The sequence below is a fragment of the Bacillus sp. PPSBB_2 genome, from assembly GCF_045291115.1.
Taxonomy (GTDB): Bacteria; Bacillota; Bacilli; order Bacillales; family Bacillaceae_G; genus Bacillus_A; species Bacillus_A cereus.
Genome location: NZ_CP147983.1, coordinates 2318094 through 2433436 on the forward strand (window position 1 = coordinate 2318094; position 115343 = coordinate 2433436).

Below are 115343 nucleotides of genomic sequence, written 5' to 3' on the forward strand. Positions count from 1 at the left end.
TAAAAATTATTTGGGTGAATCGCATTGTAAACATAAATATATTTTTATTAAGATGCAGGATAATGAGAATTTTAAAAAAGGGACATTAGGTGTAGTTTATATTTACCAGTGTGAGAAATGTGGAAAAGAGAAGTTGAAATGTAAAAACAATAATGAAATAAACAATGAATTTTTAGATATATAGCAAAAAGTAACCATGATGGTTACTTTTTTGGTTTATGTATACAATATCAAAACCATTACTAAAGTATGAGTTGAGTTGATACTATAGTAAATCGCTGAATAAAAATGAAGAGAGTAAGATATAGGGAAGGAGGATGAGAGAAATGAAGCGAAAAGAAATTAGTAAATCTGTAATTATTACAGGCGTGACACAAGGGTTAGGGCGTGCGATGGTTGATCGATTTCATGAATTAGGGTGGAACATATATGGTTGTGGACGTTCAAAAGATAAAATTGAAGAACTAAAAAAGCAGTACAGTAAAATACATGATTTCCAAGTAATTGATGTTTCAGATTCTCAGCAAGTTAACAATTGGGCAAATTATATACTTAATACACATACAGCTCCCGATATGATAATAAATAATGCATCGATTGTAAATCAAAATGCACAACTTTGGAAAATTACGGCTCAAGAATTCGAAAATGTAATGAATGTAAACGTGAATGGTGTAGTAAATGTAATAAGAGCATTTGTTCCAGCGATGGTAGCTAGGAAAGAAGGAATTATCATTAATATGAGTTCTAGTTGGGGGAGAGAAGGTGAGGCTGAGCTTGCGCCATATTGTGCCTCGAAATTTACTATTGAAGGTATCACTAAATCTATGGCCCTGGAATTACCCCATGGCATGGCTGTAGTTGCTTTAGATCCTGGAGGGAGTATTAGTACTCCAATGCTGAAGTCATGTGCGCCACAATATATAAATGAATCGCCTACACCTGAAACTTGGTCACATAAAGCAATTGAATATATATTGAATATAACAATAGATAAAAATGGAGATTCATTGACATGCCCAGCATGCATATAAAAAGCACCTTTAAGGTGCTTTTATATTAGTAGCACATTATATCATTCACAAAATTACATCTAAAAAATAAAATAAAAGATTAAGGGTGAGATTTGTTTGTTTTGAAAGCTTTAGAAAATATTTAAATAGGTGATAAAAATGAATCCAAGCAGTTTAAAAGTGACAGGGGCATGGTTTCAAGTGGGAGGGAATCTTACAGCTGCTATTGGAACGACAAGAGGATTTATTGGAGAAGAGAAAGTTGAATCGGATCTTGTTATTGTAGGAAGCTCATTACAAGCCCTCGGATATATATTACAAATCATTGCGAGCAATTATGATGATGGGGAAGAAAAAAGAGAAAATCAAAATATAGGTTAGAGAATCAAAGTAAATTACTTGATCAAATAGGAATTGAGTTATTAGCATTAGGCAATATATCAAATGTAATAGGAACATATTTTAATATAAATGAACAATTGAAAGAAAATGATTATCTTATCATTACAGGGAACAGTTTACAATCGATCGGTGCTTTTTTAGGAGTAGAAGCAGCTTTGTTGGATATAAATGTATTACAGAAAATTATTATACTGGGTAACTCCATGCAAAGTTTAGGGGCTGGATTACAAGCGTATCAAGGTGTTTCAAATGTATTGAAAGATGAGAGAGAAAATGAAGATAGTATTTTTGATAAGAAGGATGAGAGAATCATTGCACTCATTGGTATTTGGATACAAGCGATAGGAACGTTAATTTCTGCAATTGGAGTAACTGCAATAGAGGAAGAAAATAGGCTAGAAAACAATAAAAAGTCTGAAATACTTATTTAAATAGAAGGAGATACATTGATTTTAGAGGTAGGTTAAGAATAAAATGGTAGTAGGTTTTTTTGCGTATAGATAGAATATATAAAGTAAGAGATGTTATATATACTTAATGAAAATTTATGTAATGCCAACATCATAAGATTTCTTTGCGTATATTTTGAAAAGTGATATATAAAATAAAAAATAAGGAGTTTTCAAGGGATGATGTATTTATTAGCAATTCTTCTTCCACCTGTTGCTGTATTATTTTGTGGAAAACCAATTCAGGCAATCATAAATTTTATATTAACATTAATATTTTGGGTTCCAGGGGTTATACATGCAATTCTTGTAGTGCATGATAAAAAAGCTGATCGGCGTTTGAAAAAACAAATTCAAGCATATGATGAAATTAATAAGAGGAATCGAAGATAATTCATCTGCAAAATGTTTTTAAAAGGAAGGAGGATTAACCTCCTTTCTTTTTTAGTGGGTGTTAAGTTTAGATTTTTGTGTGGCGGAAAGAATTTTTAATGTAAGTATTATGATAATAACTTTTAGATTGTGCATGTAATAGGCCAGTATAAATACTTTCTGGTACATTAAAGAAATCGTACATACCATTCTTTAATTGGATTCGCAAAATCATAGAAAAAGGATTGTAGCCAACAGCAACTATATTTTTTGAAATTACGGGAGATAGCTTCATCATTACACAACTCCTCACTTTTCATTTTTAATAATTTCTTGTAGATGTTGAGGTTGTGATGTTGAAATCCTTATAATTTAAGAGGTATTATACTTATATGCAATATATTAAATGTTTGTTATACGTAATTATAAGGAAGTTCACACGAAGTACATATCGTTGTGCTATTTTTATTTCACCTTTGATTTATAAATAAGAAAATATTGACCATTTGAAAAAAAGGTATATTATTTATACGAGGTATTAAAAATTCACTTTCTACATTCTATGCTTAAAGGGGCAGCGTTATTAGGAAAAATAGAAGTGAAAATAGTTTGTATAAGAAGTATTCTAAAATTTATAATCTGTGAATTAGGAAAATATTGAATGCTCCAGGTCAATATACTTTCTTAATCAAATTCATTTTAGAAAGTGACCTCAATATTTTTAAGTAAATCAACGGGAGAATTGAAAGGCAGGAGAAAGTAACATGTCAGAAAATTATCGTTCTCGAGAGGAACGACGACAAGTTAAAAAGAAAAAACAACCAGCTTCTAAAACACAAAAGCCAAAAGGTAAAACATCATTCTTTCGCAAGTTTTTAATTACTTGTTTATTACTTGGTATTGTTGGTTTAGTGGCGGGGGTTGCTACCTTTTTCGTAATGATTAAGGATGCACCAAAACTTGAGAAAGCAAAACTTGTTAATCCGTTATCCTCAAAAATTTATGATAAAAACGGGGATTTGGTATATGAATATGGAAAAGAAAAAAGGACGAATGTTACGTATGAGCAAATACCTAAATTAGTAGAAAATGCATTTTTAGCGACAGAAGATTCACGTTTTTATGAGCATAGCGGAGTAGATTTTAAAGGTACTGCCCGTGCTGTTCTAGTAAGTCTTAAAGGGGATTATGGTTCTCAAGGTGGAAGTACGATAACACAGCAAGTTATTAAAAACTACTTCTTATCAATGGACAAAACACCAAAGCGTAAGGCGCAAGAAATATATTTAGCTTATAAGCTAGAACAACAGTATTCAAAACATGAAATATTAGAGATGTACTTAAATAAAATTAACTTAGGAAACCGTTCATATGGGATCGCAACAGCAGCACAAAACTACTATGGTAAAGAATTGAAGGACTTAACATTACCAGAAGTTGCGATGCTTGCAGGTTTACCGAAAGCACCGAATAACTATGATCCAACGAAAAAAGAAAATGTTCAAAAAGCAACAGAAAGAAGAAATGTTGTTCTAAGTTTAATGAACCGACATGGATATATAACAAAACAGGAAATGGAAGAAGCAATAAAAGTTGACGTAGAAAAGGGACTCAAGCCTGCAACTCAACTACAAACAATGCCATACCCTGCATTTATGGATGCAGTTGTGAAAGAAGTAGAAAAAGAATTACCAGATGCTAATATCGGTTCTGACGGTTTAGAAATTTATACAACGTTAGATCCGAAAGCACAGAAACTTGCTGATAATATTTTAAATAATAATATCATTGATTATCCGAACGATAAATTCCAAGGTGCATTCACATTTATGGATACGAAAACAGGAGAAGTTCGTGCTATAGGTAGTGGCCGTGGAGAAAATAAAGCTGTATTTAAAGGGCATAATATGGCAATTGAATTAGATCGTGCAGCTGGTTCAACGATGAAGCCGATTTTCGACTACGCTCCTGCAATTGAATATTTAAAATGGGCTACGTACCATCAAATTGATGACTCTCCATTTAAGTATTCAACGGGACAAGAAGTACGAAATGCAGATAGAAGTCATATGGGTCCAATTACAATGCGTGAAGCATTAAAAATGTCGCGTAATATTCCTGCAATTAAAACTGCAAAAGAAGTAGGGATTAGTAAATCGAAAGAATTCTCTGAGAAACTAGGTATTACATTTAATACAGCACCGACAGAATCGACAGCGATTGGTACAAATGAAGTATCGCCAACTGAAATAGCGGGTGCTTATGCGGCATTTGGTAATGAAGGTAAATATACGAAACCGCATTTTGTTAAGAAAGTCGTTTATCCAGACGGTAAGTCACAAAGTTTTGGACAAAAACCAAAACAAGTTATGACAGATTCTACCGCATACATGATTACTGATATGCTTCGTTCTGTAGTTACATCTGGTACTGGTACATCGGCAAATGTAGGCTCCTTAGATGTAGCTGGTAAAACGGGTACGACAAACTATTCATCAAAGCAATTAGCTCAATATAAAATTCCAGAAAGTGCAACTCGTGATAGTTGGTTCGCTGGATATACACCGCAATATACGATGGCAGTATGGACTGGGTATATGAAAGATGGTAAAGACGAGTATATTAGTAGTAAGAATACGAAAATTGCACAGTTGATCTTTAAAGAAATGATGAGCGAAATGGCTACAGATAAATCACGCTTTAAAATGCCAAGTAGTGTTATTCAAGAAGGTAGTGAGCTACGTATAAAAGGTGAAAAACGTGATTCATCGCCAAATACTAGCGTACCGGATACAACGGAGCAACCAAAACAAGATCAACAGCAAAAAACTGAAGAAGAGAAAAAGCAAGAAGAATTAAAGAAACAAGAAGAACTGAAAAAACAAGAAGAACAAAAGAAACAAGAGGAACTTAAGAAGCAAGAAGAACAAAAGAAACTAGAAGAGCAAAAGAAACAGGAAGAACAAAATAATGGAAATGGCCAAGGAACGACACCTCCAGCAAATAACGGAGGAGGTCAAGGAAATACGACACCTCCAGCAAATAATGGAGGAGGTCAAGGAAATACGACACCTCCAGCAAATAACGGAGGAGGTCAAGGAAATACGACACCTCCGGCAAATAATGGAGGAGGTCAAGGAAATACAACTCCACCAGCGACCACACAACCAGAGACTGGCGGTAATGCAGGAGAGCCCCCTGCTAATAATGGGCAATAAGAAAAATTTATAAAAAATATTAAAAAGCACTTAAGATTTGTGAAAATTACAATCTTAAGTGCTTTTTTCGTTTAAATGTAGTAGCTATGAAATGATGTGTTTTAAATGTTAAACGTACCATAAAAATTTTGAAAATAAATTGATGGGAAATGATAAAAGACTTGAGCCTGAGGTAGTGGAGCGTGGCTAGGATGATAAAAGGTAGTGCTACTTGGATGGGCACCATGATGCCAAAATGAAGGGGTAGCTTGACCTGGTGATTGGTATTGTTGCCAAATTGCTGGAAGTTCAATGCCGACATCGGAACTTGCTGTATGAACGGCGGGGGCATGTATTTCGGGTATCGAAGGAACCGCGACAGTTACTCTTGATGATAATACCCACATAAAATAATCACTCCTAAGTTGTGATAATAAATTAGTATATTCTTTTCACACGTATAAAGGTACATATATAGGACTTTCGTTTAAAATATGCGTACAAAGTCTTAAGACTAATGTAAGCTGATGGTGGACTATTTAATATGAAAAGATACGTCTATTTGCGGAGGGAAAAGAGATCAATAAAATGTACAATGAGGATGTTAATCGTAATATTTTACGAGTGTATGGAGGTATTTTTATGGAACGATTATGGACGAAATCATTTATTCAAATGACTTTCGCAATGTTATTTTTATTTACAGGATTTTATTTACTTGTTCCAACGCTCCCGCTCTTTATTAAAGAGATAGGTGGCAATGAATCGCAAGTTGGACTTATGATGGGGATGTTTACAATAGCTGCTGTTGTAATACGACCGATTATTGGAGGAATGTTAGATCAATATGGTAGAAGATCCTTTATTATTTTCGGACTCATCTTTTTTGGCTTAACGATGTACTCCTATAATATAGCATCGACTATTGTCCTTTTAGCTGTTTTACGTGTTATTCACGGAGTAACATGGGCTGTTTCTACAACAGCTGTTGGAACAGCAATAACGGATATTATTCCAGATTCACGCCGCGGTGAAGGTATGGGTTGGTATGGGATGGCGATGACAATTGCAATGGCGATTGGACCTATGATTGGATTATGGGTTGTGCAAAATTATTCATTTGATGGTCTATTTTTATTAGCGACGTTGTTATCTTTTATGGCAGTTGTATTATCATTAATAACGAAGATCCCATTTACGCCACAAAAAGAAAAAGGGAAAATTCAGCTATTTGAGAAATCCGTATTAACAATCACGATTGTAGTATTCTTTTTATCGTTTGCATATGGAGGAATAACAACCTTTTTACCGTTATTTGCATCATCAATTCATGTAAACCCGGGAACTTTCTTTCTTGTATATGCAATTGCATTAACAATTGTAAGACCAATTTCAGGGAAACTATTAGATAAGTATGGAGAAGTATTCATCATACTTCCAGCATTATGTATTACTATTTTAGCTATAGTTGTTTTAACTATCTCAAATGGTTTGATAGGTGTAATTATCGCAGCAACATTATACGGTATTGGATTTGGTTCAGCGCAGCCAGCTTTGCAAGCGGCAATGCTTACAATTGTCGATCCGAGTAAAAGAGGAGTTGCAAATGCTTCATTTTTTACAGCGTTTGATTTAGGAATCGGGTTAGGTGCTATTTTACTTGGAGTTGTTTCACAAATGTTTGGTTATCGTATTTTATTTTCAGGGAGTGCAATTTCAGCATTGATAGCCTTAATTATTTTCGTCTTCTTTGTAAAACAACGATTAGGAAAAAAAGAGTTTGCGTAAACTGGAGGAATAAAGATGAGAATTTCAATTGATCGTAAAGCTCTGCAATGGTTCCAGGAAGAATTACGTATAAAGCACGGTGAATCTGTACGTGTTACTGTAAGGTACGGAGGGGATAGTTCAATTCAGCCCGGATATTCTTTAGGGGTTGTTGCTGAGAAACCCGATGGCGAAATAGTGTCAGTTGAGAAGGAAGGTATTATATTTTTTGTAGATTCTGATGATCTTTGGTATTTTCAAAACTATGATTTATTTGTAAGTTATCATGAGGAAATGGAAGAAATTCAATTTAATTATGTAAAATAATAACTTTATTAAAAATGAATAAGTTTTATATGAAAATTATATTTAAGAGATAGTGAAATAAATATCATATAGTAACGAGCTGTATTTATGTACAGCTCGTTTTTTCTATTTCTCAAATAAAATTAGAATAATTGTATATTTGGCGGTGTTATATGAAAAATCTTTATATCTTGTTTTTGAAAATACGCAAAGAAGTCTATCCTTTCTTTATAAAATATAAGAATTATTTTCAAAAAATTGTATTGTTACAGTAAGAAAAGTGTAGGAAACTTATCATTATAAAATAAATTGAAATCTTCTAAAAACTCTGATACATTGAAATAGAAATGTAGTTTCACAATATTGTAAAGGCTTACAGTTATGTGCACGAAGATCTATTAGGATTGGAGGAAATAATGATGAAAGCTGAAGAGAAATTTTCCCCGGGATTAGATGGTATAGTGGCAGCGGAGACGAAAATCTCGTTTCTTGACACAGTAAAAGGTGAAATTGTAATTCAAGGGTATGACTTAATCGAACTCTCAAAAACAAAAGAGTATTTAGACATTGTGCACCTTTTATTGGAGGAACACCTACCGAATGAAGATGAAAAAGTAACACTTGAAAAGAAATTAAAAGAAGAATATGCAGTACCAGAAGGTGTATTCAACGTACTAAAGGCATTGCCTAAAGAGACGCATCCCATGGATGGATTACGTACAGGTGTGTCAGCGTTAGCTGGTTACGATAATGATATCGAAAACCGCTCGTTAGAAGTGAATAAAAGCCGAGGGTACAAGCTGTTAAGTAAAGTGCCAAACATTGTAGCGAATAGCTATCATATTTTAAATAATGAGGAGCCAATTGAACCTCTTAAAGAATTATCTTATAGTGCGAATTTCTTCTATATGTTAACTGGTAAAAAACCAACTGAACTTGAGGAAAAGATCTTTGATCGTTCCCTTGTTTTATATAGTGAGCATGAAATGCCAAACTCTACATTTACAGCTCGCGTTATTGCATCAACACAATCAGATTTATACGGTGCTTTAACAGGTGCAGTTGCATCTTTAAAAGGAAGTTTACATGGCGGTGCAAATGAAGCGGTTATGTACATGCTTTTAGAAGCTGGTAATGTTGAGAAATTTGAAGAGTTATTACAGAAGAAACTATATAACAAAGAAAAAATTATGGGCTTTGGACACCGTGTTTATATGAAGAAGATGGATCCAAGAGCACTTATGATGAAGGAAGCTTTAAAACAGTTATGTGATGTAAAAGGTGATTATACACTATATGAAATGTGTGAAGCTGGAGAAAAGATTATGGAAAAAGAAAAAGGAATTTATCCAAATCTTGATTATTATGCAGCTCCAGTATATTGGATGCTAGGTATTCCAATTCAACTTTACACACCAATCTTCTTTAGCTCTAGAACAGTGGGGTTATGTGCGCACGTTATTGAGCAACATGCAAATAATCGTTTGTTCCGTCCTCGTGTAAATTATATTGGCGAGCGACATGTACTTAGTAAATAAGAACAACTGGGGAGTTGTTAGCGCCGCCCGCCAGATGGGTGTTTGACCGACACCCATCATTAATAATAACGAATTTTCGACAGAAAGGGAAGAATAGCATGATTAAAACAAATGAAATTAAGCAAAAAGATGCATTATTAGAAGAGATTACCGATTATGTATTAAATAAAGAGGTTACTAGTGCAGAAGCATTCAGTACAGCTCGTTACGTATTACTTGATACACTTGGATGTGGAATTTTAGCACTGCAATATCCAGAATGTACGAAATTACTAGGACCAGTTGTGCCAGGAACAATCGTGCCAAATGGTACACGTGTACCAGGTACGTCTTATGTACTAGATCCAGTAAAAGGTGCATTTAATATCGGATGTATGATCCGTTGGTTAGACTATAACGATACTTGGCTTGCAGCAGAGTGGGGACATCCATCTGATAACCTAGGCGGAATTTTAGCAGTTGCAGATTATATTAGCCGTGTTCGTATTTCAGAAGGAAAAGAAGCTTTAAAAGTACGTGAAGTATTAGAAATGATGATTAAAGCACATGAAATTCAAGGCGTGCTTGCTTTAGAAAACAGCTTAAACAGAGTTGGTCTTGACCATGTATTATATGTAAAAGTAGCAACAACTGCAGTAGTTGCGAAAATGCTTGGCGGAACACGTGAAGAAATCTTTAATGCATTATCACATGCGTGGATTGATAATTCTAGTCTTCGTACATATCGTCATGCTCCAAATACGGGCTCACGTAAATCATGGGCTGCAGGTGACGCAACGAGCCGCGGTGTTCATCTTGCAATGACTGCTCTAAAAGGTGAAATGGGTTATCCAACAGCATTATCTGCGCCAGGATGGGGATTCCAAGATGTATTATTCAATAAACAAGAATTAAAATTAGCAAGACCACTAGAGTCATATGTAATGGAAAATGTATTATTTAAAGTGTCATATCCAGCAGAATTCCATGCACAAACGGCTGCAGAATGTGCAGTGAAGTTGCATCCGGAAATTAAAGAGAGATTAGATGAAATTGACCGTATTACAATTACAACTCATGAATCAGCAATTCGTATTATTGATAAAGAAGGTCCATTAAATAACCCAGCTGATCGTGATCATTGCTTACAATACATTACGGCAATTGGTTTATTAAAAGGAGATATCGTTGCAGACGATTATGAAGATGCAGTAGCAAACGATCCACGTGTAGATGAATTACGTAATAAGATGGTTGTTGTTGAAAACAAACAGTACAGTTTAGATTACCTTGACCCGAACAAGCGCTCAATCGCCAACGCTGTTCAAGTTCACTTTAAAGATGGCACAGTAACAGAAAATGTGGAATGTGAATATCCGCTTGGTCACCGCTTCCGTAGAGACGAAGCAATTCCAAAAGTTGTTCAAAAATTCACTGCAAATATGGCAGGTCATTATTCTAGTAAGCAACAAGAACAAATTCATGAAGTTTGTTTAAATGAAGAAAAACTAGAAAATATGAATGTAAACGAATTTGTAGATCTATTCTTAATTTAATAATAGGGGGGAATTTAGAATGGCTTGGGTTGTGAAAAAGCAGTCAACACAAGAGGAGCTTGCGAATCGATTCCGAGCTTTAGTAGAAGCAAATGAAATTTTGCAAATTCCAGGTGCTCATGATGCAATGGCAGCTCTTGTTGCGAAAAATACAGGTTTTTCAGCTCTTTATTTATCAGGAGCTGCTTATACTGCAAGTAAAGGTTTACCAGATTTAGGTATCGTGACGTCTACTGAAGTGGCTGAGAGAGCAAGAGATTTAGTAAGAGCTACAGACTTACCTGTTCTTGTTGACATTGATACAGGATTTGGTGGTGTACTAAATGTGGCGAGAACAGCTGTAGAAATGGTGGAAGCGAAAGTAGCAGCTGTCCAAATTGAAGATCAGCAATTACCAAAAAAATGTGGACATTTAAATGGTAAGAAACTTGTTACTACAGAAGAATTGGTTCAAAAAATTAAAGCGATTAAAGAAGTTGCACCGAGCTTATACATTGTAGCACGTACTGATGCTCGTGGCGTTGAAGGATTAGATGAAGCAATTGAAAGAGCAAATGCATATGTAAAAGCAGGTGCAGACGCAATTTTCCCTGAAGCGCTTCAATCAGAGGAAGAATTCCGTCTATTTAATAGTAAGGTAAATGCACCTTTGCTTGCGAATATGACTGAATTCGGAAAAACTCCATATTATAGTGCAGAGGAATTTGCGAATATGGGTTTCCAAATGGTTATTTATCCTGTAACTTCACTTCGCGTTGCAGCGAAAGCGTATGAAAATGTGTTTGCTTTAATTAAAGAAACAGGTTCTCAAAAAGATGCACTTTCTAATATGCAAACGAGAAGTGAATTATACGAAACAATTTCATATCATGACTTTGAAGAGTTAGATACTGGTATTGCAAAAACAGTATTATCAGAAGATCAATAGATAAAGCAGCGAAGGCGATGAAAATACATCTTTGGCAAAATAAAATGCTTGATGTGAAAAATCATCGCCTTCTATTTTCAAAAAAGATATTCCACTCATCGTAGACGAGCATAAGCAAAAAGCTATGAAAGCCGAATGATAGGGGGATACATATGGAGAAAACGAAGTTACCATGGGATGAATTTTTTTCACTTAATAAAGATATAAATCATACTTACTTTACACCAGAAGATTTTTCAGGTGATGAAGATTTAATCGCAAAAACGACAGAACAATTCGTTAAACAAGAAATTGTTCCACAAATGGAGAATATTGAACAACATAACTATAAAGTTTCTCGTCAATTATTTGAGAAAGCTGGGGAACTTGGATTATTAGGCATTGAGGTACCAGAAGATTATGGCGGGTTCGAGTTAGGAAAGGCTGTCTCAGGTCTTGTAGCAGAGAAAATGGGTTACGCTGGTGCGTTTAGCGTTTCTTTTAATATACACGCTGGTGTCGGTACATTGCCTTACATATATTATGGAACGAAAGAGCAAAAAGAAAAATATTTACCGAAAATCGCATCGGGAGAATGGATTGGGGCTTATGCTTTAACAGAGCCAAATGCTGGTTCGGATGCATTAAGTGCAAAAACAAGCGCCGTATTGAATGAAGAGGGAACAGCTTGGAAGTTAAATGGTGAGAAACAATGGATTACAAATGCTCATATGGCAGATGTATACGTTGTTTTTGCGAAGACAAATAAAGGAATGACAGCGTTTATTGTCGAAAGAACATGTGAAGGTGTATCTATTGGATTAGAAGAAAAGAAAATGGGGATTAAAGGTTCTTCAACAGCGACTCTTATTTTAGAAGATGTTGTCATCCCTGCTGAAAATGTTTTAGGGGAAGTTGGGAAAGGGCATCACGTAGCCCTTAATATTCTTAACTTTGCTAGACTTAAACTTGCTTTTGGAAATATTGGAACAGCAAAACAAGCAATTGGTTTGTCGGTTCAATATGGAAAAGAGCGAAAACAGTTCCAAACGGAATTAGTAGACTTTACGATGATTCAAGAGAAAATTGCAAATATGATCATTGCTACATATGGAGCCGAAAGTGCAGCTTATCGTACGGCAGGTGTAATCGATGAAGCAATTCATGAGAGCGATGAAGATCTTATGAAGAAAATGTCCCAATTTGCAATTGAATGTGCACTGAATAAAGTAAATGCTTCTGAAACACTTGCTTATATCGTAGATGAAGCTGTACAAATTCATGGTGGTTACGGTTATATGCAAGAGTATGAGGTAGAACGATTATATCGTGATGCTAGAATTAGTCGTATTTTTGAAGGAACGAACGAAATTAATAGATTAACAGTTGCTAAAATGCTAATGAAGCAAATCGAACAATTAGAAGATACTGAAGTAGAAAGTGATGTAGCAAATGTAGAAAGAAACCATCGTTACATTTTATTAGCGAAAAAATTGTTGAAACAATCTTTGAAAACGCTCTCTAAAACTCCAGGCCTAAAAATTGACCAAGAACAAGAATATTCACGTGTAATTTCAAATATGTTGACGGACGTGTACGTCATGGAATCAGCATTTTTACGTACGAGAAAAGCAGTACGTAAAAATGGTGAGGAAAAAGAACGTACGAAGCAATTAATAACGGATGTTATTTGTGAAGAAGGATACCGTAAAGTAGAAGAAGCGACGATTTCTGTACTTTCAGCAGCTGTCACAGAAGAACAAGATAGACATGTGATTTTAGCTGAAATCCGTCAATTATTAGTGCCTTTATACACGAACGTATTTACGAAGAAGAGAGAAATTGCGAAAACCATTATAAATCGCGGGAAATATATTGTGTAAATAGGAGGAAAGCGATATGAAAAAGATTGGTTTTATCGGTTTAGGTAACATGGGCCTTCCAATGTCAAAAAATCTAGTTAAATCAGGTTACACAGTATATGGCGTGGACTTAAATAAAGAGGCGGAAGCGTCCTTTGAAAAAGAAGGCGGAATTATCGGTCTATCAATCTCAAAACTAGCAGAAACATGTGATGTAGTTTTTACAAGTTTACCTTCACCTCGCGCTGTTGAAGCGGTATATTTTGGAGCAGAAGGATTATTTGAAAATGGTCACTCGAATGTAGTTTTCATTGATACAAGTACGGTATCGCCGCAGTTAAATAAACAGTTAGAGGAAGCTGCAAAGGAAAAGAAAGTAGACTTTTTAGCAGCACCTGTGAGCGGTGGTGTAATCGGAGCCGAAAACCGTACATTAACGTTTATGGTTGGTGGATCAAAAGACGTATATGAGAAAACGGAATCTATCATGGGCGTACTAGGCGCGAACATTTTCCACGTTAGTGAGCAGATTGATAGTGGTACAACTGTTAAGTTAATTAATAACTTATTAATTGGTTTTTATACAGCTGGTGTGAGTGAAGCTTTAACATTAGCGAAAAAGAACAATATGGATTTAGATAAAATGTTTGATATTTTAAATGTAAGTTACGGTCAAAGTAGAATTTATGAACGTAATTATAAAAGTTTTATAGCACCTGAAAACTACGAGCCAGGATTTACTGTGAACTTATTGAAGAAAGATTTAGGATTTGCAGTTGACTTAGCTAAGGAAAGCGAACTCCATTTACCGGTAAGCGAAATGTTATTAAACGTATATGACGAAGCGAGTCAAGCTGGATATGGTGAAAATGATATGGCTGCTTTATATAAGAAAGTTAGCGAGCAATTAATTTCTAATCAAAAATAAATTATACAAAGGAGAGAATACAATGATTACAACTGAAATTAAACGAGTAAAAAATCACATTAACGGTGAGTGGGTTGAATCGACAGGTACGGAAGTAGAAGCAGTTCCAAATCCAGCGACTGGAAAAATTATCGCTTACGTTCCACTATCTCCAAAAGAAGATGTTGAAAAAGCTGTTGAAGCGGCAAAAGCAGCATTCGAAACATGGTCTAAAGTACCAGTTCCAAATCGTTCAAGAAATTTATATAAATATTTACAGCTATTACAAGAAAACAAAGATGAGCTTGCAAAAATCATTACGCTAGAAAATGGTAAGACGCTAACGGATGCAACAGGTGAAGTACAGCGTGGTATTGAAGCGGTAGAACTTGCAACATCTACGCCAAATTTAATGATGGGTCAAGCACTTCCGAATATCGCTAGCGGAATTGATGGATCGATTTGGCGCTACCCAATCGGAGTTGTTGCTGGTATTACACCGTTTAACTTCCCGATGATGATTCCGTTATGGATGTTCCCACTTGCAATTGCTTGCGGTAATACATTCGTATTAAAAACATCTGAAAGAACGCCACTTTTAGCGGAGCGACTTGTAGAATTATTCTATGAAGCAGGTTTCCCAAAAGGCGTATTAAATTTAGTGCAAGGCGGAAAAGATGTTGTAAATAGCATTTTAGAAAATAAAGATATTCAGGCTGTTTCGTTCGTTGGCTCTGAGCCGGTAGCTCGTTACGTATATGAAACAGGTACGAAACACGGAAAACGTGTACAAGCGTTAGCAGGTGCGAAAAACCATGCGATTGTAATGCCAGATTGCAATCTTGAGAAAACAGTACAAGGTGTAATTGGATCTGCATTTGCAAGTAGTGGAGAGCGCTGCATGGCATGCTCAGTAGTAGCAGTAGTGGATGAAATTGCTGATGAATTTATTGATGTATTAGTAGCAGAAACGAAAAAATTAAAAGTAGGCGATGGCTTTAACGAAGATAACTATGTTGGACCATTAATCCGTGAATCTCATAAAGAGCGCGTTTTAGGCTATATTAATAGCGGTGTAGCAGATGGGGCAACTTTATTAGTAGATGGCCGTAAAATTAATGAAGAAGTTGGAGAAGGTTACTTTGTAGGTGCGACAATCTTTGATGGCGTGAATCAAGAAATGAAAATTTGGCAAGATGAAATTTTTGCTCCAGTATTAAGTATTGTACGTGTTAAAGATTTAGAAGAAGGTATTAAACTAACAAATCAATCTAAATTTGCAAATGGTGCGGTTATTTATACGTCAAATGGTAAACATGCACAAACATTCCGTGATAACATCGATGCTGGTATGATTGGTGTAAACGTAAACGTTCCAGCACCAATGGCATTCTTCGCATTTGCAGGAAATAAAGCTTCATTCTTTGGTGATTTAGGTACAAATGGTACAGATGGCGTTCAATTCTATACACGTAAAAAAGTTGTAACTGAGCGCTGGTTTTAATATAGAGTAAACAACCAAATCAGTTATTAGATGAAAACCACCACTATTAATAGTGGTGGTTTTCGTCTTGTTAATTATTTTTTTCAAAAGCTAGTTTAATACCAAATCCAATTAGGACGACTCCTGTTAGCCCTTGAATATAACGTTGCGTCTTCGGTTTTTTCATAAAAGCACTAATTTTATCAATTAAAAATATATAAAATGCAAACCAAATGACTGTTAAAACGAGGTAAGTAAGGCCCATTACAAGAAGTTGGATAAATGTATTATGATTTGGATTTAAAAATTGTGGTAAAAAAGTTAAAAAGAAGACTGCTACTTTAGGATTTAATAAATTTGTAAGAAATCCTTGGCGAAAGCAAGAAGTATGTTCGTTTTCATTATTCAAAGATAGATCATTTGTATCTAAGTTTTCTTTGTTTCTTACTGCTAAAAGGGCTTTAATACCGATATATATTAAATAGAGAGCCCCAACGTACTTGAAAATAGAAAATAAAAGAGCTGACTTTACAATAAGTGCAGAAAGACCAATTACAGCAGCTAAAGTATGAATTAATAGTGCAATACATGTACCAAACACTGTTTTCACTCCACCGACTTTACCAGCAACCAATGTATTTTTCGTAGCCATTGCTGTATCTGGACCAGGTAAAATGATGAGGCAAATAGACATAATGATGAAAAGAAGATAATTTTCTATCATAGCCGTCCCTCCTTTTTATTTTTAGAATATTTGATTAAAATCAGTGTAGCACAAAAATGGATTTAATAAAATTAAATTTTATTAAAAATAATTAAATAAAAAAGACTATATAGTAGCTCTAATTACACTACTATATAGCCTCGATTTTATACCGCTATTTGCGGGTAGTAAGATTTTCACCGCACAAGATTTAGCTGAAGAAAAGAAGTTAGGTGGGGGATGAACAAAACCTCCCCTCATGACAATTTCATTTTATGCATTAAGTAAGTTAAAGAAACGATTCACATCTTCTTCTGAAACGTCACTTAACTGTTTATATTTATAATTCGGATTTTGATCTTTATCAACGACAACGGAGCGTACTCCCTCGAAGAAATCTTCATGTCTCATGAAATTTTTAGCAAGTATAAGGTCCGTAGCGAAACATTCTTCAACGGATTTATCTTTTCCATCAATAAACTGTTTTAATGTTACTTTTAGTGAAATAGGGGATTTTGATAACAGTGTTTCTTTCGTTTTTAGAGCAAAGGAACTTTCATCTTTCTCCAATGAATGGATGATTTCTTCAATTGTATCGAAAGCAAAATGTGAATTGATTACTTCTAATGAAGGAGCAAGCTCGCTTTCTAAGTTTGGAGCAGTTGCAAATGTACGAATAACTTCTTTTAAATTAGTATGTACATCATCTTCTTTATGCCAATTTACACTTTCAAGTTCAGTAAGAAACTCTGGTAATGAATCAGATGTCATAAAGTAATCAGCAGCATTAATAAATAATACGTCAGAAGCTTTTAAAATAGATGCTGTTAAAGCAACGAATCGTCCTGTATATCCAGGCGCTTTATTTAAGAAATATGCAGCTCCGACGTCTGGGAAGAAGCCGATATTCATCTCTGGCATTGCCCATTTCGTACGCTCAGTTACAATGCGATACTTCGCACCATTTGTAAGACCGACACCACCGCCCATTACAATTCCATCTAAACAAGCAATAATCGGTTTTGTATATTGATAAATATATGTATCAATTTCATACTCTTCTTCAAAAAAACGTTCTGCATGTTGCAATGCCACTTCATTGGAACGCGCTTCATAAAGAGTTTTAATGTCGCCGCCTGCACAAAAACCTTTTGTGCCAGCTCCTTTTAACACGATAAGTGCAATACGCTCATCGTGTTCCCACTCTTTAAGTTTTTGTCCGATAGGTTGTAACATGTCATAAGATAAAGAATTAAGTGCTTTTGGACGGTTTAAAGTAATTGTCGCAACGCCGTTTTCACTAACAGAAAATAAAACTTGTTCAGTCATAATGCATCCTCCCTTACATATCTTCTTATTCTTAATTCTTGATATGTACTGAAATGTCCTTTATAAATTTTGTCAAAAGTTGACGGTAAATATTAATTTGGTCACTGCATATTTTGACGAGTTATCTTTGCAGGATTTCAGAGACTGAGGGGGAATATTACAACATTACTGTAAGTGTAATTATTTGAAGTTATAATGATAAAAGCGCTATTATATAGGTGTGAAATGTTCATTATCAATTTTAAAAGTGTGTTTGAAGAAAAAATAAATCGTACAATTGTAATAAAAAATTTTACACTGAATTAGAAATAGAGAAAGGAGAAATCGGAATGCCAGGACCTTTACTATTGTCGGTTATTATTTTGTCTTTTTTAATGATAGGAATAACGCAGTATTTTCATCATACAGATACGACAGAAGAAGTGAAGGATAAAGTACGTCTCGTATTTCCGATTTTTATAATATCTATTTCATTCTGTATTTTATTAAATAAAGATGGCTACATTGTCGCAGTGTTCTCATTTTTCGTCGCAATCGTCTTAATTACCGTTTTATATTATGTAATGAAAGACTTTATACAAAAATAAAGATGTCACAATAGGCATTTTTATTTTGGGGAAAATATAAAATTTCACATACCGTATTTTATATAAAATACATAAAGCATATAACAATAGAAAAGTGTGTACTTTGCTGTGTATGTACTTGTCAATCTTGCATAGCCACTATACTATTAAAATGTAGAGATTATAAAAAGGGGTTGTATCTATCATGAAATTTGAGATGCACACAAAAATTATTTCAAATGAAAAAGAAGTAAGATTACATATTGAAGAAAATATATTTCAATTAATATTGGATGGTTATCACTTATTTACAGTTCAAGAAATATTGCCTTTATATAAATCAAATGAAGAAAGAATTGGAAGTGCAACGATATTGAAGCTAGAGTGGGAGAACGGAAAAACTACAATAAACTATCAACTCGTTTCACTAAAATCAGTAAATTAAAAGGAGTAGAAAAATATGAAGTTATTTCATACAGCGGATTGGCATTTAGGAAAGCTTGTTCATGGCGTGTATATGACTGAAGACCAAAAGATTGTATTAGATCAGTTTGTACAGGCTGTTGAAGAAGAAAAACCAGATGCTGTAATTATTGCAGGGGATTTATATGACCGAGCAATTCCACCTACAGAAGCAGTAGACTTATTAAATGATGTGCTGCAAAAAATAGTTATTGATTTACAAACACCAGTTATTGCAGTAGCTGGTAATCATGATAGTCCGGATCGTATCCATTTTGGAAGTAGTTTAATGAAAAAACAAGGATTACATATTGTAGGTCAATTTCAATTCCCGTACGAACCTGTTGTACTAAATGATGAATATGGAGAGGTTCACTTCCATCTAATACCGTATGCAGACCCAAGCATAGTGAGGCACGTGTTGAAAAATGAAGACGTACGTTCTCATGATGATGCGATGCGCATTTTTATGAATGAGCTCTCTGAAACGATGGATAAAGAAGCTAGACATGTATTTGTTGGACATGCATTTGTAACTTCTTCAGGAGAAGCGGAGGAGAATACAAGTGATGCAGAACGACCACTTTCAATTGGTGGTGCTGAATATGTAAATAGTCATTATTTTGATAAGTTTCATTACACAGCGCTTGGACATTTACATCAAGCGCATTTCGTACGTAATGAGACGATTCGATATTCAGGTTCACCACTTGCCTATTCAATTTCTGAAGAGAAACATAAAAAAGGTTATTACATTGTAGAACTGAATGAAACTGGTGAAGTAGCAATTGAAAAAAGGTTACTTTCACCACGTCGTAAAATGCGAACAGTAGAAGCGAAAATAGATGAATTATTACAGCACCCAGTAAGTGAAGATTACGTATTTGTAAAATTATTAGACGAAAACCCTGTCTTACAGCCAATGGAGAAAATACGATCTGTATATCCAAATGCAATGCACGTTGAAAGAGCGATGCAAAGGCGAGAACTCACAGATACAAATGAAGTAACGGTTTCAAGACATAAAACGGATGATTTATCTCTTTTAAAGGCTTTCTATAAAGAAATGAAAGGGTTAGATTTATCAGAAGAGAAAGAACGCCTATTTATAGATGTATTACAAACAGTGCAAGAACGGGAAGGTGAACGAGGATGAGACCGATTCAGCTTATTATGACAGCATTCGGGCCATATAAACAGAAAGAAGTAATCGATTTTGAAGATCTTGGAGAACATCGTATTTTCGCTATTTCTGGGAATACGGGAGCTGGAAAAACAACGATTTTTGATGCGATTTGTTATGTGTTATATGGTGAGGCTAGTGGAGAAGAACGTAGTGATACGAGCATGCTTCGAAGTCAATTTGCTGATGATAATGTTTATACAAGTGTTGAATTAACCTTTCAGTTAAAAGGGAAACGCTATGAAATAAAACGACAACTTGGACATAAAAAACAAGGGAATAAGACCATTACAGGACATGCAGTAGAATTATATGAAGTTATTGATGGAGAAAACGTTCCAGCCGTCGATCGTTTTCATGTAACAGACGTAAACAAAAAAGTGGAAGATTTAATTGGGTTAAGTAAACATCAATTTAGCCAAATTGTTATGTTACCCCAAGGGGAATTCCGAAAACTATTAACATCTGAGACGGAAAACAAAGAAGAGATTTTACGTCGTATTTTTAAAACGGATCGTTATAAATTAATGCGTGAGTTACTTGATCAAAAGAGAAAACAATGGAAAGATGTCTTGCAAGAAAAACAAAAAGAGAGAGAGCTCTATTTCCGTAATGTTTTTAAATTACCAATCCGTGATGGAGCATTATTAGAGACATTAGTGGCACAAGAACATGTAAATACGCATCAAGTAGTAGAAGCGTTAGAACAAGAAACAACCGTGTATAAAGCAGAGGTTGAGCAATTACAAGTAGAACAAGATGTTCAAACGAAGCAATTAAAGGATGCAGAAACACGTTTTCATGCAGCAAAATCTATAAATGAGAAATTTATAGATTTACAACAAAAGAATGAGAAATATAACACTTTACAAGAGAACCGTGCAGCAATTGAAAGGAAAGAAAAATCCTTTAAACGTGCGGAACAAGCAAAGCGCTTATTACCATTTGAACAATGGTATGAAGAAGCGATGGAAAATGAGCAGAAAGTTGAAAGTTTGTTAAAACAGATAATTGTCAAACAAGAACAGATAATGAACAGCTTTGAACTTGCTAAGGAGAAGTATGAAGTAGTAAAGAATAAAGAAGCTGAACGAGAAGAGGCTAAAAAACTTGTTCAAAGATTAGAAGAGTTACAAGCAATCATTGAATCATTAGCTGAGAGAAAGCTGAATTTACAAAATGCCGAAATTCAAATAGGGAAATTAAAAGAAAGTATGCAAAAGTTAGATCAACAACTAGAAGAGCATACAAACCAAAAACAGAGAATGTCTGATGAATTGCAGCAATTAGAACAAGCACTTGAGCAATATGTAGCTAAAGTAGAAGAACTAACGAATATGCGAGAAGATGCAAAAGTTTTAAAGCAAGCATATGATGTTTGGCAAGAAAAACAAAAATTCGAGCAAGAAAAAGAAGCGGCAACTAATAAAATGCAAGTGGCAGTTCGTGCATATGAAAACATGGAGCGCCGCTGGTTAAGTGAACAAGCTGGTATATTAGCTCTTCATTTACATGACGGTGAATCTTGTCCGGTATGTGGTAGTACGAATCATCCGCAAAAAGCTACAGAGCAAAGTAATGCGATCGATGAAAAAGAGTTAAACGATTTAAGAGATAAGAAGAACATTGCTGAAAAATTACATGTGCAAGTAGAGGAGAAATGGAATTTCTATCGACTACAATATGAACAAGTGATAGAAGAAGTTGTGAAGCGCGGCTACAATTCGGAAAAATTAGCTGAAACATATAGTGCACTTGTTCAAAAAGGAAAACAATTAGCTGCAGACGTGAATACGTTAAAAGCAAGTGAAGAAACACGTAAGCAGATTGCTGCGAACATGAAAAGCGTAGAAGAAAAAATAGAAGAACTTCAGAAACAAAAACGAGAAGTGGAAACAATGCAGCACCGTACAGAAATGGAGTGTATGCAACTTCGTACGTCATATGAACATGATAAACGAAATATTCCAGAAAACTTACAAACAGTACAAGCTTGGAAAGCACAGTTTGACCAAGCTATGCAGGAACTTAGGTTAATGGAGGACGAATGGAAGAAAGTCCAGGAAGCGTATCAGCATTGGCAAAATGAAAATATACGTATTCAAGCAGAACAAAAAGGTGCTTCTAATCAATTTGAAAGTGCAAAATTAAAGAAAGAAGAGACTTTCGCACGCTTTATGAAAGAGCTAGAACAAAGTGGGTTTACAGATGAATTCACGTATAAAGAAGCCAAATTAAGCGATGCCGAGATGGAGATGTTACAAAAAGAAATTCAAGGTTATTATTCATCGCTTGAAGTGCTTGCAAAACAAATCGAAGAGTTAAACTCAGAATTAAAAGATAAAGAGTATATGGATATTACATCTTTAGGTGAACACATAAAAGAACTAGAAATTAATCTCGATATCATTAAAGAAAAACGTCAACGTGCGCAAAATGCGGTAACATATATTTCTGATTTACATGAAAACATTAGACGTATTGACGAACAAATTCACGAGGAAGAAAAAGCCTTCCAAGAACTTGTTGATTTATATGAAGTAATGAAAGGTGATAACGAAAGTCGTATATCATTTGAACGTTACATTTTAATTGAGTATTTAGAACAAATCGTTCAAATCGCAAACGAACGACTACGTAAATTATCAAATGGACAATTCTATTTAAAACGAAGTGAGCGAGTTGAAAAAAGAAACCGTCAAAGTGGATTAGGCTTAGATGTGTACGATGCATACACTGGCCAAACGCGCGATGTAAAAACATTATCCGGCGGAGAGAAATTTAACGCATCACTTTGCTTAGCGCTAGGAATGGCAGATGTCATTCAAGCATATGAAGGTGGTATTTCCATCGAAACGATGTTCATCGATGAAGGGTTCGGTTCATTAGATGAAGAATCATTAACGAAAGCGGTAGACGCCTTAATTGACTTACAAAAATCAGGACGATTTATCGGTGTCATTTCACACGTTCAAGAGCTGAAAAACGCAATGCCAGCTGTATTAGAAGTAACGAAGCAGAAGGATGGGTGTAGTCAGACGCGGTTTGTGGTGAAGTAAGCTTAAAAAATGGAGTAGGGAATCTACCGATACTTTTAGTGTCATATGTATGAATAATAAAACGTCGTCTCTTCATATTGGAGGCGACGTTTTATTTTTAGTAGGCGGCGTATTCTCCAAACGATTATAAGCTTTAAAAGCTGAAATTGCTGAGATAACCCCGCCTACTAAAAATAAAGTCGATCCTCCAACTAAGATGATACGACTGACATATGTTTCCCGTGCTTCTTCGACTTCTTCTTGTAACGCTGTAGGCATATGAATCCTCCCTTTATAAAAGTTGTTTTATAAATAGTATATACAAACGCCTAAAATGTGTTAAAATAACTGATGATTTTATGCAGTGGGTAATTAGATGAGTAGGATGCGAGTGGCTAAGTAAATCTTCATCACAAATTTATGTGAACTTCACATAGAGCACATATTAACATTGTATTATGTATATGTATCAAATAAATAAATAAAGTAAATGTAAGTTCTGTTTTCAAAAATTTAAAATCCTTTTATTTCTATATGAAAGTTTTAATCAAGGGTTTTAAAAAATTTGGAAATAGATCTTATGAATATGGAATTCATATAAAAGGGGAATGTCTTATGACAACATATACGAGTGAAATGAGAAAAACTTTAGTTTCAGAAGAAGATGTAGATATTTTAAAAATTATGGCGCATCCAATCCGACTGCAAATTGTAAATGAATTAAGTACGAGAAAAACTTGTAATGTAACACAATTAACAGAGTTACTGAATATTCCGCAATCTACTGTTTCACAACATCTATCAAAAATGAAGGGTAAAGTGTTACGAGCAGAGAGAAGAGGTTTAGAAATTTATTATCATATTAACAATTTAAAAGCGAGTAAGATTGTTAATGTTTTAGGGTATATAAACTAGTGAAATATTTTTATATAAAATAGCCCCTGCTGTTGAGCAGGGGCTATTTTGTGTTGTTTTATGTATTTGTATTTAAAACTTTATAGTTTTTATGATTTACAATTGTTCGATCAAATTCAAAAGTACCACCGCTTACATTTGTAATTTCAACTAAGACCGATTCAGTATAAAGTTTTAATACAGATCCTGTAATCTTTAAATTATTTCGTTGAAAAAGTATAGTATCCCCTACGTTTGCTTTCATAGTACCTCCTCATTAAAGACAGAAATATTTTTTTATTATATATATTAAACCACGGATAGATATATTAGTGAATATTTAGTTTTATTTATTGGAAAAAAATTTGTTCTCTAATTGAAGAGTATAAAGTACTCCTGTGTTAAAAGTTATATTTTATTTAAGTTTATCCCGCTATTTGCTGGGCAGTAAGACCCCCGCCTCAAAATTCAGTGGAAGCAAAGAAGTTAGGCGAGGGCTGATTAAAGTTTCACTGTATTATAAGCAAAGTAAATTGTTTTCAGCATTAGCGAAACTAAATACTGCAGAGAAACAAATTATTCAAAAGACAGACACTATGTAGCACAAAACGTAAAGTAGATAAGTAAAGTTTTTTTCAGGAGTATAAGAAAAATATACGTTTATTAATAAGATCTCTAATTGGTAAAATTCCAATTAAAAACATAGAAAAACTTTAATATAAAAAGGTAATCAATTACAAATGTAGAAGTAATATATACGAAAGGAAAGATTTATATGTCTAAAGGGAAAAAACAAGTTAGTCAACTTAGTTTTCTGGTGAATTTTATGAACGACAAGGGGAGTCTTGTGAAAATTTAATAGTATTATAGTATCCCCTTGTGAAAAAATGGTTGGGGGAATATATAAATGATAACAGAAATGAATATTAAAGTAGTTTGTGAAGAATCGTTTTCAAAAAGAGAAATAAAAATTTTAGAGACGTTTCTTTCAACTTTATCGGGACATTCTAATGCTCTCGTTACAAAAGAGGGGATGTTTTTAAACCCATTAAGTAAAGAGAAGAGTGTGATTTATTATCACAACTTTGTATTTGTAAAATCACTTACAGAACAAATGTGTGCAGAATTAAAAGAAGTTTTAACAAGACGTATTAAAAATGCTTTCATTATGATGGAATTTGTAGAGCCAATTGTTACATTTGAAGAAACAATTATAAACGTATAAAGAAAGTCAGGCTTATGAATTGACCCAATAAAACCGTCTCTTTAATAAATAGTAAAGAGACGGTTTTATTGTTTCACTTTTTAAAAAGGGTTCAAAAACAAATGTAAATCGAGCTTATACAAAAACTACTTATTAAATAACTGTTACGTATTTAATAAGTAGTTTTTGTATTTCATCCTTCGTTTTTTGTAACTGATTCTACGTTTTTGACGCTCCGCCTTGTAAGTGCTTACATAAACGAAAACATCTTATACAATGAAGGTGTCAAATCAAAAGAGGTGACCAAAATGAACATAAAAAAAGTAAATTTAGCGAATAGCATTGAAATAGAAAGAGGAGGCGGAAAGGTATGAAAAAATCAACTGTTAATCCATGGCTTGTTGTCCTTGGCACAGTTATAGTACAAATGGGGCTTGGGACGATATATACATGGAGTTTATTCAATCAGCCTTTAGTTAGTAAATACGGTTGGAGTCTTAACGCTGTTGCGATAACTTTCTCAATTACTAGTCTTTCTTTAGCATTTTCAACTTTATTTGCGAGTAAATTGCAAGAAAAATGGGGACTTCGTAAACTTATTATGATAGCTGGATTAGCATTAGGACTAGGATTAATACTTAGCTCACAAGCATCCTCATTAATATTACTTTATGTACTAGCGGGAGTTGTTGTAGGTTATGCAGATGGTACAGCATATATCACTTCACTATCAAATTTAATAAAGTGGTTTCCAGAGCGTAAAGGTTTAATTGCTGGTATTTCTGTCTCTGCATATGGTTCAGGTAGCTTAATCTTTAAATACGTTAACGCACAGTTGATTGAATCAGTTGGTGTATCGCAAGCATTTATATACTGGGGTTTAATTGTTACAGCTATGATTGTAATTGGTGCTTGTTTAATCCATCAAGCTGCAGATCAAGGAGCAGTTCATGAAACAAAAACTAAGGAATACACAACGAAAGAAATGTTAGGCACAAAACAAGTATACTTATTATTTATCATGTTATTTACATCATGTATGAGTGGCTTATACTTAATTGGTATGGTAAAAGACATTGGTGTTCAACTTGTAGGACTTAGCGCAGCAACAGCAGCTAATGCGGTGGCTATGGTTGCAATCTTCAATACATTAGGTCGTATCATTTTAGGACCATTATCGGATAAAATTGGGCGTTTAAAAATCGTTACTGGTACTTTTGTTGTTATGGCGAGTTCAGTCTTAGTTCTAAGTTTTGTAGATTTAAATTATGGTATTTACTTCGTATGTGTAGCAAGTGTAGCGTTTTGCTTTGGTGGAAATATCACTATTTTCCCAGCTATTGTTGGTGATTTCTTCGGTATGAAAAACCATAGTAAGAACTACGGAATTGTGTATCAAGGATTTGGATTTGGGGCGCTTGCAGGTTCCTTTATCGGTGCACTTCTAGGTGGATTCAAACCAACGTTCATGGTGATCGGTGTATTATGTGTCGTGTCATTCATTATCGCAATTTTAATTCAAGCACCTAAACAGAAAAAAGAAAAAGAAGAAGAGTATCGCAGCGTAGCATAAGTATATAAATCTTCTATAACAATATGATTACGAAAAAGCATCCTATTCTATTAATTAGGATGCTTTTTTATGAGTTATTTTAACAAGGTTAAATTACTTTTGTGATTTTCATAGATGTAAAAGTGAGTGAAATGCCGATTTGGATTATATTGAAATATAATAAATCGATACATCGTATTCGAAATATATATTAAATCTTAAATGACAAAAAAGACATTCATTAGTATTTGTAAGATATATTTTCAGAAAAATATTGAGAAAATATATACTTGAGTTTTTCATAAAGCATTTTAAATGAACGTATCTCTAGTTTAGCTTCTTCAATTTTAAAAAGAGGACTTTGAATTTTATTTATAATATAAGTACTTTTAATGCGTTTACATATGATTTTATTAAGAAGCATTAAAATACTTTATCTGAAAAATAAAAAAAGATTGACAAGTTTATTGAGAAACATTATCATTTCGGTGTAAGATAGTAAATGAAAAACATTATCAATAAAATGGATTTTAAAGTAATGCGCACTTGACCAGTTAGTTTAGTAAGTGTATTATTTTTTACGACACAACTGATAATGAAAATCAATATCATTCATGTCACTTAATGAAATTAATGTTTATGTGAAAGGATAGAGAAAATGAACTTAGGGGAATTTGATGGGCAAACAGTTTTAGTAACAGGTGCAGCACAAGGCATAGGCAGTGTTGTTGCCAAAATGTTTTTAGAAAGAGGAGCCACAGTTATTGCGGTTGATCAAAATGAAGAGGGGTTAAATGTACTCTTAAATCAAAATGAATTAAATAAAACACGTATGAAAACGTTTCGTTTAGATGTGAGTAATAGCGCTGCTGTTGAAGACATGGTAAATCATATTGCAAATGAAATAGCGCCAATAGATATTTTAATAAATGTTGCAGGGGTTTTACGTATGGGACCAATTCATTCGTTAAGTGATGAAGATTGGAATAAAACATTCTCTGTAAATACTACAGGGGTTTTCAATATGTCCCGAGCGGTAAGTAAAAATATGATGTTAAGAAAATCAGGGGCAATTGTTACAGTCGGTTCAAATGCGGCAAATACGCCGAGAATGGAGATGGCTGCGTATGCTGCGTCAAAGGCTGCAACGACGATGTTTATGAAATGTTTAGGACTAGAGCTTGCGGCATACAATATACGCTGCAACTTAGTTTCTCCAGGTTCTACTGAAACTGAGATGCAAAGATTACTATGGGCTGATGAGAATGGAGCTAAAAATATAATTGCTGGTTCTCAAAATACATATAGACTCGGAATTCCATTACAAAAAATTGCACAACCTTCAGAAGTTGCTGAAGCCGTGTTATTTTTAGCCTCAGATAGAGCAAGTCATATTACAATGCACAATTTATGTGTCGATGGCGGTGCTACGTTAGGAGTTTAATAAAAATTCAGGAGGTTATTATATTATGAATGAACATATAGCTGTAAAGGAATTGTCAGAAAAACTTTTAGAAGATTATAAGACTGAATCTTCATTCTTTTTCGCTTCACCAACTCGAACTATATTAGCAGAAGGAGAGTTTACTACAGTAAAGCATCGTGAAATTGAAAATTTCCCAGAGCTTGTGCAAGCGACATTAAGTAATGCGAAACAAGCTGGAAATCCAAATCCTATCGTTGTGGGTGCTTTGCCATTTGATCGTAGAAAAGAAGTCCAACTTATCGTACCAGAATATAGTAGGATTTCTGAGCGTTTACAATTGGATACAACAAATCAGCTTGAAACAAATGAGAACGTAACATTTGAAATGACGCCAATGCCAGACCCTGAAGTTTATATGAATGGTGTGAAGCAAGGAATTAAAAAAATACAGGACGGTGATTTAAAGAAAATCGTTCTATCCAGATCGTTAGATGTTAAATCTTCCGAAAAGATTGATAAGCAAAAACTTCTGCGAGAATTAGCAGAACATAATAAGCATGGTTATACATTTGCTGTGAATTTACCGAAAGATGAAAAAGAGAACAGTAAGACGCTAATTGGAGCAAGTCCTGAATTACTTGTTTCACGTAATGGTATGCAAGTTATTTCTAATCCGTTAGCTGGTTCAAGGCCACGTAGTGAGGACCCAGTAGAAGATAAAAGAAGAGCAGAGGAATTACTTTCTTCTCCAAAAGATTTACATGAACATGCGGTAGTAGTTGAAGCGGTTGCCGCTGCACTTCGTCCGTATTGTCATACATTACATGTTCCAGAAAAGCCATCAGTTATTCATAGTGAAGCGATGTGGCATTTGTCTACAGAAGTGAAAGGTGAACTGAAGGATCCAAATACTTCTTCTTTACAATTAGCAATTGCCCTTCATCCTACGCCAGCAGTTTGCGGAACTCCGATGGAAAAAGCAAGAGAGGCTATACAGCATATTGAGCCATTTGACCGCGAGTTCTTTACAGGAATGCTAGGATGGAGCGATTTAAATGGAGATGGAGAATGGATTGTTACAATTCGTTGTGCTGAAGTACAAGAAAATACACTGCGTTTATATGCAGGAGCTGGAGTTGTTGCTGAGTCAAAACCAGAAGATGAGTTAGCAGAAACATCAGCTAAGTTCCAAACAATGCTAAAAGCTTTAGGGCTAAGAGATAGTTCACTTAATGAAAAATAGGGGGAAGAAAGAATGCTAGTAGGTTATACAGAATGGCCAAAAGAATTTGCCGATCGTTACCGAGAAGAAGGATGTTGGCTTGGTGAAACATTTGGAGGAGTGTTAAGAGAGCGGGCTGAGAAATATGGAGATCAAATCGCGGTTGTAAGTGGTAAGAAGCATATAACATATAGTGAACTTAATAAAAAGGTAGATCGTTTAGCAGCAGGTTTACTAAATTTAGGAATAAAGAAAGAGGACAGAGTTGTAATCCAGTTACCTAACATTATCGAGTTTTTCGAAATATGTTTTGCACTATTTCGAATTGGAGCGCTTCCTGTCTTTGCACTGCCGTCACATCGAAGCAGTGAAATTAGTTATTTTTGTGATTTTGGCGAGGCGAGCGCTTACGTTATTTCAGATAAGGCTCTCGGTTTTGATTATCGAAAACTAGCAAGAGAAGTGAAAGAGAAAGTGCCAACTTTACAACATGTAATTGTAGTGGGAGAAGAAGAAGAGTTTGTGAACATAAATGATCTGTATATGGATCCCGTCTCATTACCAGAAGTTCAGCCAAGTGATGTTGCGTTTCTCCAATTATCAGGAGGCACAACAGGTCTTTCTAAATTAATTCCTAGAACACATGATGACTATATTTATAGTTTACGTGTTAGCGCTGAAATTTGTAATTTGAATGCAGAAAGCGTCTATATGGCAGTTCTTCCAGTAGCACACAATTACCCAATGAGTTCTCCAGGGACATTTGGAACTTTCTATGCGGGTGGAAAAGTGGTATTGGCAACTGGTGGTAGTCCAGATGAGGCCTTTGCTCTTATTGAAAAAGAAAAAGTTACAATTACAGCGCTCGTTCCGCCATTAGCAATGATTTGGCTTGATGCTGCATCTTCTCGTAATGCCGATTTATCGAGCTTAGAGGTTATTCAAGTAGGTGGTGCTAAGTTTAGCGCTGAGGTTGCAAGACGTATACGCCCTACATTTGGATGTACGTTACAGCAAGTATTCGGTATGGCGGAAGGATTAGTGAACTATACAAGATTAGACGATCCGGAAAAAATTATTATTCATACACAAGGTAGACCAATGTCTGCACTCGATGAAGTACGAGTTGTTGATGAAAATGACAACGATGTACAACCGGGCGAAGTAGGTAGTTTATTAACACGAGGTCCATATACAATTCGTGGTTACTATAAAGCCGAAGAGCATAATGCACGATCATTTACAAAGGATGGGTTTTATCGCACAGGTGATCTTGTAAAAGTAAATGAACAAGGATACATCATTGTAGAAGGAAGAGATAAAGATCAAATTAACCGTGGTGGTGAGAAAGTTGCTGCGGAAGAAGTTGAAAATCATCTATTAGCACACGATGCGATCCATGACGTAGCAATCGTATCTATGCCTGACGATTATTTAGGTGAACGCACCTGTGCTTTTGTTATAGTTCGCGGACAAGTTCCGGCAGTAAGTGAATTAAAAATGTTTTTAAGAGAACGTGGTATAGCGGCTTATAAAATTCCAGATCGAATTGAATTTATTGAAGCATTCCCGCAAACAGGAGTCGGAAAAGTCAGCAAAAAAGAACTACGTAAAGTCATTGCTGAAAAGCTTATTACAGTAAAACAATAATAAAAATCGGAAGGAAGTGATTAGATGGCTATCCCATCTATTTCAGTATATAAAATGCCAATTGAATCAGAACTACCAAAAAATAAAGTGAATTGGACACCAGATCCGAAACGTGCAGTACTTTTAATTCATGACATGCAAGAATACTTTCTTGATGCATATAGCGATAAAGAATCACCAAAAGTAGAACTTATTTCAAATATTAAAATGATAAGAGAAAAATGTAAGGAACTTGGTATACCAGTTGTTTATACAGCACAACCTGGTGGGCAAACGTTAGAACAACGAGGTTTATTACAAGACTTTTGGGGTGACGGTATACCTGCTGGACCAGATAAAAAGAAAATTGTTGATGAACTTACTCCTGATGAGGATGATATATTCATAACAAAATGGAGATATAGTGCATTTAAAAAGACAAATCTATTAGAAATTTTAAATGAACAAGGAAGAGATCAACTCATTATTTGCGGTATTTATGCGCATATTGGCTGTCTTTTAACAGCTTGTGAAGCATTTATGGATGGTATAGAGCCGTTCTTTGTAGCAGATGCAGTTGCTGATTTTTCACTAGAGCATCATAAACAAGCATTGGAGTATGCATCTAATAGATGTGCAGTAACGACATCAACAAACCTACTGTTAAACGATTTACAAAGTGTAAAAGATGATGAGAGTGAAGGAATCACTATACAGGAAGTGCATGAACTAGTTGCACAACTACTTCGTGAGCCAGTAGAGAGTATTGATATTGATGAGGACTTATTAAATAGAGGGCTTGATTCGGTCAGAATTATGAGTTTAGTAGAGAAGTGGCGTCGTGAAGGGAAAGAAATCACTTTTGCAGATTTAGCAGAACATCCAACTGTTGCAGGTTGGTACAGTTTACTATCTTCACAAACAGCACAGGTGCTGTAACAAATAGACTACATAATAAAGGGGTAGTAAAGAATGCCTAACAGTCAAAAGATTCGTCATTCGTTATCATCTGCGCAGTCTGGTATGTGGTTTGCGCAACAATTAGATCCGCTTAATCCAATTTATAATACTGGGGAATATGTAGAAATAAACGGAAATATTCATCAAGACATTTTTGAATTAGCTGTACGTAAAGTTGTAATGGAAACAGAAGCACTTCATGTTCGCTTCGAAGAGGATGAAATTGGCCCATGGCAAGTTATTGAAGAATCACAGTTTCATATGCATTTTATTGACGTTCGTAAAGAAGAAAATCCTGAAGAAGCTGCTAAAGTATGGATGAAAAATGATTTATCTATACCAGTCAATTTGAAAAAAGATACATTATTTACTGAAGCACTTATTCAAGTTGAAAATAATCGTTTCTTTTGGTATCAGCGCATCCATCACATTGTGATGGATGGCTATGGATTTTCACTTCTTAGCCAAAAGGTAGCGAATGAGTATACATCACTTATAGAAGAAACAAACAAGAATGAAAAACCATTTGGTTCTCTTGCAAAAGTCGTGCAAGAAGATATTGAGTATCGTGAGTCTAAACAATTTCAGGAAGATCGTATTTTTTGGTTAGAAAAGTATGCAGATGAACCAGAAGTTGTAAGTTTGGCAGAACGAGCACCGAGAACATCAAATGGATTTTCACGAGAAACAGCTTATTTATCTAGTTCTAGCACGAAAACTTTACTAGAAGATATCAATATTTCGTTAACAAGTTGGCCGGAATTCATTGTCGCTATAACAAGTATTTATATGCATAAATTAACAGGTGAAAATGATATTGTTTTAGGTTTACCGATGATGGGACGTCTAGGTTCTGTATCTATTCATACACCAAGTATGGTAATGAATTTAGTTCCACTTCGTATTACAGTAACTCCAAATATAACTCTTGCAGAATTATTGCAACAAGTTTCTAAAGAAATCCGAGATGTACGTCGCCATTATAAATACCGTCATGAGGAATTAAGAAGAGACTTAAAGTTACTAGGTGAAAATCAAAGGTTGTTTGGACCGTTAGTGAATGTTATGCCTTTTGATTACGGGCTTAACTTTGCTGGAAATCGTGGTATTACGCATAACTTATCAGCAGGACCTGTCGATGATTTATCAATAAATGTATATAAACGTTTTGATCAAAATGAGCTAATGATTCATTTTGATGCGAATCCCGAAGTATATAATGGCGCGGAGCTAGCATTGCATAAAGAAAGATTTATGAATCTATTTGAATTAGTAGTAAATAATTATGAGAAAAACGAGTCGATTGGAAAAATAAACATTACTCTGCCTGAAGAAAATCATAAAGTTTTATTGGAATGGAATGAAACGAAGGAAGACGATGAGTTAATCAGTCTGCCTATATCATTTGAAAAACAAGTGCAAAAAAATCCCAATAAACTAGCGATTACTTGTGACGGTGTAAACCTTACGTATAAAGAGCTAAATGAACGAGCGAATGAACTAGCACATTATTTAGTAGAAGAAGGAATACGACCAAACCAGTTTGTAGCTTTAGTATTCCCTAGATCAATAGAAATGGTAGTTAGTATGCTAGCAGTCTTAAAGGCTGGTGCAGCGTATTTACCAATAGATCCAGAATACCCAGCAGATAGAGTTACTTATATAGTAAATGATGCAAAACCAGTTTGTATCATAACACATTCATCTGTTTCATCTAAGTTAGTTATAGAAAAGGATATGAAAAAAATTGTATTAGATGACGAAGAAACGAAACTAGCGTTACATACATATTCTCGTATGAATATAGCATGTAAGAATGATGTATCACTGTTAAACCCAGCCTATACAATATATACTTCAGGCTCAACAGGAAACCCAAAAGGTGTAATTGTTCCTATGAGAGGTTTAAGTAACTTTTTAATGGCTATGCAACAAAAGTTTTCATTAAATGAAAATGATCATTTATTAGCAGTTACAACGTTTGCATTTGATATTTCTGCACTAGAAATTTATTTACCTCTTATTAGTGGTGCAAGTTTAACAATTGCGCAAAAAGAAGACATACAAGAGCCTTCTGCATTAACGACACTTTTACATGAAGAAAGAGTGACCATTATGCAGGCTACACCGACGCTTTGGCAGGCGTTAGTAACTGATTATCCAGAGAAGCTACAAGGGCTAAGCATACTTGTTGGTGGTGAAGCTCTTCCAGCGCATTTAGCAAATAAATTACGAGAATTAGGTTGCTCAATAACTAATTTATATGGACCAACTGAAACGACGATTTGGTCTACTTTCATGAACATTGATGAAGGTGAAAAGGGTATACCTCCTATTGGAAAACCAATTTGCAATACAGAAGTGTATGTATTGGATGCAGGGTTACAACCAGTTCCACCTGGAGCTATTGGTGAATTATATATTGCAGGGGAAGGACTTGCAAGCGGATATTTAGGAAAACCTGAGTTAACAGCTGAACGGTTTGTTGCAAATCCTTATGGAGAATCAGGGAAGCGCATGTACCGTACAGGAGATCTTGTGAAATGGCGTAGTGATGGTGCGTTAGAGTACATTAGTCGCGCAGATCATCAAATTAAAATTCGTGGATTCCGAATTGAATTAGCTGAAATTGAAACGGTATTACAACGACATAAAAATATTCAACAAGCGGTAGTAATGGTACGAGAAGATCATGCAAATGATAAACGCATCATTGCGTATATCGTTGCAGAAGAAAAGGAACCGATTAATCTTTCAGAAATTCGTTCTTATGTTTCAGAAAGTTTAGCGAATTACATGATACCATCAGCATTTGTTGTGCTAGAAGAATTACCATTAACGCCAAATGGTAAGGTGGATAGAAAGAAATTACCTGCTCCTGATTTTAATGGAATGAACAATGAGAGAGTTGCTAGAAATCCGAAAGAAGAAATATTATGTGATTTATTTGCAGAAGTACTTGGTGTCTCTCGAATTAGCATTGATGATAATTTCTTTGAAATGGGTGGACATTCACTTCTCGCATCTCGTTTAATGGCTAGAATTCGTGAAACGTTAAGTGTGGAATTAGGAATTGGGAAACTATTTGAATCACCAACTGTTGCCGAACTGGCGAAACAATTAAACCATGCAAAAAGCGCAAGACCAGCTATTCAGAAAGCAAGTAGGCCAAATGAAGTTCCACTTTCATTTGCACAGCGCAGGTTATGGTTCTTAAATTGTTTAGAAGGTCCAAGTCCTACTTATAATATTCCGCTAGTCATTCGTATGAATGGAATATTGAATCGGGAAGCATTACAAGGTGCTTTTTATGATGTAGTTGAGAAACATGAAACACTTAGAACAATTTTCCCTAACGTATTAGGTAGTTCCTATCAGAAAATTTTAGATATGGAAAACTTAAATCTAGAAATGGTTATAACTAATACATGTAAAGATGAATTAGAAAGTGTACTTTCAGAGGCGGTAAGATATAGCTTTAACCTCGATTTTGAGCCGGCAGTTCGTTTACAACTTTTTACAGTGAGTGAAAACGAACATGTATTATTAATTCTATTACATCATATTGTAGGTGATGGCTGGTCATTACAGCCGTTAACGAGAGATTTTACAGCGGCGTATAAAGCGCGATGTCAAGGGGACAGAATTCAGCTGGAGTCACTTCCAGTTCAATACGCAGATTATGCACTTTGGCAACAGCAATTGCTAGGTGATGAAACGACACCAGAGAGTCTTATTTCAACACAATTAGATTTTTGGAAAGAAGAACTTAAAGGTTTACCAGACCAAATGGAGTTACCTACAGATTTCCAGCGTCCAATTGAGACGAGTTACCGCGGGGAAACAATTCATTTTCATATAGATGAAGGTATGCATAGTAGGTTAGTAGAGCTTGCACGTGAGAATGGAGTTAGTTTGTTTATGGTATTGCAAGCAGGGCTTAGTGCACTATTTACAAGATTAGGTGCAGGCACTGATATACCCATTGGAAGTCCGATTGCTGGAAGAAATGATGATGTACTTTCAGATATTGTTGGTTTATTTGTAAATACATTAGTGTTACGTACAAATACTTCAGGAGATCCAAGTTTTAAAGAATTATTAAATAGAGTGAAGCAGGTAAACCTTGCAGCTTATGAAAATCAAGATGTTCCATTTGAAAGGCTTGTTGAAGTATTAAATCCAGTACGTACTCGAAACAGCCACCCGTTGTTTCAAGTTATGTTAGCTTTTCAAAATACACCAGAAGCAACGTTTCATGTACCAGATTTAGAAGCGAGCCTTGAAATTCAAAGCGTCGGTTCTGCAAAATTTGATTTAACATTTGAAATTAGTGAGAATAACGGAGTTGATGGTACTCCGAACGGTTTACATGGATTACTAGAGTTTAGTACCGATTTATATAAACGTGAAACGGTTCAAAAACTAATAGAACGATTCATTTTGTTATTAGATGATGCAGCTACAAATCCGGATCGATCAATTGGCACATTAGAAATATTAGCTGTAGCAGAGAAAAATACAGTGTTAGAAAAGTGGAATGGTGGTTTTCAAATTGCACCAGAAATGACATTGCCACAATTGTTTGAAAAGCAGGTTCATATAAATCCAAATTCTATTGCTGTTGTCTTTGAAGATAAGAAATTAACTTATGAAGAGTTAAATAGAAAAGCAAATAAAATAGCTCGATTCCTAATAGCAAAAGGGATTGGTCCTGATCAACTCGTTGCTTTAGCGATGCCAAGATCATTAAACATGGTTGTAAGCTTATTAGCTGTTCTTAAAGCTGGTGCTGGATACCTTCCGTTAGATCCAGATTACCCAGCAGACCGTATTTCATTTATGCTACACGATGCGAAACCATCACGTGTTTTAACGAATTCAGAAGTGGAAATTGAATGTGATGAGGCACTAAAAGTTTTAGTTGATGATGTGAAAGTACTAGCAGAAGTTGAGAAATATAGTGAAGAAAATATTGATGAAGTGGAACGAATTAAGCCATTATCTCCATCACATATTGCTTACGTTATTTATACGTCAGGCTCAACGGGTAGACCGAAAGGCGTTATGATACCTCATCAAAATGTAGTAAGACTTTTAGGAGCAACTGATCATTGGTTCCAGTTTGACGGAAACGATGTTTGGACGATGTTCCATTCATACGCTTTTGATTTCTCGGTTTGGGAAATTTGGGGACCTTTATTATACGGAGGGCGTTTAGTTGTAGTTCCACATACTGTAAGTCGCTCGCCGAAAGAATTTTTACAGCTTCTTGTTAAAGAAAAGGTTACGGTTTTAAACCAAACTCCATCAGCGTTCTATCAATTGATGCAAGCAGATCGTGAAAATGAAGAGATCGGCCAAAAATTATCTTTACGATATGTTGTTTTTGGAGGAGAAGCACTTGAGCTAAGTCGCTTAGAAGATTGGTATAGTCGACATCCTCATAACGCACCAAAGCTTATTAATATGTACGGTATTACGGAGACGACAGTGCATGTTAGTTATATTGAATTAGATGAAACTATCGTCTCTTTACGAGCAAATAGTTTAATTGGGTACAGTATACCTGACCTTAAAGTGTATGTGTTAGACAACTATTTACAACCAGTCCCACCTGGAGTAGTTGGAGAAATGTATGTTGCAGGTGCAGGACTTGCGCGTGGATATTTAGGAAGAGCAGGATTAACGGCTGAACGCTTTATCGCAGATCCATTTAGCAAGCCAGGTACAAGAATGTATCGTACAGGAGACTTAGCTCGCTGGCGTAATGATGGGACGCTAGATTATATAGGACGTGCAGATCATCAAATCAAAATTCGTGGATTCCGAATTGAATTAGGAGAAATAGAAGCAGTCATAATGAAGCACCCTAAAGTTGAGCAAGTAGCCGTTATTGTACGTGAAGATCAACCAGGGGATAAACGGTTAGTTTCTTATATCGTTGCATCAAATAATGAAGCAATTGATACGAATGAAATGCGTCAGTTTGCTAGTGGTAGTTTACCAGATTATATGGTTCCATACGCTTTTGTAGTAGTAAATGAGTTACCTTTAACTCCAAACGGTAAATTAGATAGAAAGGCATTGCCAGCTCCAGAATTTATCGCATCATCTTCTAGTCGTGGTCCAAGAACACCGCAAGAAGAAATGTTATGTGACTTGTTTACAGAAGTGCTAAGTGTACCTCAAATTGGAATTGATGACGGATTCTTTGATCTTGGTGGTCATTCACTCCTTGCAGTGCAGCTTATGAGCCGCATGAAAGAGGCGCTTGGAGTGGAACTAAACATTGGTACTTTATTTGCAGCACCGACTGTTGCAGGGTTAGCTGAAAGACTTGAGATGGGGAATGGTCAAAGTGCACTTGATGTGTTGCTTCCATTACGAGCAAGCGGGGATCCATTACCACTATTTTGTGTACATCCAGCAGGTGGATTAAGTTGGTGCTATGCAGGACTTATGAAATCTTTAGGAACAGATTATCCAATCTATGGTGTACAAGCACGTGGTATTGCTAAAAATGAAGAACTTCCAAAAAGTTTAGAGGAGATGGCGGCGGATTACTTGAAACATGTTCGTGAAGTACAGCCTTATGGACCATATCGTTTATTAGGTTGGTCGCTTGGAGGAAATGTTGTGCATGCAATGGCGGCGCAACTACAAAATGAAGGGGAAGAAGTAGAATTACTCGTTATGCTTGATTCTTATCCTGGACACTTCTTACCAAATACGGAAGCGCCTACTGAAGAGGAAGCGTTAATTGCATTACTTGCTTTAGGCGGATATGATCCAGATAACATGGATGGTAAACCCCTTACAATGGAAAGTGCAGTTGAAATCCTTCGTAAAGATGGAAGTGCATTAGCAAGTCTTGAAGAAGAGACTATATTGAACTTGAAAGAAACATATGTAAATTCAGTAGGGTTGTTAGGGAAATATGTACCGAAAGTTTATAACGGAGATATCTTATTCTTTAGATCTACTGTTATACCAGACTGGTTTGATCCTATTTCTCCAAATACGTGGCTAAATTATTTAGACGGGCAAATTGTGCAGCACGATATTGATTGTAGACATAAAGATCTATGTCAGCCAGGTCCACTTACGGAAATTGGGCAAGTATTAGCGAAATATTTGCAGAATAAGAAAGGGGTAAGTAGAGTATGACGAATCCATTTGAAAATGATAATTACACATATAAAGTATTAATAAATGAGGAGGGCCAGTATTCTCTCTGGCCTGCTTTTCTCGATGTACCTATTGGCTGGAATGTCGTATATGAAGAAGCTAGTAGGCAGAGCTGCTTAGAATATGTTGAATATAACTGGAAAGATTTGAATCCACAAGGTAATCAAGTTCGCGAAAAAACATTAGTAGGAAAACGATAATGAAAGAAAAACTAAATCCAAAAGTAGTTGTAAGTATCGTTTATATAACTGCGATGTTTATGGCTGCGATGGACGCAACGATTGTAAATGTAGCACTGCAAACGATAAGTAGGGAACTACAAGTACCTGCATCTGCAATGGGGACGGTGAATGTTGGGTATTTAGTTAGTTTAGCTGTTTTCCTTCCGATTTCTGGTTGGTTAGGAGATCGTTTTGGTACGAAAAGAGTATTTTTAATTGCTCTTTTCGTATTTACAATTGCCTCTGCTTTATGCGGAATGGCTAACGATATTACTTCATTGAATATTTTCCGTATCATTCAAGGTGCTGGTGGAGGGCTTTTAACACCGGTCGGAATGGCGATGTTATTCCGAACATTTTCACCAGAGGAAAGACCGAAGATTTCCCGGTTCATTGTACTGCCAATTGCTGTAGCACCAGCAGTTGGTCCTATCATCGGTGGTTTCTTTGTAGATCAAATGTCTTGGCGTTGGGTATTTTATATTAATCTACCGTTTGGAATCGTTGCATTGCTCTTTGGACTTCTATTTTTAGCAGAGCATGTTGAAAAATCAGCTGGTCGCTTTGATTCGCTCGGCTTTATTTTATCAGCACCAGGATTTGCGATGCTCATATATGCACTCAGCCAGGGACCGTCAAAAGGATGGATTTCTCCAGAAATTATGAGTACCGGGGTAGCTGGGGGTGTATTCATTACGTTGTTTATAATCGTAGAACTGAAAGTAAAGCAACCGATGTTAGATTTACGCTTATTAAAAGAACCAGTCTTTAGAAAGATGAGCCTTATATCATTATTTTCATCAGCCGGTTTATTAGGAATGTTATTTGTTTTTCCACTTATGTATCAAAATGTGATAGGAGTTTCCGCGCTAGAATCAGGACTTACGACATTTCCAGAGGCGATTGGATTAATGATTTCTTCACAAATTGTGCCATGGTCATATAAGAAATTAGGAGCTCGAAAGGTAATTTCTATTGGATTAATATGTACGGCGGTTATATTTGTTTTATTGAGTTTTGTAAATCACGATACGAATCCGTGGCAAATCCGCGCATTATTGTTTGGTATCGGTATTTTCTTAGGTCAATCTGTCGGTGCGGTTCAATTTTCTGCCTTTAACAATATCACGCCGCCTTCTATGGGGAGAGCTACTACTATATTCAATGTGCAAAATCGACTAGGTTCAGCAATAGGAGTAGCTGTTTTAGCTAGTATACTAGCCGGTTTTGGAAGTAATAACGTTCAATTCGATTTTTTACCATATCAAGCAGCACTAATTGGATCAGCAATATTTTTGCTCATAGCACTACTATTTTCTTTACGTATTTCCGATAAAGAGGTAATGTCAAAGAAGAAAGAAAAAACATTATCTGTATCAGAAAAAGAGAAAGTACTTGTCAATGAATAACAATATACGCATGCTTTCTTATGAAAATTGATATTCGTTGAATAAAGGAGAGTTTACATGATAGAAAGTAAAGTTGTAGATTCTATTCCAACTTTGAATGAGAATGATTGTCAAATATGGTGGGCAAGAATTTCAGATTTACAATCATGGCATTACAATTTACTAAATGATATAGAGCGAGAGAAAGCAAATTCGTATCACCATTCGGCAGATCGAGCTCGTTTTATAATAGGTTGCGTAATAAGTAGATTAGTTCTCGGTAAGATACTTTCTATGTCACCAGTCCAAGTACCAATTGATCGAATGTGCTCAGTATGTAAATTGCAGCATGGAAGACCACAATTACCAGAAGGTATGCCGCAATTATCCGTTTCACATTCAGGTGAGTGGGTTGTCGTTGCTTTTACAAAATCTGCACCTGTTGGCATAGATGTAGAACAAATGAATCCAAATGTAGATGTTATGAAAATGGCAGAAGGTGTATTAACAGACATTGAAATAGCGCAAGTTATGAAACTGCCAAATGAACAGAAAATAGAAGGATTTTTAACATATTGGACTCGAAAAGAAGCGGTGCTGAAAGCGACAGGTGAAGGACTAATGATTCCGCCAGTACATATTACAGTATCAGCTCCAAATGATCCTCCAAACTTGTTGGTTTTTAAGGATAGACAAGAGTTATTAAATAATACAATGATGGAAGATGTAAAGCCTAGTTTAGATTATAGGGCCTCTGTTGCAATATTCAGTAAGGAAGTAACTGAAATTACGCAATTAGATGCGGCAGCACTTTTAAATCTTAAATAAAAAAATTATAGAAGAGGTGTTCCTCATGTTAGTAGCGGAAAATAGAAAGAATGAATTCACTTATAACGTACAAGCAATTAAAAATATTTTATTTTCTGGAGATACATCATCCATTCATGCTTTAGAAAAGCTTTTAAATGATACAGTTCAGTTTGATGTTCTTGAACAAGAGGCACTTGGTAGACAGTACATTCCGAAAGAAGCAAAGAATTTCTTTGATAAAGATGGAACATTTCTTTACCGTGTATCTAATATTAGTTATAAAGGCAAGGTGTTATCTGAAAATCTAATTTTTGCAGACACTTCGTTTTTACCGGACGCAATAAAGAGTGAATTAGAGAGTGGAAATATTCCTGTTGAAAAGCTTATAGAAAAGATGGAAGTAAGAAGAAATGTATTATATGAAGGATATCAGCCATCTGGAAATATTATTGAATTGTTTGATGGATGTTCTGTTACAGCGAATGTGTATCCAACTAGAAAGTATCAAATTGTAAGTAAATGCAAATGTGTATTTTATATTTGTGAAGTGTATCATGCAGAGAATATAAAGCAATTACTTAAATAAAAACAAGAAACCAGCCTATAAAATGGCTGGTTTCTTGTTTATTTAACAGCTTCTTTTAATTCTTTACCTGCTTTAAATGCAGGAACTTTACCAGCGGCGATTTGAATTTCTTCGCCAGTTTGCGGATTACGTCCTGTACGAGCAGATCTTTCGCGCACTTCAAAAGTTCCAAAACCGATTAGTTGAACTTTATCTCCAGATTGTAATGCATTAGCAATTGTGTCAAATACGGATTGTACAGCTGCAGAAGCGTCCTTTTGAGAAATATCAGCTGATTGAGCTACGTTTTTAATTAATTCTGTTTTGTTCATGTTTTCACCTCATAAAAAAATTTTTGGAATGAATGTTTTAGTATAATAGATAGTAAACATAAAGCTATCACTATGATTAGATAGAATACTATATAATTATGTTAATTTCGTTGCAAGAGACTGAATCCCTTCTATTATTTAGGGATTAATTAAGAATCGATGCATATAAAAAGCTTTAATATGAGGATGAGGGGGAGTATATGAATGATTTTTCGTGAAAAAAATGAGAAGGAAAGTATATTAATTCGTCAACATGATCATGGTTTTTTAGCTGGAGAGATTGCAAAACATATAAAAGAAGACTTTTTTGAAAGTAAAACATATTTAAAAGAAACAGTTGATGCAATATATGAGCATGACAGAGGATGGATAGAGCTTGATAAAGTACCAATTTTGAATGATGCTAAAAATATTCCATATACATTTATGGATTGTCCAAGCCCATTACGTTTTGTTTTTTATACGATTGGTTTGAATGAAATTGAAAATTCTAATCCATACGGGGCATTGCTTTGTAGTAAACATTTTTTATCATTTCCACTAAACGAGGAAGATGAAGAGATGATGTCATTTTATAAACATGAATTAGAACGACAAAAAAGAATTTTGAAAACGTTAACAAAGGAACAGTTTGCGATGTTCGATAAACATTATAGATTATTAAAGTTTTGTGATGAACTTTCTTTATACGTATGTATGAATAAGCCTGGTGTCAAAAAGAAAGATGAAATTGACTTATTTAAAGATGGTTTTGAAGGAACAGAAATGTTTAATAGTAAAGAGGAGAAACTTATTCAAGCTGAATGGGTGGACGAGGAAACGATTCGGATTACACCATTTCCATTTCAAACGGAATTTTATACGTATGTAAAATATAAAACGATAAATAAGCATGAAATGAAAGAAAAAGGGATTGCAAAGGCTGATAGAGAATCAGAAATGAAGAAACAAACCATTCGTTTCATACAATAAGGAGGTAATATAAGTTGAAAGATTATATATTAAAACAGTGTGATTACCATGCTTGGGCTAATACTAGATTATTCAATCGATTAAAAGAGTTACCAAACTATGAGACGATTTTTAATGAGCAGATACAGAGTGTATTCCCATCCATTAAGGATACTTTTGTGCATATTTATATTACAGATCAAGTGTGGTTACATATATTGCATGGTAAAAGTATGGATGAAGCAATACAAGACCGAGAAGATTTACGAAAACAAATTGAAACTAAATCGTTACATGAATTAGAAAAAATGTTTGAAAACATGGCAAATCAATATAAAGAGTTTTTAATTACAATACAAGATGTGAATGCTGTATTTGTTATTGAGAATCCATATGTAGGGAAATTAGAAACTTCGATTTTAGAATTAGTGCAACATGTCGTAAATCATGGTACATATCATAGAGGAAATATAACAGCGATGATCCGTCAACTTGGTCATTCGTCAACAATGATGGATTTTGTACTGTATTTACATATGGTTAAAAAGCAGGGAGAGTAATATAGTTTGTAAAAAGGAGAGGCTTTAATTGTAGAAGTCTCTCCTTCTATTTTATCCGGCATTAATGGTAGATCGACTGATTAAAATTTTACTTTATTTATTAAGAAGCTTTATTTTCTTGTAATTGCTTAGCGTATTGTACAGCCTTATATGCATTGACTCTACCGTTTTTCCAGTACGTACCTGTACCACTAATTTTATCAGTAGTAGACTCAATAATTTGGCGGATTTGTGTATTGCTATATCCTTGATTTGCTAAAAGAGCTGCGACTCCTGCAACATGAGGTGTTGCCATAGATGTACCACTTAATGATTGATACGTACTTCCTTTATATGTTGAATATATATTTGAACCTGGTGCTGCAACATCTACCCAGCTACCATAAGTAGAGAATGAAGATTTTCTATCTGATTGATCTGTAGAAGCAACTGCAATTACTTCGCTGTAATAAGCAGGGTAATTAGCTTTTGTATTTCCAGCATTTCCAGCAGCTGCAACTATAACAGAGCCTTTATTCCATGCATATTGAACGGCTTGTTGTAATGCAGTACCACCATTTGGAGCTCCTAAACTTAAACTAATTACTTTTGCACCCGAATCAGCAGCTTCTCGAATACCTTGCGCTACAGCATCAAGAGTACCACTTCCTTGATTATCTAATACGCGGACAGCATAAATTGAAGTTTGTGGGGCAACACCAGCAATTCCGACGCTGTTATTCGTAAGTGCTCCAGTAATTCCAGCGCAATGTGTACCATGACCATTACCATCATCAGATGTATTGTCGTTATCAACATAGTCATGCCCGTAAATTACTTTCGAAGCCAAATCAGGGTGTGAGCCTTGAACTCCTGTATCAATAATAGCTACTTTTACACCAGGATCACTTCGTTGGCTATCCCAAGCTTGTGGAGCTTGAATCTTTTGTAATCCATATTGATTATTAAAATATGGGTCGTTTGGAGTCCAAAAGGCGTGAACGTAATAATTCGGTTCTGCATATTCCACATCTGGATTATTTTTATAACTCTTTATTTTTTCTTTTACAGTACCTTTTGAAAATTGTACGACTTCAAAACCTAACTTATCATCTTTAGATAAGACATTAGCTCCGACAGATTTATGAAAAGATTGCACATTACTTAAAGATGCATTTTGTTTGAACTTAACGATTAATTGGTTAGGAACGTAATCAGTAGATGATGTTTCAGCACTTGAAGTATTCGTGTTAAAGAAGAAACCACCAATAATAAATGATAAAACAGATAGGAAAACAAAGATTTTGTTTTTCAAAAGATTTTTCCTCCCTTTTCTTGGATGAGTTTTTCAGCGACACTTTAATGTCGCATTCCTTTTCAACTATATAGTTAGACCATACGATTTATGACATTTATGTGAAAAACTTTTGGAGGAATAAAAAGGAGTAAATATTGATATAAATATATTTTTAATGATAGTAATTGAGTAAAAGAGGGGATGAAAAAAGGAATGCTCATCATGTATGAGTCATTCCTTTTTTCATAGATTAACTTGCCTGTTTTTTATTATTTTCTTTCAATTTCTCTGCTTGTAAAAAACGATTCGTTTCAGCAACAACAATACTACTTAATCCAATTAGACCAATCAAGTTTGGAATTGCCATAAGTCCATTTGCAATATCAGCAAATGTCCATACGATTCCTAGCTTTAAATTAGCACCAATTGCAATCATGACAATAAAGATTGCTTTATAATATTTAACTGCACTTTCTCCGAATAAATAAGCTACACATTTTTCTCCATAATACGACCAACCTAAAATAGTAGAGTAGGCAAATAAAATAATTGCGATACCGAGAATCATACTACCAGCAGTACCAAATACAGATTGGAATGCAAGTGTTGTAGCTTCAACGCCAGTTTTACCAGATTTCCAAGCGCCTGTAGTGATTAATACTAGTCCTGTAATTGTACATACAATAAACGTATCTAGAAAAGTACCAGTCATTGAAACTAAAGCTTGCTTTGCAGGCGAATCAGTTTTTGCAGCCGCAGCAGCAATTGGTGCACTCCCTAAACCAGCTTCGTTCGCAAATACACCACGCGCCATTCCGATTTGGATAGCTGATGCAACTGTTGCCCCGATAAAACCACCAGCAGCTGCTGTACCATTAAATGCACCAGAAAAAATAAGTGAAAATGCTTCTGGAATTTGGTCGTAGTGATAGAAAATAATGATAAGACCAGCAATTATATAAAAGAAAGCTTTAATAGGAACGACATATCCCGTCACTTTCCCGATTTTTTTTACACCGCCTAAAATAACAATTGCGATTAAAAATGACATTACTATACCAGTTAAAGCAGGAGGGAAAGAGAAATTAATTCGCATTGCCTCTGCAACTGAATTAGATTGCACCATATTACCAATACCGAAAGAAGCAGTTGTACCAAATATAGCGAATAATATAGCAAGCCATTTCTTACCTAAACCACGCTCTAAATAATACATTGGTCCACCTGAATATTCACCATTTTCATTACTAACACGGTATTTCACTGCAAGTATTGCCTCTGCATACTTTGTTGCCATACCGAATAAAGCGGTAATCCACATCCAAAATATTGCACCAGGACCACCAATTGTAACAGCTGTTGCAACACCGGCTATATTTCCCATACCAATCGTTGCGGCCATAGCTGTCATAAGTGCTTGGAAGTGACTAATATCTCCAGAAGAAGAGGCATCTTCTGATTTTTTAAATGCTAGTTTGTGAGCGTATAATAGTTTACTAAACTGTAAACCTTTTAAACGCACTGTGAGAATGATACCTGTTCCAACGAGTAGCAACAAAGTTGGTAATCCCCACACGTATTGATTTAGTTGTTCTAATACTTTACTTACTGTCTCCATCTTTATTCTCCTTTTTTAGAAAAAATAAAAACCACTTCAAGTAAATGAAATGGTCTCTGGAGAAACAAGGGATAGAAAAATAAACCGATACAATCGGCTTTTTCTTTCGCTTGTCTCTGTCCTTTTACCTGAGAGATTATCCGCTAAAGTAGCGGATTTGCTCCTTCGGTGCTCGTTTTCCTCCGCGCTCTATGAAAGCGAGAGGGAGTCTCTCCAGAGATTCGTCCCCATGCAGTTCTACTTGTAACCAAGACCTGAGAGTTTCAAAGTTGGTATAACAACTTTTTGCCCCGTCGGTAGATCAATAGACCTTCTCCTGAATGGTTCATCCGAATTATAAAATTTATAAACACATTGATTGTAAATCAATAAAAACATTATAGACATACAAATTGTGAATTGCAATCATTTTTTATTTTAAAATAGTAAATAGTTTTATTTTTTTGTAAGTCCTAATTTATCTTCAACTTCATTTAAAGTAGATAAAGCGATGACAATATGTTGATCCGCAAGTCCTAAAGCTTGTTTTGTTTTTTCAATAGTTTCATTGGTTGGAGTAGAGTTATTTGCTCCGTCTATAATTAAATTTGCTGCATTTTTCATGAAATTTGATGCGGATTTAAACTGAGTTGTGAATTGAAGTAGTTGTTTTTGTATATCTATATCTGTTATGTTTTCTTCAATTTTAAGCGTGTCTATTTCGTTCATAATTGTTTCGTACTGTTTGGAAACAGCACTCATTGTAACTAATAGTTTATTTCGATCTACTGAATCTCCATTCGTGTTAATCTCTTCCCAGGCAGGTAACCAATCTTTTTCGATGATGTCATTATAATGAGTAGTCAATTCATTAATTTTAGGTTGTAATTTCGTTTTGAAAGTTTTTGTCTCCGCTGTTTCTACAGTTGCTTTTTCGCTGTTATTATTAACATTAGTAACGTAGAAAATTGTACCAAAAATGATGAAAATAGAAATAACAACTGTCCATTTAGTAAAAAGTAATTTCTGCAATATGTAACGCCTCCAAAATTTAAAAACTTATAATTATAATATATAACAATAATGTTGTTTAAAGTAGAGAAAATAGGTTAGAAATAATTTAAATTATGTCTTTTCTATACGTGAATAATTAAATTTAGTAAAATGACGAAAGTTATATGCGAGAAAAGAGGGTTTTTAGTGAAAATGAATAGAAGAAAACTGGTTTTAAGTATTTCAATGGCTATGTTATTAGTTGGTTTATTTGCACTCATATATGTAGACAAAGAATCTAAAATTAAAGATTTTCCAGTGCCAATGTCAGCAATCCATATTAACGATGATAATGAAGAGGACTATCAATATACAAGTGTAATGCCTATTACAAAGGCAAATGGATGGGAGAACTTAGGGGAAAACGGGCATACTGTTAGTTTTAAAAAAGAGGAGCGGAAGGTAACTGTATTACATTATCCAGGAGAAATTACGTATTATTTATTTGAAAAATAATTGATGATAAGAGAGATAGGGAGTAGATGATAATGTAGGATTGTTTACTTTCTATCTTTTTTGGATTTTAATTCTGAATTGTTTGAATTTAAAATAGTATGCGTATAGAATAAAATAGTATATTTTATTGAATGATATAAATAGTAATACATAATTATATTATGTAAACTATAACTGGGATAAGAAAACAAAGTAAGAGATTTTAATTTTTATATTTTAGATGTATTTTTACACGGTAAGTATTCTCGTAATCAACTTACAACATTTACGGAGGGCATCAAATTTTGATTAAGTAATGGAGTTGATAACAAAAAATTAATGTTTGTGTATATGGAAAAATAGAAAGTATGGCGAGTGGGAAATGGATTGGATCATAAGGGGGAATTAAAAATGCTACTAAAAACAATCTACTGTAAGGTGGAAGAAGAGAAAAAGGAATTGTTTTCAAATGCGCAAGGAAAATGGCGTGATATACGGCACCTAGATGGGTTTCATGGACAATTTGGTGGATGGTATGAAGATGAGGCATGTGTATTTACTTTATGGGAAGATAGAAGTACATATCAATCATTTATGAATGGTGCTCACGATACAATTTATTTAAATAGTAATCAAGAGGATACGTTTCTTTCATGTGAAATTGAATTATTTCAAACGTTGTATGATATAACTGATACGCATTTGAAAGACGTTGTTACAGAAGGATCATTCGTAAGAATTGCTATATGTGATGTAAAGGTGGAAAAGGAAAATCATTTTTTACAGAAGCAAGAAACAATTTGGAATAAAGGAATGGAAAAAGCAAAAGGAATGTTAGGTGGAGTAGTTGGGAAGTCTTTAAAAAATGAAAATCGTTACATAGTGTTAACGTATTGGAAAGATGAAAAGACGCATCAACATTATGTGGAAGAGATTTTCCCAGGTTTATATAAATTAGCTAATATTCATGAAGAGATAGAAGAGATAAAAGGAAAACAAGCTGTATGTAAGGAAGAATGGCTTGTATATTAAACGCTGAAAAAGTGCATAAATGAATGTATAATAAAGATATTTTCTTATAAACAAGTAATTAATAGAAGACGTTATATACCCTTTCATGTTAATATATTTAAGTTATAATAGGAGGCTTACCCTTTTGTATTGTACGGTAGAAGCAGTGTGAGCTTGAAATTTTTTTTAGAAAAGGATGTGCCTAATTTGCGTATCAATAAATTTATTAGTGAAGCTGGAAAAGCGTCTCGACGTGGAGCGGATAAACTAATTAATGAGAGAAGAGTAATTATTAACGGTAAGGTTGCAAAAATTGGTGACCAAGTGAACCCAGGTGATGATGTACGAGTAAATGGAGAGCAGCTTCGAATTGCTCGAGATCACGTATATATCGCTTTAAATAAACCAGTAGGTATTACATGTACGAGTGAAAAATCAGTAAAAGGTAATATTATCGATTTAGTGAACCATCCTTTACGAATTAGTCACATTGGACGTCTTGATAAAGACTCAGACGGTTTAATTTTGTTAACGAATGATGGTGATATTGTTAATGAAATTTTACGTGCTGAAAACAAACATGAGAAAGAATATATCGTTTCAGTAGATAAGCCAATTACACCTGATTTCTTAGAGAAAATGGCAGCGGGTGTTAAAATTTTAGGAACAAAAACGCTTCCTTGTGAGGTTACACAGTTATCAAAATATGAGTTCCAAATTATTTTAACACAAGGGCTAAATCGTCAAATTCGCCGTATGTGTGAAGCTTTAGGTTATCAAGTATACACGTTAAAACGTACGAGAATTATGAATATCGAATTGAATAATTTACCAGTTGGGCAGTGGAGAGATTTAACGAAGAAAGAGAAAAGACGTCTATTTGCAGACTTAAATTACGAACCACAAGATTGGTAAAATTGTGAAGTGAAACCAAAAAAAATTGGTTTCACTTTTTTAAATTAAATAAATAATTTTTTTAAACACTTGCAAAAATAAAATGAATAAGATATATTAAATAACAATAAATGGATGTTTTACAAAAAGCAAAGAAAAGGACACGAGTTATTTTCCCCGGTTATACAGAGAAGGAAGGAAAGCTGAGAACTTCCTAACGCAGAAAAATAACTTACCACCTTAGAGCTGCACTAGGGAAATGAAGTATCTAGTGCCGTGTATGCGACGTTATCGCAAAAGAAGCCATTATGTTTTTTGTGATGGGAATCTGGGTGGAACCACGGATATAAGCATATTCGTCCCTATATTTAGGGATGAATATGCTTTTTTGCATTCAATTTCATAATAAGCGAAGAAAAGGACACGAGTTATTTTCCCCGGTTATACAGAGAAGGAAGGAAAGCTGAGAACTTCCTAACGCAGAAAAATAACTTACCACCTTAGAGCTGCACTAGGGAAATGAAGTATCTAGTGCCGTGTAAACGACGTTACCGTAAACGAAGCCATTGTATATTTACAATGGGAATCTGGGTGGAACCACGGGTAAAAGCACGCTCGTCCCTATTTTAGGGATGAGTGTGCTTTTTATTATGAAATGGAGAGATGAAAAATGAAAGAACAAATGATTGAAATTAAATTTCCAGATGGTAGCGTTAAAGAATTTGTAAATGGAGTTACTTTAGAAGAAATTGCTGGATCCATTAGCAGTAGTTTGAAAAAGAAAGCAGTCGCGGGGAAAGTAAATGATGGATTATATGATTTACGCCGAAATATTGAAGAAAATGCGGAAGTGGAAATCATTACTATAGATTCAAATGAAGGGGTAGAAATTGCAAGACACTCCGCGGCACATATTTTAGCGCAAGCTGTAAAAAGATTGTATGGTGATATAAATCTTGGAGTAGGACCTGTTATTGAAAATGGATTTTATTATGATATGGATCTTCCAAGTAGTGTAAACATAGAAGATTTACGGAGAATCGAAAAAGAAATGAAAAAGATCATAAATGAAAATATAAAGATAGAACGAGTTGAGGTTTCTCGAGAAGAAGCAGCTAAACTGTTTCAAGAAATGAACGACCGCTTGAAATTAGAACTTTTAGAAGCAATTCCTAGTGGGGAAAGTGTAACACTATATAAACAAGGTGAATTTGTAGATTTATGTAGAGGACCACATTTACCATCTACAGGTTATTTGAAAGCATTTCAATTAACTCACGTTTCCGGTGCATATTGGCGAGGTGATAGTAATAACCAAGTGCTTCAGCGCATATATGGTGTTGCATTCTCTTCTCAAAAAGAATTAGAAGAGTATTTACATTTCGTTGAAGAAGCAGCAAAAAGAAATCATCGTAAGTTAGGCAGTGAGCTTGAGTTATTTATGTTTTCTGAAGAGGCTCCGGGAATGCCGTTTTATTTACCGAAAGGACAAATGATTCGTAACGAATTGGAAGCATTTTTAAGAGAAATTCAAAAAGAGTACAATTATCAAGAAGTACGCACTCCGTTCATGATGAACCAAGAAGTATGGGAGAGATCAGGGCACTGGGGACATTATAAAGATAATATGTATTTCTCTGAAGTAGATAATAAAAGTTTTGCATTAAAACCGATGAACTGTCCAGGACACATGCTTATGTTTAAAAATAAATTGCATTCTTATCGTGAATTACCGATTCGTATGTGTGAATTTGGTCAAGTACATCGTCATGAATTTAGTGGTGCGTTAAACGGATTATTAAGAGTACGTACTTTCTGCCAAGATGATGCACATTTATTTGTAACTCCAAAACAAATTGAAGATGAAATCAAATCCGTAATGGCGCAAATTGATTACGTATATAAAACTTTTGGATTCGAGTATGAAGTAGAGCTTTCTACTCGTCCAGAAGATTCAATGGGTGATGATAAATTATGGGAGCAAGCAGAAGCGGCATTAGAAAATGTATTACAATCGCTAAATTATAAATATAGACTAAATGAAGGTGATGGCGCATTTTACGGGCCGAAAATTGATTTTCATATTAAAGATGCTTTAAATAGAAGTCACCAGTGCGGAACAATCCAGCTTGATTTCCAAATGCCAGAGAAATTTGATTTAAATTATATAGATGAAAATAATGAAAAGAAAAGACCAGTTGTTATTCACAGGGCAGTTTTAGGGTCATTAGATCGCTTCTTAGCAATATTAATTGAGCACTTTGGAGGTGCGTTCCCGGCATGGGTGGCACCAGTTCAAGTGAAAGTAATTCCAGTTTCAAATGCAGTACATGAACAATATGCCAATGAGATTGCACATAAATTAGCACAAGCTGGAGTTCGTGTTGAACAAGATGCACGAGATGAAAAATTAGGATATAAAATAAGAGAAGCACAAATGCAAAAAGTACCGTATGTTCTTGTTATTGGGGATAAGGAAATGGAAAACGGAGCTGTAAATGTACGTAAATATGGGGAAGAGAAGTCAGAAGTTATTGCGCTAGATGTATTTGTGGCAAGTATTGAAGAAGAAATAAAGAATAGAAAATATTGATTGTAAAGAAAACACACTATTAGAAATTAGTGTGTTTTCTTTTTTATCTTACAAAAATGTAAGGTAAATGTAAGCGAAATCGAGGGAACGAGTTGTAGAAAAATGAGAATATGAAGTAGGAAAAAGGTTCATGTTACAGGTGTAACTCTTCTTAAATGAATAATTAAAAAATTCTTAAGGATTCACATGACAAAATAATAAGAAATATGTGAGAAATTAATTTTATACAAAAGGGATGGAGTGAAAGAGATGTCAACAAATGTAGTTACTGTAGAAAGTGTAGAAAAAACGTATGGGAAAAGAAATGAGAATCAGTCAAAAGCATTAAGGGGTGTATCGTTAAGTATTAAAGAAGGAGAATTTGTCGGGATCATGGGACCTTCTGGGTCTGGAAAAACGACTTTACTTAATGTGATAAGTACACTTGACCAAGCGACAGGTGGTAGTGTGACGATAGCTGGTACAAATATTACTTCTATGAAGGGCAATGCGTTATCTGATTTTCGCTCTCAAAAATTAGGTTTCATTTTTCAAGATTTTAATCTTCTAGAAAACTTATCAATTTATGAAAATATAGCTTTACCACTTTCTTTGCAAGGCGTACCGTCAAGTGAGATTACTGGAAAGGTAAATGACGTTGCGAAGAAATTAGGCATCACCGAAATTTTAACAAAATATCCGACGGCTGTTTCTGGAGGACAAAAGCAAAGAACAGCGGCGGCCAGAGCTTTAGTACATAATCCAGCAATTGTATTAGCAGATGAACCGACAGGTGCGCTTGATAGTAAAAACGCAAAAAGTTTATTAGAAGCGATGCAAGATTTACATGAAAATCACAATGTAAGTATTTTGATGGTTACACACGATGCATTTAGTGCAAGTTATTGTGAGCGTATTTTATTTATTCAAGATGGTCTTCTTTATAAAGAATTAAATCGTCAAGGCACTAGAGAGAATTTCTATCAAGACATTTTAGGTGTGCTCGCTCATATGGGCTCAGCTGCTGAGTCTAAGTAGGGGGCGAAACTATGTTATTTAAATTATCACGTCATAGTATGAAAAAGATGTTAAAAGATTATATGGTTTTACTTATTGGTCTCGTTATTAGCATTAGTATTTTTTACATGTTCCAAACGATGGCGATGAATAGTGAATTTACGAAGGATAATAGTCTTATTAGTAGTATTAGACTCGTATTCTGGGTAGGTGCAATACTATTATCTTTCATTACTGTATTTTATATTATATATGCCAACTCTTTCTTACTCACATTAAGAAGAAAAGAACTCGGTATGTACATGATGCTTGGTGCAAAAAAGAAAAAAGTAGCACAGTTATTATTTATTGAAACATTCGGTATGGGGATTGTCAGTATTATTATCGGTATTTTAGTAGGGATGTTACTTGCAAGTGTAGCAGGAAACTTTTTAATGAATGGAATGGAAATTTCAGCAAAAGGTAGTTATGCATCTGTATACACACCAGCAATTTTAGTTACAGCTATTTTCTTCTTAATACTATTTTTCATTACTGGCTTAATGAACAGTGTCCGATTGTTACGTAAAACTGAACTAGAGTTAATTCGTGAAGATGAAACACTAGATGAAGTGAAGAAAAGTAAAACTCGCATTATTATAATGACAGTACTTGGTGTATTACTAGTAAGTATAGGGTACTATTTTATGATCAATGTAAAAATATATGCTGAATTAGGTTTTATTATAGCAACCATCGTTACAACACTTGGAACATATTTTATCTTTAGTTCATTACTCCCATTTTTTGTGATGAAAATTAAGGGGAATAAAAAACGAAATGAAACTGGTCTAAATAGTTTTACATATGCACAGCTACGCTTTCGAGTAAATAGTTTATCGAGAGTATTAGGTACTGTAGCGATGTTAATTGCATTAGGGGCAGGTGCGATGACGGCAGGTATGGCTTTCCAAAAAAATGTAGGTATTATGACAGACTTTTCTCGTGTATATGATGTTGTAATTCATGATCCGAATGATCAAGACAAAGCTGCCTTGAAAGAAATGGAAATTGTTGAAGAAAGCAAGTACAAATATAAAGTAGATGGAGAAGCGGTTTATTATTTACGTAACGACTTAACTGCGAAACCACCACTTGTTTCAGACCATTTTGATACAAAAACGTTAAAAGAACCTGTTCGTAAACGTGTGACTGAACCTTTAACAGAACCTATATATTCAGCTTTAGAGGCTCCTGAATTAGTAAAATTCCCTCGTATGCCAAAGGATTGGGAAGACGCAGTTGTAAGAGAGATACAAATTACGCATAATCAATTTAACGGAAAACCAGTAAGAATTGCAGACGAAGAGCATTATAAAGGAATTCAAGGAACAGAACACACTGTAACATTAGCAAAAGTAGATGATATGAAAAAATATAAACTGTTATTGATCGAAATAGACAAGAGACAAAAAGCACAAATTGAAAAAGTAACAGGTGAAAAGGTAGACTTATTTACGAAAATGACAATTTATCAGTTTATGAACAGCTTCATGAGCGGAACAATGTTTATGGGATTTTTCCTCGGAATTGCCTTTTTAGCAATGATGGCGAGTTCCCTTATGTTCAAAATATTAACAGGTGCTTCTCGTGATGTACGCCGTTATGAAATGTTACGAAAAATCGGTGTAAGACGTAGCATGTTAACGAAAAGTATATATAAAGAAATTTCATATTTATTTATCTTCCCAGCGATCATTGGCATTTCTCACGTTTTAGTAGGGCTTAACTTATTCAGCTTTATATTAGTTGACCCGTTTGTAAAAGTGTGGGTGCCAATAGGAATTTTCTTAGTCATTTATTTCATTTATTACTGGATAACTGTTCAACTTTATAAAGGTATGGTAATGCCGAAAGAAGAGGTAGCTAAATAGTTTATGAAAAGAGTCCTTGTGTTGAGAATAAGGGCTCTTTTTTTTTGTTTTTTATTAAGAAGGAAAAGATTGGATAATGGTCGAAAAATATAATGTAACTTCCAATAAATGACTAAAACAATACTATTTTGTCGAGAGAAAGGATACGAAGTATGAAAGAAATGCTACAGTTATTTCGCAACAAAGTGTATGCACGTTTTTTTCTAGCAAATATTTTAGAGCGACTCGGTTCTATGATTGCTGGAATTTCTTTAATGTTTTATTTGCTAGATCAATACGGAAAACAACCAGTTTACGCAACGATGACACAAATTATGATTGCATTACCTGCATTAATCTTTTTTCTATTAGTAGGGACAGTAGTGAATCGTTTTGATAAACAACGTATATGTACAGTAAGTAACATATGTTGTTCGCTCTGTAATATTGGAATCCTAATTTCGCTTTATTACGGGATGATTATACTTGTCTTTATATTTTTATTTTTGGAAAATGCATGTATACAATTTTTCTCTCCATCAGAACAATCGATGATACAGGGAGTAGTTGAATCAGACCAATACGGTGCAGCAGCGGGTATTAATCAAATGGTAAATAGTTTGTATGCTTTGTTTGGTGTAGGAATTGCAACGATGGTGTACTGGACTTTTGGAATTTATGGGAGCATTTTAGTAAATACACTTACTTTTATTACGAGTGGTATTTTGATTCAAACGATCTCCATTCCAGAAAAAGTTCGTTTACCAAATGGTAGAACAAAATGGAAAGAAGTTAATTTGAAGATGTTAATAACAGAGTTTAAAGAAGGGATTAGGTATATATACCAAAATGAAACTTTAAAAAAATTACTTTTGGGATTTATCGTGTTTGGTTGATTATTTTTTGTTACGTGTTTATTCCAAGCTATTTTACTAAGTGGGAAAAAGCGAATTCAAGGTATGGTTGAAGATGTTTGTTTTTTCTGAATATTCTTTTTTGAAGGGGTAATAGTTATGTTGATGCGAACTGCTAAGTTTTTCTACTTTTTTCAACGTGATAATTTAAATCTGTTGGAAGAATATCCATGTCATAACCACTACGTAGGGCCTTTTTTTGTTCTTCAATTTTAATACTATCCAGGTCAGATGCTTTTGATTTAACCATTTTGACAGCCTGTTGTTGTCCAAGACCACGAATGTGCATACTAACAAGTAGTTCGAGGTCTAACTCTATAAAATCCGCTAGAACCCTATCTGATAACTCTGTAGCTTCAATTTTCAAATGTAATACTGATCCGTGTTTGTTATTTACTTTAAATTCATCTGGATAGGACTCAAAATCTATATTCTTTGGTGCAATCAAGTCTTTAGTTGTACCGCTACTTAATAGTTCTTTTGATAAATTCTCTAATTCTATATAGTGTTTAGAATTATTATTCAATAAATAATTAATGATCGATAATCTTTCAATTCCGTTTAGTTCCTCCACTCCTACGCCCAATGTTTTAAAGTGATCTCTGATATTTTCTTCGATACTTGCTAAACGTCTAACGGCATTATCATAAGTTTCATCTGTAATTGAAAAAACCAAGTACTTATTTCGGACAATACCATTATTTCCTTTTTGCCTTTGTTCCTCTAAGAATGAAAAGTATTCTTCCTGCATTGTTTCAAAATCTTCAATATTACTCATGCTTTTGCTGTACTCAAGTACTTCCTCATTCTCTTGACCATTCATGCGATAATTGATAAAGCAAAATTGAATTTTAATCGTGTCATCGAATGAGTTTAATAATGTACTATATTGTGCGAAAATCCTTTGTTTTATTTCGTCTTGTGATAATTGATACGATATATCCGAAAAGCGAATCATTCTGTTATATGTTTTCTGTCCAACATGACAAAACCCATTAGGATACATTTTGTTGTAATTTAATGTTTCTTGTGTGGTTTTTCTTATTGGCCGTTTTGAATCAATTAGTTTTTGCAACGCTTGAAACAGATTTAGTTTTTCTAACCTTGCGTTTTTCATTCATCATATTCCTTTCTGCTGCAACTTTAACGTTTCTTTTTGATACTTTAAAGTATCTCTTTTGTGGATTTAAATATTTATATTCTAAATACAGTTTGATCCACGTTTCAGCAGGCATACCATCTTTGGTAAAGATTGTAGCAAAAATTGCTGGGCATGCTGTAAAGAAAAGACCATATAAAGCAATATCTACACTAAAGCTTTTTAGTAAGAAAAATACTGGTAAACCTATTGCTAAAGCGATTGAAAATCCGATTAATTGTCTTTTAGTTAATCCAAAAAACAATTTAGATTTTATGGTCTTTAACTCTTTGGGAATAGATACAACGAAATTGTTATTCATTCTTATCTAACCCCCTTTTAAGTTGACTAGGCATATCTTTCAAAAATTTTAATTCCTCTATAAATAAGGCGTTGTGTACTACCTTTTTACTTGGGAAAATTATTTTTAGAAAGATAAGTATAAATGTAAATGTCCAAAGAACAAGTAGTATCATATTAAACACACCTAGTACACTAACAGTCTTTAAACCATCTGTAACAGTTTTTGATGTTGAATATTCGTATAAATCTTCAGCGTTACCTACAATTAAATGTATCTCAAACAATGTTATTATTAATGTTATTAGAGACATTACACCAAACGTAATTAATAACTTTTTATTTTTAGTGAACCATAGCTTCATCTACATTGCCCCCACTACAGATTTAGCAAGTGTATGTGTTCTAGTTAACGTGACTACTAGAATTGCCATTGAAACAATCATTAGCATTAATCCGTATAAACCAGTTCCTTCGGTAGTTATTAAGCTATTTGCCTTTTCAAGTAGTCCAGCGTATACAACTAGACAGACTAACATGAAATATCCCTGAAGCATTAGAGCCAATAAATTTTTAACGTATGATTGCCCTATGCTTCCAATCCAATCACGATTTAAAAATGTTGCAAATGGAAGTGGAGCAACTGAAATATAAAGCATAATTGTAACGATACGACTCCAAGCTACTAAATAGATAATCCCACTCATAACGAATGTTATGACTAAGGCAATACCTGAAACAAACCACATTGACATAGCAGATCCTACATCCCCCTCTTCTATTGAACCAACAATGTTCTCTTTTATAGAATCGGGAATCTTTAATGCCGAGGCTGGTACATGATTTGTTATCCATTTACCGAGATCAAAAGCGTTAGTTAACAATAAAATCATTGCGCTTGTTTTAATGATTAAAAACATTAATTGTCCCGTTTCAAAATCGCCACCACGATTTTTTTCAACAACTAGTTGATATAGCTCATAGCAAAACACATATGTTAAAATCAGCCCCGCAACGGGCAATATGGCGGTGTCAGAAATAATCCTCAAGTTATCGACAATCGTTTGGGAAAACTCTGTTGGCGTTTCTGAAACATTTGTTTGAACCGTATCCACGCTTTTTTGGAACAATTCAGTTATCATATCAAGGAAGCTCTTTGTACTCCCCATAAGCATATCAAAAAAGAAATTCGTTATACCCTTTATAATGTCGTCTAACATTCGTCCACCTCGTTTAATTCAAATCAACATAAACAAGTTTCTTTGTCTTATTTATTTTTTGAACGATTTTTAGTTGTAAGCTTTTATTTTTAGCGTATTTATTCGGAATCGCTAATAATATTTTTCCTGATTGTTCAAAAGTCGATTTTGCTCTATGATCGGTGGTAATATATCTTTGCTGGTATTCTAAAAATTCATTTTCACTAGCTAATTCACTTTCACCTATTACAAGACCTGAACCCTCGTTTAATAAATAGCCTTCATATGGATTACTTCTTGCTTTTTCATTTATTTCATGTTTCATATTAATGATTAGTAGTTTAAAATCACTTTTGAGGTTTAAATTTTTTTTACTTACATAATCGTTATACCGATCCCGAAAATCAAGTTCAGATGATTGGCCAAAATCTTTTATTTCAACATTAGTAATGCTACGAGTGAATGTAACTTTTTGCCCTTCAATTTTATAGTTGTTATTTTCAAAAATATTGACTGGCAAGTGTACAGATTCATTCTTTTTGACACTTTTTATTGGTGTCTCCTGGTGTTCTGTTACACGATTGTCCTTTAGCTCACTACAAGCTCCTAACAGAGAAACTGATACGAGTATGAATAAAGCCTTTTTGGTTATCCTCAGTTTCATAGCCTCCCATTCTCCGTCCTACCGCCTTGCGCTACGCTACAGTTGCTACACCCGTTGTTTGCAAACATTTCCCGCTCGCAAGCTCACGATAAATCTTCACAAACAACAGGTTCATGTACTGTCCTCTTTTTTCACCATAGACTCCTTAGCGTAATTACGATAGATTCGATTTCTTCTTTACCCTTAAGTGCTTTCATCTTCATATTCTCTGCCCATCAAATCGCTTCATAACTTGATAAAATGGATGATTCTCATCTAATACGTCCATAATATGAGAGCATATATAGGGGTTCTTTTCCATTTGTGTAAAGAACATTCGCAAATCAGCTAAAAATGCCTCTTCTTTTGGAAACATACGCAGATACAGTATCGTACTTGCTAAAAAATCCACCACCGTGTCTTTCCAAACAGTCGTCTGTTCCACAGCCTGATAAGCCTGACTAGAAACTACAAAATCTTCTGCAAATCGGTTTAACTCTTGCATTAAGTAGAACTTTCTGCCTCTCCCAGGTTTCCCAAGAATTATGTTATTTTTCTTCACTTCCGCTCCCACCTCTGGTAAAGTAAACGGATTGATGTACATCCCCTCTATACTTTGTGTCAAACGCATGTCCATATACCCCTTTCATCGTTTTATTTTTTTATATCGTTAGACAGAAATATAAAGTATTATTAAAAAACAGATTCATCTAAGTCCATATGAAAATCAAATATTTCCATCACTGCTTTAGGCACTTCTATAAAACTCGCAATGATTCGAATGTGACGGGCTTGTAGTTCTTCTAGCAATGCAACAAACTCTTTTGGGTTCTGATTATGCCACTTATTTCCTTCATCTATACATACCAAATCTGACTGTAAACATGCTTCTCGTTCTTTCACGCCCAATACTGCGGCATTCTGTAAAGAAAGACAAATGACTTCTACAGCGTCTACCTCCTCGCCATACGCTCGATATTCTCCATCTCCATCCAAAATCATTACTTTTATATTCTCTAGATTCTGATGGGATATGAACTGTTTCATGACCAACGTTTTTCCTTTCCCTACTCCGCCCTTAATTAGAACATTCTTATTTTCTGGAAATTCAGTGTTTTTATGGTGTATACCCTGTTCAAGGAGCATTGCTGTTAGTGTGTCAATTACCCCGTTCCTTATTTTATATCCTGAAGAGGCCAGTATCCTAAATATGTGATAAGATGGGTGATTCCCCTCCATTGATTTCATACATTCTGTTATATATTCCTCTTGTTTCTTTGCCTCTTGTAGAAAATCTACAGTTTGTTTTACATCCACGTACAAGAGTTCTCCACTCTTTTTTTGCATATACATCATACAGCCTGCTAATAATTCGACAGCGTATTCTCCCCAAAATCCTTCTCGTTCTCCTGGTTTAACAAAGGTTCTCGCAATTGCCATTGCCTGACTATATTCAGAAATAGCACTTCGATTCATTCCCATTCCTTCCCCAGATTTACCAACTACAAGTTGATTACGCCTCATTTTTCTCCCTACTTTCTATTTGTTATTGAAAATCATGTGTTTTCCCTACCGACCTAGCACTTTCTCGGTAAAATAAGAACAGCTTTGTGCAGAATAATTATCCCGATTATCAAATAACTCTCGGTAGTGCACCATTATGCCCATCCATTTTTCTTTTGAAATTTCCTGTGCTTCGGAATAACCGATTCCTACATCTTTGGCATACGAATCAATCGTCCATTCTATGGTGTACCCACTGCCTTCTAATAAACGTTGGTTTCGTTCAAATGATACAATGGCTTCTTTGTCAAACGAACATCTTACTAATTCTGTTAGGTAACAAGATTCTCCATTTTTTAAGAGAAGACGTTGATCTGTCAATTCCTTCCCATCAAACAATCGCTCCTGTCCGTTTTCATCAAATACTCGAAACAAAACATCCAGACTCATTGAGCTCACTTCTTCTCCTTTATACACAATCGGTTCGCTTGATATGAATACATAGTCATACCCTAATCGATATTTCACCACTTATACTTCATCCTTTCTTTGACTGCTTGTGGTTACTTTTGCTATATAAATGTTGGAATCTTTTCATCGTATTATCCCATTAATATATATGTTTAGTTTTCAAAAACCAGTAATTCCATTTGAATTTTGAATATTATTTACTATAATTAATCTAGAAAGTTAGTTAAATTTCATCTTTTGTAATCAATTACTATGAAGTTTCTTCTTCACGAACCCTATAGTAAGTCGGTATAAAAAAGTAGTCTACAGGTTTATTGAAAATAGCAGAGATCTTTTCTGCTCGTTCTGCATTCACTCCAGATTTTCCTTTTTCAATTGCATGTAATACTTGGGGTTTAATGTGTATTTTTTGGGAAAGCTTTTCTAAAGAAATTGATTTACTTACCCTCTCTTGGTATAACATAGTTAATTCAACCTCCTTTCTTTTGATTTAACTACATTGTACATCACTTCAAAAGTGAAATCAACTATAATTTAGTATTTTTTCAGGATGCATATCCAAAGTAGTTATCGATTAACCATTTTAGATGCACACCTTTATAGAATATTAATTAGAAAGGAATTGAAATATGAGTATTTTTGGTGCCCGTGTAAAAACGCTACGCTTAGATCGCGGATGGAGTATGAAACAATTAGGAGAGGAAATTAGTAAATTATCTGGATCTCCCTTACCTCAAACAACTGTATCTAATTGGGAGAATAAAGGTTCAGAACCTCCATATAATATTCTAGTTTTAACTGCTACAGCATTAGAAGTAAGTACAGATTATTTACTTGGCAAAACTGATGAACTACAATTTGAACAGCATATTTTAAAAGATGCTATACTAACACCTCCTGATTGCACAGAAGATATTGCAAACATAAATAACAATAGTACTGCATCTTTGCAAAACTTAATTCAAGAATTAAAACACGAACTAAATAATCTACCTATAAATAAAAAAGAGTCCATAGAAAACGACTTGAATGAATATTTAGAATTCTTGGGATATAAACAAGAGAAATTATTAGTTGACTTTAAAACATTTTCAAAATACATTAAATATCAAATAAAAAATCTCTAGTTATAACTAGAGATTTTTAAAATTTATATGATATTTGCTTTAAATAAAACCATAACTATTATTGATATCCTTCAATAATAGTTATACAATAGAACATATACATAAAAAACAACTATAATATAGTAAAAAAAACAAAAAACAAACCCTACCGCACACATTTTTAATTGGTAAATTCACTTTGGCCGGTGAACCAATTAAAAACCCGATTGAAGTAGGGGGTTTATCTTTTATAATTATACATGCTACATAACTATTATAGCATGTATAAATTATAATGTGAATAAAAACCTCTACTTTTCCAGCGTTTTTCTGTGCATTTGCGGCGGTAAAAAATAGGAGGTTTTTTCTATGGAAACTGGTTTTGAAAACATAACCGCTATGGATCTAACTAGCGATATTCATTTGGACAAACGAACTTTCAATACAAACATGAAATTCAGTAAAAAAAATAAAAAATCAAAATTCCTCATGCATGGACCAAAGTTTTTTAATGAGCTTCGTATATATTTAATCAAAAATAACGAGCTTGGAGAATATGCTTTGCCTTCATCAGCATTAGCCACTTATATTTTACTTCACTATAAGGTAAATGATTTAGGGCGACTTCCTCGCGATTTCAAACTATCTATTATCGCGAACGAATCCGATATCCCCTATACAACTATTCATACAGGTTTCCAAGCTTTACTTCATTCTGGACTTGTTAGAGAAATTTTTATTAACGGAAAAATTCCAGTGTATGAAATTTGCAACTATGCAAGATTAAATCGTACAGCAAAAGAAACAAAAGATAATGATGGAAAACTTTCATATTTTCGAATCCCTAACTTATTGTTAGAGACTTCTATTTTAAAAGAATTAGTTTCCCATCGTGACAGCAAAGGTATTATTGAATTTTTAGGATTATGTACCCACTTTACTCATCAACTTGAATATAGCAAAAATTCTGTTGAAGATTATAATTGCACCCGCAACATGGACGGCTTAAAGGAACGTTTAGGGCGTAATGCAAAAAAAGTTCGTAACTACATAGAGATTATTTCACCAATCTTTAAATTTGATGCTGCTGCAAAAAAGGTTAGAAACCCACGTAAAGGGCGGATAGCACGCATACGTGAAAAAATCCAACAAATTGTTATCACTCAATTTACAGTTAACATCAATTCTGCATGCGTTATTGAAAATGATCGAGCTGAAATTAGACAAACAGAAGCTAAAATGCGTAAAGAAGCAACAGCCCGTCTTGAATCCATTGGCATAGCATTAACCAATAAAGATCGTAAAGACATTGTTGTTTCTTATAAAGGAGAAGTATCACGAATCGCTACATATATTAAAAACAAACAACTTCGTGATGATTTTATGACGTATACCATGAGTTATGCAATGGATCAATGTGAAAGTTTCTTAGCACTTGGAGAAAAAATAAAATCAATCGGCGGCATGATACGAGCAAAACTGCGTGAATCGTTTGTGCCATGGGCGGAACGATATTTAGACGATGATACGCGTCATGCACTTGTACTGGAACTCATTTCTCATGATATAGATGTACCTAATGCATTCCGACTTACTTAAATAAAAAAAACGAATAGATTATAAGCCTTGTTCAAAAAAATTACTAAGGACAGGGCTATTTGTCATGTTGAAATAAAATAGACAATCTTTCTATTACCCTATAATTCTAAAAAACAGTAGGGTTATTTTTCATCCCTAACTGTTTTTTTATATTCCTGTATACTAGATTACGCTTAAATACTTGTGGAATTGTTAGTATATCTATAATTCAATTGTGTAAACCTTAGTATATTGTTATAAGATTTGTGTGAATCTGCATAATTTGTAGTTATAGTTATGGATAAGTTAGTATTCCGATTCGATTTTTCAGACAATTCATCTAACCTTAGAGCCACAAGAGTTTCCAAACTTTTCTTTTCAACTATATAGTATTTGTACCTTTTATATTATTATTGAAAACTTTTATATAGTGATTGAAATTATTACTTAATAAATGAATCTATACATAAACAAATGAAAAAATAATAAAAAATATATTTTTCATGCATTTAAGATTTTATAGGGAACTTTGACAAACCTCGTAGATAGAATTAAAACTTTTAGGGAAATTCCACTAGTTTTAGCGAAGGACAAGGGTTTTCATAATCCCCCCAGAATTGCTACAGCAACTCACGTAATCTTCAAATCTCAAATTAGGAGTTGATTGTATGAGTCAAGTCATCCCTTTAGAACGTTTACAACGTCCATTAAATAGTTCGGACGTTGTAAATAAGCTAAACATAACGCCGAGCACATTGCGGACGTATACGGGGCATTTCAGACGTTTAGGACATGCATTCCAGAAAAAGAATGGCCGAATATTGTATTCAACCCGTGATGTAGAGCTACTTAAACAAATGATGGAATTACATGAACAAAGTTTTGGGACAATTCCTGAATGTGTTTTAAACGTTTTAAACGTCCATAACAACGTTGTAAACATTTCAAACAATAGTGAGGACACAATAAACAACGTGGACAAACAAGCTAAACAACCTCAAGACACCTCTTCACCGATTGACACAGTAAATGAGTTAGTAAGAATCAGGAAGGAAATGGAGGAATTGCGGAAATATGTCGATGAAAGCATAAAAAAACGAGATGAGTTGTTGCTGCAAACACTACGGGAAGTATTGGAATCAAAGCAAAAGAAAAAAAAGAAGAAATGGTGGCAATTCTGGAAGTAATTCCTCTACTGTTTAATTGTGAAAATCAGAGTTTTTAAACAAAGAGTCCTAGATAGTTAGTATCTAGGACTCTTTGTTTTTGAAGTGTGTCGATCTATTTCGGGAATGAGTAAGTCCAAAGTCTTAATGTCTGCACTCAACAGATAAATATAGATAATACCACAGCCTTGTTCAAAAAATGGCGATAACGAAACTTTTAGTCATCATTAAGTGATTTAAAAGTAATTTATTCTGTTGTTTTTGTTATCTCTAAGAACGTTTTATCGCTAAATGCCACGTAGATAACTCGTTAACCACAAATTACAACCTTAATAAATACCTAAAAGTAATCTAAAAGTAATTATTTTGAGTTTTATTGATAACTTTATGATTGTATTACTCAGAAAAACATGATAAAATATCATTAAGGTATTAGTTAATGATTTTTTTGTAATCAATTAGTTTTTATATAGTTTTGTAAAAGAATTAAAATACTATTAAAAGGAGAGGTAAATATGAGTAATATATTTAACTTAAAAGCGGATATTGGAAATAGTAAAGTTAAGTTCAAAATTGAGGATAAGGTTCAAAAAGTTCCAAGCGTATACAAACGTTTGTTCAAACCTCTCACTCCAAGTGAAACTGACATCGAAAAATGTGTTGTGAATTTACTAAACGAATTAAATGTACATATTACAAGTTCTTCAATTAAACGTAGTGGCCAATTTCTTGTAGGAAAACGTGCTATGAATTTTGCTAAAGATACAACAACAATGGATATTGAAGAAGGTGGAAAACATGAAGACGATCTACCGATTATTCATTTAGTTAGTATCGTGGCTGCAAAAGCAATTCAGAAGGATTTTGGAGAAACTAGAAGTTTGCCAAAAACACTTGATGTAAAAGTAAATTTAACTACAGCTATTCCGGCTAGTGAATGGAAACCGGAACACGCTAGAGAGTTAGAAAAAAGATTTGTAGAAAAGTCACATATTGCAATCGTAGATGTTGCCGAAGAAAAGGTAACAGTAACAGTTGATTTTGAAAAAGTAACAGTAACACGCGAAGGGATTCCGCCATTATATCGAATGATTCGTGCGCTTGCTGACAACGATTATGAAATGTTTGATAGATATGTAGAGTTTTGTGAAAAAGAATTAAAATATGGTGAAGATAAAATTCAAAATTTATTGACTGTAGAAGTATTCTCTAAAAAGAAAATTCTTCATGCTGATATTGGTGATGGAACAACGGAATACATCTATACTGATGGATTAAATCCAATTCCAGATTCTTGTACTGGTGAACGAAGAGGGATTGGACACGCATTACTAGAGGCAATCTCATTATTACAAGACAAAAGACCAGGAGTTGGAGAACTTACTCGCCAACAATTTGCTGAAATTCTATTGAAAACAGAGCATAAATTCCATAAAGAAGCTAAAGAGTTTTTCTATGAAACACGCTTTGTACAAGCTGAAAATATTTTACGTGATATTCGTAATAAATACAGAAACAACACGGCTAGTGAAGCTGAAGTAATTGCAATTTATGGTGGTGGGTCAATCGCATTAGAGGATGACTTGAAACAGGAATTAGTTTCATTCTGTAAGAAAAACAAACTGGAATTGCTATGGATTCCAGCTGAATATGCTGTTGATATGAATATTGAAGGCTTAGATGTACTAGCAAATGAAGTGTTAGTTTAGGTAGGTGGTAAGATATGAAAACAAAAGGAAAACCAGAACAATATGGATGGAAACTAAAAAAAGTAAATGATCCGGATTTTTGGAAATGGTACGAAAACCAAGATAACATAGGTGACTCATTAGTGACTTTGGCACAATTTTTCATTAAGCAATATGGCACGTTAGATGTGAAAAGTTTTGAAGTACAACAAGCAATGCATAGAGATTTATTGATGAAAGATGAATTTTATCAAGAACTTCACCAAATGAAAGCTTTATTGCAAGGGAATACAGTTATGACCGTTCCTCAAATGACAGTTGAAAAGCCATCTGTTCAAAATGTTGAATCTTCAAAAGATGAACCAGTAGAAACAGAGAGTGCAAGTGAAGAAGAGACAAAATCAAAAGTGAAGCAAGAAACGGTGAAGGTAAATTTATTTAGCGGTGTAAATCCTCAAAATCTTATTTAAATAAATCTAAGTGAGGTGGCTCATATATACTTTTACATTTCGATATGATTTTGTAATATGTAGAACAAAAAGAAATACCATGTCGATTTATTTTAATCGAATCAAAACAATTAAACGGAACAGTAATCGGTCGTGATCCATATATGATTTATGTTCAGACAGATGATAAACGACTATAGATTTAATACCCGCTGAAAAGTTAGATTTAAAGGAAGTCAGTAGAATAACATCCGAGTGGGAAAAATCAAAAGAAGTAAAAAGACAACAATATGTATAAATACAAAATGGAGTGCTTATTTTTAGGTACTCCATTGTTCTATTTTGATAAAAAAAGGAGAAAAGAGAAATAACCATATTACAAATGTAATATGGTTATTTCCCAGGCTGTGGAGAAAGTCTTCTCCACAGCCTGTTTTTGTGTCTGAACCTCTTTTTATGTGTCAACACTGATAAAAAAGAGGAAAAGGAGAGAGTTTTTATGATGGGTGCTTTAAAAAATCATCGTGATGAACGTGTATCTGTTTCTGTAGAAGAGTTGGTTCCACAAGATCATTTCCTTCGTGCGATTGAAGCGACAATTAGTTTTGATTTTATTGAAGAGAAATTACGCCCTTATTACTGTGAAAACAATGGACGTCCGTCAATCCATCCTATCGTTTTATTTAAAATGATGTTTATTGGATATTTTTACGGTATTCGTTCGGAGCGTCAATTGGAAAAAGAGATTAAAACGAATATCGCCTACCGTTGGTTTTTAGGATTTTCTCTATCAGATACTATTCCAGATCATTCTACAATCAGTTGGAATCGCCGTACCCGCTTTATTCATACAAATATTTTCGAAGAAATTTTTGATGAGATCGTGAGGCAAGCGACAGAGCACCAGATGGTGGGAGGACGTGCGCTAATGACAGATTCTACGCACATTAAGGCCAATGCCAATAAAAATAAATTTGTACATAAATATAAAAAAGAAAAAGCAAAGTTTTATATAGATGAGCTAGAAGCTGCGGTAATCGAAGATCGTAAGGTACATGGAAAAAAGAATTAAAACCTAGAGAGGAAAGTGATACCCCTACCAAAAAAACTCGTATAAGTACAACGGATCCAGATAGTGGATTTTTAATGAGAGATGGAAAACCGAACGGTTTTCATTTCTTAGACCATCGTACGACTGATGCGAAGTACAATATTATTACAGATACCTATGTAACGGCTGGAAATATGGCAGATTCCGAGCCATATTTAGCACGCCTCCAAGCTCAAATTGATAAATTCGGGTTCAAAGTAGAAGCTGTAGCTCTTGATGCAGGCTATTTTACGAGCTATATCTGTAAGAAATTATCGGAGAGAAATATATTTATGGTGATGGGGTATCGCCGATTTGGAAAAAGAAATAAAGAAGTACCAAAAAGCCAATTTAAATATGTAGAAGAAATGAATGCATTCGCTTGTCCGATGGGGTGTATTTTAGAGTATGCGACAACGGATCGTGAAGGATATCGTCAATATAAATCGAAGCCAGAAGACTGCGCTGTTTGTCCGCTACGTGAGGTATGTTTTTCAAAGAAACAAAAACAAAAAGTTATCACTCATCATATATGGGAGAAATATAAGGATATCGCTAGAAAAAACAAACTAACAGTTACAGGGAAAAAGTTGTACAAAGTACGCTGTTCAACTATAGAGCGAAGCTTTGCAGACGCCAAAGAACTACATGGCTATCGATATGCTCGATTTCGAGGGCTGAAGTCTGTCCAAATACAGGCTTATCTCACCGCAGCTTGTCAAAACATGAAAAAAATAGCCCTCCATCTGACCAAAAAAGGTCTGGTGGAGGGCTATTTTTTTGAAACTCTATTATTTTATGTTGTTTTTATTCGCTAAAATCAAAATGATTACAGAGTGTTGGGAACCCCTAAAGGGTTTCCTAACACTCTGAGAAATAACCATATTACAAATGTAATATGGTTATTTCCCCTTTTGTGAGTAATACTCTCAGCCAGTATTGCCATGTGCATAACTAATTACAGCACTACTAGCTTGTTGGACATCAAATCCGATTGAAGAATTTCCAATTGTAAAAATACCTATTGCGATAAGGCATACTAAACTTAATTTTAAGATCTTCATTTTGCCACCTCTTTGCTAATGATTTTTTCTTTTGCCTGATAAGTTAAATGGAAGTATGTGCTAGATTTTTCGAATTGTGTATCGTTATGAAACTTAAGAGCTAAAATTTCGTAATATTCTTGAATATACTCCCATAGTTGTTCTTGCTCAAAGTACTCCATTCCTGCTAAGATGTTTTTTTCTAAAATTTCAGTTTTATCTCCGTTGCATAAGTTATCAAGAATTTCAAAGTGGTATTGGTATTCCAGTATCTCTAATTCTTTGCAAATATGTAGACCTCTTTTTATAAGCTCTGATGCAATGTCTGTTTCTCCTAATATTAGGCGTTGCTTAGCTTCAACAAAAAGTGCTCTATAGTTACTTGACATTTTTTCATTTACTTCAGATAAATAACGAACTGCCAAGACAGATTGTTTTTGTTCAGCATACATTAAACCCAAATTTTGACGGGCAATTAATATATCCCTTTCGTTACCGAATGAACGAAATAAGTCTATTGCTGTGAGGAAATATTCTTCTGCCATCTCAAATTCGTTTAAGTGAGTGCAAGCTAATCCTAAAAGATTATTACAATAGGAAATTTTTAATTCGCAATCAGTGTTATTAATAAATATATCCTTGGATATATTTGCGTATTTTATGGCAAAAAGAGCTTGGTGAATATGATAATGAAAAATAGCTAAATTATAATAGAATTCAGCTTTTTCAAGATCATCAGGAATGTGTATTAGTAGTAATTCAGCTTTTTCATAATGCTCTTTTGCTAAATTATAGCTTCCAACTGCATTAGAGTGAATGGCTTTAAAAAAGTGGTAGTAATATGCTAGGTAATCTTCTCTTGGAGTGTCGAAACCTTCGATTTTGTCAAAACTATTTTTAGAAATACCCATGTTATTAATTAGATATTTATGACGGAAATTAAGAAGTGAGTAATAAAATAATAAATCTTGATTGTTTTGTATATTACTAATTTGACTCTCGATTTCTTTTTTTAAACGATTAGCATTGCCACTATTCCTGGAACGAATTTGTAAATACCATTCATTAAGTAATTCAGTAAGTTGTTCATTCCCCTTTAGTTGAACGTTCATATAATCCTCCCATCACCCTAATAAAGGGAATATTCTTATAATATCAGATAACAAATTTACTCATATTGATAAAATCTATTTTTCAATATTTTTCAGAAAATTCAGTTTTATAATTGATGATACCAATTCTATAAAGTGGTATATCCATCTTGATGGAAAGTTAGTTCATTCCTTTTTAAAATTTTGTCATGTTAGAGCCAATTCGTCCGAGTGTAAGAAAAAATAAGATGAAAAGTAGCACAAATTTAATAATTGCAAATGAAATGGTAACGGTGAATATCAATAACTTTAAAAATGTTCAAGTGGTGTGGGATTACTTGTTTACAATTATTCGCTGCAATTCTATGTATAATCTGTTTAGGTGCGCTCCCTCGATTATTTAAGGGATTACAAATTGATTTAATTGGTTTTTGGAACACGATTGTGTTTATTGGAGGAAAGTTACTCCAACCTTGGGAAATTACATATGGATTTCGAGATTCGAGGAAATTATTTCCGCAAATATGGATTCATTATTTAGAGACAATGTTTGTATTTATTTCGGCATTTTTACTGTCATTACTTATTGCGTATGTTCTCGTTGTGTGGGTATTACAACGGTCTCAATCAAAGCAACGAATGTGGAATGGGATTTTTGTTGTACTTGAAAGCATCCCAGATATTTTAATAATTTTATTATCGCAACTTCTAGTCGTAATAATCTTTCAAAAGACAGGCTTTATGCCAGTAAAACTAGCGGGGATTGGGGAGGAAAGGGCTCGCCTATTGCCAATAATATGTCTAACTTTGCCTACAACACTATTATTTATTAAGCTACTACTATTACGTTTCAGAGAAGAATTAGAGAAAGATTATAGTATATTTGCTAAAAGTAAAGGGCTTAGTTTACGACATATTTTAACAAATCATATTTCAAGAAATGTTTTGTTAACAACAATCTATTATGCAAAAACAAATATTTTATTTATGTTATCAAATTTGTATATTATTGAATGGATATTTAATACGTACGGTATGTTTGTTTTTGTAAAAGAAAATTCGAAATTAGAAATATTTACAGTAAGTTTAATTATATTATACGTACCGCTTTTTATACTATTTCGTTTATTACATACGTTTTTACAAAATGTAATAAAGGAGCGTGTTTAGCATGTGGCAAGTTGTAAAAAGAGATGTGAGATTTTGGTTTGGTGTTACTTTTTTAAGCGTACTTATGATTGTTAGTATTGGAAATACTTTATTTTTCGATGGGAATATCCGTGAACTTACGATGATGTATAACGAAAAAGGAGAACTAGAGGCTGCTCCATTTTCACCGTCGAATAAATTTTGGTTCGGTAGTGATGAGAAAGGACGCGATCTTTTCCAGCTAATAATAGAAGGAGCGAAATGGACAGTTGGTGCGAGCGTAATTATAGCGATTCTACGAGTTATAGTTGGAGGAGGTATTGGTTTGCTTCTTGGTATGTATAGCAAACGTTCTTTTCCAGTTATAGCATCTTTTTTTGATCCGTTCAGCATTGTACCTATGGTTATGATTTCTTTTTTTGTGTTAAAGGAAGTTTTAGTGTTTGAAAATGGGACAGTACCAGAGCCGTTTCATTTAAGGGTAATATTTCAAATGGTTATCCTTACGTGTTTAGCGGTACCAACAATTATGTTATATACAGCGCAGGAAGTCCGTCGGATAAAAAGAGAAGAATTTATGATGGCAGCAACTGTGCTTGGGGGCAGTAAATGGCATAGAGTGAAAAATCACGTATGGCCACACGTATTACCATCATTTTTTTTACTTGTTGCTCAACAATTTGTGAGTACTTTATTACTTCTCTTGCATCTTGGCTTGTTAGAGTTATTTTTTGGTGGAACAATTATCTTTGGTACAGAGGCAGATAGTGTAACAAAAGAATGGACCGGCCTAATTGGTCAAAACTTCCGTCATTTAACTACTCATACATGGATTGTACTTATACCGATTGCTTTTTATAGTATGACAATTTTAGCTGGAAATCTAATTAGTAATAGCATGCAAGATGCGATTAAGTTAGGAAATGTGAGAAAGCTAGAGAGGGAAAGTAAAGAATTACAAGTAGAGAAACAAGTACAACCAACTATGAATGACTTTTCTTTTTATAGAGAGATACAAAAATAAAAAAGATAGCTGAAGACAAATTGTTTTCAGCTATCTTTTTTCGTTTAAAGTGGAGGTAAATCAATCTTACCTTCTTCAAATAATTCTTTTATCATATGCTTCGTATAACCAGCGGCTTGACCAAATGTGATTTTTGCTGGCATTGGTGCTTCGTTAGCATCTACAACTACATCAATAATACACGGTTTATTTTGTTTTACTGCATTTTCGAAAGCGGGAAGGAGTTCATCTAAATTCTCAACACGGTATCCAATACCTCCACACGCCTCTGCATATTTTGCAAAATCAGGGTTCGTTAAATCTGTTTCGAATTCGATATTACCCATAACTTCTTGCTCGAATTTAATCATCGCAATTTTATTATTGTTTAATACGACGACAACGATTGGCAATTTATATTTTCCAGCTGTTACGAAGTCATTCATCGTCATTCCAAATCCGCCATCACCACAAACTGCAAATACTTGTTTATCCGGGAATGCAATTTTTCCAGCAAGAGCACCAGGTAAACCGCAACCAAGTGTTGCGAGCCAGCTAGAAATGACAAATTGCTGGTTTGTCATACGGAAGTGTCTTGCGGTCCATACTGTTACATTTCCGACATCGACTGATAGAATTGCGTCATCATGTGCTACTTGCTGCAGAGCATGCATAACGCGTTGTGGTTTAATTGGAATGGAAGAGTCTTCTTCTTGATCGTGTAATTTTTCTTCCCACTTTTTCATCATTTCTTGGTGATGTTCTAAGAAGGAATGGTCTGTGTGTTCTTCAACATTTTCAATTAACCATCGTAATGTTTTATCAGCATCACCAGCTAAACCAATATCTGTCGCATAACGTTTCCCGATTTGGGCAGGATCTGTATCGATATGAATTGTTTTTGCTTTTTCAGGTAAGAAGCCGGTGAACGGATAAGAAGTACCGACCATAATTAAAGTATCTGCATGCTTCATTGCTTCATAAGAAGGTTTCGTTCCAATTAATCCTAATCCACCAATACAAAGAGGGTGTTCATCAGGAATAATTCCTTTAGCTGGTAATGTAAGTACGATTGGAGCACCAATATGTTCTGCCAATGCAAGTAAAGATTCTCTCGCATGTTTTGTTCCTTTTCCAGCTAAAATCACAGGCCTTTTCGCTTCATTTATTGCGAGTTTCGCTGCATCTAAATCGTTTTTTTGTGGAAACAACTCAGGCAAAGTAAAAGAAGTATTTGTAACACGGGCACCATTTTTTACTTCGAATTTAGGGACATCATCTGGAATTGTAAGAACGGATACACCTTTTTTCGTATAAGCCATTCGAATTGCTTGATTCACTACGGCAGGTAGTTGCTCTGCTGACATAATACGCTGGTTATAAACCGCAACATCATCAAACATTCTTTCTAAATTTACTTCTTGGAAAAAGTCCGTTCCAAGTAAATCGGTTTCTACTTGACCTGAAATTGCTAGAACAGGGGCTTTATCGAGTTTCGCATCATATAAACCATTTAATAAATGAATAGCACCAGGTCCTGCAATTGCCATACAAACGCCAAGTTTTCCTGTTAATTTCGCATAGGCAGCCGCTGCTAATGCACCAGCTTCTTCATGGCGAACTTGAATGAATTTAATTTTATCTTGTTTTTTTCTTAAAGCTTCAATGATAGAATTAATGGAATCTCCAGGCATGCCGTATATGTGTTCTACTCCCCAGTCAATTAATAAATCAACTAATGCTTCACCGGCTGTTTTCCCAAACATAATTGTTCCTCCTTATAATAGGTAGATAACATTATGTTTTGGAAAAATAGGAAAAATATACAAATAAGAAAATTTATCTGGTTATTTGTAATCCAAGAATCAGTGTGGGAGGAACAAAAGTTTCACTTTAGCAACTTTAATGATGACCAGCGAATAAAGTGAACACTGTTATTAGTAAAAAACCACTAGTTGCCCACATTAGAAATGTAAGGAAAGAGAGCTGTTTCTTAGCTTTCCAAAGCATTTCATGAATTGTGACATATCCAAGTGAACCAATAGCACTTCCCATAATGAGGCCTTGCAGGTGAAGAGCTTTTCCTTCCATCAAAATGCCAAAAACTGTGCCAGTACCGAGAATAAGAGAAAGTAATAAAGTTGTTAATAAAAAGGAAATATATTTATGTTTTGTAAAAAGAAATGGAATAATTAAAGCTAATCCTTCTGGAATATGGTGAACGACGATTGCTATTAAAAAGGGAATGGCAGAGTCATTATGATTTATAAAAGCTGTACCTAACGCAAATCCACTCGGTATATTATGAATAAATATAGCGAAAGAGAGAAAAAGAAAGGTTTGCCATGCTTGTTGATCTTTTTTATGTATCATTGGATGGTGACAATAGTTATCTAATAAGCCCATAACTAAAATACCGATAGCTATACCAAGTATAGGTCCAATCATTTCATAGCTTGAAAATGTTTCAGGAATAATTTCAAGTGACAATAACCCAAACAAAATACCGCCACATAATGCGTATAAACGATGCATCTTTTCTTCAATGAGTTGGCGTGTTGCTACTCCAACAGCACCGCCTAATAGCAATCCACCGAACGAAAAAAATGTTACAATCATTGGGATCCATAAACGTTCCATAGTATCACACTCCGATTCTATTCCCTTATTTTTAGCTTACGAAAAGAAAAGTTAGATTAGTCCAAGTAATTGTGTTTGAGTATAGAGAAAAAAGTAGTGATTCGTTATAATCTATATATTAAACTTAAGTGAGGAAATGAAAAGGGGAATTGGTTATGCAACAAATTAAAAAAATAGGAAACTCATTTTGGTATATGACACCTGTTTCTGAAACAGATAGACCTATATTAGGAATGGTTGTTGGAAAAGAAAAAACGTTAATGATCGATGCAGGGAATTCAGAAGAACATGCGCAATTATTTTTAGAAATGTTAAAAGAACAAAATGTATCAAATCCTGATTTTGTAGCACTAACGCATTGGCATTGGGATCATATTTTTGGATTATCTGTATTACGGAATGCATTAACTATTTCGCACGCTGAAACGAAAAAAGAAATGCAGACAATAGTATCTTATGAATGGACAGATGAAGCGTTGGATGCACGCGTAAAAGAGGGTACTGAAATTGAATTTTGTGCGGATTGCATCAAGAAAGAGTTTGAAAAAAAAGCGAGAAATATTAACATTATTCCTCCGGCCTTAACGTTCCAGGATCAAATGGAATTAGATCTTGGTGAGGTGACATGCGTGTTAAAACATGTGGGCGGAGATCATGCATATGATTCAGTTGTTATGTACATAAAAGAAGAAAAGATATTGTTTTTAGGGGACTGTATATATGCAGATATTTTTTCCTCGAAGTGGAACTATACGACGAAAAGAACGTTTGCATTAATAGATGAATTAGAAAAATTTGATGCTGAGACATATATTCTTTCTCATGGGGAAGCGATAAATCGAGAGGAGTTTTTACAAGAGATTCGCATGTTAAAAGCAGTAGGAACTTATACAGAAGCTCATAAGGGCGATGAAGAGAAGATAAAGGCCGCGTACAAACAAGAACTAGATAGAGAATTAAATGAAGATGAGTTAGAAACAATAACGTATTTTGTCAATGGTTATGAAATGAATAATCTGTAAGACACTACATTAATCAAATATAATTAAATTGCACAAAAAGAGTATTGAAATTTAATTCAATACTCTTTTAAATATTAAGTCCCAAGCAATTTCTAAATTTTTTGGCTGGCTCATCATCTGGATTTATACCACTTTCAAAACTGGTAGTGAAAGGTAACCACTGCCAATCTTCGCATCCTACAAAAGCTACTCTTGACCAATTCTCAATGAATTCAATGAAATTATTCGCAATCTTATACCCATGTCCTTCTCCATCGTCGTGGCTTAGGTAAATTATTGGAGCATCTATATCATCTTTCATATCAAATGCTAAATAATCTCCATTTCCTACTTCACAAAATGCTAATTTGTTGTGCCAAACTACATCATATTCATCATCTAAATTTGAAAAAAACTCGTCAACCAAGTCTTTACGTTCTTTTTCGAATTTAGAAAGACTTTCTAAACTCCAGTGGGGTGTTCCGCAAAAAATATCAGTAAATTCATTTGGTAGCTCTACATCGTCAGGTAAAAACCAGCGTAAGCTAAAATTTCCTGAGAACTCTAAAAGTACTTTTTTGAAGCTATTTGGTAGTTTAATATCCAGTTTTTCTTCTACTTGGATTATTTGTTCAAGGGAAGATGGTTCATCTATACAAACTTCTTGAACTTCACCACCTATGTATTTAATTCTAGAAGTTATAATTTCTATTCGTTCTTTTAGTAACTCATAATCCATCTTATCACCTCATGTTATATTAATTAAAGTATATCATTCTTAATAAATTTTTTTCGTGTTATTGAGGTTTCAAGTAGTAGCTTTTTTAGCTAATTTAGTAATATATTCAAAGAAAACATCGTGTTTTACATCGTAAACGACATTTACAGGTCGTCCATTAGTAGTTTCCTCTGTACGTCCTTGGCTTGGTCCGTATGTATGAACGATACTATTAATCGTTTCAGTTTTTGCAAGGTTAGTGTTTCCGACAAGCGCGGTAGTTAGTACATCCCATAAATAGTAGGTAGAGTTCGTTGAGAAGTGAACGAGAGGGGGAACCATTGCATAGCATTGACCAAGGAAATCCATACCAATATACTTTCGTTCTTTTGCCCACTGTTCACGTATGTTTATAGTTAACGGAACTTGGTTTGTACTTTCTAGTGTCACTAAGTCGATTTTAATTTGTGCATCCCATACACGAGCCACTGCTTCAGGGTCCCAAAACGAATTCCACTCAGCTGTTCCATCATGCTCTGGTTCATGTACATTGCCTGCTGTAAGAAATGTACCACCCATCCAAACGAGACGTTCAATTTTATCTTCGATGATGGGAGTTTCATATAATGCACGAGCAAGGTCAGTTAGGGGCCCGGTAAATAATAAAGTTGTTTTTCCTTCCGTTTGTAGGAGTGTTTCTATTAAATGGTGATGTGCAGGCTTTGCCACCACGGGTGTTACAACTTTTCCAGACTCATTTAAAATTGGTAAAGCATCTACATAAAATGCATGCATCCGCCAGTCTTTCGGAAACGGGTTTTGCCCGCGAGAGTTTGAAGCGGCTACGGCAATATTACCTTTGCCGAAACGATCGATAATTTTACGACTGGCAGACATTGCGGGTTCTAAATAGCAGTCTGCTGGGATAACAGATACACCGGTAAGTTCAACGTTTTCCATTTGAAGTAATAAAAATAATGAAATTAAATCATCTACGCCGCCATCATGATTGAAGTACACTTTTTTCTTCATTGTAATCTCCATCCTATATGATTTAGTTAGAAATTAAATATGAATTGAGGAGAAGTCATCAATAATTTCCACAACTTCAATTTCGCCATTAATCAGTAGCTCAGGAAGCTCATTTCTAATATTTCCTTTCCAATACTCTCTAGCTTGTTCGATTTTTTGAGAAAAAGGAATGCCATCTTCTTTCGGTAAAAGATTACCGTCACCTTCAAAAGAACTTCCGATTACTCGTAGTTTAACAATCTGTAAAACTTCTCGATTGTAAGAATCAAATAGCGCTCTCCATTTCAAAGCATCCTCATAGCTTTTAGCAGCGTATAAACAAGATAACCTGGAAGGGTATTCAGGGAATTCTTGTAGTCTAACCATTTCTACTATTGTTTCTCTAACTGCTCTAATTGTTTGATCCATATAACTCATAACTACTTTAGCATTTTCATTATTTATATGTAATTCGTCATTTTTATAGTGATTATTTAAAATTTGTATGCCATCTTCACCATTAGCATTTAATTGTTCTCTTTCAAAAAAGAAGTGATATAGAGTATTGTGTTGATTTTTGTTAAAAGGAATCATTTGTCCGATATGCATTTTTTTCCTTGTTACGATGTGATATGCGTAAAATTCTGCTTCATTCATGGTTATCCTCCTAGTAATAATGTAATGCAATGTTAAATTTAGTAATTCAACATTGAAATATATAAAACCTTTATAAGTAAAAGTGAGAATTTGAGTTGAAAGTAAAGAAAATACATGAAAACGTTTTAAATTTGTTCACAAAATGTTCACTTACGAAGGAGGTTCCAATGTCGATATAATGACAAAGACTCAAAGAGAGAGGATGATGAAATTTGCCAACAACAAGAAAGGAAAACCTCCAATTTGGCATGATGATGTGCCTTGGAATGGTTATCGTAATGACGTTTTACAATTTACTAATGAATGAAACCGGAGGATCAATTTATATTAAAGAGATTGCATTAGAACTATTAATTGGCTTTATTATTGCGCTATTAATTGAAATGTGTATAGTTGGACCTTGTGCGAAAAAAATTGTATTCATGTTGCCATTTGATAAATCTAAGAAAATAAATATTATCGTTGCAATGGCGACAACTATGGTAATTGGAATGGTGTTCTTTATGTCATTTTTTGGTATGGCTATGATGCATTTACATGGTGGACTACAAGGAGATTCATTTGTTTCAATTTATTTTTCGATTTTTATTAAAAATTTCATAATGGCATATCCATTACAATTAATTATTATGGGACCGCTTGTACGTTTCTTATTTGCAAAGTTTGTTATGAAAAAGAAATCTTTTAATGTAGCGTAATTTTTATCCGAAAAACATTATATATAAATAATCAAAAACACATCTCGCATTTTTGAGGTGTGTTTTTTTCATTCCAAGTTATTTTCATAGTGATGTGACATTTGTCCTTTTGCCATTATAGGATTATAGCTTTTAATTAAGTCAGAAATAAAAGATGAGGAGATGATTTTTTGAAAGGTATTATATTTGCTGTTTTTGCGGGGATATTTATAACGCTTCAAGGAACCTTTAATGCGAAACTTAGTTCACATATCGGTATATGGTCGACGAGTATTATAACCCATTTAATTGGATTCATTATTGCAACAACTGTATTTTTGTTAAAGAAAGAAGAGAAAGTAACAGATTTAAAGAGTGTGAAAAAAGTATATTTAGCAGCGGGTGCATTTGGCGGATTCATTATTTGTGCAGAAACGATGGCGATATATTCACTAGGAGTTACATTGACAGCTGGCACACTAATGGTTGCTCAATTGTTAACGGCAACAGTTATTGAAATGAAAGGACTGTTTCATATAAAAAAGATACAGATGGAGAGATATCATATTGTGGGAACAATAGTAATGATTATAGGTATTGTTGTATTTAATATGTAAATGAAAGGAGAAATGAATATGGAGGATAAATCAGCTTTAATTACGCATTATTTGAGAACCAATAAAACGCTCGAGATTTTTTCAGAAATAGATACAGCTTATTTTCAATTAAATCACTTTGAAAAAGGCGAGCTTATTTGCAATATAGATGACGAAATGGATCGTTTATATTTTGTTGTTAAAGGTAAAGTAAAAGTTTACACGATTACACCTGAAGGGAAGAAACTAATCCTTCGCTTTATCAATCCATTGGCCATTGTTGGTGATATTGAATTAATTCAAAATAGCAAAGCACATAATGTCGTTGAGGCTTGTTCAGATGTTGTAGCAATCTCTATTTCTAATACGGTTATTAGAAACAAGTTATTACATGATCCTATATTTATGAAGTTCTTGCTTGAAAACATTGCCAACACGTTAAAAATATCGACTCGTTTTACTGCTCTTAATTTACTTTATCCTGTAGAAGTACGTGTAGCTAGTTATTTGCTTTCAATTTCAACAGATAGTAACGGGAATATGTATAAAGGGGATTTGGATGCAACTTCAGTAACGAGTATTGCAGATTTTATAGGGGTAAGTTATAGGCACGTAATTCGGGTATTACAAAGATTTTATAATGAAAAACTAATTGAAAAGAGTAATGGAGTTATTGTAATTAAAGATTTTTCTAGAATGAAGGAAGTTGCTAAAGATAATATATATGAGCAATGAAAGGGAGAGGAAGATTTTGATTGGATTTAGTTTAGCTATATTAGCAGGAATATTAATTAGCGTACAATCTGTTTTTAATGCAAAAGTAAATGAAAATGTAGGACAGTGGTTAACAACTACATGTGTCCTTGGAATAGGTCTCATTAGTTCTATTCTATTTTATATCATTACAGAAAACAGTATTAACATTAAAGTGTATACTACAAATTATTTGTTTTATGTAAGTGGACTGTTTGGTATCGGGTTAATTATTTGTATAATGGGTGCAATAAAGAGCTTAGGCCCAGCATATACGGTGCTAATTAGTCTTATTACTCAATTGGTCGTTGCGTTATGCATTGATACATTCGGATTATTTGGAATGGAGAGTGTTCCATTACAAGTAAATAAATTAGTTGGTATAGGTTTATTAATTGTGGGAGTAGGAATTTTTAAAAATCTATTTTTGAATAAGAAAGCTATTCATATAAATGAGGATAGTGTCTAAAGAATATAAAGGGGAAAAGTGTAAATGGTCAGAACTTATACATTTAGATAGTAATAAGTGAGCGATGAGGAGAGAGGATAAATGAATCAGTTAATGTTGCAAGATGGTATACACTATTTGAAAATCAATGGGATTATGCATTGGTGTAAAGTTGCAGGGACAGCTCATAATACAGTCCTTCTTATTATAGTACATGGTGGTCCAGGTGGTAATCATTATGTATTCGAAAGAACGCTTGGTTTGAAGTTAGAAGGAAATATGACTGTAGTTTATTACGAACAAAGAGGTTGCGGACGAAGTGAGGCACCACAAGATGACAGTGAGTACTCAATCAATACTCTAGTCGAAGATTTAGAGGAATTAAGAAAGCAATTACATGTAGAGAAGATAAATTTGTTAGGATATTCTTTTGGTGGACAACTTTGTTTAGAGTATGCTTTGAAATATCCAAGAAATGTTGAACAAATGGTATTACAAGCACCATCGTTAGATGATTTAAATGATATGTATACTGTGCAGATAGAAGGTTTTCTACAAGTAACGAAAGGGGAAATGAAAGAACAAATATTGAAAATAAGTAAGTCGAAAATTGCGCTAAAAGAAAAATATAATCAAGTTTGGAGTATAGTTGATACAGAAAATGTAGATCAACTATTGTTTAAAAATGAAGAATTTGCAAAGCTAAATCGGAGTCTTTGGGAGGAAGGTCAGTTAAGTAATACAGGGAAGATGAGCAAAGTTATTTTTGGAACAAAAGCATCTTTACCGCTTATTGAGCGTATTAAAGGTTTAGAAATTGATACGTGTGTCATAGTTGGAGCGCATGACTATAACACGGGTGTAGGAATGAGTTATAGAATAACGAGACAATTGAAAAATGGTAAACTTGTTATATTTGAAAATAGTGGACATTTCCCAGATATCGAGGAGATGGATAAAGTCTGTGAAACGATTATTGAGTTTTTGGAATAAAAGGGGGATATTAAGATCGAACCGAATTAATAGAGTTGAATTGGCTATTGGGATATTAAATCATGTAATATGCTAATTGTTTACTTGTAATTGAGGAAGAATCAATTAGTGTATTTGGAAAATAAGTAAAAAAGATCTCGTAAGGTGGAGGTCTTTTTTACTTATTATTTAATATTTTGAACTTATATGAACTGAAGTAGAAGAGTATGATAAGCACTTTCAGGGAACGAGAATATAACCGAAAATAAAATATTACTAAACGTATATAACTAATGAATACAATGTCTTTTTCGGTTATTATGTTGTAAATAATTTTATGATAAAATCTTTTACATAATGAAATAAAGGGGTAGTATTCTATGGGTTATTTCTCAAATGGTTTATTAGTTTTGTTTGTGCTAATCGTATGCAGTTGTATATTTTTTGGTTAATAATATAATGAGAGTCTTATATAAAAAGAAGTTATCTTAAGTGAGATAACTTCTTTTTATTTTATATTGAGAAGGAATTCTATCTTTCTTATTGAAGTTTGTTCTAGTTATTTTTACATCGATCAGATTTGTGTAAAGGGAATTTTATGAAATATAAACAAGCCAGAGAATAGGGAGTATTTACATGGGAAATAGTATACGCTACACAAGTGAACATCCTACAAATTTTAATGGATTATTATCCTTATACGAATCTTTAGGATGGAATTCTCTTAAATTAACGGTTAACGAGTTAGAACGAATGTGTAAGCAAAGTTGGTATGCAATTTATGTTTTTGATGATAAGAGGTTAGTAGGGATGGGGCGTGTCATATCAGATAGAGTCATAACAGGCATTATTTGTGGAGTTGGTGTATTGCCAAAATATCAGTCCATTGGTATTGGGAGAGAAATAGTGGAACGATTAATCCAACACTGTGAACAAAACAAGGTTATTCCACAACTTATGTGTGTAGAAAAATTGCAATCTTACTATGAATCTATAGGGTTTGAAGCATTCTCTATTGGGATGACAAAACATATTATAAGATAGAGGTGCTTTATCCCGCTATTTGCCGAGTAGTAAAAGCTCCACGGATTAAAGTTTCACTTTATATTTTCAGTTTACTCGTACATATTTTCAAACTTCAACATAAAGGAGAATGGCTGTATGGAGATTGCTAAAGGGATAGAAATGTTACAACTTGAATTTCAAGAATTTGTTATTCATCCAATTCTTTTATGGGATGATGAAATGGCAGTATTAATAGATACGGGTTTCCCAGGACAAATTGAAGATATACAAGTAGAGATGGAAAAGGTTGGGGTATCATTTGATAAGTTAAAATTCGTGATTTTGACGCATCAGGATATTGATCATATAGGTAGTCTTCCGGAATTGTTGCAGTGCTGTCGAAGTAATATTAAAGTTTATGCGCACGGACTAGATAAGCCATATATCGAGGGGGATTTACCTTTATTGAAGGATGGAAATATAGAGAACCGACCAAAAGGAAAAGTGAGTGACACTGTGATTGACGGGCAAGAACTTCCGTATTGCGGTGGAATACTAATTCTCCATACTCCAGGGCATACTCCGGGGCATATTAGTTTATATTTGAAACAAAGTAAAATTCTTGTCGCTGGAGACTCGATGTATAGTGTGAATGGAGTGTTAGGAGGAGTTCATGCCCCAACAACTTTAAATATTATGGAAGCACGGCAGTCTTTGAAGAAGTATTTAAATCTAGATATTGAATCTGTAGTTTGTTACCATGGGGGATTAAGTAAGGAGAATATAAATGTTCAACTTCAAAATTTGTAAAAGGTAAAGATAATAATTTTTTAATAATGGATGCTAAAGTGTAGTCTAATTGTTGGTATATAAATAAAACACTTAAATGATAAAAAAGCATGTTTGAAAAAATTCAAACATGCTCTTTTATTAAAGCAAATTAGTTTAATATGAATGACCTAATCCGTTCCAATAAAAAGAAACGATTTCTTGTGCTAATTCATCTATATTTGCAAGAATAGGATTGTGATTTTCATCTTTAAAATTCCCAATAGATAATAAAGATACGAAAGCATGAGCCGCAAATTTAGCGTTTCCTTTCGGAATTTCTCCGATGTGCATCGCATTATCGAGTGCTTTTTCTAGTACTTCATACATATTATCTTCAGCATTTTTTAATTGTTTCAATTGTTCTTCAGATAACGACAGTTTTGCATCTTTCATAAAATTTTTCATATCAATATCCATCGTTGCGTGTAAGTAAACTTTAGCGAAGTCTAATAATCTTTCTTCTAAAGTTTTGTTTGTAGAGAGTATTTGAGACATATTCTCACGTATACGTACCATCATTTCGATCATAGTAGCGGTAAATAAATCGGCTTTTGTTGAATAGTAATAGTAGACAGTTGCTTTCGTAACACCACAAACTTTTGCGACCTCATCCATAGAAACGACTTGATAATTTTGTGTAAGAAATAAGCGGGTTGCTACTTCTAAAATGGTTTCTTTTGTAGATTTTGTATTTTTATTTTGACGCGGCCTTCCGAGAGGACGTTGTTTTTGTTCCAAATACATTCGCTCCTGACATTTATGATTGAGATAATTATAACATAATTTTCAATCATTCTTGATTAATTAACCGACCGGTATATATAATTAATAATGGAGGAAAAAAGGAAGGTGGGTTTTTATGAAAAAGCACCCGTTACATATGTTAGGGAGGCTTGTAGCAGGGAGAAATACGCAGTGGATCACTTTATCGGTGTGGGTTCTTATTACATTATTACTTTCATTTACGTTACCACAAGTAAACAGTACGAAAGAACCGAATCCGAAAAATTTACCTGAAACAGCTATGTCACAGCAAGCGGAAGCGCTTATGAAAAAAGAGTTTCCGAATAATGCAGGGAATCCATTGTTAGTAGTATGGTATAGAGATGGTGGATTACAGTCACAGGATTATAAACTCATACAAGATGTTTATAAAGAGTTAAAATCTAGTCCTTTAAAAGAACAATCAACGTTACCACCATTTGATACAATCCCAGAGCAAGTATTATTAAAAAGTGCGTCAAAAGATGGTACATCATTTGTTACACCGGTATTTTTTAATAAATCTGCTGGTACGGATATATTAAAAGGAAATCTTGAAGAGTTTAGAAAAATAGTGAATAGTAAGGTGGATGAAGATCCATTTAAACAAAAAATAAGTGAATCTGGTTTACATGTTCGATTATCAGGACCTGTAGGTATTCAAACGGATGCAGTTAGTTTATTTAGTCAAGCAGATGTGAAATTGTTAGTGGCTACTGTACTACTAGTGTTAGTTTTGTTAATTTTACTGTATCGTTCACCAATTTTAGCGATTTTACCTATACTTGTTGTTGGCTTTGCATACGGTATTATTAGTCCTACACTCGGTTTTTTAGCTGATCACGGATGGATTAAAGTAGATGCCCAAGCGATATCAATTATGACAGTATTATTGTTTGGCGCTGGAACGGACTATTGTCTATTTTTAATTTCGAGATATAGAGAGTACTTGTTAGAAGAAGAAAGTAAATATAAAGCATTACAACTTGCGATTAAAGCTTCTGGCGGTGCAATTATAATGAGTGCATTAACTGTTGTACTTGGATTAGGAACATTACTACTTGCTCATTATGGAGCCTTTCATCGATTTGCAGTACCATTTAGTGTTGCTGTATTTATAATGGGAATCGCTGCTTTAACGATTTTACCAGCACTATTATTAATATTCGGTAGAATTGCATTTTTCCCGTTTATACCGAGAACAACTTCAATGAATGAGGAGTTTGCAAGAAAGAAAAAGAGGGCTGTAAAAGTTGAAAAATCAAAAGGCTCCTTTAGTAAAAAACTTGGAGATATTGTAGTACGAAGACCGTGGACAATAATTATGCTAACTGTATTTGTATTAGGCGGATTGGCTTCATTCGTACCACGTATTCAATACACATATGACTTATTAGAGTCGTTTCCAAAGGATATGCCTTCTCGTGAAGGGTTTACGTTAATTAGTGATCATTTCTCAGCTGGTGAACTAGCACCAGTAAAAGTTGTTGTTGATACGAAAGGCAAAGAGCTTCCTATTAAACAAGAACTAGAGAAATTTTCTTTCGTAAATACAGTGAAAGAGCCAAAAGAGGGAAAAGAAAATAAGCAAATACAAATGTATGAAGTTTCTTTAGCGGAAAATCCATACTCAATTGAAGCGTTAGATCAAATTCCTAAATTGAAAAGTAATGTAGAAAAAGTATTAAAAGATGCTGGGATTAGTAATGCTGAAGAGCAATTGTGGATTGGTGGAGAAACAGCTTCATTATATGATACAAAGCAAATTACGGAACGTGATGAATCAGTAATTATTCCAGTAATGATTAGCATTATCGCTTTACTATTACTTGTCTATTTACGATCGGTTGTTGCAACGATTTATTTAATTGTAACTGTTGTCCTATCATTCTTCTCAGCGTTAGGAGCAGGATGGATATTACTTCATTACGGTATGGGAGCGCCGGCCATTCAAGGTGCGATACCGTTGTACGCATTCGTATTTTTAGTTGCTTTAGGTGAAGATTATAATATCTTTATGGTTTCAGAAATATGGAAAAACAGAAAGACACAAAATCACTTGGATGCAGTAAAAAATGGTGTAATACAAACAGGTAGTGTTATTACATCGGCAGGTTTAATTTTAGCAGGAACTTTTGCTGTGTTAGGTACACTTCCAATTCAAGTATTAGTTCAATTTGGTATTGTAACTGCAATTGGCGTATTACTAGATACGTTTATCGTAAGACCGTTACTTGTACCCGCGATTACAGTAGTTTTAGGTCGATTTGCTTTTTGGCCAGGTAAACTTTCAAGAAAGAGTGAAGAAATACAAAAGGTGGATGCATAGTGAAAAAAGCCAAGGATATTTCCCTTGGCTTTTTTCAATGTAGTTAATTAATTTTTTGAAGTCAAATCATCAGCTGCAGCGTGATCAGCATCTTCAATTGTTGTTTCGGGCATTCCGTATAAGCCGTTCATTGCTTGTTCTTCAATAGTAAGGTTTGCAGTATTATTATTTTGAATAGATGTAGTATTTTCAGTAACATTTTCTTTTTTATTCATATTTTTGTCATTCATGTATGTATCCTCCAAATTTCATTTGATTTATCTATAGTATGTGGATGGATTTCCAGAAATATGTGAATTGATTCTTACATATGTTATATAATTAAATAAATAATTAGGGTCAAATGTATAAACTGTTAGGAGTGAACAATTATGGTGAAAGCAAGGGAATTAGCCTTCTAAAATAAAAAGAAAATTTTAGGAGGCTATTAGAATGAAGTTTCATGTAATTGATAGAGAAGATTGGAATAGAGAGCAGCATTTTGAGCATTATTTAAAGTTGAAATGTACATTTAGTATGACTGTGAATGTTGATATCACGATGTTATTAGGGGAAGTATATCAAAAGGGAATAAAATTTTATCCCGTTTTTATATATTTAATTTCTAGAGTAGTAAATAATCATAAAAAATTTCGAACATGTTTTAACGATGAAGGAGTTGTAGGCTATTGGGAGGAAATGATACCGAGTTATACAATCTTTCATAAAGATGATAAGTCTTTTTCAAGTATATGGACGGATTATTCAAGTGATTTCCGCACTTTTTATAATAATTATGAAGACGATATGAGATGCTATGCTAGTGTTCATGGTCTTTTCACGAAAGAAAATATTCCGCCTAATGTATTTCCGATTTCTAGCATACCTTGGACTAGTTTTACTGGATTTAATCTTAATATTAATAATGATGAAAATTTTCTATTGCCAATTATAACTTGTGGGAAATATTTTAACGATGGAAACAAGGTTATGCTACCAGTTTCATTACAAGTACATCATTCGGTTTGTGATGGATATGATGCGAGTCAATTTATAGAAGATTTACAGCAGTTAAGTAATATCTAATTTTTAATTATATAAAGTGAAACTTTAATCAGTGGGGTGTCAGCCCCCGCTGATTATTAGCCCGACCCCCACCTAACTTCTTTGCTTTCGCTGAATTTTGAGGTGGGGGTCCTACTGCCCGGCAAATAGCGGGATAAAATTGAAAATGAATAAAAGAAGAGAACATGTTTATATTACATGGTCTCTTTTTATTATTCATTAATATTAAGTAATCGTGGAAAATATAGGGTGATTTGTAGTTTAATAGTAAAGAGGGTGATTAGTGTTAATTTTCTTTGTTTTTAAAAAAAAAGGATATAAATGTTTTAATAGGGGGTAATAAAGTGAATTGATAATTATGCCATTCACAAAAATGGTTGGTTTGTAATAATGAAGGGGAAAACGAAAATGACGAAAATATCTATAGAAAAAGCTACAATTTTAGATGCTGAGAAATTAACAGAAATAATGAAAAGAACATTTGATGCAGAAGCAAAACAATGGCTATACGGCCAAGATGATGTCATTGATTATAACATTCAACCGCCAGGATATTCTTCAGTTGAAATGATGGAATATTCCATTGAAGAATTGGATTCTTTCAAAGTTGTAATGGATAAAGAAATAATCGGAGGGATAATAGTTACGATTTCTGGTAAGTCGTACGGTCGAATTGATCATATTTTTGTAGATCCTGTTTATCAAGGAAAAGGAATTGGATCACATGTTATGAAATTAATAGAAAAGGAATATCCGAACATAAAGATTTGGGATCTCGAAACATCTAGTAGACAAATTAACAATCATCACTTTTATAAAAAGATGGGTTACCAAATGATTTTTGAATCGGAAGATGAGTATTGTTACGTGAAAAGAATAAAGACAAGCTCAAACAAAGCGAGTGTAGTTACAAATAAAGATATGAAAAATAGTCAATACGAAAACTGTAATTTAGCAAATACAGAGTATTATCAAGTGAATTTAAAAAACAGTTCATTTGTTGGTAGCAATATAATGAATATGAATATGAGTAATTGTCATGTAAGTCAATCCAAGTTTAGAAATATAAATTTTAGAAGGTCATCATATGCAGATTTAAATCTTTCTGGCAGTAAATTTAATTTGGTGACTTTAGGTGGAGTGCAATTTAAAAATACAAGTCTCGGAGATGAGAAGGAACCTATTGTATTCGATAAATGTGATTTGGAAGGTAGCACTATAAGTAATAGTAATCTGAAAAATATTGAAATAGAAAATTGTGATATAGTCGGCATGAAACTAAATGGTATTCTGATTGAAAATTTGCTTGATTTATATAACAAGGTGAAAAGTTAACCAAATCCATATAGTCGTTAATATTTTTGGAAATTAAGTATTATATCGAAATAATTATGTAAAAATGACATAAAGAAATACGGGCGAGAAGGTCATTCGTGAACGTTTCTAGAATACACACAAATATATTGTTATTTATATGGAGGAGAGAAAGATGGGAATCAACGTTAGAGCAGTAGAAATACAAGATGCTAGAGCAATTCATCGTATATGTATACAGGATGACGTTTTACCGTATATGGTTTTCTTACCTAGCATGCGTGTAGAAGCTATGGAAAATAGAATTCGAAATTTAGCACCAAATCAATTTGAATTTGTTGCAGAATATGATGGAGAAGTTGTTGGGTTTGTAGGTTTAACACAAAGTCCGGGCCGAAGATCTCATTCAGGCGATTTATTCATTGGAGTAGACAGTGAATATCATAATAAAGGAATTGGGAGAGCACTTCTTACGAAGATGCTTGATCTGGCTGATAATTGGTTAATGTTAGAGAGAGTAGAACTAGGTGTGTTAGAAACGAATCCAAAAGCAAAAGCTTTATATGAAAAATTTGGATTTGTAGAAGAGGGAGTAAAGATAGGGAATTTGAAAGCTCATGGAAAGTTTATTAATGAAATTATGATGAGTCGTTTTAGACCGAATGGTTTAATTGTACATAATGAATAGTTAAAAGCATGACAGTATACTGTCATGCTTTTTTATTAGAACTTGGCTGCAATAAAAATAATACTAAACCAATAAAAATAACGGTAATTCCTAGTCCTTGTTGTAAAGAAATGGTCTCATGTAATATAAAGTACGCTAGTATACAAGTGCCAATTGTTTCACCTAAAATACTCATTGAAATTACAGTAGCACTCATCCATTTTAATAACCAATTAAAAATGGTTTGTCCTAAAATTGTAGCAATGAAAGCTAATCCAATAAAGCACAACCAAGTTTGTGTAGAGTAATGGATGAAAGATTCTTGTTGCGTGAAAGCAAATATGCCAAGAAAGCCAGCACTACTTCCATAACTAATTACTGAATAGGGTATAAGTGACAAATCTTTACGAACGTGTTGGCTAATGAAAAAATAAGCAGTAATGATACCGGCAGCAATAAATGCTAAAATATCTCCATATAAAGCTTCTCCACTAATTTGGAAATCTTGCCAGCCAATGATGATACTACCTGAAATAGCGATGAGGCAACCAATAACTGCTCCTTTCGTAAATCTCTCCTTAAATAAAAAATAACCACCAATCATTGAGAACAAAGGTTGTAACGTTACGATAACTGTAGAGCTTGCTACAGAAGTATATTGTAATGATTCAAACCATAGTACATAATGTGCAGCTAAAAATAGCCCAGATACGAATCCAAGTGCCCATTGTTTTTTCGTTAAAGTTTTTAGCTCATTTCGACTATTTTTATTAAATAGTAATAACGGTAACAGAATTAGTGTGGCAAAGAATAATCGGTAAAAAGCAATGATTGTCGCAGGAGCATCTGCCAATTTTACAAAAATTGCTGAAGTTGATAAGGCGAATACACCAAAAAATAAGATGCAATATGAAAGAATAGTTGATTTCAAAGTTTGTCCCTCCGATAGAATGTTTATTATAATAAACTTAATGCGATATAATGTACAAAAGTAAGTATATAAGTCCCGGAGATAATAGGGAAGGGTTATTTGCCTTTGTTTAGTATGTCAGCACAAAGACAACGAAACATGCATTATGATGGACGAAAGGAAGTTTTACTATGATACATGATAGGCTTGGACAAACAGTATTAAGTTATCGTAAGAAAAATAATATGACAATTCGTGATTTCGCTGATTATGCGGGGATTAGTACATCACTAATTAGCCAAATTGAAAGAGGACATGCTAATCCTTCTTTAAATGTTTTGGAATTAATTGCAAAAGCATTAAATGTACCGCTGTTTACACTTTTTATTAACGATATTGATACAGATTCGCTCATTTCTAAGAAAAAAGATCGAAAAAAAGTATATCGGGAAAACAATGATCACATTGTATATGATGTATTAACACCTGATTTTATGAAAGCACGTATTGAAATGTTAATGATGGATTTAAATAAACAAGCAAATACAACAGAAAGCCATTATTCCCATGAAGATAAGGAAGAGATTGCTGTTATTATGAAAGGGGAAGTGTATGTGGAATTGGAGGGAAAAGAATATTTTTTAGAAGAAGGCGATGTTGTACGTATTCCACCGAATGTAAAGCATCGATTTTTGAATAAAAGTGATGAATCGAATCACATTTTATTTGTCCTGACACCATCTTTAGGATGAAAATATAGTGATTTTTATTAGGAGAGGAAAAATGGAAAACAATGGAAAATGAAAGTATTTTAAAAGGCGGTCTTTCAATTATTTCTCAATGTAAAAAAGAAACAAATGATATTTGGCATGCACATTTTGGAGCATCTGCAATTGCTAGTTATTTTTTTATGAAAGATAATAATATTGATGAAGAAACAGCTCGTAATATGTATTCGCAAACAAGGATGATGCTGAACAAGAAAAAAATTGGAGAGATGATTGATGATAAAAAAGAAATAGATTTTAAAATTGCGGAAAATATGATTATAAAATCTTTAGAACAAACGATTGATGAGCTTCATTGGGTGGGGCATAACGTCATTTATGCGTCATTAAGTTTATTAGCTATGAAAGAGCTACAAAAATGGGGTGATAATCAAGCAATTGAAGGGATTACTACTCTTATTTTATCATTTCGAAAAACAATTCCGGGTAGATCGTGGATTGGTTATACGACGAAAGAAGTAAAACAATTAAGTTTTGAAGAGGAGATACAAAGTGAATTGAGTAATCCAACACAAGTATCTCAGTTCATTTTAAATGAGTTATCGAAATTTAATAGTATTTATCGAGCGGAATCACATCATGATTTAATTGGGCATTTGCTTACATACTCCCACGCAATTAATATAATGTACGATTTAGGACATATAGATATATTTCAACGAGGGATACGTCCGCTGTTAAAACTAGTATACGTACTAAGAGCTAGCCAAAAGCTCAAGCTGAATACGGAAATAACTTTACACTCACCTATAGATCGATTACCTTTAATTCAATCTAAACGTGCAAATATTTTACCAACTGAAAATATATTTTGGATAAAAGACTATAGTGAATTCGATTGGGATTTTGGTCATGTATTTAAATTCTCATATAGTTATTTTAATCATATACAGAGAGCTCCAAATTATAAAGATATCACATTAGAAAAATTCCGTTATGTTATTAATTCTTAATGAATGTTAATGATCTGTAAAAGGATGTTTAATCTAGTTTCTTTTTTTGTTAGTAGTATATTATTTTTTCAAATATGTAAGATTTTACATGCGTATTTTACTTTTACTAATTATGTAAGTAGGCTATACTGAAATACATACATTTTATTTTTGGAGAGATGTAAAACGACATGGAACTAGCGAAATTGGAAGAAGTAATTGAAATAAAAAAAGAAGAACTTTTATATTTAGTATCGGATTATGGAATTCAACATGAAAAAGTATTGGCATTGAGTCAAGAACTAGATAAATTAATCAATTACTTTATGTTTTTAAAATAAAGAGAACTATGACGGGGTTTGTAAATGTTATAGTTCTTTTTTATTAGGTAATTAGACAATATATTCAAATATATTGTCTAATTTCTTACAGAATGCGCAACTTGCTAGTCGAATATAAGGACTTTTGGTTATAATAAAAAGGAATTATTAATTGTATCGGTTAGGAGCGCAGCACATATGAAAACAGTTGTTGTTATCGGTGGAGGTATAACGGGACTTTCTACTATGTTTTATTTAGAAAAATTAAAAAAGGATTATAATATCGCTTTAAATTTAATTCTTATTGAGAAAGAAGAGTATTTAGGTGGTAAAATCCATAGTGTGGAAGAAAAGGATTTCATTATGGAGTCAGGAGCGGATTCAATCGTTGCTCGTAATGAATATGTTATGCCACTTGTAAAAGATTTAAATTTAGAAGATGAAATGGTATATAATGAAACGGGTATTTCTTACATATATTCTGAAAACATGTTACATCCGATTCCTTCTGATACTATATTTGGGATACCGATGAGCGCCCGGTCGTTGTTTAGCAGTACGCTAGTCTCAACGAAGGGGAAAATCGTAGCTTTAAAAGATTTTATAACGAAAAATAAAGAGTTTACGAAAGATACATCACTTGCTCTATTTTTAGAAAGTTTCTTAGGGAAAGAGTTAGTGGAAAGACAAATTGCTCCCGTGCTTTCAGGTGTATATTCTGGTAAATTGAATGAGCTTACAATGGCATCTACATTACCATATTTACTGGATTATAAAAATAAGTATGGAAGTATTATTAAAGGTTTTGAAGAGAATAAAACACAATTTCAATCAGCAGGAAATAAAAAATTCGTATCATTTAAAGGTGGACTATCTACGATAATTAATCGCTTAGAAGAAGTGCTGACTGAAACTGTCGTAAAAAAAGGTGCTATAACGACGGCTGTAAGTAAACAAGAAGATCGATATGAGATTTCTTTTGCAAATCATGAAACAATACAAGCTGATTATGTTGTTTTAGCAGCTCCACATGATATAGCACAAACTTTATTACAGTCTAATGAGTTAAATGAGCAGTTTAATACATTTAAAAACTCATCTCTTATTAGTATTTATTTAGGATTTGACATACTAGATGAACAACTACCAGCTGACGGTACGGGGTTTATTGTAACGGAAAACAGTGATTTACATTGTGATGCTTGTACATGGACAAGTCGAAAGTGGAAACATACATCGGGTAAACAAAAATTATTAGTTAGAATGTTTTATAAGAGTACCAATCCGGTATATGAAACAATCAAGGATTACAATGAAGAAGAATTAGTACGAGTAGCTTTATATGATATTGAAAAGAGTCTCGGAATTAAAGGTGAACCAGAAGTAGTTGAAGTTACAAATTGGAAAGATTTAATGCCGAAATATCATTTAGAACATAATCAAGCGGTTCAAGCATTGCAAGAAAAAATGACAAATCTTTATCCAAATGTATATTTAGCTGGTGCCTCATATTACGGTGTTGGAATTGGTGCGTGTATTGGAAATGGAAAGAATATTGCCAATGAAATAATGGCTACATTAAATAAATAATACTGTAGAATAAATAAAAACTGTTCCTTCAGCAAAATGAAGGAACAGTTTTTATTTATTTTATTTGAATGGAAATTTTATTGTTTTTTACATTGTTTTCTTTTATTGTTAATGTTATTTCTCCAGATTCTTTAAATGAATACGGTGATAGTTGATAAATATCTTTTATATCATGTTTTTCTTGTAATTTACTTATCGGTATTAATACGATATTTGGCTTCCATGTTTCTTGTTTTCCTGAAGGATATTCTATAAGTATTACCGGATTTTTTAACTGCATTTTTTTCCAAGAGACGAAATATAGTTGAACTTCAGTATCTTTTTTTAATAATTCTTCGGAGAAATAACCGAATTCGCCTACATTACCGAAAACAGTGTAGTTTTGATTTTTTAATTTAATATCTAAATAACTAGGTTGATATGTTACTGCATGATAAGTTCCATATGAAAGTGAGAGTATGGCAGCGATTAAAATACCGATTGAAAATGTCTTAAAGCTATTGCCTTTAAAGTTAGTCATCATGAAAGAGTTTGGTGTGAATTTTTTTGCGAATAAAAAAATAAGTAATATGAGTAAGAGGGATAAGCCGATGAATATATACATAGGAAATTTACACCTCCACAATAAAATAATATATTAACTATATTTCACCATAAATGTATGGAGTAGGGTGGTTGTTTGGAAGGAGAAAATGAAGAAACAATTTTTTTTACAGTTCTTGATAATTTGAAATTCGATTTATGGAAATTATAGCGTCATGTTTGAGTAGTAATCAGAAGGTATCCAATTCGTGTATATAGAATAAAGAGGGAATGCGTCATTAGAAATGTTTGATTTATGGAACAATAAGGACTTTAGTAATTATAAATATTTTTTCTGATATAATGAATGAGTAGAGAGAAAGGAGTGATCCTATGGCATTTCCTATATTAGAAACAGAACGCTTACGTTTAGTTGAAATAGAACAATCTTATTGTCAAAAAATATATGAAATCTTTTCATTGGATGAAGTAACGTGTTATTACGGTATGAATTCTTTTACGGAGTTTGGACAAGCTTCACGTATGATCGAATCTTTTTCGAAAAATTACTTTGAGAAAAAGGCAATACGATGGGGAATTGTGTTAAAAGAAACGAACGTTTTAATAGGAACAATTGGACTAAACAATTTACAATTATGGAGTAAACGATCTGAGATTGGATATGACCTGCATCCTCGTTATTGGGGAAATGGTTATGCGTCAGAAGCGGCTCGAGAAATTATTGATTATGGGTTTAAAGATTTGGGTTTGTTTAGAATTGGAGCTATTACATATCCTGAAAATGTTACTTCTTGTAGAATGTTATCTAAAATCGGCTTTCAAAAGGAAGGTCTATTGCGCGGATATATTCATCAAGGAAATAAGCAACACGATGCATTATTGTATTCTATAGTGCGAACTGATATTGAAGACATAAATTTATAATAAAAAAAAACCTCTTAATTAAAAGAGGTTTTTTTTATTATAAATTAACCTAATTTAGGCAATAAACGTTCTCCGCTTTTCATGCTACTTTTACATAAAGGGCATTTAGGCTCTTCTTCAAATGAAAAGTTCTTTCTCATCCATCCTAAACAATCCTCTGATTCACATTCCCAAACAGGGGTTTGTTCTGGTGGTACTTCTGCTACATCGTTCTTTCGATTGCGATACATGTAACCACTCCTTTTATGTAAAAAATTTTAGTTATATATTAAAAAGGTTGTTAACCTTGCTGGTAACAACCTTTTTATTGTTTGAATTATAGCTTTACAACGTTTTTAGCTTGAGGTCCGCGGTTACCTTCTTCAACTTCGAAGCTAACTTCTTGACCTTCGTCAAGAGACTTGAAGCCGTCGCCAGTGATAGCTGAGAAGTGAACGAATACGTCGTTACCGTCTGCAACTTCGATGAAACCGAAACCTTTTTCGCTGTTAAACCATTTTACTTTACCTGTTAATGTCATGGTAATGCCTCCTAAAAGTAGAAAAATTACAATATGATCGGCCTTATTTGAATGAAAATAAAAGTTCACATATTATCAAAAACCCATAAGGAGTACAAAATGTCCCTGATTGATACTTGATAATATGCAAAGAAAATATAGTGTTAAATTGACCTTAATTACTATCTTACAACAAATGGTGGGAAATAGCAAGTGCTGGTAATACCACTGAGTAATCTGGGTGATAATAGTAAAGGCACAAAGGCACCTCTTTTATTTATATATTATTCCTAATTTGGATTTATGCAAAATCATGTAAGAAAAACTTAGAGTAAATATTAATATCGCATTTTTTATGGTAAAATATGGTTGTTAACTGTTGGTAGTTAAATATTATAAAAGGAGAAAAGAAAGTGAAAAATAATTCATTTATAATAATTGAAGCAGCAAAAGCAGGGAGAAAAAAGGTGCATCCAGTCTTTGCTGTAATATTAGCCATTATATTTTTGACTTTAGGCGAACTTTTTATGTTATTTATGTTATTTTTACCAAAAGCTGAAACGATATTCATGAAAGGTATTTATGACAATGTTAGAATGGTGTTAACGTTTGGCGGAGCTATATTTATTTTATTTATATGGGTTCGTTTTGTAGAAAAAAGACCTTTTTCATCCATTGGCTTTTGGAAAGAGAAATGGATGAGAAAGTATTTAAAAGGTGCGTTAATAGGGTTTGTATTTATTTCAACGCCAGTTATTCTACTATTATTAATGGGGAGTGTGAAATTGCAAGTACAACATATTACCTCAACAGTAATAGTAGGAATAGTAGGATCTCTAGTTGCATTTTTAATACAAGGGGCAACGGAAGAAATTATTGTACGAGGTTGGTTATTCCCGGTTCTTTCTGTTAGAAGTCGTATATGGGTTGGAATAATTGTAACTTCATTTTTATTTGGATTTCTTCATCTACTTAATCCGGGAATTACAATATTATCTATATCGAATATAATATTAGTGGGTGTTTTCGCAGCTTTATACGTATTGAAAGAAGATGGTCTGTGGGGAATATGTGCATGGCACTCAATTTGGAACTGGGCTCAATATAATGTATATGGCTTTGCAGTTAGTGGCACAACTATATATTCTACTCCAATTTTTAAGTCTATAACAAATGGACCAGAAACATTGCATGGAGGCACGTTCGGAATTGAAGGTAGTATCATTACAACAATCATGCTCACTATCGCTTCAATTGTTTTATGGAGAAAGTTATGGGGAAGAAAAGCGAAACAACGAAATTTTAGTTAATGAAAGAGGGGGAAACTATGGGGATAATAGCATTTGAGGGAGCAAGCGCTGTTGGTAAAAGTACCACGTGCCGTGAATTAGAAAAGAATTATGGTGCTTATATAATACCTGAAGTGAATTCTTTATTTGAAAGGCCAAAAAATGAACATAGAACATGGTATTTTGAAACACAAGTTGAGCGCTGGAATATAGCTGTTCAGAAGTCAGAGCAATATGAATTAGTAATACTCGATGGGGATATATATCAACCACTTAGTTATAATTGGTGCTTTCATTTTGATATATTTAATCAGCCATTATCTTTAATAGAAAATTTTTATAAAGAAAAGATGATAAATAGGGAAATTGGTTTTCCGGATCAATATTTTTATTTATATACGAACGATGAAGAACTTAGAAAGCGGAAAGTATCTGATGAGACGAAAAGAAGAAGAAACTTTGAAAAACATTTACATATATCAAAATCGTTTCAGCGTTATTATGAAAATTTAAATACTGTTACAGATGAGTATTGTAAATTAATTGAGGCGAAAAGTGTAAAAAATAATGAATTAGAAATAGTGAGAAACTCAAAAAATTTGAACGTGTGTGAAGAAAGACGTTTTGATGTTTCGAGGTTAGATGCTATTACGAAGTGGTTAAAAGAAAATCGTGCATAAAGTAAAAACAACGAGTGTTGTAGAACGCGCTCGTTGTTTTTTTGTTTCTTTATAAATATAAAGGGAAAATTTGTAGAATATTTTCATTATTTAACAGAATAATCTTTCAATTTTAAAGGAAAAGAAATACAATATGAGCAAGTATATATAAATAATATGATAGGGGATGCGATATTTTGAATGAAGTAACAGTTTTTATATAAGAAATAATTAGGTAGTCAGAACAGAGATATTTGGGAGGAAACAAGCGAGATGAAAACATTTTTGAAAATAATAGGTGTTATAGCTGGTATGGCGGTAATCGGAGTAGGTTTAACATATGGTATGCTGCATTATTTAAATAATAGTAAACCAGCTGCGAAAAAGGCATCACCAGCTGCTCCAGCAGTAGAAGTATTAGCTGATAGTAACGTAAAAGCAGAAGATGCAAAGATTTTAGAAAATGGCAATTATTCATTGCCAAATAGTGGTTTTAATAAAAATTTTAAGTGGACAGATGAGAACATACAGACAGCATTACATGAAATGGCACATCAAAAAGCGAAAGCTGATCAAAAGTGGGGTTATATTTTTATTACACAAGAGCGGATTGAAAGCTTAATTGATATTGTAAAGAGTAATGATCTTGTGCAGGGAAGTACATATGTAGAAATTTTAGAAAGATGGAAACAAGGAAAATATGAAAAGGTTGATGGGGATCACAATAAGATTTGGAAATTACAAAGTGGGAATTTAGGAGAAGGAAAAGGAGTAATGTCGGAAGCTGAGCAAAAAGAATTAATTAATCAAGTGTTTATGAACAAAGGTACATATTCAGGTAGTAAATTAATTGCAGGTGGGGGACAGACTAATAAATAATATACTAATTAATGAAAGAGAGTAATTGCTTATTAGGCAATTACTCTTTTTATATGTATTTCTTAATTTCTTAATCTCGTTCAAGTAAGGAAAGAAACGACTGTAATACCGGGGAAATCCATCTAGATTTATGATAGATTACATGACTTTGAATAACGGATGGAGTTTCGATAGGCTGAAAACATAGTTGTTCTTTTTGGCAACTTTCTTGTACAACGATATAAGGAAGAATTGAAATGCCTAACTCACACATAACGGATTGTTTAATGACTTCAACATTGGAAGTTTCAAATGTTTTATCTGGAATATTCCTGCTTTGACATAAAAAACGATCTACCATTGGCCTATAGCCGCAGCTTTGTTCTGTAAAAATGAACTGGGTGTCCTGTAATAACTGGAATGGATTTGCATGTGCAGAGGAATAAGCTGGTAAAATCCATCCAAATGTTTCATTACTAAAAGTACGCGTAATAAAATCATTATGTTCTATACTTTCTCCAATTATGAAGACAACGTCTGTTTCTCCTTCACGTAATTTTTGTAATGCTTGTTCATTTGTGTTCGTTTCAAGTACGATATTTACTTTCGGATTTTTCTGTTTGTAAGTACGTAATAATTGTGGTAATCGGTATACCGCTAATGATTCATTAGATGTAATACTTAATGTACCTTCTAAATAATCTGTATTTTGGGGGATTTCTTGCGCTTTTTCATATATTGAAAGTAATTCTAATGCATAAGGATGAAATTGATGACCTGCTTTTGTAAGTAGCACTTTTTTCCCTAACCGATCGAAAAGAGGAATATGTAAATCGTTCTCTAAAGCTTTCATATGTGCTGTAACAGTAGATTGCGCATAACCTAGCGCGTGCGCAGCTTTAGAAAAATTACCATACTTCACAATGGCGCAAAATGTTTTAACATGTCTCATTTCCATAAGCGATCCCTCTTTTATTATCATGATTTGTGAATGATTATATCATGTATTTTAATTTTCCAAATGATTAAATTCTGTATAAAATGAAATTGTAGAAATATTCATTCAGGTGATATTGGAGGAGAAAAGATGATCAAAAAGGGCTATCATGTAGCTGTTGTTGGGGCTACAGGTGCGGTAGGGCAAAAAATTATTGAACTGTTAGAGAATGAAATGAAGTTTAATATAGTTGAAGTTACATTGCTTTCGTCAAAACGATCCGCTGGTAAGAAAGTAAGATTCAAAGGACGAGAGATAATTATACAAGAGGCAAAAACAACTAGCTTTGAAGGTGTAGATATTGCCTTTTTTAGCGCTGGGGGAGAAGTATCTAGACAATTTGTAACTCATGCAGTTTCTAGTGGTGCGATTGTAATTGATAACACAAGTGAGTACCGAATGGCGCAAGATGTACCGCTCGTTGTTCCGGAAGTGAATGCGCACACTTTAAAACAGCATAAAGGTATCATTGCAGTTCCAAATTGTTCAGCATTACAGATGGTAACAGCACTTCAGCCGATTCGAAAATCATTCGGTTTAGAAAGAATTATAGTTTCAACATATCAAGCTGTATCGGGTTCTGGCATTCATGCGATTCATGAATTACAAGAGCAGGCTAAGTCTATGCTTGCTGGTGAAGAAGTGAAAAGTAATATATTACCGGCGAAAAAAGATAAAAAACATTACCCAATAGCGTTTAATGTACTGCCTCAAGTAGATATATTTACAGACAATGATTTTACTTTTGAAGAAGTAAAAATGATTCAAGAAACGAAAAAAATATTAGAAGATGAAAACCTGAAAATGGCAGCTACTTGTGTACGTGTTCCAGTTGTATCAGGGCATTCAGAATCGGTTTATATAGAACTGGAAAAAGAAGCAACCGTTGCGGAAATCAAGGAAGTATTAATGGGTGCACCAGGTGTTATTTTGCAGGATAACCCTAGTGAACAGCTGTATCCAATGCCATTATATGCAGAAGGGAAAATAGATACATTTGTCGGAAGAATACGTAAAGATCCTGATACGCCAAACGGATTCCACCTCTGGATTGTTTCCGATAATTTATTAAAAGGTGCGGCTTGGAATTCAGTTCAAATCGCAGAGACTTTAGTGGAAAAGGGGGTACTTTAATATAGTTTAAAAAACTGGGGAATCGTTAATGATTCCCCAGTTTTTATTTCATAATGGTTTTCTATATTTCGACCAACTTTACTTTAAATTAGTTGTTATTGAATTTTTATAAATATCTACTTTATGTACAGTGAAGCGTAAGGTTTTGGATTCTGCATGAATTGTAAGATTAATAATAATCGATAACGGCATTTCGACCGTTTTCACAATATCTTCTATAGCAATATACTCATTTTTTGCTTCCTTATAATAAACAACAGAACGAATTACGGCCTCGTCACCTTCAATATCAATTTCACACATCATAGGGAATTTTTCACCATTATGTAAGAATAATTCGCCTAGTACGATTGAACCGTTTAATTCTTCTGTAAAATTAGTAGTTGCCGCTGGTTTTACCCATGTTTCGTCATGTTCTTCGTTTTCCTCTTCATCTATTGCCCATTCCCAAATGGGGTTTTGTTTTAGGTCCTCAATAGTTAATTTATCAATTGGTTTGCAACTACTCATACATAAATTCTCCTTTTATTTTGATAAATAAGTTTTTTGATTTCATGAATTAGATGATTGCTTATAAGTGGGTTTAACAAAGTATTTTGCTCATTTGATATCCAAACTACTTTATTTTGAAATAAAGCTATTACAGCAATATTAACAAAACTTTAATTGTCTAGTAAATAATTATTAGTGGAGATATTAATATGGGATGGTGTTAAAGAAAGATAGTAAAAAACATCAAGGATGAATGAAATCCATTTGGTATGATATGGATATATCCAATGTGAGGGGGATTTGATGTATCAAGTAAAGGGGTATTTTTCATCATTAAAAGGAAGTTATTATGAGATTGGAAAGCAACAAGGGGAATTCGTGAAACAAAATCCATATCTCATCCCGCAATTTATACACGAAGAAAATGTAATATCTAATAACCATTGGACAGAATCGAGAAATATACTAAACAAACATTGTCCAGGCATAAATGAAGAAATTGAAGGGTTTTGTGAAGTGTTAAAAATTCCTTCAAAAAATATGATGTATTACTATCAAACACTATTGAAAGCAGGTTGTAGTCATTGTGCAGTATTACCTAAAAAGACCGATTTAGAGCACACATATGTATTAAGGAATTATGATTTGTCACCAGTAATAGATGATATGCGTTTTTGCTCGACGCATGTTGAAGGTGCGTATGCACATAGTGGTTTTTCTACTCAATATTTTGGTCGAACAGAAGGGGTTAACGAACATGGATTATCTGTTACATTTTCAGCATGTGGTCAACCAGTAGGAAACATTGCAGGTTTAAGAAAGCCAATGGTAAATGGTTTACAGTGTTTTGCAGTAATTCGACTGTTGTTGGAGAAATGTAAAAATGTGCAGAAAGCTAAGTTACTAATAGAAGAAATACCAATTGCTAGTAATATTAATTTAATAGTAGCTGATCCTTTAAACGCAGTACATATTGAAATATTTGACGGTCATAAATCCACAACAACGATTGATGGTGACAACCAAGCTTTTATTGTATCAACAAACCATGCAGTTAGTTCATCAATTCAGAAATTAAATAATAGGAAATTAGAACAATCTACAAAGAGATATCATGTTTTACATGAGCATTTAAATAGATATGAACAAGTGAGCATAGAGTCTTTAAAAAAGTTAGTAGAAGAAGAATATCCTGATGGACTTACTGTACATAACTATGAAGAATGGTTTGGAACTTTACATTCTGTATTATTCGATTTACATGATCGTACAATGAAGATTTGTTTCGGATCACCACTTTTAAATGACTGGTATTCATTGAAAGTTGGAGGAAGTATGCCGTTTTCTGAGGTGAACGTGAACTTTAAAAATAAAACTTATACTGACTTTTGGAAGGAAGTTAAGAATGAATTAATGCCTAAAAAATAAATGGGATAAGATGGTAATATGAAGAGTGCATTTATACTGGAGGGATTATCAATGCTAAAAGTTATGTTACCATTTGTTCTTATCTTTTTTCTTGTCCTTACGATGTATATTGCTTATCAAAAGAGAAAAAAATCCGGGATAAAAGGATTGCAAAGTGCGTTAACTTCTATTTGCTTTTTTTCACTCGCAATCTTAAATATGTTTGCATATTGGTTTCATTTTGGCGGTGCTTTTACTTGGTTATTTTCAATTGTATTATGGCTAGTTGGTGCATATTTTACTAAATATATTCCAATATCTAAAAAGGTACATTAAAGTTTATAAGAGTTAAATATAATGTTTACTTTATTTTGAAAAGAGATTATTCTACTAGATCGTTGTGAAACGGTTTCATAGGATAATCTCTTTTGTTTAGTTTTGGAAAGAACGTACTGTGATTTTTAGTTGCTCAATAAATTCTCGAGTTGCAGCACACATATATTTATCTTTTCTATAAATTAGCCCTATTTCAATTATTGGAGTAGGGTTTTCTATTTTAATAGCTTGAATGTTTTTATTTTGTAAAAAGTCTATATATGGTTTGGGTAACACTGTAATTCCCATTCCTTTGGAAACCATTTGGATTAAAGATTCCATCGTACTAATTTCTAAAATTGGCCTTGGTTTAAAGTTTAACTTTTGACAATGAGATGTAATTAGTTCGGTTAAAAAGAAATTTTTAGGCAAAAGAATTAAAGGGTAGTTCTGTAATTCAGCAATAGATACATGGTTACGTTCAGCTAATCGATGACCAGTGGGCACGACTAATGTAAGATCGCTTTTGTATAGAGGGATGGAGATAATCTCTTTATCTTGCACCGGGAGAAATGTAATTCCAATATCTAGTTCGTTTTGTAATAATTTTTCACGAATATCTCCTGTACGAAGCCCTAATACAGAAAGCTCTATATTGGGATATAAATTATTAAAATTTAAAATAGCTGGTGGTAGTAAATAATTTACGACGGTTAACAAAGCCCCTATTGTTAAGGAACCTTGCTGTAATCCGTTTAGGTCCTGAATAGCTGAACGAGCTTGTTCGACTTCATGAAAAATGATTTTACTATGTGATAATAAAACCTTCCCTGCTTCAGTTAAAGATATTTTTTTACCAATTCGATCGAAAAGTGGCATTCCTACTTCATGCTCTAATGCACGTATTTGTTGACTTAGTGAAGGCTGTGAAATATTTAATTTCTCAGCTGCTTTTGTGAAATGTAATTCTTTTGAAACAGCTAAAAAGTATTCAAGTTGTCGTAATTCGATTGGAATCACCTCAAGTATAATAATAGGTTATACCTATCATTATTATATAAATAATTGAATTGAACAATGATTTTAGAGGTTTTATAATCATCTTTATATAGCAGAGAGGGTTGTAAAAATTAATCGAGAGAAAATACATGTAACACCTGTAAAGGAGGAAATAGAATGGCTAATGAATATCGATTATTATCTTTAAATATAGGATTACCAAAAGAGGTTACATACGGCGGAAAAGTAATTCATACAGGCATAAATAAGAAACAAGTAAAGGAACCAGTATATTTATCCTTTGTAAAATTTAATGGGGATGGACAAGCTGACTTAGTTCATCATGGAGGAGTAGATAAAGCAGTTTGTGTTTATACTGGTGATCACTATCCATACTGGGAAAAAGAATTGAATCAAGATCTTGTATATGGGGCTTTCGGAGAAAATATAACAGTTAGTGGTATGCACGAAGAGGATGTTTGTATTGGTGATACGTTTGAGCTAGGACAGGCAATCGTACAGGTAACACAGCCAAGGCAACCTTGTTTTAAATTAGCAAAAAAATATAATATTCCAAAGTTACCACTATATTTTCAAGAAACAGGATATACAGGATTTTATTTTCGTGTATTAAAAGAAGGATGGGTATCATCAGTCGATACCTTAAAAAAACTACAGTCTGATCCAAAAGGTGTTTCAGTAGCGTTTGCTAATCGTATCATGCATAAGGAAAAACAAAATATTGAAGGGGTAAAAAGGATATTAGAAGTAAATGCACTTTCAAATAGTTGGAGAAAGTCTTTTGAAAAGCGTATAAGTGGAGAAGAAATTAATACGAAGGAAAGACTTGAAGGGATAAAAGAATAAAAATATTTTATTATAAATAGTGTATTTCTATTAGTAAAAGCTAATTAGAAAGCGCTATTTTTATATAATAAACTAATTAATATCCAGAAATCTTAATATTGTTTTATTTGACTTATTTTCAAATAGTCAAAACATAAAATTAATTAGACTTTTTTTTTATGTTTTATGATAGTATATTGATTGGTAAGACCTCTATTTTTAAGAGTAGGTCATATAAGTATATCTAATTTAATGGAATTTAATATTTGGAGGTACAACATGGGGAATGTTGAAAAATTGGCAAGTCTTCTAATAGAAGAACCGAAAAGAGAGCAGTTATTTCCTTTATTTGAAGAAGTGTTTGGAATTAAAACTCAAACATTGAATGATTTTTCGGATAAAGGATATTGGGATGATACATATAAAGCTTTATCGTTTTTACAAGAAGATAAAGTGATTGCAAATGTTGCGGCATTTTCACTCCCATTATTAATTAATGGTGAAAAAATAAATGCAGCGGGTATTCAATCAGTAATGACACACCCTAATTTCCGTAGACAAGGGCTAATGACACAATTAATGGGTAAAATGATAGAAGAAATCGATAAGAAATGTGAATGTGCATTATTGTTTACGGAAAAACCTGAACTATATACAGCATTTGGGTTTAAAGTTGTGCAGGAATATTTGATGACTATACCATATGATAAAAATATTAATAATAACGATTCACTACTTAAAAAGTTAGATTTCTATAATATAGAGAATAGACAGTTAATACATGAAACTATTGATAGTAGCCAAAGACTTTCAAATAGTTTTTCAACTTTAAACTTCCATCCTTCATTTTATTTGAATATGTATGATTCGGAATGGAATGAGAAATTGTATTATTCAGAGAAACTAGATGCTCTAATCGTTTATGAAGTAGACAATGAAAAGTTGAAATTATTTGGAGTATTTGCGCCAGTACTTCCGGTTTTAGATGAATTATGTGGAGAAATCAATGAAAGGTTTACGGAAATCGAATTTTATTTTTCTCCGGATCAATTAGGGGTTGAGGATGTACAGTTTACAGAATTACAGTCTAGCAAGTATTTAATGGTTCGAGGTGATAAAGAGTTAGATTTTAAAGGTTATAAATTCCCAGTATTAGCGGAGTTTTAAATGACTATATAAATGCTTTATTATGGAGGAGCTATGAATATATCGTATATACCAGAACGTATTGAGCAACTCACTATAATGAATGTACCTGAGTACTATAAGATTAATGATAATCATGCGTTTATTGTCCGTTCGAAAGCAGAAACCGATTTTTGGCTTAAAACACATTATGGTTTTGAAGTAATGAATGGTCATGTATTTTATAATGAGATGATGACAGACTTTCAAGCTGAAGTTCAGTTACGTATGAATCCAAATTCAAAATTCGATCAAGCAGGTCTTTTTGTTATGATTTCGGAGAACTGTTGGCTAAAAACATCTTTAGAATATATCCCTGAAGGGCCATCTCACTTAGGTGCTGTCGTAACGAATAATGGATATTCTGACTGGTCAACGCAAGATTATCCAACTGAAGCAGCTAAGCAACAACTTTGTTTTCGAATTATTCGAAAACGCGGTGATTATACAATATATGTGAAAAAGAGCCATCAATGGGAACAAATAAGAATCGCTCATTTAATGGAGGATATAGGGAATGAGCCTATTAAAATAGGTTTTTACACGTGTAGTCCTTCTAAAAATAAGGGATTTGAGACTGAGTTTTTAAATTTTACAATTGAAGAAATATAGATGAAAAACCGTATTCTTTTCATTAAGAATGCGGTTTTTGTATTTACATAATATAAAGCACATTTATTGACCAGAAAGTCATTAATACTTATCATTTAATAATGTTAAATATTAATTTACATAATATAATAGAAGTAATGAAGAAATTACAAAATATATCGCTTAAATAAGGAGGGATATGAATTATTCAGTGGTAATTTCATGGGAAAAGGAGATTATGTATGAAATCATTTCGTAAGTTATTACAGTATTTAAAACCATACATGTTCTTCGCTATTATTGGGCCGCTATTTATGGTACTTGAGGTTGCGATGGACTTAATTCAACCGACTATTATGCAACATATCATTGATGTTGGGATTGCAAATCGGGATTTAAATTATGTAATAAAAATGGGGCTTCTTATGATAGGAGCAGCAGCACTCGGTTTAGTTGGAGGGCTTGGGTGTATGATGTATTCTACAAAAGCAGCTGTTAATTTCGCTACAGACATACGAAAAGATGTGTTTGCGAAAATAGAAACATTTTCTAGTAATAATCGGGACTCATTTGGAACAGGTAAATTATTAACGATCGTAACAAATGATATCACTTCTATTCAATCGGCAATGACGATGACATTACGTGTTCTGGTTCGTGGTCCACTGTTATTTATCGGAAGTATAATTATTGTTTTTGTAACAGCGCGAGAGTTATTTCCAATATTACTTGTAGTTGTTCCGATTTTATTACTTGCGATTATTTTAATTGCAAGTAAAGCAAGTGGTACATTTAAAAAGGTGCAAGAGGCATTGGACAAAGTGAATACAAAGCTACAAGAAAATTTATCTGGTGTGCGTGTTATAAAAGCGTATGTAAGACAAAAATACGAAATCGCTCAATTTGGAAATGTAAATACAAATTTAACGAAGATAAATATTCGAGCTGTGCAACTTATTTCTTTAATGATGCCAATCATTATGCTAGTTGTAAGTGGCGGGATTGTCGCAACATTATGGATTGGTGGAGAAAAAGTATTCAATGGAACGCTTCAAGTAGGAGCGATTTTGGCATTTATTAATTACTTGAATATCATTTTAATGTCACTTATGTCGATTAGCATGGTATTTATTCAAATTGCGCGAGCTTTTCCATCTGCGGATCGTGTACAGCAAGTGTTAAATACCGAGGTTGATATTATAAGCGAAGCGAATGCGATCGAAGCTGAGAAAATCGAGGGGAATATCGAATTTAAAAATGTTAGTTATAGCTATACGAAAAATAATGAATACGTTTTAAAAGATATTTCGTTTAGCATACAAAAAGGTGAAAAAGTAGGGATTATTGGATCAACTGGAAGTGGTAAATCTACCTTAGCGAAACTGTTACCACGTCTATATGATGTGGATCAAGGTGAAATATGTATAGATGGAATAAATGTTAAAACATATGATTTGCAAAAACTCCGTGCTTCAATAGGGTTTGTACCTCAGAAGGCATTGTTGTTCTCAGGTAGTATAGAAGAGAATTTACGTTATGGTAAAGAAGATGCAACACATGATGAGCTGGAAGTAGCAGCTGCATCAGCTTGTGCGACTGAGTTTATCAATAAGCTGGAAGAATCTTATCAATATAGAGGGTGTTGCAAAACTAAAATAAACATGCAATGTTATGAATCAGAAAAACTAGCTGAACATGCAATAGATAGCGATTTTGACCATACCAACGTGGCTGTTCCAACCCTTTATCTTTGAGTTTACTAAACTGTTGTTCAATTTTCCTACGTTCTTTCATCAATTGTTTACCAAAGATAGTTTGTATAAAATGAGATAATACACGACGATGTGTACTCTTATTTTGTTCACCATTCCTAGGATTGATTGGATTCATGGCAAAGATGTTACATGTTCGTGCAATTTCATAAATACGTTGACTATCGTAAGCAGCATCTGCAACGGAAAATAACANTGCGTAAAGAGTCAATTTGAAATACAGTTTTCAAGAAAAAGCATTTCAGTAAGGCTTTTCTACAGATTGGTGGGCGACCTGTCACAGGCGGAACGCCTTCAATAGTTAAACTGTCTACGTATGCAAATAAAATCTGTAAAATGGATTGATTTTCATCAAATTTGGTTATCATACTAGTAAATCCGTCCTTTCTGGAGATAGTTTCGGTTACTATCATTTTTCCAGGAAAACGGATTTTTTTATGCATTCATTTTTGGATATTTATGAGTTTTGCAACACCCTCAATATAATTTAACACAAGGTGCGACAAATCTATCAGGTGGACAAAAACAACGTGTATCAATTGCAAGGGCACTTGTGAGAAAACCGCCGATTCTCATATTAGATGATTCTACATCAGCAGTTGATGCGAAATCAGAGGCTACTATTCAAACAGCTTTAAAAACAAAATATAAAGGCACAACGACTTTATTAATTGCGTCCAAAATTTCTTCCATAATGGATGCGGATAAAATACTTGTATTAGATAATGGTGAATTAGTTGGCAATGGTACACATGAACAATTGTTAGAACAAAGTGAGGTTTATCAGGAAATTTATCTTTCCCAAGGTGGTAATTTGCATAAAGAAGGTGGGGAAGAACATGCGTAATTTTCAAGGGCAATTTGCTAATAAAGGTGGACGAAACACGCCAAAGATGGGGAAAGCTAAAAATGCTCAAGGAACTGTAATGCGGATATGGAACTATATGGGCTACCAAAAAGCTGCTCTTATGTTTGTTATATTTCTAGTCGTTGTTACTACTTTACTTGGATTATTAGGTCCCTATTTTATGGGGGGTCATTATAGATCAATATATTGTACCGAAAGATTTAAGTGGTACAGCAAGAATGTGTATGTTACTTATCGCGATTTACGGTGTAACTGTACTTTTAACATGGTTACAAACATTTGTCATGATTAACGTTGCATTAAAAACAATTCAAAAAATACGACAAGATATTTTTGAGAAAATCCAAACGCTTTCTTTACGGTTCTTTGATGTGCGTTCCCAAGGTGATTTAATGAGCCGTGTGACAAATGATATAGATAATTTGAATCAAGCTTTGACACAAAGTGTTGTACAAATTATTTCATCAGCGTTAACTTTTATAGGTGTAACGATTGCGATGTTCGCTTTAAATTGGATTTTAGCAATTGTAACTTTAATTACAGTACCTATTATGTTTTACGTTACAAAAAAACTAGTTGCATATAGTGGTAAAAACTTTGCGAAGCGTCAAAAAGATTTAGGTGAATTAAATGGATTTATTGAGGAAGCAATTACAGGTGCGGATGTTACAACGTTGTATGGAAAAGAAAAAGAAACTGTACAAAATTTCAATAAAATTAATGAACAGCTAAGAGTTTCAGCTACGAAGGCTGATACATTTTCAGCTTTTATTTTTCCAAGTATGAACTTTATTAATAACTTAGGTATGGGGCTTGTCATTGGGACTGGATCAGTTATGGTCTTAAACGGAATGACAACAGTAGGAGTTATTGCGGCTTTTATTAATTATTCTCGTCAATTCTCAAGACCGCTAAGTCAATTTGCGACTTTAATGAATACAATTCAAGCGGCAGTTGCTGGTGGAGAACGTGTTTTTGAGATTATGGATGAGGTACCAGAAATTCAAAATAAAAAAGACGCATTTGTTGTACAAAATTTACAAGGGCATGTTATACATTGAGAATGTTTCATTTGGCTACGCAGAAAATAAAACAATTTTAAAAGAAGTGAGTCTTAAAGCGCAGCCAGGAGAGACAATTGCTTTAGTTGGTCCGACTGGATCAGGGAAAACAACAATCATTAATTTGTTAACTCGCTTTTACGATATACAGCAAGGACAAATTCATATTGATGGAAAAGATATAAAAGATTATGATATTAATTCTTTACGAAGTAAAATTGGAGTAGTTTTACAGGATACGTATTTATTTGCTGGTTCAATTATGGATAATATCCGTTATGGACGCTTAGATGCTACTGATGAAGAAGTTATCACTGCAGCTAAGGCAGCATCTGCACATTCTTTTATTAAGCATTTGCCAAATCAATATGAAACAGAAATTGCTTCAGAAGGATCGAATTTAAGTCAAGGACAAAAACAACTTCTTGCGATTGCACGAGCAATTTTAGCAGATGCAGATATATTAATTCTCGATGAAGCGACATCTAATATTGACACAAGAACAGAATTACAAATACAAGCAGGACTAAATAATTTAATGAGAGGTCGCACAAGTTTTGTGATCGCTCACCGACTTAAAACAATTGAAAAAGCAGATCAAATCCTTGTTATAAAGGATGGGGGAATTTTAGAAAGAGGGGATCATGAATCTCTCATGGAAGATAAAGGGTTTTATTTTGATTTGTATACGAGCCAATTTAAAATTTAATATAAAAAATGAGGTTTCTCTAGAATTGAGAAGCCTCATTTTTTATATTTGTAAATTTTATGAATCACTTTTCTAACCAAATTAATTATCCGACCTGAAAAATACTTATACTTGCAGATACATTTGTTAAAGAGCCACCATCACTATTTGAGAGAGTGATAGTACCTGCTGAAGAGGTGTTATTTATTAAAGTCAATGTTGAAGGAACAACTGTTACGGTAAAAGCAGCAGTACCTTGATTTATTGTATGTGGTGACCCCGTACCAAAACGTCCACCTGAAATTGGTGTACCATTTAGTTCGAGGGAGAATTGGTTTTCGCGAGAAGCTTGTAATTGAAACTCTGCTACATATGTTCCTAGTGTATTAATTATAATATTTCCAGTACCTGTGATGTGGCTAAGGGCAGTTCCTGTTATAGGTCCATTTGTGTTAAAAGTAACATTACTTCCTACTGCAATTGATTGGTTAGTAGTATCAAAAACATATAGATAGTTTGTTAATCCTACACTAGCCGCCCCAGTAGGCCCGGTGGAACCGGTAGAGCCAGTATGTCCAGTAGCCCCAGTAGAACCGGTGAAGCCAGTAGGCCCGGTGGAACCAGTGAAGCCAGTAGGCCCGGTGGAACCAGTGAAGCCAGTGGAACCGGTAGAGCCAGTAGCCCCAGTAGTTCCAGTAGCCCCAGTAGAGCCAGTAGAGCCAGTAGAGCCAGTAGAACCAGTAAGTCCAGTGGAACCAGTAGGCCCAGTAGAGCCAGTAGCCCCGGTAGGTCCAGTGGAACCAGTAGGTCCAGTGGAGCCGGTAGAACCAGTGGAGCCAGTAGCCCCAGTAGTTCCAGTAGCCCCGGTAGGTCCAGTGGAGCCAGTAGCCCCAGTAGTTCCAGTAGCCCCGGTAGAACCAGTGGAGCCAGTAAGTCCAGTGGAGCCAGTAGCCCCAGTAGTTCCAGTAGCCCCGGTAGGTCCAGTAGGAGAATGTGGGAGAATAATACGGTTAATATCTAAAAGTGAAAAGTTAATGAACATATCTTTGTTTTGATAATCTATCGAAATCACCTCACTAGCATGTTTAAAGAAATAGTAAAGTAATAATTTTTATAGGTATTTCATTTCTATATTATTAATGCAACTTATTTTGGAAACAGTAAATAGCTATCATGACTATAGGGTATTAATTTTTAACCTAAATTTTAATAAAACCTTTATTAAAGATAAAGAGCGCTTTTAAAGGCGCTCTGAGACAAGTTTCATGTTGAAAAAGGGAATTGAGGATATTATGTGCATACTGTTTTAGAATGTTGTAAATTTTTAATTAAAAATAAAAAGATCTTATAAAAATTTAAAATTTGTATTTTTAGATAGTCACCATACAATAAAATATGCTTGTTTGATATAAATGTGTGTCAAATTTACCAAAATATATTTTGGCATGCATAAGAAAATTAAAATACTTTGTTAGCAAATAATAGCGGCTTCAGTGACAGATGGTAGAAAGAGTTTACGTGGTATTGTAATAATCTCAAGCGCAATTTGCGTTGAATATAGGAGTATTGGAGTTAAATCTAAAGCGAGTGTTAAAAGTATTATGAAGCTTGTAAGAATTACAAAACTACCCCAAAAGAAACTTTTTGAAGTGTTGCGGAAATCTTTTATTAAGGAAAAGAAAGAAAAAGATGCGGTAACAATAAGAATGAAAATTTTATACTTATCAGACATTATAACCCTCCAAAAGAACAGTAACTTATATTATACCGTATTTTTCAATATTATTATAAAAAGATTTTAAAGTGAATAATAAGAAAAAAATAAAGCCATAACTTAAAACATTAGTTTAGGTTCTATTGTTTGAATTCTTTATTTTAGAAGGTATATAATCTGAAATTGAAAATTTTCCAAATGAATTACCATTTTTTATTTCTGATCCAACATCAGGTGCTCAATGAAATGGTATGAAAGATTATAGGCTGGTGGTACGACATTAAATAAGAGGAATCTGCGTGCAGCAAGAGTCCTAGCTCAGATTTCTACTAGAGAAAAGTATTTAGTTGGAGTTGATATGTTAATAAAAAAAGGATGGATGTGGAAACTAAATATTCAAGACATTAAGGATAAAGGTCAGGAAATATAATTTGGTATTCTGGGAATAACCGGAGGTCCGTAGTTAAAGTTGCATAGAATTTGTATTTTGTTTCTAATTTTTCAATTGTTGTTAAGTGATGAGAACCTAGTCCACGCTGTACACTATGTTGAGAAAGAGTCGGCCCAATTTGTAATTTTCGTTTTTTCATTGCATCGTTCCATGGACTATAAAAAAATTTAAAAATAAAAGCAGGTTCTATGTAAATGTTATAAGGATAATGCGAACCATGTCTCCCGACTCTATAGTTCCCGTGCGAATTATTGTGAATTAATCTACCGTTAAGATATAGTTGATTTGGATTAGGTTGAATTATTATTCCATGGTAACGTTGTTTAACAAGCGGAGAACTATATCTTGGATTAGTGTAGCCATAAGTCGGATCATCAATCATCATAATCATTCTTATTGAAAACATATTGCCGCCCATAGTGTTAAGTGATTTGAAAAATTGTTCTTTATTATAACAGCACAGGAATTCTGTCGTATTTAATACCATTTTCCATCCTGTAAGTTCTCTTTCAATTTCCATAACTTCTTGATCAACTAAATAAGCATCAAATTCGAGTGATTTTGAGTTTCGTATTTCCCAATTAGGAGCGAATATTTTACAGATTTCAACTGACCGATCAGTGGATCCACGGTTAATGAGAATGCCGTGATCAAATAGCTTTGTATGGTGCATTAACCACCATGGAAGTAAATATTCTTCATTGTAAAAATGAGAAATTAAAGTAGTCTTAATCAAAATCACCTCCGTATTTAACCTGCTTCTTATTTAATATGATATGGAAGGAAACCTATTGTTAGAAGGTTTCCTCTTAAAAGTTTTAAAACATATAGGGTATGTGGATGGATTAGTATATAAAGTAGTCTGATTGATGAAGAGTGGTATT

Annotated in this window: 108 protein-coding genes, 6 pseudogenes, 1 riboswitch and 2 other annotated features (1 of these 117 only partly in view); of the genes and pseudogenes, 76 read left to right on the forward strand and 38 right to left on the reverse strand. The window is 33.7% G+C overall.

Annotated features, from left to right (window positions below):
- The 4 genes and pseudogenes from V6946_RS11675 to V6946_RS11690 form a co-directional block, all read left to right on the forward strand.
- A protein-coding gene (locus V6946_RS11675) for a hypothetical protein (protein WP_000915146.1) crosses the window boundary here: on the forward strand, positions 1-184 show its 3' portion. The gene continues 17 nt to the left of window position 1, outside the view; the window shows 184 of its 201 coding nt (coding positions 18-201); the start codon falls outside the window, past its left edge; the stop codon is at positions 182-184.
- 142 nt (positions 185-326) lie between these two features.
- On the forward strand, positions 327-1034 hold the full coding sequence (locus tag V6946_RS11680) for an SDR family oxidoreductase (RefSeq protein ID WP_006926006.1): 708 nt from the start codon (positions 327-329) through the stop codon (positions 1032-1034).
- Between the two features lie 138 nt (positions 1035-1172).
- Positions 1173-1846 (forward strand): annotated as a pseudogene (locus V6946_RS11685) (DUF6944 family repetitive protein).
- Positions 1847-2044: 198 nt separating this feature from the next.
- Positions 2045-2257: a YqaE/Pmp3 family membrane protein gene (locus V6946_RS11690; protein ID WP_000990233.1), complete on the forward strand. Its 213-nt coding sequence runs from the start codon at positions 2045-2047 to the stop codon at positions 2255-2257.
- Between the two features lie 67 nt (positions 2258-2324).
- Here V6946_RS11690 and V6946_RS11695 read toward each other — a convergent pair whose 3' ends face one another.
- Positions 2325-2534: a KTSC domain-containing protein gene (locus tag V6946_RS11695; RefSeq protein ID WP_000977081.1), complete on the reverse strand. Its 210-nt coding sequence runs from the start codon at positions 2532-2534 to the stop codon at positions 2325-2327.
- 466 nt (positions 2535-3000) lie between these two features.
- Here V6946_RS11695 and V6946_RS11700 point away from each other — a divergent pair, with 466 nt between their 5' ends.
- On the forward strand, positions 3001-5454 hold the full coding sequence (locus V6946_RS11700) for a PBP1A family penicillin-binding protein (RefSeq protein WP_368935200.1): 2454 nt from the start codon (positions 3001-3003) through the stop codon (positions 5452-5454).
- A 101-nt stretch (positions 5455-5555) separates the two neighbouring features.
- On the opposite strand, the gene V6946_RS11705 is transcribed toward V6946_RS11700, so the two are convergent.
- Positions 5556-5840 carry a hypothetical protein gene (locus V6946_RS11705; RefSeq protein WP_000270101.1) on the reverse strand — a complete coding sequence of 95 codons (285 nt, stop codon included), beginning with the start codon at positions 5838-5840 and terminating at the stop codon, positions 5556-5558.
- A 235-nt stretch (positions 5841-6075) separates the two neighbouring features.
- Here V6946_RS11705 and V6946_RS11710 point away from each other — a divergent pair, with 235 nt between their 5' ends.
- The 8 genes from V6946_RS11710 to V6946_RS11745 all read left to right on the forward strand — a co-directional run bounded on the left by V6946_RS11710 (position 6076) and on the right by V6946_RS11745 (position 15759).
- On the forward strand, positions 6076-7221 hold the full coding sequence (locus V6946_RS11710; RefSeq protein WP_000440662.1) for an MFS transporter: 1146 nt from the start codon (positions 6076-6078) through the stop codon (positions 7219-7221).
- A 15-nt stretch (positions 7222-7236) separates the two neighbouring features.
- Positions 7237-7527, forward strand: coding sequence for a HesB/YadR/YfhF family protein (locus V6946_RS11715; protein WP_006918536.1), 291 nt, complete (start codon positions 7237-7239; stop codon positions 7525-7527).
- Positions 7528-7922: 395 nt separating this feature from the next.
- Positions 7923-9044, forward strand: coding sequence for a citrate synthase (gene mmgD, locus V6946_RS11720; RefSeq protein WP_002041090.1), 1122 nt, complete (start codon positions 7923-7925; stop codon positions 9042-9044).
- Positions 9045-9142: 98 nt separating this feature from the next.
- Positions 9143-10579, forward strand: coding sequence for a 2-methylcitrate dehydratase (prpD, locus tag V6946_RS11725; RefSeq protein WP_000598123.1), 1437 nt, complete (start codon positions 9143-9145; stop codon positions 10577-10579).
- Between the two features lie 19 nt (positions 10580-10598).
- Positions 10599-11507: a methylisocitrate lyase gene (prpB, locus tag V6946_RS11730; protein WP_000312639.1), complete on the forward strand. Its 909-nt coding sequence runs from the start codon at positions 10599-10601 to the stop codon at positions 11505-11507.
- A gap of 152 nt (positions 11508-11659) precedes the next feature.
- The gene (locus tag V6946_RS11735; RefSeq protein WP_006918546.1) at positions 11660-13369 is read left to right on the forward strand and encodes an acyl-CoA dehydrogenase family protein; all 1710 of its coding nucleotides are present in this window, start codon (positions 11660-11662) and stop codon (positions 13367-13369) included.
- 16 nt (positions 13370-13385) lie between these two features.
- Positions 13386-14276, forward strand: a complete 891-nt coding sequence (locus tag V6946_RS11740; protein ID WP_000719409.1) for an NAD(P)-dependent oxidoreductase — start codon at positions 13386-13388, stop codon at positions 14274-14276.
- A gap of 22 nt (positions 14277-14298) precedes the next feature.
- Positions 14299-15759 carry a CoA-acylating methylmalonate-semialdehyde dehydrogenase gene (locus V6946_RS11745; protein ID WP_000633344.1) on the forward strand — a complete coding sequence of 487 codons (1461 nt, stop codon included), beginning with the start codon at positions 14299-14301 and terminating at the stop codon, positions 15757-15759.
- Between the two features lie 70 nt (positions 15760-15829).
- Here the strand turns inward: V6946_RS11745 and V6946_RS11750 are convergent, their stop codons facing one another.
- Together V6946_RS11750 and V6946_RS11755 are read right to left on the reverse strand one after the other, a co-directional pair.
- Positions 15830-16462 carry a LysE family translocator gene (locus tag V6946_RS11750; RefSeq protein WP_000572360.1) on the reverse strand — a complete coding sequence of 211 codons (633 nt, stop codon included), beginning with the start codon at positions 16460-16462 and terminating at the stop codon, positions 15830-15832.
- A gap of 252 nt (positions 16463-16714) precedes the next feature.
- Positions 16715-17770, reverse strand: coding sequence for an enoyl-CoA hydratase/isomerase family protein (locus V6946_RS11755; protein ID WP_000139776.1), 1056 nt, complete (start codon positions 17768-17770; stop codon positions 16715-16717).
- A gap of 329 nt (positions 17771-18099) precedes the next feature.
- Here V6946_RS11755 and V6946_RS11760 point away from each other — a divergent pair, with 329 nt between their 5' ends.
- From V6946_RS11760 to V6946_RS11775, 4 genes are all read left to right on the forward strand, one after another.
- On the forward strand, positions 18100-18357 hold the full coding sequence (locus V6946_RS11760; protein ID WP_001119404.1) for a hypothetical protein: 258 nt from the start codon (positions 18100-18102) through the stop codon (positions 18355-18357).
- 184 nt (positions 18358-18541) lie between these two features.
- On the forward strand, positions 18542-18781 hold the full coding sequence (locus tag V6946_RS11765; RefSeq protein ID WP_000667346.1) for a DUF2584 family protein: 240 nt from the start codon (positions 18542-18544) through the stop codon (positions 18779-18781).
- Between the two features lie 15 nt (positions 18782-18796).
- Positions 18797-19954: an exonuclease SbcCD subunit D gene (locus V6946_RS11770; protein WP_000765153.1), complete on the forward strand. Its 1158-nt coding sequence runs from the start codon at positions 18797-18799 to the stop codon at positions 19952-19954.
- Positions 19951-23040, forward strand: coding sequence for an AAA family ATPase (locus V6946_RS11775; RefSeq protein ID WP_016122458.1), 3090 nt, complete (start codon positions 19951-19953; stop codon positions 23038-23040). The genes V6946_RS11770 and V6946_RS11775 overlap by 4 nt, the downstream gene beginning before the upstream one ends.
- Positions 23041-23112: 72 nt before the next feature.
- On the opposite strand, the gene V6946_RS11780 is transcribed toward V6946_RS11775, so the two are convergent.
- Positions 23113-23298 (reverse strand): hypothetical protein, encoded by a 186-nt coding sequence (locus V6946_RS11780; RefSeq protein WP_366981830.1) that lies wholly within the window; start codon positions 23296-23298, stop codon positions 23113-23115.
- 336 nt (positions 23299-23634) lie between these two features.
- Here V6946_RS11780 and V6946_RS11785 point away from each other — a divergent pair, with 336 nt between their 5' ends.
- Entirely contained in the window at positions 23635-23934 is a 300-nt protein-coding gene (locus V6946_RS11785; protein ID WP_000214801.1) for a helix-turn-helix transcriptional regulator, read from the forward strand.
- A gap of 58 nt (positions 23935-23992) precedes the next feature.
- Here V6946_RS11785 and V6946_RS11790 read toward each other — a convergent pair whose 3' ends face one another.
- A complete protein-coding gene (locus V6946_RS11790; RefSeq protein WP_000646793.1) occupies positions 23993-24178 on the reverse strand; it encodes a YkvS family protein in 186 nt (61 codons plus the stop codon).
- Positions 24179-24820: 642 nt separating this feature from the next.
- On the opposite strand from V6946_RS11790, the gene V6946_RS11795 reads away from it, so the two are divergent.
- From V6946_RS11795 to V6946_RS11845, 11 genes are all read left to right on the forward strand, one after another.
- Positions 24821-25138 carry a hypothetical protein gene (locus V6946_RS11795; RefSeq protein ID WP_000627304.1) on the forward strand — a complete coding sequence of 106 codons (318 nt, stop codon included), beginning with the start codon at positions 24821-24823 and terminating at the stop codon, positions 25136-25138.
- A 349-nt stretch (positions 25139-25487) separates the two neighbouring features.
- Positions 25488-26690 carry an OFA family MFS transporter gene (locus V6946_RS11800; protein WP_006918566.1) on the forward strand — a complete coding sequence of 401 codons (1203 nt, stop codon included), beginning with the start codon at positions 25488-25490 and terminating at the stop codon, positions 26688-26690.
- A gap of 637 nt (positions 26691-27327) precedes the next feature.
- Entirely contained in the window at positions 27328-28113 is a 786-nt protein-coding gene (gene dhbA / locus V6946_RS11805) for a 2,3-dihydro-2,3-dihydroxybenzoate dehydrogenase (protein WP_001048437.1), read from the forward strand.
- A 25-nt stretch (positions 28114-28138) separates the two neighbouring features.
- Positions 28139-29338, forward strand: coding sequence for an isochorismate synthase DhbC (dhbC, locus tag V6946_RS11810; protein ID WP_001002068.1), 1200 nt, complete (start codon positions 28139-28141; stop codon positions 29336-29338).
- Positions 29339-29350: 12 nt separating this feature from the next.
- Positions 29351-30967, forward strand: coding sequence for a (2,3-dihydroxybenzoyl)adenylate synthase (locus tag V6946_RS11815; protein ID WP_366981831.1), 1617 nt, complete (start codon positions 29351-29353; stop codon positions 30965-30967).
- A gap of 24 nt (positions 30968-30991) precedes the next feature.
- Positions 30992-31885, forward strand: a complete 894-nt coding sequence (locus V6946_RS11820; RefSeq protein WP_006918577.1) for an isochorismatase family protein — start codon at positions 30992-30994, stop codon at positions 31883-31885.
- A 33-nt stretch (positions 31886-31918) separates the two neighbouring features.
- Positions 31919-39076 carry an amino acid adenylation domain-containing protein gene (locus V6946_RS11825; protein ID WP_366981832.1) on the forward strand — a complete coding sequence of 2386 codons (7158 nt, stop codon included), beginning with the start codon at positions 31919-31921 and terminating at the stop codon, positions 39074-39076.
- Entirely contained in the window at positions 39073-39297 is a 225-nt protein-coding gene (locus V6946_RS11830) for an MbtH family protein (RefSeq protein WP_000184059.1), read from the forward strand. Before V6946_RS11825 ends, V6946_RS11830 begins: the two co-directional genes overlap by 4 nt.
- Entirely contained in the window at positions 39297-40727 is a 1431-nt protein-coding gene (locus V6946_RS11835) for an MDR family MFS transporter (protein WP_006918579.1), read from the forward strand. The genes V6946_RS11830 and V6946_RS11835 overlap by 1 nt, the downstream gene beginning before the upstream one ends.
- A 57-nt stretch (positions 40728-40784) precedes the next feature.
- Complete coding sequence (sfp, locus tag V6946_RS11840) at positions 40785-41534, forward strand: 4'-phosphopantetheinyl transferase Sfp (protein ID WP_006918580.1); 750 nt, start codon at positions 40785-40787, stop codon at positions 41532-41534.
- 25 nt (positions 41535-41559) lie between these two features.
- Complete coding sequence (locus V6946_RS11845; RefSeq protein WP_006918582.1) at positions 41560-42102, forward strand: hypothetical protein; 543 nt, start codon at positions 41560-41562, stop codon at positions 42100-42102.
- A 38-nt stretch (positions 42103-42140) separates the two neighbouring features.
- Here the strand turns inward: V6946_RS11845 and V6946_RS11850 are convergent, their stop codons facing one another.
- Complete coding sequence (locus V6946_RS11850) at positions 42141-42413, reverse strand: HU family DNA-binding protein (RefSeq protein ID WP_001043905.1); 273 nt, start codon at positions 42411-42413, stop codon at positions 42141-42143.
- Between the two features lie 204 nt (positions 42414-42617).
- Between V6946_RS11850 and V6946_RS11855 the strand changes: the two genes are divergently transcribed.
- Together V6946_RS11855 and V6946_RS11860 are read left to right on the forward strand one after the other, a co-directional pair.
- A complete protein-coding gene (locus V6946_RS11855) occupies positions 42618-43385 on the forward strand; it encodes a DUF3891 family protein (RefSeq protein ID WP_006918586.1) in 768 nt (255 codons plus the stop codon).
- 14 nt (positions 43386-43399) lie between these two features.
- On the forward strand, positions 43400-43924 hold the full coding sequence (locus tag V6946_RS11860) for a DinB family protein (protein WP_016122462.1): 525 nt from the start codon (positions 43400-43402) through the stop codon (positions 43922-43924).
- 100 nt (positions 43925-44024) lie between these two features.
- Here the strand turns inward: V6946_RS11860 and V6946_RS11865 are convergent, their stop codons facing one another.
- The 3 genes from V6946_RS11865 to V6946_RS11875 form a co-directional block, all read right to left on the reverse strand.
- Positions 44025-45218 (reverse strand): S8 family peptidase, encoded by a 1194-nt coding sequence (locus tag V6946_RS11865; protein WP_406622316.1) that lies wholly within the window; start codon positions 45216-45218, stop codon positions 44025-44027.
- A gap of 232 nt (positions 45219-45450) precedes the next feature.
- Positions 45451-46818: a sodium:alanine symporter family protein gene (locus V6946_RS11870; protein WP_000451035.1), complete on the reverse strand. Its 1368-nt coding sequence runs from the start codon at positions 46816-46818 to the stop codon at positions 45451-45453.
- A gap of 106 nt (positions 46819-46924) precedes the next feature.
- Positions 46925-47045, reverse strand: a riboswitch (glycine riboswitch).
- A gap of 208 nt (positions 47046-47253) precedes the next feature.
- The gene (locus tag V6946_RS11875; RefSeq protein WP_001170892.1) at positions 47254-47829 is read right to left on the reverse strand and encodes a hypothetical protein; all 576 of its coding nucleotides are present in this window, start codon (positions 47827-47829) and stop codon (positions 47254-47256) included.
- A 132-nt stretch (positions 47830-47961) separates the two neighbouring features.
- Between V6946_RS11875 and V6946_RS11880 the strand changes: the two genes are divergently transcribed.
- The 7 genes and pseudogenes from V6946_RS11880 to V6946_RS11910 form a co-directional block, all read left to right on the forward strand.
- Entirely contained in the window at positions 47962-48306 is a 345-nt protein-coding gene (locus tag V6946_RS11880; RefSeq protein WP_050566488.1) for a hypothetical protein, read from the forward strand.
- A gap of 390 nt (positions 48307-48696) precedes the next feature.
- On the forward strand, positions 48697-49317 hold the full coding sequence (locus V6946_RS11885; RefSeq protein WP_000925169.1) for a DUF4937 domain-containing protein: 621 nt from the start codon (positions 48697-48699) through the stop codon (positions 49315-49317).
- A gap of 186 nt (positions 49318-49503) precedes the next feature.
- Positions 49504-50211: a 23S rRNA pseudouridine(2604) synthase RluF gene (rluF, locus tag V6946_RS11890; RefSeq protein WP_001222171.1), complete on the forward strand. Its 708-nt coding sequence runs from the start codon at positions 49504-49506 to the stop codon at positions 50209-50211.
- Positions 50212-50333: 122 nt separating this feature from the next.
- Positions 50334-50557, forward strand: a binding site (T-box leader).
- 36 nt (positions 50558-50593) lie between these two features.
- Positions 50594-50816: a binding site (T-box leader), on the forward strand.
- A 44-nt stretch (positions 50817-50860) separates the two neighbouring features.
- Positions 50861-52783, forward strand: coding sequence for a threonine--tRNA ligase (gene thrS, locus V6946_RS11895; protein ID WP_000663097.1), 1923 nt, complete (start codon positions 50861-50863; stop codon positions 52781-52783).
- Between the two features lie 249 nt (positions 52784-53032).
- Positions 53033-53800: an ABC transporter ATP-binding protein gene (locus V6946_RS11900; protein ID WP_000106426.1), complete on the forward strand. Its 768-nt coding sequence runs from the start codon at positions 53033-53035 to the stop codon at positions 53798-53800.
- A gap of 11 nt (positions 53801-53811) precedes the next feature.
- Positions 53812-55692 (forward strand): FtsX-like permease family protein, encoded by a 1881-nt coding sequence (locus V6946_RS11905; RefSeq protein ID WP_006918597.1) that lies wholly within the window; start codon positions 53812-53814, stop codon positions 55690-55692.
- Positions 55693-55835: 143 nt separating this feature from the next.
- Positions 55836-56564 (forward strand): annotated as a pseudogene (locus tag V6946_RS11910) (MFS transporter); the annotation flags it as partial.
- Positions 56565-56700: 136 nt separating this feature from the next.
- Here the strand turns inward: V6946_RS11910 and V6946_RS11915 are convergent.
- From V6946_RS11915 to V6946_RS11955, 9 genes are all read right to left on the reverse strand, one after another.
- The gene (locus tag V6946_RS11915) at positions 56701-57702 is read right to left on the reverse strand and encodes a hypothetical protein (protein WP_406622317.1); all 1002 of its coding nucleotides are present in this window, start codon (positions 57700-57702) and stop codon (positions 56701-56703) included.
- Positions 57644-58045 (reverse strand): PrgI family protein, encoded by a 402-nt coding sequence (locus V6946_RS11920; protein ID WP_006919461.1) that lies wholly within the window; start codon positions 58043-58045, stop codon positions 57644-57646. The genes V6946_RS11915 and V6946_RS11920 overlap by 59 nt, the downstream gene beginning before the upstream one ends.
- Positions 58038-58388 (reverse strand): hypothetical protein, encoded by a 351-nt coding sequence (locus tag V6946_RS11925; protein WP_006919459.1) that lies wholly within the window; start codon positions 58386-58388, stop codon positions 58038-58040. The genes V6946_RS11920 and V6946_RS11925 overlap by 8 nt, the downstream gene beginning before the upstream one ends.
- Positions 58389-59243, reverse strand: a complete 855-nt coding sequence (locus V6946_RS11930; protein WP_366982276.1) for a VirB6/TrbL-like conjugal transfer protein, CD1112 family — start codon at positions 59241-59243, stop codon at positions 58389-58391.
- Between the two features lie 13 nt (positions 59244-59256).
- A complete protein-coding gene (locus V6946_RS11935; protein WP_366982277.1) occupies positions 59257-59886 on the reverse strand; it encodes a hypothetical protein in 630 nt (209 codons plus the stop codon).
- Positions 59887-60085: 199 nt separating this feature from the next.
- A complete protein-coding gene (locus V6946_RS11940; RefSeq protein WP_006919454.1) occupies positions 60086-60496 on the reverse strand; it encodes a hypothetical protein in 411 nt (136 codons plus the stop codon).
- 62 nt (positions 60497-60558) lie between these two features.
- Entirely contained in the window at positions 60559-61389 is an 831-nt protein-coding gene (locus V6946_RS11945) for an ATP-binding protein (RefSeq protein WP_006919452.1), read from the reverse strand.
- 45 nt (positions 61390-61434) lie between these two features.
- Positions 61435-61899, reverse strand: a complete 465-nt coding sequence (locus tag V6946_RS11950) for a hypothetical protein (RefSeq protein WP_006919450.1) — start codon at positions 61897-61899, stop codon at positions 61435-61437.
- Between the two features lie 190 nt (positions 61900-62089).
- A complete protein-coding gene (locus V6946_RS11955) occupies positions 62090-62302 on the reverse strand; it encodes a helix-turn-helix transcriptional regulator (protein WP_006919448.1) in 213 nt (70 codons plus the stop codon).
- A gap of 166 nt (positions 62303-62468) precedes the next feature.
- Between V6946_RS11955 and V6946_RS11960 the strand changes: the two genes are divergently transcribed.
- The 6 genes from V6946_RS11960 to V6946_RS11985 all read left to right on the forward strand — a co-directional run bounded on the left by V6946_RS11960 (position 62469) and on the right by V6946_RS11985 (position 69734).
- Positions 62469-62966, forward strand: coding sequence for a helix-turn-helix domain-containing protein (locus V6946_RS11960; RefSeq protein ID WP_366982278.1), 498 nt, complete (start codon positions 62469-62471; stop codon positions 62964-62966).
- A 348-nt stretch (positions 62967-63314) separates the two neighbouring features.
- Complete coding sequence (locus V6946_RS11965) at positions 63315-64544, forward strand: hypothetical protein (RefSeq protein ID WP_006919444.1); 1230 nt, start codon at positions 63315-63317, stop codon at positions 64542-64544.
- 647 nt (positions 64545-65191) lie between these two features.
- The gene (locus V6946_RS11970) at positions 65192-65710 is read left to right on the forward strand and encodes a MerR family transcriptional regulator (protein ID WP_006919442.1); all 519 of its coding nucleotides are present in this window, start codon (positions 65192-65194) and stop codon (positions 65708-65710) included.
- A gap of 494 nt (positions 65711-66204) precedes the next feature.
- Entirely contained in the window at positions 66205-67398 is a 1194-nt protein-coding gene (locus V6946_RS11975) for a ParM/StbA family protein (RefSeq protein ID WP_006919440.1), read from the forward strand.
- Positions 67399-67412: 14 nt separating this feature from the next.
- Positions 67413-67847, forward strand: a complete 435-nt coding sequence (locus V6946_RS11980; RefSeq protein ID WP_006919437.1) for a hypothetical protein — start codon at positions 67413-67415, stop codon at positions 67845-67847.
- A 478-nt stretch (positions 67848-68325) separates the two neighbouring features.
- Positions 68326-69734 (forward strand): IS1182 family transposase gene (locus V6946_RS11985; protein ID WP_097822430.1). Its coding sequence is split into 2 segments (ribosomal slippage): positions 68326-68887 and positions 68887-69734, totalling 1410 coding nucleotides; the frame shifts between segments, so codons are not numbered across the junction.
- A gap of 111 nt (positions 69735-69845) precedes the next feature.
- On the opposite strand, the gene V6946_RS11990 is transcribed toward V6946_RS11985, so the two are convergent.
- A complete protein-coding gene (locus tag V6946_RS11990; RefSeq protein ID WP_006919435.1) occupies positions 69846-69980 on the reverse strand; it encodes a hypothetical protein in 135 nt (44 codons plus the stop codon).
- A complete protein-coding gene (locus tag V6946_RS11995; RefSeq protein WP_033692099.1) occupies positions 69977-71071 on the reverse strand; it encodes a Rap family tetratricopeptide repeat protein in 1095 nt (364 codons plus the stop codon). The genes V6946_RS11990 and V6946_RS11995 overlap by 4 nt, the downstream gene beginning before the upstream one ends.
- Before the next feature lie 294 nt (positions 71072-71365).
- Between V6946_RS11995 and V6946_RS12000 the strand changes: the two genes are divergently transcribed.
- A complete protein-coding gene (locus tag V6946_RS12000; RefSeq protein ID WP_406622318.1) occupies positions 71366-72220 on the forward strand; it encodes an ABC transporter permease subunit in 855 nt (284 codons plus the stop codon).
- Between the two features lies 1 nt (position 72221).
- Positions 72222-73223, forward strand: coding sequence for an ABC transporter permease subunit (locus V6946_RS12005; protein ID WP_000267878.1), 1002 nt, complete (start codon positions 72222-72224; stop codon positions 73221-73223).
- Between the two features lie 44 nt (positions 73224-73267).
- Here the strand turns inward: V6946_RS12005 and V6946_RS12010 are convergent, their stop codons facing one another.
- On the reverse strand, positions 73268-74968 hold the full coding sequence (locus tag V6946_RS12010) for a pyruvate oxidase (protein ID WP_366981957.1): 1701 nt from the start codon (positions 74966-74968) through the stop codon (positions 73268-73270).
- A gap of 136 nt (positions 74969-75104) precedes the next feature.
- A complete protein-coding gene (locus V6946_RS12015; RefSeq protein WP_000440615.1) occupies positions 75105-75842 on the reverse strand; it encodes a ZIP family metal transporter in 738 nt (245 codons plus the stop codon).
- Between the two features lie 155 nt (positions 75843-75997).
- On the opposite strand from V6946_RS12015, the gene V6946_RS12020 reads away from it, so the two are divergent.
- Positions 75998-76864 (forward strand): MBL fold metallo-hydrolase, encoded by an 867-nt coding sequence (locus tag V6946_RS12020; RefSeq protein ID WP_006918609.1) that lies wholly within the window; start codon positions 75998-76000, stop codon positions 76862-76864.
- Between the two features lie 67 nt (positions 76865-76931).
- Here V6946_RS12020 and V6946_RS12025 read toward each other — a convergent pair whose 3' ends face one another.
- The 3 genes from V6946_RS12025 to V6946_RS12035 form a co-directional block, all read right to left on the reverse strand.
- Positions 76932-77582, reverse strand: coding sequence for an SMI1/KNR4 family protein (locus tag V6946_RS12025; RefSeq protein WP_006918611.1), 651 nt, complete (start codon positions 77580-77582; stop codon positions 76932-76934).
- A gap of 69 nt (positions 77583-77651) precedes the next feature.
- The gene (locus tag V6946_RS12030; RefSeq protein ID WP_140159254.1) at positions 77652-78605 is read right to left on the reverse strand and encodes a nucleoside hydrolase; all 954 of its coding nucleotides are present in this window, start codon (positions 78603-78605) and stop codon (positions 77652-77654) included.
- 21 nt (positions 78606-78626) lie between these two features.
- Positions 78627-79229: a DUF2441 domain-containing protein gene (locus V6946_RS12035; RefSeq protein WP_006918613.1), complete on the reverse strand. Its 603-nt coding sequence runs from the start codon at positions 79227-79229 to the stop codon at positions 78627-78629.
- Between the two features lie 212 nt (positions 79230-79441).
- On the opposite strand from V6946_RS12035, the gene V6946_RS12040 reads away from it, so the two are divergent.
- From V6946_RS12040 to V6946_RS12070, 7 genes are all read left to right on the forward strand, one after another.
- A complete protein-coding gene (locus tag V6946_RS12040; RefSeq protein ID WP_006918614.1) occupies positions 79442-79927 on the forward strand; it encodes a hypothetical protein in 486 nt (161 codons plus the stop codon).
- A gap of 170 nt (positions 79928-80097) precedes the next feature.
- Complete coding sequence (locus tag V6946_RS12045; RefSeq protein ID WP_006918615.1) at positions 80098-80523, forward strand: DMT family transporter; 426 nt, start codon at positions 80098-80100, stop codon at positions 80521-80523.
- An 18-nt stretch (positions 80524-80541) separates the two neighbouring features.
- On the forward strand, positions 80542-81237 hold the full coding sequence (locus tag V6946_RS12050) for a Crp/Fnr family transcriptional regulator (protein WP_006918616.1): 696 nt from the start codon (positions 80542-80544) through the stop codon (positions 81235-81237).
- 16 nt (positions 81238-81253) lie between these two features.
- Positions 81254-81724, forward strand: a complete 471-nt coding sequence (locus V6946_RS12055) for a DMT family transporter (protein ID WP_000579025.1) — start codon at positions 81254-81256, stop codon at positions 81722-81724.
- Between the two features lie 81 nt (positions 81725-81805).
- Complete coding sequence (locus V6946_RS12060) at positions 81806-82696, forward strand: alpha/beta fold hydrolase (protein ID WP_006918617.1); 891 nt, start codon at positions 81806-81808, stop codon at positions 82694-82696.
- A gap of 615 nt (positions 82697-83311) precedes the next feature.
- Positions 83312-83719: a GNAT family N-acetyltransferase gene (locus V6946_RS12065; RefSeq protein WP_006918618.1), complete on the forward strand. Its 408-nt coding sequence runs from the start codon at positions 83312-83314 to the stop codon at positions 83717-83719.
- A gap of 117 nt (positions 83720-83836) precedes the next feature.
- Positions 83837-84490, forward strand: coding sequence for an MBL fold metallo-hydrolase (locus V6946_RS12070; protein WP_006918619.1), 654 nt, complete (start codon positions 83837-83839; stop codon positions 84488-84490).
- 135 nt (positions 84491-84625) lie between these two features.
- Here V6946_RS12070 and V6946_RS12075 read toward each other — a convergent pair whose 3' ends face one another.
- Complete coding sequence (locus tag V6946_RS12075; RefSeq protein ID WP_000436025.1) at positions 84626-85249, reverse strand: TetR/AcrR family transcriptional regulator; 624 nt, start codon at positions 85247-85249, stop codon at positions 84626-84628.
- Positions 85250-85370: 121 nt separating this feature from the next.
- Here V6946_RS12075 and V6946_RS12080 point away from each other — a divergent pair, with 121 nt between their 5' ends.
- Positions 85371-87602: an MMPL family transporter gene (locus V6946_RS12080; protein WP_006918625.1), complete on the forward strand. Its 2232-nt coding sequence runs from the start codon at positions 85371-85373 to the stop codon at positions 87600-87602.
- 47 nt (positions 87603-87649) lie between these two features.
- Here V6946_RS12080 and V6946_RS12085 read toward each other — a convergent pair whose 3' ends face one another.
- Complete coding sequence (locus V6946_RS12085) at positions 87650-87832, reverse strand: DUF4021 domain-containing protein (protein ID WP_006918627.1); 183 nt, start codon at positions 87830-87832, stop codon at positions 87650-87652.
- Between the two features lie 202 nt (positions 87833-88034).
- Here V6946_RS12085 and catA point away from each other — a divergent pair, with 202 nt between their 5' ends.
- From catA to V6946_RS12100, 3 genes are all read left to right on the forward strand, one after another.
- A complete protein-coding gene (gene catA, locus V6946_RS12090) occupies positions 88035-88667 on the forward strand; it encodes a type A chloramphenicol O-acetyltransferase (RefSeq protein ID WP_366981955.1) in 633 nt (210 codons plus the stop codon).
- Between the two features lie 369 nt (positions 88668-89036).
- On the forward strand, positions 89037-89981 hold the full coding sequence (locus V6946_RS12095) for a GNAT family N-acetyltransferase (protein WP_366981954.1): 945 nt from the start codon (positions 89037-89039) through the stop codon (positions 89979-89981).
- A gap of 154 nt (positions 89982-90135) precedes the next feature.
- Positions 90136-90648, forward strand: coding sequence for a GNAT family N-acetyltransferase (locus V6946_RS12100; protein ID WP_000512619.1), 513 nt, complete (start codon positions 90136-90138; stop codon positions 90646-90648).
- A gap of 22 nt (positions 90649-90670) precedes the next feature.
- Here the strand turns inward: V6946_RS12100 and V6946_RS12105 are convergent, their stop codons facing one another.
- Positions 90671-91558: a DMT family transporter gene (locus tag V6946_RS12105; protein WP_000843092.1), complete on the reverse strand. Its 888-nt coding sequence runs from the start codon at positions 91556-91558 to the stop codon at positions 90671-90673.
- 170 nt (positions 91559-91728) lie between these two features.
- Between V6946_RS12105 and V6946_RS12110 the strand changes: the two genes are divergently transcribed.
- The 4 genes from V6946_RS12110 to V6946_RS12125 all read left to right on the forward strand — a co-directional run bounded on the left by V6946_RS12110 (position 91729) and on the right by V6946_RS12125 (position 95167).
- Positions 91729-92289, forward strand: coding sequence for a helix-turn-helix domain-containing protein (locus V6946_RS12110; protein ID WP_000581028.1), 561 nt, complete (start codon positions 91729-91731; stop codon positions 92287-92289).
- Positions 92290-92330: 41 nt separating this feature from the next.
- Positions 92331-93278 carry a hypothetical protein gene (locus V6946_RS12115; RefSeq protein WP_366981953.1) on the forward strand — a complete coding sequence of 316 codons (948 nt, stop codon included), beginning with the start codon at positions 92331-92333 and terminating at the stop codon, positions 93276-93278.
- Positions 93279-93448: 170 nt separating this feature from the next.
- The gene (locus V6946_RS12120; RefSeq protein ID WP_006918631.1) at positions 93449-93598 is read left to right on the forward strand and encodes an aspartyl-phosphate phosphatase Spo0E family protein; all 150 of its coding nucleotides are present in this window, start codon (positions 93449-93451) and stop codon (positions 93596-93598) included.
- Between the two features lie 177 nt (positions 93599-93775).
- Complete coding sequence (locus V6946_RS12125; protein ID WP_000860337.1) at positions 93776-95167, forward strand: protoporphyrinogen oxidase; 1392 nt, start codon at positions 93776-93778, stop codon at positions 95165-95167.
- A gap of 55 nt (positions 95168-95222) precedes the next feature.
- Here the strand turns inward: V6946_RS12125 and V6946_RS12130 are convergent, their stop codons facing one another.
- Positions 95223-95771: a hypothetical protein gene (locus V6946_RS12130; protein ID WP_000275232.1), complete on the reverse strand. Its 549-nt coding sequence runs from the start codon at positions 95769-95771 to the stop codon at positions 95223-95225.
- A gap of 311 nt (positions 95772-96082) precedes the next feature.
- Between V6946_RS12130 and V6946_RS12135 the strand changes: the two genes are divergently transcribed.
- Positions 96083-96634: a GNAT family N-acetyltransferase gene (locus tag V6946_RS12135; protein WP_000885398.1), complete on the forward strand. Its 552-nt coding sequence runs from the start codon at positions 96083-96085 to the stop codon at positions 96632-96634.
- Positions 96635-96678: 44 nt separating this feature from the next.
- Here V6946_RS12135 and V6946_RS12140 read toward each other — a convergent pair whose 3' ends face one another.
- Positions 96679-96864 (reverse strand): cold-shock protein, encoded by a 186-nt coding sequence (locus tag V6946_RS12140; protein ID WP_000286203.1) that lies wholly within the window; start codon positions 96862-96864, stop codon positions 96679-96681.
- Positions 96865-96950: 86 nt separating this feature from the next.
- Positions 96951-97154, reverse strand: coding sequence for a cold-shock protein CspD (cspD, locus tag V6946_RS12145; RefSeq protein ID WP_000176366.1), 204 nt, complete (start codon positions 97152-97154; stop codon positions 96951-96953).
- 392 nt (positions 97155-97546) lie between these two features.
- Between cspD and V6946_RS12150 the strand changes: the two genes are divergently transcribed.
- The 3 genes from V6946_RS12150 to V6946_RS12160 all read left to right on the forward strand — a co-directional run bounded on the left by V6946_RS12150 (position 97547) and on the right by V6946_RS12160 (position 99960).
- On the forward strand, positions 97547-98443 hold the full coding sequence (locus V6946_RS12150; protein WP_006918638.1) for a CPBP family intramembrane glutamic endopeptidase: 897 nt from the start codon (positions 97547-97549) through the stop codon (positions 98441-98443).
- A complete protein-coding gene (locus V6946_RS12155; protein ID WP_366981952.1) occupies positions 98443-99102 on the forward strand; it encodes a chloramphenicol acetyltransferase in 660 nt (219 codons plus the stop codon). Before V6946_RS12150 ends, V6946_RS12155 begins: the two co-directional genes overlap by 1 nt.
- Positions 99103-99354: 252 nt before the next feature.
- The gene (locus V6946_RS12160; protein WP_000846978.1) at positions 99355-99960 is read left to right on the forward strand and encodes a PRK06770 family protein; all 606 of its coding nucleotides are present in this window, start codon (positions 99355-99357) and stop codon (positions 99958-99960) included.
- Positions 99961-100030: 70 nt separating this feature from the next.
- Here the strand turns inward: V6946_RS12160 and V6946_RS12165 are convergent, their stop codons facing one another.
- Entirely contained in the window at positions 100031-100897 is an 867-nt protein-coding gene (locus V6946_RS12165) for a LysR family transcriptional regulator (RefSeq protein WP_006918640.1), read from the reverse strand.
- A gap of 129 nt (positions 100898-101026) precedes the next feature.
- Between V6946_RS12165 and V6946_RS12170 the strand changes: the two genes are divergently transcribed.
- The gene (locus tag V6946_RS12170; protein WP_006918642.1) at positions 101027-102070 is read left to right on the forward strand and encodes an aspartate-semialdehyde dehydrogenase; all 1044 of its coding nucleotides are present in this window, start codon (positions 101027-101029) and stop codon (positions 102068-102070) included.
- Positions 102071-102148: 78 nt separating this feature from the next.
- Here V6946_RS12170 and V6946_RS12175 read toward each other — a convergent pair whose 3' ends face one another.
- Entirely contained in the window at positions 102149-102580 is a 432-nt protein-coding gene (locus tag V6946_RS12175; RefSeq protein ID WP_006918644.1) for a hypothetical protein, read from the reverse strand.
- Positions 102581-102865: 285 nt separating this feature from the next.
- Between V6946_RS12175 and V6946_RS12180 the strand changes: the two genes are divergently transcribed.
- Both V6946_RS12180 and V6946_RS12185 read left to right on the forward strand, forming a co-directional pair.
- Positions 102866-103990 carry a C45 family peptidase gene (locus V6946_RS12180; RefSeq protein ID WP_086389119.1) on the forward strand — a complete coding sequence of 375 codons (1125 nt, stop codon included), beginning with the start codon at positions 102866-102868 and terminating at the stop codon, positions 103988-103990.
- 51 nt (positions 103991-104041) lie between these two features.
- Positions 104042-104305, forward strand: coding sequence for a hypothetical protein (locus V6946_RS12185; RefSeq protein ID WP_006924133.1), 264 nt, complete (start codon positions 104042-104044; stop codon positions 104303-104305).
- Positions 104306-104401: 96 nt separating this feature from the next.
- Here V6946_RS12185 and V6946_RS12190 read toward each other — a convergent pair whose 3' ends face one another.
- Positions 104402-105304: a LysR family transcriptional regulator gene (locus tag V6946_RS12190; protein ID WP_006924135.1), complete on the reverse strand. Its 903-nt coding sequence runs from the start codon at positions 105302-105304 to the stop codon at positions 104402-104404.
- Between the two features lie 156 nt (positions 105305-105460).
- On the opposite strand from V6946_RS12190, the gene V6946_RS12195 reads away from it, so the two are divergent.
- The 4 genes and pseudogenes from V6946_RS12195 to V6946_RS12210 form a co-directional block, all read left to right on the forward strand.
- Positions 105461-106150, forward strand: coding sequence for an MOSC domain-containing protein (locus V6946_RS12195; RefSeq protein WP_006924137.1), 690 nt, complete (start codon positions 105461-105463; stop codon positions 106148-106150).
- Between the two features lie 258 nt (positions 106151-106408).
- Complete coding sequence (locus V6946_RS12200) at positions 106409-107296, forward strand: GNAT family N-acetyltransferase (RefSeq protein ID WP_006924139.1); 888 nt, start codon at positions 106409-106411, stop codon at positions 107294-107296.
- Positions 107297-107329: 33 nt separating this feature from the next.
- Positions 107330-107926 carry a DUF1349 domain-containing protein gene (locus tag V6946_RS12205; RefSeq protein WP_001027679.1) on the forward strand — a complete coding sequence of 199 codons (597 nt, stop codon included), beginning with the start codon at positions 107330-107332 and terminating at the stop codon, positions 107924-107926.
- A 221-nt stretch (positions 107927-108147) separates the two neighbouring features.
- Positions 108148-109539, forward strand: a pseudogene (locus V6946_RS12210) (ABC transporter ATP-binding protein); the annotation flags it as partial.
- Positions 109540-109555: 16 nt separating this feature from the next.
- Here the strand turns inward: V6946_RS12210 and V6946_RS12215 are convergent.
- Positions 109556-110045, reverse strand: a pseudogene (locus V6946_RS12215) (transposase).
- A 110-nt stretch (positions 110046-110155) separates the two neighbouring features.
- Here V6946_RS12215 and V6946_RS12220 point away from each other — a divergent pair.
- The 3 genes and pseudogenes from V6946_RS12220 to V6946_RS12230 all read left to right on the forward strand — a co-directional run.
- A pseudogene (locus V6946_RS12220) lies at positions 110156-110524 on the forward strand (ATP-binding cassette domain-containing protein); the annotation flags it as partial.
- Positions 110517-112315, forward strand: a pseudogene (locus tag V6946_RS12225) (ABC transporter ATP-binding protein). The pseudogenes V6946_RS12220 and V6946_RS12225, both read left to right, overlap by 8 nt.
- A gap of 575 nt (positions 112316-112890) precedes the next feature.
- On the forward strand, positions 112891-113349 hold the full coding sequence (locus V6946_RS12230; protein ID WP_231392300.1) for a DUF4573 domain-containing protein: 459 nt from the start codon (positions 112891-112893) through the stop codon (positions 113347-113349).
- Positions 113350-113765: 416 nt separating this feature from the next.
- On the opposite strand, the gene V6946_RS12235 is transcribed toward V6946_RS12230, so the two are convergent.
- Positions 113766-114026 (reverse strand): hypothetical protein, encoded by a 261-nt coding sequence (locus V6946_RS12235; RefSeq protein ID WP_033692642.1) that lies wholly within the window; start codon positions 114024-114026, stop codon positions 113766-113768.
- A 386-nt stretch (positions 114027-114412) separates the two neighbouring features.
- Positions 114413-115195 (reverse strand): glycosyltransferase family 2 protein, encoded by a 783-nt coding sequence (locus tag V6946_RS12240; RefSeq protein ID WP_033692643.1) that lies wholly within the window; start codon positions 115193-115195, stop codon positions 114413-114415.
- Positions 115196-115343: the final 148 nt, after the last annotated feature.

Excerpts from the sequence above, each read along its gene's own strand:
- V6946_RS12035 (WP_006918613.1), bottom strand. The coding sequence starts at position 79,229 with ATGAATGAAGCAGAATTTTACGCATATCACATCGTAACAAGGAAAAAA.
- V6946_RS12165 (WP_006918640.1), bottom strand. The coding sequence starts at position 100,897 with ATGGAAATGAGACATGTTAAAACATTTTGCGCCATTGTGAAGTATGGT.
- V6946_RS12095 (WP_366981954.1), top strand. The coding sequence starts at position 89,037 with ATGAAGGGGAAAACGAAAATGACGAAAATATCTATAGAAAAAGCTACA.
- mmgD (WP_002041090.1), top strand. The coding sequence starts at position 7,923 with ATGATGAAAGCTGAAGAGAAATTTTCCCCGGGATTAGATGGTATAGTG.
- V6946_RS12160 (WP_000846978.1), top strand. The coding sequence starts at position 99,355 with ATGAAAACATTTTTGAAAATAATAGGTGTTATAGCTGGTATGGCGGTA.
- V6946_RS11940 (WP_006919454.1), bottom strand. The coding sequence starts at position 60,496 with ATGCGTTTGACACAAAGTATAGAGGGGATGTACATCAATCCGTTTACT.
- sfp (WP_006918580.1), top strand. The coding sequence starts at position 40,785 with ATGATAGAAAGTAAAGTTGTAGATTCTATTCCAACTTTGAATGAGAAT.
- V6946_RS11845 (WP_006918582.1), top strand. The coding sequence starts at position 41,560 with ATGTTAGTAGCGGAAAATAGAAAGAATGAATTCACTTATAACGTACAA.
- cspD (WP_000176366.1), bottom strand. The coding sequence starts at position 97,154 with ATGACATTAACAGGTAAAGTAAAATGGTTTAACAGCGAAAAAGGTTTC.
- V6946_RS11740 (WP_000719409.1), top strand. The coding sequence starts at position 13,386 with ATGAAAAAGATTGGTTTTATCGGTTTAGGTAACATGGGCCTTCCAATG.
- catA (WP_366981955.1), top strand. The coding sequence starts at position 88,035 with ATGAAGTTTCATGTAATTGATAGAGAAGATTGGAATAGAGAGCAGCAT.
- V6946_RS12235 (WP_033692642.1), bottom strand. The coding sequence starts at position 114,026 with ATGTCTGATAAGTATAAAATTTTCATTCTTATTGTTACCGCATCTTTT.
- V6946_RS11850 (WP_001043905.1), bottom strand. The coding sequence starts at position 42,413 with ATGAACAAAACAGAATTAATTAAAAACGTAGCTCAATCAGCTGATATT.
- V6946_RS12180 (WP_086389119.1), top strand. The coding sequence starts at position 102,866 with ATGTATCAAGTAAAGGGGTATTTTTCATCATTAAAAGGAAGTTATTAT.
- dhbC (WP_001002068.1), top strand. The coding sequence starts at position 28,139 with ATGAATGAACATATAGCTGTAAAGGAATTGTCAGAAAAACTTTTAGAA.
- V6946_RS12070 (WP_006918619.1), top strand. The coding sequence starts at position 83,837 with ATGGAGATTGCTAAAGGGATAGAAATGTTACAACTTGAATTTCAAGAA.
- V6946_RS12010 (WP_366981957.1), bottom strand. The coding sequence starts at position 74,968 with ATGTTTGGGAAAACAGCCGGTGAAGCATTAGTTGATTTATTAATTGAC.
- V6946_RS12130 (WP_000275232.1), bottom strand. The coding sequence starts at position 95,771 with ATGTATATATTCATCGGCTTATCCCTCTTACTCATATTACTTATTTTT.
- V6946_RS12120 (WP_006918631.1), top strand. The coding sequence starts at position 93,449 with ATGGAACTAGCGAAATTGGAAGAAGTAATTGAAATAAAAAAAGAAGAA.
- V6946_RS11915 (WP_406622317.1), bottom strand. The coding sequence starts at position 57,702 with ATGAAAAACGCAAGGTTAGAAAAACTAAATCTGTTTCAAGCGTTGCAA.
- V6946_RS11705 (WP_000270101.1), bottom strand. The coding sequence starts at position 5,840 with ATGTGGGTATTATCATCAAGAGTAACTGTCGCGGTTCCTTCGATACCC.
- V6946_RS11690 (WP_000990233.1), top strand. The coding sequence starts at position 2,045 with ATGATGTATTTATTAGCAATTCTTCTTCCACCTGTTGCTGTATTATTT.
- V6946_RS11945 (WP_006919452.1), bottom strand. The coding sequence starts at position 61,389 with ATGAGGCGTAATCAACTTGTAGTTGGTAAATCTGGGGAAGGAATGGGA.
- dhbA (WP_001048437.1), top strand. The coding sequence starts at position 27,328 with ATGAACTTAGGGGAATTTGATGGGCAAACAGTTTTAGTAACAGGTGCA.
- V6946_RS11770 (WP_000765153.1), top strand. The coding sequence starts at position 18,797 with ATGAAGTTATTTCATACAGCGGATTGGCATTTAGGAAAGCTTGTTCAT.
- thrS (WP_000663097.1), top strand. The coding sequence starts at position 50,861 with ATGAAAGAACAAATGATTGAAATTAAATTTCCAGATGGTAGCGTTAAA.
- V6946_RS11935 (WP_366982277.1), bottom strand. The coding sequence starts at position 59,886 with ATGAAACTGAGGATAACCAAAAAGGCTTTATTCATACTCGTATCAGTT.
- prpD (WP_000598123.1), top strand. The coding sequence starts at position 9,143 with ATGATTAAAACAAATGAAATTAAGCAAAAAGATGCATTATTAGAAGAG.
- V6946_RS11795 (WP_000627304.1), top strand. The coding sequence starts at position 24,821 with ATGATAACAGAAATGAATATTAAAGTAGTTTGTGAAGAATCGTTTTCA.
- V6946_RS12000 (WP_406622318.1), top strand. The coding sequence starts at position 71,366 with ATGTTCAAGTGGTGTGGGATTACTTGTTTACAATTATTCGCTGCAATT.
- V6946_RS11930 (WP_366982276.1), bottom strand. The coding sequence starts at position 59,243 with ATGTTAGACGACATTATAAAGGGTATAACGAATTTCTTTTTTGATATG.
- V6946_RS11830 (WP_000184059.1), top strand. The coding sequence starts at position 39,073 with ATGACGAATCCATTTGAAAATGATAATTACACATATAAAGTATTAATA.
- V6946_RS12060 (WP_006918617.1), top strand. The coding sequence starts at position 81,806 with ATGAATCAGTTAATGTTGCAAGATGGTATACACTATTTGAAAATCAAT.
- V6946_RS11765 (WP_000667346.1), top strand. The coding sequence starts at position 18,542 with ATGAAATTTGAGATGCACACAAAAATTATTTCAAATGAAAAAGAAGTA.
- V6946_RS11900 (WP_000106426.1), top strand. The coding sequence starts at position 53,033 with ATGTCAACAAATGTAGTTACTGTAGAAAGTGTAGAAAAAACGTATGGG.
- V6946_RS12140 (WP_000286203.1), bottom strand. The coding sequence starts at position 96,864 with ATGTATCGCAATCGAAAGAACGATGTAGCAGAAGTACCACCAGAACAA.
- V6946_RS12065 (WP_006918618.1), top strand. The coding sequence starts at position 83,312 with ATGGGAAATAGTATACGCTACACAAGTGAACATCCTACAAATTTTAAT.
- V6946_RS11775 (WP_016122458.1), top strand. The coding sequence starts at position 19,951 with ATGAGACCGATTCAGCTTATTATGACAGCATTCGGGCCATATAAACAG.
- V6946_RS11695 (WP_000977081.1), bottom strand. The coding sequence starts at position 2,534 with ATGATGAAGCTATCTCCCGTAATTTCAAAAAATATAGTTGCTGTTGGC.
- V6946_RS11965 (WP_006919444.1), top strand. The coding sequence starts at position 63,315 with ATGGAAACTGGTTTTGAAAACATAACCGCTATGGATCTAACTAGCGAT.
- V6946_RS12020 (WP_006918609.1), top strand. The coding sequence starts at position 75,998 with ATGCAACAAATTAAAAAAATAGGAAACTCATTTTGGTATATGACACCT.
- V6946_RS12100 (WP_000512619.1), top strand. The coding sequence starts at position 90,136 with ATGGGAATCAACGTTAGAGCAGTAGAAATACAAGATGCTAGAGCAATT.
- V6946_RS11800 (WP_006918566.1), top strand. The coding sequence starts at position 25,488 with ATGAAAAAATCAACTGTTAATCCATGGCTTGTTGTCCTTGGCACAGTT.
- V6946_RS12050 (WP_006918616.1), top strand. The coding sequence starts at position 80,542 with ATGGAGGATAAATCAGCTTTAATTACGCATTATTTGAGAACCAATAAA.
- V6946_RS12080 (WP_006918625.1), top strand. The coding sequence starts at position 85,371 with ATGAAAAAGCACCCGTTACATATGTTAGGGAGGCTTGTAGCAGGGAGA.
- V6946_RS11880 (WP_050566488.1), top strand. The coding sequence starts at position 47,962 with ATGACGAAAGTTATATGCGAGAAAAGAGGGTTTTTAGTGAAAATGAAT.
- V6946_RS12155 (WP_366981952.1), top strand. The coding sequence starts at position 98,443 with ATGAAAGAGGGGGAAACTATGGGGATAATAGCATTTGAGGGAGCAAGC.
- V6946_RS11700 (WP_368935200.1), top strand. The coding sequence starts at position 3,001 with ATGTCAGAAAATTATCGTTCTCGAGAGGAACGACGACAAGTTAAAAAG.
- V6946_RS11970 (WP_006919442.1), top strand. The coding sequence starts at position 65,192 with ATGAGTCAAGTCATCCCTTTAGAACGTTTACAACGTCCATTAAATAGT.
- V6946_RS11735 (WP_006918546.1), top strand. The coding sequence starts at position 11,660 with ATGGAGAAAACGAAGTTACCATGGGATGAATTTTTTTCACTTAATAAA.
- V6946_RS11780 (WP_366981830.1), bottom strand. The coding sequence starts at position 23,298 with ATGCCTACAGCGTTACAAGAAGAAGTCGAAGAAGCACGGGAAACATAT.
- V6946_RS12115 (WP_366981953.1), top strand. The coding sequence starts at position 92,331 with ATGGAAAATGAAAGTATTTTAAAAGGCGGTCTTTCAATTATTTCTCAA.
- V6946_RS11745 (WP_000633344.1), top strand. The coding sequence starts at position 14,299 with ATGATTACAACTGAAATTAAACGAGTAAAAAATCACATTAACGGTGAG.
- V6946_RS12030 (WP_140159254.1), bottom strand. The coding sequence starts at position 78,605 with ATGGAGATTACAATGAAGAAAAAAGTGTACTTCAATCATGATGGCGGC.
- prpB (WP_000312639.1), top strand. The coding sequence starts at position 10,599 with ATGGCTTGGGTTGTGAAAAAGCAGTCAACACAAGAGGAGCTTGCGAAT.
- V6946_RS11870 (WP_000451035.1), bottom strand. The coding sequence starts at position 46,818 with ATGGAGACAGTAAGTAAAGTATTAGAACAACTAAATCAATACGTGTGG.
- V6946_RS11680 (WP_006926006.1), top strand. The coding sequence starts at position 327 with ATGAAGCGAAAAGAAATTAGTAAATCTGTAATTATTACAGGCGTGACA.
- V6946_RS11785 (WP_000214801.1), top strand. The coding sequence starts at position 23,635 with ATGACAACATATACGAGTGAAATGAGAAAAACTTTAGTTTCAGAAGAA.
- V6946_RS11960 (WP_366982278.1), top strand. The coding sequence starts at position 62,469 with ATGAGTATTTTTGGTGCCCGTGTAAAAACGCTACGCTTAGATCGCGGA.
- V6946_RS12015 (WP_000440615.1), bottom strand. The coding sequence starts at position 75,842 with ATGGAACGTTTATGGATCCCAATGATTGTAACATTTTTTTCGTTCGGT.
- V6946_RS12135 (WP_000885398.1), top strand. The coding sequence starts at position 96,083 with ATGGCATTTCCTATATTAGAAACAGAACGCTTACGTTTAGTTGAAATA.
- V6946_RS11715 (WP_006918536.1), top strand. The coding sequence starts at position 7,237 with ATGAGAATTTCAATTGATCGTAAAGCTCTGCAATGGTTCCAGGAAGAA.
- V6946_RS12175 (WP_006918644.1), bottom strand. The coding sequence starts at position 102,580 with ATGAGTAGTTGCAAACCAATTGATAAATTAACTATTGAGGACCTAAAA.
- V6946_RS11750 (WP_000572360.1), bottom strand. The coding sequence starts at position 16,462 with ATGATAGAAAATTATCTTCTTTTCATCATTATGTCTATTTGCCTCATC.
- V6946_RS11905 (WP_006918597.1), top strand. The coding sequence starts at position 53,812 with ATGTTATTTAAATTATCACGTCATAGTATGAAAAAGATGTTAAAAGAT.
- V6946_RS11790 (WP_000646793.1), bottom strand. The coding sequence starts at position 24,178 with ATGAAAGCAAACGTAGGGGATACTATACTTTTTCAACGAAATAATTTA.
- V6946_RS11835 (WP_006918579.1), top strand. The coding sequence starts at position 39,297 with ATGAAAGAAAAACTAAATCCAAAAGTAGTTGTAAGTATCGTTTATATA.
- V6946_RS11815 (WP_366981831.1), top strand. The coding sequence starts at position 29,351 with ATGCTAGTAGGTTATACAGAATGGCCAAAAGAATTTGCCGATCGTTAC.
- V6946_RS11920 (WP_006919461.1), bottom strand. The coding sequence starts at position 58,045 with ATGAATAACAATTTCGTTGTATCTATTCCCAAAGAGTTAAAGACCATA.
- V6946_RS11975 (WP_006919440.1), top strand. The coding sequence starts at position 66,205 with ATGAGTAATATATTTAACTTAAAAGCGGATATTGGAAATAGTAAAGTT.
- V6946_RS11820 (WP_006918577.1), top strand. The coding sequence starts at position 30,992 with ATGGCTATCCCATCTATTTCAGTATATAAAATGCCAATTGAATCAGAA.
- V6946_RS12110 (WP_000581028.1), top strand. The coding sequence starts at position 91,729 with ATGATACATGATAGGCTTGGACAAACAGTATTAAGTTATCGTAAGAAA.
- V6946_RS12170 (WP_006918642.1), top strand. The coding sequence starts at position 101,027 with ATGATCAAAAAGGGCTATCATGTAGCTGTTGTTGGGGCTACAGGTGCG.
- V6946_RS12205 (WP_001027679.1), top strand. The coding sequence starts at position 107,330 with ATGAATATATCGTATATACCAGAACGTATTGAGCAACTCACTATAATG.
- V6946_RS11825 (WP_366981832.1), top strand. The coding sequence starts at position 31,919 with ATGCCTAACAGTCAAAAGATTCGTCATTCGTTATCATCTGCGCAGTCT.
- V6946_RS11955 (WP_006919448.1), bottom strand. The coding sequence starts at position 62,302 with ATGTTATACCAAGAGAGGGTAAGTAAATCAATTTCTTTAGAAAAGCTT.
- V6946_RS11885 (WP_000925169.1), top strand. The coding sequence starts at position 48,697 with ATGCTACTAAAAACAATCTACTGTAAGGTGGAAGAAGAGAAAAAGGAA.
- V6946_RS11755 (WP_000139776.1), bottom strand. The coding sequence starts at position 17,770 with ATGACTGAACAAGTTTTATTTTCTGTTAGTGAAAACGGCGTTGCGACA.
- V6946_RS12185 (WP_006924133.1), top strand. The coding sequence starts at position 104,042 with ATGCTAAAAGTTATGTTACCATTTGTTCTTATCTTTTTTCTTGTCCTT.
- V6946_RS12025 (WP_006918611.1), bottom strand. The coding sequence starts at position 77,582 with ATGGATTATGAGTTACTAAAAGAACGAATAGAAATTATAACTTCTAGA.
- V6946_RS11925 (WP_006919459.1), bottom strand. The coding sequence starts at position 58,388 with ATGAAGCTATGGTTCACTAAAAATAAAAAGTTATTAATTACGTTTGGT.
- V6946_RS11855 (WP_006918586.1), top strand. The coding sequence starts at position 42,618 with ATGATTTTTCGTGAAAAAAATGAGAAGGAAAGTATATTAATTCGTCAA.
- V6946_RS11995 (WP_033692099.1), bottom strand. The coding sequence starts at position 71,071 with ATGAACGTTCAACTAAAGGGGAATGAACAACTTACTGAATTACTTAAT.
- V6946_RS12005 (WP_000267878.1), top strand. The coding sequence starts at position 72,222 with ATGTGGCAAGTTGTAAAAAGAGATGTGAGATTTTGGTTTGGTGTTACT.
- V6946_RS11760 (WP_001119404.1), top strand. The coding sequence starts at position 18,100 with ATGCCAGGACCTTTACTATTGTCGGTTATTATTTTGTCTTTTTTAATG.
- V6946_RS12195 (WP_006924137.1), top strand. The coding sequence starts at position 105,461 with ATGGCTAATGAATATCGATTATTATCTTTAAATATAGGATTACCAAAA.
- V6946_RS11980 (WP_006919437.1), top strand. The coding sequence starts at position 67,413 with ATGAAAACAAAAGGAAAACCAGAACAATATGGATGGAAACTAAAAAAA.
- V6946_RS11990 (WP_006919435.1), bottom strand. The coding sequence starts at position 69,980 with ATGAAGATCTTAAAATTAAGTTTAGTATGCCTTATCGCAATAGGTATT.
- V6946_RS12125 (WP_000860337.1), top strand. The coding sequence starts at position 93,776 with ATGAAAACAGTTGTTGTTATCGGTGGAGGTATAACGGGACTTTCTACT.
- V6946_RS11710 (WP_000440662.1), top strand. The coding sequence starts at position 6,076 with ATGGAACGATTATGGACGAAATCATTTATTCAAATGACTTTCGCAATG.
- V6946_RS12200 (WP_006924139.1), top strand. The coding sequence starts at position 106,409 with ATGGGGAATGTTGAAAAATTGGCAAGTCTTCTAATAGAAGAACCGAAA.
- V6946_RS12085 (WP_006918627.1), bottom strand. The coding sequence starts at position 87,832 with ATGAATGACAAAAATATGAATAAAAAAGAAAATGTTACTGAAAATACT.